A 115,343-nucleotide genomic window follows, 5' to 3' on the forward strand; every position below is an offset into this window, starting at 1 on the left:
TGGAGTTCGCGGTGCCGGCCGGGGTGCAGTACCCGGTGCGGGTACGCCGCTTCTACGTGGCCGAGACGAACGCCGCGGCGCAGTACACCAGCGAGGTGATCATCGACGACCTGGTGGCGAAGGTGCCCCCGACGGTGGACGTGCCGGAGGCGGCCCCGCGTACCGATCGGGTGGTGGTCCGCGACGGCACTGTGGACGGCGCGCCGTGGCGGTTCGCGGTGCTCTCCGACGCCCAGTTCGTCGCCGCCGACCCGGACAGCGACCTGGTCGCCCAGGCCCGGCGGACGTTGCGCGAGGTGCGGGCGGCCCGGCCGGACTTCCTCCTGATCAACGGCGACTTCGTGGACACCGCCTACCCGGCCGACTTCGCGCTGGCCCGGCGGATCCTCGACGAGGAGTTGGGCGACGCGCTGCCCTGGTACTACGTGCCCGGCAACCACGAGATCATGGGCGCTCCGATCAGCAACTTCGCGGCAGTGTTCGGTGCCACCTCCCGGGTGTTCGATTACAACGGCACCCGGTTCGTCACGCTGAACTCGTCCACCGGGACGCTGCGCGGCGGAGGCTTCGACCAGGTACGGATGCTCCGCGAGGCGCTGGACGCGGCGGCCACCGACCGCCGCGTGGGTTCGGTGGTCGTCCTGCACCACCACCCGCCGCGCGACCCCAGCCCGGCGCAGGCCAGCCAGCTCGGCGACCGCAAGGAGGCGGCGCTGCTGGAGCAATGGCTGGCCGACTTCCAGCACCGCACCGGCAAGGGCGCGCTGTTCGTGGGCGGGCACGTCGGCACCTTCCACGCCGACCGGGTGGACGGGGTGCCGTACGTGATCAACGGCAATGCGGGCAAGACGCCGTCCACCCCTGCCGACCAGGGCGGCTTCACCGGTTGGACGGAGTTCGGCGTGGACCCGGTGACCCCGGCCGAGGCCGACCGGGCCCGCCGTGACCCGCTCGCCGAAGGCCCGCGCTGGGTGGACGCGGAGTTCCACGCGCACACCGACCGCCTCACGATGGCCGCCCCGGCCAGCGTCGCGGTCGGCACCCCAGCGGCGGTCACCGCCACGCTGACCCAGCCCGGCGGGCGTACGGTCCCGGTGGCCGCACCGGTCAGCGCCGACTGGTCGGCCTCGCCGGGAGTGCACGTCGGCTCGGCGGCCGGAGTGCGTCCCTGGCACACCGCCCGGTTCGACCCGGCCACCGGCACCCTGACGGCACTTCGGCCCGGCGCGCCGATACGCCTGACTGTCGAGGTCAACGGCGCCCGTGCCGAGGCCACCATCACCGTCACCGGGTGAACTGTCCGGACGGGCCCCCACGCCTGGGGGCCCGTCCGGACACCTCAGAAGTCGCCGTCGGCCACCTGGAAGACGGTGAGACCGAGGGATCGCCACATCTGGACGACCTGGACACGGTCGTCGAAGACGCCGGCCACCCGGTAACGGTCCCGGATCTCCCGGTCGTAGATCTCCCGCTTGACGATCGAGTCCTTCCGCGAGTCGCCGACGGCCCGCAGGTGTAGTCCCAGGTAGGGCACTCGGACGTGCCGGGCCAGCCACGCCTCGGTGGCCGCGCGGGCGGAGGCGTCCCGCCCCGAGCAGAAGACCACCCCGTACCCGGCGGCGTGCATCGCCCGGACTGCCGCGATCACCGCGCTGTTCGGCTGGTCCTGGCCCACCCGGGTCATGTCGTACGGGCTGCGGGAGACGGCCAGTGCGACGGTGCCGTCGATGTCCACCAGGACGATCTCCGGTGGCTCGGCCGACGGCGGGTGCACCACGGCGGGGCGTCCGGTGCGGGCCTGCGGCACCGGCAGCGGCAGCTCCCGCCCCTGGAGGTACCGCTCGTGCAGCCGGCGGATCGCGTCCGCGCCGACCTGGTCGGCGGCCGGACGGGCGGCGTCGCGGCGCAGGCACTCGTCCAGCGGCACGTCGGTGAAGTCGTGCACCTCGAAGTCCGCGCCGTGGCGGGCGGCCAGCTCGGCCCAGCCCCGTAGGGTCCGCGCGCGCAGGTTGGTGTCGTCCACGCAGACGTTCGCTCGTGCCCGCAGCAACGCCTCGACCTGAGCCTGCTGCACTGCTGTCACCTGCGCCTCGGCCCACTGGGTGAACAACCGTTCACCGTGCAGCATCCGGCGCAGATCGTCCCGGTTGACCCGCGACACGGAGGGCTGGAGCGTGCGGGCGAACGTCGTCTTGCCCGAGGCGGGCAGGCCCCGGGTGGCGATCAGGCGGGTCATCGGCGCACCTCCGGCTCGACGGGCGTACCCCGGCCGGGGTACCCGGCGGCGATCCGCCGGGTGCGCGAATGCCCCGCCGGGCGGCGGGAATGCGGACGGGTAGGCACGTGTTGACGATGCCGGACGAGGTGTGCGGCCCGACTACCGGGTCGGCTCAGGCCCATGGCACACTGGTCAATCGGCCACCGGTTCCGGTTCACGCCCGAGCCCGTCGCGTACGGCGCGACGAGCGATGACGGCGACCCGGCGACCACCAACGAGAGGACCGAGGCGATGAAGGCAAACATCCACCCGGAGTACGTGACCACCGAGGTCAGCTGCTCCTGTGGCAACACGTTCACGACCCGCAGCACCGCCAAGGGCGGGGCGATCCACGCCGAGACCTGCAGCGCCTGCCACCCGTTCTACACCGGTAAGCAGCGCGTTCTCGACACCGCCGGCCGGGTCGCGAAGTTCCAGCAGAAGTACGCCAAGGTTCAGGCCAAGAAGGCCAAGTAACTCCTCGTTCGGCGCCCGCGTCCGGTTTCTCACCGGACGCGGGCGCCGTCCGCGTTTTTCTCCATTTCCGCCCGGCCGCTGGCCTCCCGGCCCCGGCCCGGTCGTCGCGCACCGTCGAAGGAGCATCCGCAGCATGAGCAGCGAGCGTCTGGCCGGCCTTCTCGACGAGTACGCGGAACTGGAGAAGCGGTTGGCCGATCCGGCCATCCACGCCGACCAGGCCACCGCGCGCAGGGTCGGCCGCCGGTACGCCGAGCTGGTGCCGCTGCACAAGGCCGCCGACGAGTTGGAGCAGGCCCGCGCCGATCTGGCCGCGGCTCGCGAGTTGGCCGCCGAGGACCCGTCCTTCGCGGCCGAGGCGGACGCCATCGCCGGGTCTCTGCCGGTGCTGGAGGAGCGGCTCGCCGAGCTGCTCATTCCGCGCGACCCGCACGACGCCAAGGACGTGATCGTCGAGATCAAGGCCGGTGAGGGTGGCGAGGAGTCGGCACTGTTCGCCGGTGACCTGCTGCGGATGTACACCCGGTACGCCGAGCGGCACGGCTGGGTCACCGAGGTGATCGACGCACAGGATTCCGACCTCGGCGGGGTCAAGGACGTCTCCCTGGCGATCAAGACCAAGGGTGTGCCGGACGGCGGCAACGGCGTCTGGTCACGGCTCAAGTGGGAGGGCGGCGTGCACCGGGTGCAGCGTGTCCCGGTGACCGAGTCGCAGGGTCGGATCCACACCAGCGCCGCCGGGGTGCTGGTGCTGCCGGAGGCCGAGGACGTCGACGTCACGATCGACCAGAACGAACTACGCATCGACGTGTTCCGCTCGTCCGGCCCGGGTGGCCAGTCGGTGAACACCACCGACTCGGCGGTGCGGATCACCCACCTGCCGACCGGCATCGTCGTCTCCTGCCAGAACGAGAAGTCCCAGTTGCAGAACCGGGAGCAGGCGATGCGGATCCTGCGGGCCCGGCTGCTCGCCGCCGCCCAGGAACAGGCCGACGCCGCCGCCTCGGACGCGCGCAAGGCCCAGGTGCGCACCGTGGACCGCTCGGAGCGGATCCGCACCTACAACTTCCCGCAGAACCGGATCACCGATCACCGGATCGGCTACACCGCGTACAACCTGGATCTGGCCCTCGGCGGCGAGCTGGACGGGGTGCTGGACGCCCTCACCGAGGCCGACCGGGCCGCCCGGCTCGCCGGCGGCACCGAGCTGACCCGCCGCTGACCGCGGCACCGAGCTGACCCGCTCGCGCGGGGGCCGATCAGCTCGCGCGGGGGCGGGTCTTGGCGCGGAGCATCTCGCGGTCGGCCTGCTCGAACGCGACGCTGAGCGCGTCGCGTAACCCGCTGCCACCGGAGACCTCGGCGAAGCCGATGCTGACCCCGACCGGGGTGCCCGGGACCAACGACTCCCAGTCCTCCAGGCGGACCGCCGCCTCGATCCGGCGGGCCACTTCGGCGGCCTCGGTCATGCCGGTGTCCGGCAACACCACCACGAATTCGTCACCGCCGTAGCGGGCCACGAAGTCACCCCGGCGCATCACCCGGTTGATCACGCCGGCGATGCGTTGCAGCACCAGGTCGCCCGAGTGGTGCCCGTGCCGGGTGTTGACCGCCTTGAAACCGTCCAGGTCGCAGACGCCGATCACCACTCGATCGCCGCGGGTGACCACGGCAGTGATGTAGCGCTCCAGCCGGCGGCGGTTCGGCAGCCCGGTGAGCGGGTCGGTCAACGCCTCGCCCTCGAAGCGTGCCGCCTCGCGGCGCATCTCCTCGTGGTCGATGCGGGCGGCGATGCCGTCGATGTAGACGTCACGCAGCCGGTCGTTGCGCTGCGCGGCGAGCCGGAACGCCAGCCGGTCGGCCCGGTGCGCCGCCAGGTGGTCCCCGGCGCGGGTCAACGCGATGCTGCGCAGCCGGGCCGGCTCGGCCGCCCCGAGCGTCTCGTTGGAGACCTGGACGGTGTCCAGTCGCGCGACCGCCTCGATCGGCCGACCGTCGGCGACGGCGAGGCACACCTGCCCGAGCTGACGCAGGTCGCGGGCGCGGGCGCTGTCCCCGCCGTGGGTGATCAACCGGGCCGGCTCGGGGCCTTCGGTCGCCACCTGGTCACCGAGCGCGGCCTGTCGGGCCGCCGCGTAGCCGTACGCGGCGAGGCTGCTCGGGCGTAGCTGGCCGGCCCGCCCGGCGCGGACGAAGCGGGTCAGGTCGGCGGCCACGTCCCGGAGCACCCGCAGACAACCATCGCTGTCGCCGTTGTGGTCCAGGGCCACGGCGTTGCGCAGCCGGATGCCCGGCGCGGCGAACGTCTCCTCCGGGATCCCGGAGGTCAGCCCGAGCTGCCGGGCCCGCTCGATGGCACCCAGGGCGTACCCGTGGAAGCTGAGGTAGCTGTAGGCCATGGCCAGGTCGTGCCAACCCCAGGCGGTGTCCCGGTCCGGGTCGGCGACGGCGCCCAGCGCCCGGGCCGCCCGGACGAGGTGCATGACGCACCGGTCCAGTGCGCCCTGGTGGTGCGCGGCGAGCGCGGCCAGCGCGTTGAGGTGACCGTGCAGATAGGGCTCGGCGAGGTCGCGGACCGCCGCCGACGCCTCTTCGATGGCCCTGGTGAACTCCGCGGTCCGACCGAGATTGATCAGCGCGGAGAGGCGCTGCACCATCGCGTCCGCTCGCGCCGCCGGGTCGTTGGTGGTGCGGATCACACGCTCCAACAGGACGTACGCCTCCGCGGAGCGGCTGGCCTCCTGCAACGCCCGGGCGTGCGTCAGGGCGTCAACCTGGTCATCGACCCGGTCGAGCCAGCCCACCCGCCAACCTCCTGTCGTGCGCGCCTGGGCGCACCTGTTCGTCACGCCGCCCGTGACGCTTCATGATTATGTCGTGAGTACTTTGCCGCAACACCCCCCCGAAGGGACAGGCCCCATCCGGGCGTCCGCCGCGGTGGCCCGAGCGGCTCGCGCGCTCGCCGCCGCCGGGGTCGGCTCGGCCCGGGTGGAGGCCGAGTTGCTGGCGGCGTACGTGCTCGGGGTTCCCCGGGGTCGGTTGGCTCTCGCCGACGACCTGAGCGACGACCAGCTGGTGCGGCTCGACGAGTTGACGCGCCGCCGCGCCGCGCGCGAGCCGTTGCAGCACCTGACCGGTCGGGCCGGGTTCCGGCACCTGGAGCTGTCGGTCGGCCCGGGTGTCTTCGTGCCCCGGCCGGAGACCGAGCTGTTGGCCGGCTGGGGCGTCGAGCAGGCCCAGGGCCGGCCCGATCCGGTGGTGGTGGACCTGTGCAGCGGCTCCGGCGCCATCGCGCTGGCGGTGGCTCAGGAGCTGCCGGGAGCGCGGGTGATCGCTGTGGAGCGGTCCCCGGCGGCGCTGGCCTGGCTGCGGCGCAACGCCGCGGAGCGCGCCGCGGCGGGGGACCGCCCGATCGAGGTGGTCGAGGCCGATGTGACAGCGCCGGACCTGCTGGCCGAGCTGGCGGGCCGGGTGGACGTGCTGCTCTGCAACCCGCCGTACGTCCCGGACGACGTGGTGGTCCCGCCGGAGGTGGCCGGGCACGACCCGGCGGAGGCGGTCTTCGGCGGCGCGGACGGGCTGGTGGTGATCCGGCCGGTCGTCGCCCGGGCGGCGGTGCTGTTGCGCCCGGGGGGCGTGTTCGGCGTCGAGCACGACGACACCCACGGCGCGGCGGTGCCCGAGCTGCTCGCCCGCGACGGCGGCTTCACCGCCGTGACGGAGCATCCGGACCTCACCGGGCGTCCCCGCTACGCGACCGCGTCCCGACGGGCGGACGGCCAGCACGCCCCGATCGGGGCGGCGTGGCAGACTGACTCCTCGTGATGCTCTACGACTGCCGGTCGCCCGCCGATCGGGACCGCGGCATCGCTGCGGCGATCGAGGCGGTCAAGAACGGCGAGCTGGTCGTTCTCCCGACGGACACCGTGTATGGGATCGGCGCGGACGCGTTCACCCCGTACGCGGTGAAGGCGCTGCTCGATGCCAAGGGCCGGGGTCGGCAGATGCCGCCGCCGGTGCTGATCGGCTCGCGGCACACCCTTGACGGGTTGGTCTTCTCGCTGCCCACCGCCGCCCGGGACCTCGTGGAGGCGTTCTGGCCGGGTGCGCTGACGATCGTGGTCGAGCACTCGCCGAGCCTGCAGTGGGACCTCGGCGACAAGACCGGCACTGTGGCGGTGCGGATGCCGCTGCACCCGGTGGCGCTGGAGGTGCTGCGCGAGACCGGCCCGATGGCGGTCTCGTCGGCCAACAAGACCGGCCAGCCGGCCGCGGTCACCGCCGACGAGGCGCGTGACCAGCTCAGCTACTCGGTGCGGGCCTACCTGGAGGCCGGCCCCTGCCCGGATCCGGTGCCCAGCACGATCGTGGATCTGACCGGTGAGGTGCCGCAGCTGCTGCGGGCCGGGGCGATCCCGCTGGAGAAGCTGCGCGACGTGGTTCCGGATCTCGTCGACGGTCGGGCGGTCTGAGTGCCCCCGTTCACTGTTCTGCACGTCTGCATGGGCAACATCTGCCGCTCGCCGATGGCGGAGCGGCTGCTGGCCCTGGCGGTGCGGGAGCGGCTGACCCGGCGTTCGCAGGACCCGGCCCAGGCCGAGGAGCTGGTGCACAGCCACAGCGCCGGCACGGGTGGCTGGCACGCGGGCGAGGAGATGAACCCGCCGGCGGCACGGCAGGTCACCGGCCGTGGTGGGGACGTGGCCGGGTTCGCCGCGCGCAAGCTGCGCTCGGACCACATCGACGCCGCCGACCTGGTCCTGACCGCCACCGCCGACCAGCAGGAGTACGTGGTGGCGCTTCGTCCGGACGCGGCGTCCCGCACGTTCGTGCTGGGCGAGTTCGGCCGGCTGCTGGCCGCTGTGGACGCCGCCGCGCTGCCGCCGGGCGACGCCACCCCGGAGGCCGTGTACGCCCGGGGGATGGCCCTGGTGGCGGCGGCGCACGACGCGCGGCTGGGCGCTTCGGCGCTGGCCACCGATGATCTGGACGACCCATGGGGTCGTGGCGACCAGTGCTTCAGCCGGGTTGCCGACGAGATCGAGGAGACGGTCCACCCGCTGGCCGGCGTGCTACTGCCCTGAGCGTGGTGCGAGTTTCCTCCGGGTTTGGGGAAAACCCAGGGCTAAAGGGGCGTTCCGGGTCATTCTGAACGGGTCCTAGCGTGACCGGCTCCTGCGGGGAGAGCTGATGATCCGGGCCCAACTCGACAAACTGCTGACCGTGGTGATCGCCGGAGTGCTGGCCGGGTTGGTGCTGGCCGCCGCCGCCCTACCCGTGGCCCTGGTCCTCGGGATCGGCTTCAGCGCCCTGTCGACGCCGTACTCGGAGCTGCCGAACACGCTCCGGACGCCGCCCACCGCGCAGCGCTCCAACCTCTACGCCAACGACGGCACCACCCTGATCACCTCCTTCTACCAGGAGGATCGGGTGGACGTGGCGCTGCACGAGGTGGCTCCGGTGATGCGCCGGGCGATAGTGGCCGCCGAGGACGTCCGGTTCTACCAGCACAGCGGGGTCGACCTGCGGGGCGTGGTGCGCGCGTTCACAGTCAACAAGCGCGACGGCCGGACCCGGCAGGGCGCCTCCACGCTGACCATGCAGTACGTCCGCAACGTACTCAGCAACGACCCCCGGCTGACCGAGGCGCAGCGGGACGCCGCCACCGAACTCACCACCGTCCGCAAGCTCCAGGAGATGCGGTACGCGCTCGCGTTGGAGCGGGAACTCGACAAGGACGAGATCCTGACCCGCTACCTCAACATCGCCTACTTCGGTGCCGGGGCGTACGGCATCGCGGCGGCCAGCAAGCGGTACTTCTCCCGCTCCCCGGCCGAGCTGACCCTGGCCCAGGCGGCACTGCTCGCCGGTCTGGTGCGTTCGCCCGACAGCGACGATCCGATCAACGGCGACGCCGACAGCGCGGTGGCCCGGCGGTCGTACGTGTTGGAACGGCTGGTGGAGTCCGGGCAGGTACCGGCGGACGTGGCGGCGGCGGCACGCGCCGAACCGCTGCAACTGCGGCCCAGCGAGACCCCGAACGACTGCACGGGCGTGCCCGACGGGCACAACGACTGGGGCTTCTTCTGCGACTGGTTCACCCGCTGGTGGAGCAGTCAGTCCGCGTTCGGGGCGACCGCCGACGAGCGGCAGCGTGCGCTGCGCCGGGGCGGCTTCTCCATCGTGTCGTCGCTGGACCCGGGCGTGCAGCGGGCCACCACCGAGCAGGTGCTGAAGATCTATCCGACGACCAGGGCCGAGGCGGTGCCCACCGCGGTGGTGCAACCGGGCACCGGGCGGGTGCTGGCGATGTCGGTGAACCGCGCCTACAGCGTGGCGGACAACCCGGTCGGGCAGAAGAACCGCCCGAACACCGTCAACCAGCTGATCGCCGGCGGCGGCGCGATCGAGGGGTACCAGGGCGGCTCGACGTTCAAGCTCTTCACCCTGCTGGCCGCGCTGGAGTCCGGCCTGCCGCTGTCGACCGATTTCGTGGCGCCGACCCAGTTGCTCACCCGCTTCCCGGTGACCGGGGAGGCGAGCTGCGACGGACGGTGGTGCCCGGCGAACGCCAGCCCGTCGTCGATGGACGGCCCCCGCACCATGTGGAGCGCGTTCGGCCGCTCGGTGAACACGTACTTCGCCTGGCTCACCGAGAAGGTCGGCGCCGATCGGGTGGTGGAGATGGCCGAGCGGCTCGGCATCGTGCTGCGGGCCGAGTCCGACGCCAAGCTGGCCCGCTACGGCGCGAAGGACTGGGGTCCGTTCACCCTGGGCGTGGCCGCGACCACCCCGTTGGACCTGGCCAGCGCGTACGCCACGGTGGCGGCCGAGGGGACCTGGTGTGCGCCGCTGCCGGTGGTCTCGATCACCGACTCGGGCGGCCGGCCGGTCGACGCCGCCAAGCCGGACTGCCGACAGGTGCTCGACGCCGACGTGGCGCGGGCGGCCATCGACGCGGCCCGCTGCCCGGTGGGCGACCAGTCGATGTACGGGCGTTGCGACGGCGCCACCGCACCCGGGTTGCGGGCGAAGCTCGGCCGTCCGGTGGCGGGCAAGACCGGCAGTTCGGAGCGGTACGAGACGGAGACGGTGGTGGCGTTCACGCCGCAGCTCGCGGTCGCGTCGATGGCCGCGAACCCGGACGATCCCCGGGACGCGGTCGGTCAGGCGGTGCAGGCCCAGATGGTGAACGCGGTCGGTGAGGTGCTCGCCTTCGCCCTGCGCGACCAACCGGTCCGCGACTTCGTCCCGCCGAGCGAACGAACCGCCTTCCAACCCCAACCCCAAGCCGGCAACTAACCCCCACCCCACCCGCCCCCACGCCCCACCCCGCCGATCTTGCACTTTCTGCCGCGACAAAAGGTGCCAAGGCCCGCAAATCAGCAACACAAAGTGCAAGATCGCGGGGTGCGGGGTGCGGGGTGCGGGGTGCGGGGTGCGGGGTGCGGGGTGCGGGGCGCGGGGCGCGGGGCGCGGGGCGCGGGGCGCGGGGCGCGGGGTGCGGTCAGGGGGTCTGCTCGGCGTTGCGGGCTATGTTGCGGGCCATCCCGCCGAAGACCACCGCGTGGAACGGGGCCACCGACTTCCAGTACGCGTGCCCCGGCAGGCCGCGCGGCAGGAAGACGGCGCGTTGCTGGTAGCGGCTGCGACCGTCGTCGGCCGGCACCACCCGCATCTCCAGCCAGGCCCGGCCGGGCAGCCGCATCTCGGCGCGCAGTCGCAGCAGCTCGCCCGGGACGATCTCCTCGACCCGCCAGAAGTCCAGCGCCTCACCGACCTGGAGGCGGTGCGGGTCGCGTCGACCCCGGCGCAGCCCGACCCCGCCGATCAGCCGGTCCAGCCAGCCCCGGATCGACCAGGCGAGGGGAAACGAGTACCAGCCGTGTTCGCCGCCGACGCCCTCGACGACCCGCCAGAGCGCCGCTGGTGTTGCGTCCACCGCCCGTTCCCGGACGTCGGTGTAGGCGGTGCCACCGGACCACACCGGGTCGGTGGGCAGTGGCTCGGCGGGCGCGTCCGGGCCGCTCGCGGTGGACCAGCGGGTTTCCACCTGGGCGTCGCGCACCTTAACCAGCGCCAGCGCCACCGCGTCGTCGAAGCCGGTCAGCCCGCCGGGCGGGTCCGGGACGTAGCGGGCGATGTCGTGTTCGTCCGCGACCGCCTCCTGGATCAGGCTCTCCACCAGCGGGCGGGCGATCTTGTTCGGCACCGGGGTGATCAGACCGACCCAGTGCGAGGAGAGCGACGGGGTGAGCACCCGGACCGGCACGATGATCCGCCGGCGCAGCCCGGCCACCCGGGCGTAGCGCTGCATCATCTCGCGGAAGGTGAGCACGTCCGGCCCGCCGATGTCGAAGCCCCGGTTGACCTCCTTTGGCAGGGCGGTGCAGCCGACCAGGTACCTCAGCACGTCGCGGACCGCGATCGGTTGGATCCGGTTGCGCACCCAGCGTGGCGTGATCATGGCCGGTAGCCGCTCGGTCAGGTACCGCAGCATCTCGAACGACGCCGAGCCGGACCCGATGATCACCGCGGCGCGCAGCACCGCCGTGGGCACCCCGCTGCCCAGCAGGATCCGGCCCACCTCGGCACGGGACCGCAGGTGCGGCGAGGGGACCGCGTCGGTCGCCGGCAACGGACCGCCCAGGTAGACGATTCGACGTACGCCGGCCGCGCGCGCCGCCGCCGCGAAGTTGGTCGCCGCCGTTCGGTCGACCGCCTCGAAGTCGGACCGGCCCAACGAGTGCACCAGGAAGTAAGCGACGTCCACGTCCGCGAACGCGGCGGCCAGCGTCTCCGGTCGGCTGAGGTCTCCTTCCACGATTTCGGCCGCCGAGGCCCAGGGCACGTCGCGCAGCCGCACCGCCTTGCGGGCGAGGCAGCGCACTGTGTGCCCGTCGGCGAGCAGCAGCGGCGTCAGCCGCCCGCCGATGTAGCCGGTCGCTCCGGTGACGAGGCATCTCACAGGTCCCAGTCTGCGGCCCCCTAGACTCGTTCGCTGTGGAGACCGAGACGAGCACCTTCTGGGGGCCGGATTTCGCGCAGCTCAGGGCCACCGACCCGGAGATCGCCGGGGTGGTCCTCGGCGAGCTGGACCGGTTGCGGGGTGGCCTGCAGCTCATCGCCAGCGAGAACCTGACCTCGCCGGCGGTGCTGGCCGCGCTCGGTTCGACGCTGACCAACAAGTACGCCGAGGGTTACCCGGGTCGGCGCTACTACGGCGGCTGCGCCGAGGTGGACCGGGCCGAGGAGATCGGCATCGCCCGGGCCAAGGAGCTGTTCGGGGCCGAGCACGCCAACCTCCAGCCGCACTCCGGGGCGAGCGCCAACCTGGCCGCGTACGCCGCGTTGGTGCAGCCGGGGGACACGGTGCTGGCGATGGACCTGCCGCACGGCGGGCACCTCACCCACGGCAGTCGGGTGAACTTCTCCGGCAAGTGGTTCCACCCGGTCGGCTACCCGGTCCGGCCGGACACCGAGCAGATCGACTACGACGAGGTACGGGACCTGGCGCGGGCGCACCGACCCAAGCTGATCATCTGTGGGGCCACCGCGTACCCGCGCCTGATCGACTTCGCGCGGTTCCGGGAGATCGCCGACGAGGTCGGCGCGTACCTGATGGTGGACGCGGCGCACTTCATCGGTCTGGTCGCCGGTCGGGCGATCCCGTCTCCGGTGCCGTACGCCGATGTCGTCTGCGCCACCACCCACAAGGTGCTGCGCGGGCCGCGCGGCGGCATGATCCTGTGCCGCGAGTCGCTGGCCCAGCGGATCGACAAGGCGGTCTTCCCGTTCACCCAGGGCGGCCCGCTGATGCACGCGGTCGCGGCCAAGGCGGTCGCGCTGCGCGAGGCCGCCCAGCCGGAGTTCCAGACGTACGCCCGGCAGGTGGTCAGCAACGCCCAGGCGCTCGCCGCCGGGCTGGCCGACGAGGGGATGCGCCCGGTGTCCGGTGGCACCGACACCCACCTCGCCCTGATCGACCTGCGGGAGCTGGGGGTGACCGGCGCCGAGGCCGAGCGCCGCTGCGACGCCGCGTCGATCACCCTGAACAAGAACGCCATCCCGTACGACCCGCAGCCCCCGATGGTGGCCTCCGGTATCCGGGTGGGCACGCCGAGCGTCACCACGCAGGGGATGCGCGAGGGGGAGCTGCGCCAGGTGGCGACGCTGATCGCCCGTGCGGTGCGCACCGATCCCGCTGTTCCGGGCGGGGCCGACGAGTTGACCCGGCTCGGTGCCGAGGTGTCCGAGCTGGTCGCGGCGTTCCCGGCGTACCCCCGTGGCTGAGCCCGGGGTGGTCGGGCCGGACACCGACCGGCGGTGGCGGCTGCGGCACCTGCCGGTGCTGTTGGGCGCGTCGGCGGCGCTCGCGGCGGTCGCCGCCGTGGTGGGGGGGTTGACCGGCGGCGTGACGGCAGCGCTCGGCGCGGCGGCCGGCGTGGGCGTCACGGTGCTCAGCTACACCCTCACCACTGTGGTGCTGGCCCGGGCCGACCAGACCAACCCGCAGTTGCTGCTGCCGCTCGGCCTGGGGCTGTACGTGCTGAAGTTCAGCCTGCTGGGTGTGGTGATGGTGGCGGTGGCGTCGACCGGTTGGCCCGGGTTGATCCCTCTCTGCCTCGGCATCGTCGCCGGGGTGGCAGTGTGGACTGCGGTGCACATCTGGTGGCTGACCACGGTGCACGCTCGTCGGGCGCAGAGTTGACCTGACGGTCGTCCCACCTTTCGGACGCGCGGCAATGTGTCGGCCTCCGGTCATTTTCCGACGGGCGGAAGGGGAGTAGCGTGCCCACAGACGACGGCGCCCACGAGAAGCCCACACAACCACGGTTGTGCGGGGGGTGAGGCACAGCCTCGTCTTCCCGGCTGATATCGTTCGCCCCGTCATGGCTGGTGACCAAACCCCCCGTCCCGCCGGTGAACCGGACGATTATCCGTCCGGTGCCGGTCAGGGTTGGACCGCGCTCAGCTACCTCATCGGAGGCATGCTCGTGTGGGGTTTCATCGGTTGGGTTGTTGACCAGTGGCTCGACACCGGCGGCGTCGCCACCGGGATCGGCGTCGTGCTCGGTATGGCTGGGGGCATCATCCTGGTCATCCGCCGACTCGGCACGCCTACTTAGGAAGGGACGCGGTGTTCGGACAGGCGAACGTTCTGGCAGCGGGCCAGGCGGGATTCCCACCCAGTGTGGACGACTTCTACCTGCCCAGCATCCTGCCCTGGGGTGCGGAGAACTCGTACTGGTTCACCAAGATCACGGCGATGGTCTGGATCGCGGTCGGCGTCCTGATCATCTTCTTCCTGGCGAGCTACCGGAACCCGCAGTTGGTGCCGACCAAGAAGCAGTGGTTCGCCGAGTCGATCTACGGCTTCGTGCGTAACAACATCGCGGTCGACATGATCGGGCACGCGGGTGTGCGGTTCGCTCCCTACTTCACGACGCTGTTCTGCTTCGTGTTGCTGACGAACGCGTTCGCGATCATCCCGCTCTTCCAGATCTCGCCGAACTCGCACATCGCCTTCCCGGCGATTCTCGCGATCATCAGCTACGTGCTGTTCAACTACATCGGCATCAAGAAGCACGGCTTCGTCAAGTACTTCAAGAACTCGCTGATCCCGCCGGCACCCTGGTACATCCTGCCGCTGCTGATCCCGATCGAGCTCTTCTCGACCTTCATCGTCCGGCCGTTCTCGCTCGCGGTGCGTCTCTTCGCGAACATGTTCGCCGGCCACATGCTCCTGCTGGTCTTCACGCTCGGCGGCTTCGCGATGCTGAGCGCCAACGCCTGGCTGGCCCCGGTCTCGGTGCTCTCCTGGGTGATGACCATCGCGCTCACCTTCCTCGAGTTCCTGGTGATCTGCCTGCAGGCATACGTCTTCACCGTCCTCACCGCCAGCTACGTGCAGGGCGCGCTCGCCGAAGAGCACTGATCCACCCGCACCATCCGTTGTCGTCCCGCGTGAGAGTCACGTGTGATAACCAGGAGGAACCACACCAATGGACGCTAGCGTTCTCGCCGAGGTCACCGGTAGCACCGCTGCCATCGGCTACGGTCTCGCCGCCATCGGCCCGGGCATCGGCGTTGGCCTGGTCTTCGCTGCCTACATCCAGTCGACCGCCCGCCAGCCGGAGTCGTCCCGGATGACCCTGCCGTACGTCTGGATCGGCTTCGCCGTCATCGAGGCGCTCGCGCTGCTGGGCATCGCGTTCGGCTTCATCTGGGCCGGCTCCGCCGCCTGATCCAGCCCTTTCGACCGGGAGGTCTTCCATGTACTTCCTCGCCGCCGAGGGTGGTGAGTCCGCCCACAACCCGATCATCCCGCTCTGGCAGGAGATCGTGGTCGGTTCGGTGGCCTTCGCCGTGCTCTGCTTCGTGCTGATGAAGTTCGTCTTCCCGCGCATGGAGCAGACGTTCCAGGCTCGGGTCGACGCGATCGAGGGCGGCATCAAGCGCGCCGAGGCTGCTCAGGCCGAGGCGAACCAGCTGCTCGAGCAGTACCGTGCCCAGCTCGCTGAGGCCCGGACCGACGCCGCCAAGATCCGTGACGACGCGCGGGCCGACGCCGAGGGCATCCGGCAGGACATCCTCGCCAAGGCGCGAGAAGAGTCCGACCGGGTCATCCAGGCGGGCAAGGACGCGCTCGCCGCCGAGCGGGCCACCATCGTGCGCGAGCTGCGCGCGGAGGTCGGCACCATCGCGGTGGACCTGGCCAGCAAGATCGTTGGCGAGTCGCTGGCCGACGAGGCGCGGCGTAAGGGCACCGTCGACCGGTTCCTGAGCGGCCTCGAGAGCACGGGGGCCCGCTGATGCAGGCCGCCAGCCGGGAGTCGTACAAGGTCGCGGCCGAGCGCCTCGACGCGTACGTCCGCGGCGCGGAGCCGTCAGCGGTGGCCTCCACCGCCGACGCCATCCTCTCCGTGGCGACCCTGCTGCGGCGTGAGCCGCGGCTGCGCCGGGCGCTCTCCGAGCCGTCCCGGTCCGGCGAGGATCGCGGCGCTCTGCTCGGCGACATGCTCGGCGGGCGGATCGGCGCGGACGCGCTCGACCTGCTCGTGTCGCTGGTCGCCGGCCGATGGTCGGCACCGTCGGAGCTGCTCGACGGCGCCGAGCGGCTGGGCGTGGAGGCGCTGCTGGCCAGCGCCGACAAGGCCGGCGAGCTGGGCGAGGTCGAGGACGAGCTGTTCCGCTTCGGTCAGGTAGTGGCCGGTCAGTCGGCGCTGAGCAACACGCTCGCCGACCCGGTCGCCCCGGTCGAGCAGCGGGCCACCCTGGCTCGCGAGCTGCTCGCCGACAAGGCCCGTCCGGTCACCGTCCGCCTCGTCGAGGTCGCACTCGGCGGGTACGGCGGGCGCTCCTTCACCGGCGCGCTCACCCGGCTGGTGGAACTCGCCGCCGAGCGACGCGACCGGCAGGTGGCGTACGTGACCGTCGCGGCCCCGTTGAGTGACGAGGACGAGCGCCGGCTGGGTGCGAGCCTCAGCGCGATATACGGTCGAGAGGTCTCCGTCAAGCAGACGGTGGACCCCCACGTCCTGGGTGGCGTGAGCGTGCGGGTCGGCTCCGACCTGTACGACGGCACCATTTTGCGCCGCCTCAACGAGACCCGCAACGCGCTCGCGAAGCGCTGAGCGGCTCCGCCGCCCAGCAATGCGGTGGCTTCGCCGCCCCGGCGCTGAGCGGCTCCGCCGCCCAGCATCGGGGTGACTGGATCGCTCAGTGCCCGGAATGACAGACGCCATTCGGACCGGTCGGTACTAGGTATCCCGGGCCCCTGAATTTTAAGGAAGCAGAGGATGGCCGAGCTGACCATCTCGACGGAGGAGATCCGCGGCGCCCTGGAGCGCTACGTCTCTTCCTACTCGTCCGACGTCTCCCGCGAGGAGGTCGGCACCGTCGCCGACACCGGCGACGGTATCGCCCACGTCGAGGGCCTGCCCTCGACCATGACCAACGAGCTCCTGGAGTTCGAGGACGGCACGCTCGGCGTGGCGTTGAACCTCGACGTCCGGGAGATCGGCGTCGTCGTTCTCGGTGACTCCGCCAAGCTGGAGGAAGGGCAGCGCGTCAAGCGCACCGAGCGGGTTCTCTCCGTTCCGGTCGGCGACGCCTTCCTCGGCCGCGTGGTCAACGCGCTCGGTGAGCCGATCGACGCGCTCGGCGACATCGCCAACGAGGGCTTCCGCGAGCTGGAGCTGCAGGCTCCGAACGTGATGTCCCGGCAGTCCGTCGACGAGCCGCTGCAGACCGGCATCAAGGCCATCGACGCGATGACCCCGATCGGTCGGGGCCAGCGGCAGCTGATCATCGGTGACCGGAAGACCGGTAAGACCACTGTCGCCCTGGACGCCATCCTCAACCAGCGGGACAACTGGCGCACCGGCGACCCGAAGAAGCAGGTTCGCTGCATCTACGTCGCCATCGGCCAGAAGGCCTCCACGATCGCCTCCATCAAGGGGCAGCTCGAGGAGGCGGGCGCGATGGAGTACACCACCATCGTCGCCTCCCCGGCCTCCGACCCGGCCGGCTTCAAGTACCTCGCCCCGTACACCGGCTCGTCCATCGGGCAGCACTGGATGTACGGCGGCAAGCACGTCCTGATCGTCTTCGACGACCTGAGCAAGCAGGCCGAGGCGTACCGCGCCGTGTCGCTGCTGCTGCGTCGCCCGCCGGGCCGTGAGGCGTACCCGGGTGACGTCTTCTACCTGCACTCCCGCCTGCTGGAGCGCTGCGCGAAGCTCTCCGACGAGCTGGGTGGCGGCTCGATGACCGGTCTGCCGATCATCGAGACGAAGGCCAACGACATCTCGGCCTTCATCCCGACCAACGTCATCTCGATCACCGACGGCCAGATCTTCCTGGAGACCGACCTGTTCAACCAGGGCGTTCGTCCGGCGATCAACGTCGGTACCTCGGTCTCCCGAGTCGGTGGCGCCGCGCAGGTGAAGCCGATGAAGAAGGTCGCCGGTTCGCTGCGGCTCAACCTGGCCCAGTACCGCGAGCTGGAGGCGTTCGCCGCCTTCGCCTCCGACCTGGACCGGGCCTCCCGGGCCCAGCTGGACCGCGGTTCGCGCCTGGTCGAGCTGCTCAAGCAGCCGAACTACTCGCCGTTCCCGGTGCAGGAGCAGGTCGTCTCGGTCTGGGCCGGCACCGAGGGCAAGCTGGACGACATCCCGGTGGGCGAGGTTCGGCGCTTCGAGGCCGAGTTCCTCCAGTACCTGCGGCACAAGCACCAGGGTGTGCTGGCCGGCATCGCCGACAACCAGTGGAACGATGACATCATCGGCTCGCTGGACAGCGCGATCGCCGAGTTCAAGCAGGTCTTCCTCGGCAAGGAGGACGAGCGCAAGGTCAACGACGCGCCGGCCGCGCCGCTTGAGGGCGACGAGAACCGCGAGACGGTGACCCGCTTCCGCGACGGCGCGACCGACCGCCCGGCCGAGAGCTGATCCCATGGCGGCCCAGGTACGCGTTCTTCGTCAACGGATCCGCTCGGCGAAGTCGATGAAGAAGATCACCAAGGCGATGGAGCTCGTGGCGACGAGCCGGATCGCCAAGGCTCAGGCCCGGGTGCAGGCGTCCCTGCCGTACGCCCAGGCCATCACCGGTGTGCTCACGGCGCTGGCGTCCAACGCGCGGATCGACCACCCGCTGCTCACCCCGCGTGAGCGGGTGCGGCGGGCCGGCGTCCTGTTGGTCACCAGCGACCGTGGCCTGGCCGGCGGCTACAGCTCCAACGCGATCAGGATGGCGGAGTCGCTGATCGCGCGGCTCAAGGCGGACGGCAAGGAGCCGGTGCTCTACGTCATCGGGCGTAAGGGCGTCGGGTTCTACCGGTTCCGCGAGCGGCCGATCGAGGCGAACTGGACCGGCTTCAGCGAGCAGCCGTCGTTCGAGGACGCCCGTACCGTTGGTGAGACGCTGATCAAGGCGTTCACTGCCGGTGCGGACGACGTCGACGGCGGCGCCGGAGCGGACGGGGTGCTCGGGGTCGACGAGTTGCACATCGTCTACACCGAGTTCCACTCGCTCATGACGCAGAACCCGGTGACCAAGGTCATCGGTCCGATGCAGGTGGAGGACCGGCCGCGCTCCGAGGGGTTGCTGCCGGCGTACGAGTTCGAGCCGGAGGCGGAGGCGCTGCTCGACGCGCTCCTGCCGAGGTACATCAACACGCGGATCTACGCGGCGTTGATCGAGTCGGCGGCGAGTGAGTCGGCGGCACGGCGGCGGGCGATGAAGAGCGCCACCGACAACGCCGAAGAGATGATCGAGAAGTACACGCGCGAGATGAACTCGGCTCGCCAGGCCGGGATCACCCAGGAGATCAGCGAGATCGTCGGCGGCGCCAACGCGCTGGCCGCGTCGGGAAGTGAAGTGTGATGACTGCACCAGTAGAGACCAAGACGGCCACGGGTCGCGTGGTCCGGGTCATCGGCCCGGTCGTCGACGCCGAGTTCCCGCGCGACGCCATGCCGCCCCTGTTCAACGCCTTGAACGTGAAGGTGAACCTGTCCGGCGGTGAGAAGACGCTGACCCTGGAGGTTGCCCAGCACCTGGGTGACAACCTGGTCCGTGCCATCTCGATGCAGCCGACCGACGGCCTGGTCCGTGGCGCCGAGGTGCGCGACCGCGGCGAGCCGATCACGGTGCCGGTGGGCGACGCGGTCAAGGGCAAGGTGTTCAACGCGATCGGCGAGGTGCTCAACCTCAAAGAGGGCGAGACGTTCGAGGCCGACGACCGGTGGGGCATCCACCGCAAGGCCCCGGCCTTCGCGGACCTCGAGCCGAAGACCGAGATGCTGGAGACCGGCATCAAGGTCATCGACCTGCTCGCCCCGTACGTCAAGGGCGGCAAGATCGGCCTGTTCGGCGGCGCGGGCGTGGGCAAGACGGTGCTCATCCAGGAGATGATCACCCGGGTCGCCCGCAACTTCGGTGGCACCTCGGTGTTCGCCGGCGTGGGTGAGCGCACCCGTGAGGGCAACGACCTCATCGCCGAGATGACCGAGTCCGGCGTCATCGACAAGACCGCGCTGGTCTACGGCCAGATGGACGAGCCGCCGGGCACCCGGCTGCGGGTGGCGCTCTCCGCGCTGACCATGGCCGAGTACTTCCGGGACGTGAAGAAGCAGGAGGTGCTGCTCTTCATCGACAACATCTTCCGCTTCACGCAGGCCGGTTCGGAGGTGTCCACCCTGCTCGGCCGTATGCCGAGCGCCGTGGGTTACCAGCCGACCCTGGCCGACGAGATGGGCGAGCTCCAGGAGCGGATCACCTCCGTCCGGGGCCAGGCCATCACCTCCATGCAGGCGATCTACGTGCCGGCGGACGACTACACCGACCCCGCCCCGGCCACCACGTTCGCCCACCTGGACGCGACCACCAACCTGGAGCGGTCGATCTCCGACAAGGGCATCTACCCGGCCGTGGACCCGCTGGCGTCCTCGTCCCGGATCCTCGCCCCGGAGTTCGTCGGCGCCGAGCACTTCCAGGTAGCCACCGAGGTGAAGCGGATCCTGCAGCGCTACCGCGACCTGCAGGACATCATCGCCATCCTCGGTATCGAGGAGCTCTCCGAGGAAGACAAGATCACCGTGGCTCGCGCCCGGCGGATCGAGCGCTTCCTCTCGCAGAACACCTACGCGGCGGAGCAGTTCACCGGCGTGCCGGGCTCGACGGTCCCGATCAAGGAGACCATCGAGGCGTTCCGCAAGATCAGCGAGGGTGAGTACGACCACTTCCCCGAGCAGGCGTTCTTCATGTGCGGCGGTCTCGAGGACCTGGAGCGCAAGGCTGAGGAGCTGATGAAGAGCTGACCCAGCTCTCATCCGATTCGTAGCAAAAAGACTGCCCCGGCAATGCCGGGGCAGTCTTTTGTTCATGTTCGCGTCTTACCATCGTCGCGGTCCGTTACTCGTGGTCGTCACTTCCGCGGCTCCCGAGCTACGGTTCGTTCCGCGCTCACCTGAACGAGCGTTGATCTCTGCAACCTTTCGACGACGTGCGCCCGTCTTCCTCGTCGTGGGCGTAACGAACGGAGCTGCTCGTGGGTAAGGCCGGCAAGAGTGGCCGCAAGCCGTCCATCTGGCGAGGTGTGCCGCGATGGGCCAGGATCTGCACGGTGTTCGGCACCGTGCTGACCGTGCTCAGCGGCGCCGTGCTGGTCGGCACCGAGGTGCTCATGGCCCGCTACGAGGGGTCCGTCGGCAAGGCCGACCTCTTCGGCGACCAGGCGGCGGGCGCCCAGGCGAAGAAGAGCGACATCAAGGGTCCGCTGAACATCCTGCTCGTCGGCATCGACCCGCGTACGCCGACGGCCGCGCCGCTGGCCGACTCGATCATGGTGTTGCACGTGCCGGCCTCGATGGACCGGGCCTACCTGTTCTCGCTGCCTCGTGACCTCTACGTGCGGATCCCGGCGTTCAAGAAGGCCGACTTCCCGGGTGAGACCACGAAGATCAACGCCGCGATGTCCTTCGGCAGCAAGGTGCCGGGGGCCAACCCCGACGCGGCGCGGGGCTTCGAGTTGCTGGCCGCCACAGTGCAGAACGTCACGGGCATCAAGCGCTTCGACGCCGGCGCGATCATCAACTTCACCGGTTTCCAGAAGATCGTCGACGCCATGGGCGGTGTCGACATGTACATCGAGCGCGACGTGAAGTCCGAGCACAAGCAGCCGGACGGAAAGCCGCGGCCGGGCAACACCCGTGGTGAGGGCTACGTCGGCCCGCAGGCGATCTACAAGAAGGGCAACCGGCACCTGAGTGGGTGGCAGGCACTGGACTACGTCCGGCAGCGCTACCCGAAGAACGGCGTTCCGGATTCCGACTACGGTCGGCAGCGCCACCAGCAGCAGTTCGTCAAGGCCATGGTGGGCCAGGCGTTCAGCGCCGACGTGGTGTCCAACCCGATCAAGCTGGACAAGGTGCTCCGCGCCGCCGGCCAGTCGTTGATCTTCAGCGGTCGAGGCAACAGCGTTGTCGACTTCGGGCTAGCCCTGAAGGACATCCGCCCGAACACCATCGAGATGATCAAGCTGCCCGGCGGCGGGGTCTTCGAGGGCAGTAAGTACCTGGGCGAGCAGTTCCAGGAGGGTGTTCCGGACTTCTTCACCGCTCTGCACAACGAGCAACTCGACCCGTTCCTGCTGGAGCACCCAGAATTCGTCAACAAGGCCAAGTAGTCAGGTCGGCGTTGTCCCCACCCGCGTTGGGCGCGCCGCGTCGTCAGGCTAGACTTTCGGCAATCCGTAGCCGCAGCAAGGAGACAGCGTGGCACAGCAGCTTCACGTCGAGCTCGTCGCCGTCGAGGAGAAGGTCTGGTCCGGTGACGCCGAGATGGTCGTCGCCCGGACGACCGAAGGCGAGCTCGGTGTCCTGCCGGGGCACGCGCCGCTGCTCGGCCAACTCGCCGAGCCCGGCCAGGTACGCATCAAGCTCGCCGGCGGCGAGCAGGTCGCCTACGAGGTGGCCGGCGGCTTCCTCTCGGTGAGCGCCGACGGGGTCACCGTGCTGGCCGAGAGCGCAACCCCGGTCTCCGCGCAGAGCCGCTGAGCCACACCGGGGATGGAGATCGTCGAAGGATTCGGAATCGGCGTTGTCGTCATCCTCGGCGCGCTTCTGATCCTCTTCGTCCGGCGAGCTCTGGTCACCCGCAGCGGTGGCATCATCCGGCTCAGCGTCCGGGTCTCCACCATGCTCGACGGCCGCGGCTGGTCGCCCGGCTTCGGCCGGTTCGCGGGTGACGAGCTGCGCTGGTACCGGATGTTCAGCTTCGCGATCCGGCCCAAGCGGGTTCTCTCCCGCAAGGGGCTGGCTGTGGAGCGCCGCCGGTTGCCCGAAGGTCAGGAACGCTTCTCCATGCCGGCCGACTGGGTGATCCTCCGCTGTACCAGTGACCACGCACCGGTGGAGATCGCCATGGCGCGATCGACAGTGACCGGTTTTCTCTCCTGGCTCGAGGCCGCCCCTCCGGGGGCGGTCTCGCCGCGTATGGCCTCCCAGGACTGGCCGGCTGCCTGATCGGCTCTTTCTGTGGTTGCTCTTCTCGGTTTCCGGGGGAGCCCGCCCGGCTCCGGGCGGTCAGGCTTGATCCCTGCGCCGGGCGGGCTCCCCCGGAAACCCTTCGTTGGGCACTGTCCGCCGGCTCGGCGCGGGCTTTGATCACCTGCCGTTACCGATGCGGCTGGGTCCTGCCTCCTCGGTGCGCGTAGCGAGCCGGCCCCGCGCAGCGCGCAGGCCTGGTGATCGACTCGGTTTTCTTGATGTCGGGGTGTTCTGGTGGCTGGGATGGTCCCGCTTGGCTACGCGTGGTGGCGGGCAGAGTGGGAAACCAGACCTCGACGTGGTGCGGAGCCCGACGTTCAGCGCTTGCCGCCCGGCACCCATAGCACGTCTCCTGCCGGATTTGCCGTTCTTGACAGGATAAAGAGCAGATCGGAGAGCCGGTTGAGATACTTTGCCGGGAGCGTGCTGGTTCGTTCCGGATCGTGGCTGACCAGCGCCCACGCTGCCCGTTCGGCACGCCGGGCGACGGTCCGCGCCACGTGCAGCAGCGCCGCACCCGCGGTGCCGCCGGGGAGGATGAAGGAGTCGAGCTTGCTCAGGCGTGCGTTGTACTCGTCGCACCAGCCCTCCAGGCGCTCGACGTACTCCTCGGTGACCCGCAGCGGTGGGTACTTCGGCTCCGGCTCGACCGGGGTGGACAGGTCGGCGCCGACGTCGAACAGGTCGTTCTGCACCGACCCCAGCACGCCGCGAAGCTCCTCGTCGAGGTTTCCCAGCGCGAGCGCGACGCCGATCGCCGCGTTGCACTCGTCGACATCCGCGTACGCGGCGATCCGTGGATCGGTCTTCGGCACCTGCTCGTTGTTGCTCAGCCTGGTCATGCCGGCGTCGCCGGCCTTGGTGTAGATGCGCGTGAGGTGGACGGCCATGACGCACAGCCTACGGATTCCCGACCTGACGATCCCGGCGCGGCCGGACAGCACCGCCGGCTGGCCGGTGGTGGTGGGTCCCGGCGACGCCGGCGATTCGGCGGTCAACGACGTCGACGTCATCCGGGTACGTGGTGACGCCCGACTGTCCGGCACCGTGCACGTGGTCGGTGCCAAGAACTCGGCGTTGAAGCTGATGGCCGCCGCGCTGCTCGCGCCGGGCCGCAGTGTGATCACCAACGTCCCCCGGATCACCGACATCGCGATCATGGGGGAGGTGCTGCGTCGGCTGGGCTGCGACGTCCAGTTCGACGCGGACGACCCGGTCGACCCGATGGTCGCCCGTGGCGGCGTGGCCCGGTCCCGGTCGGTGACGATCGACGTACCCGAGCAGCCGGGCGCGGAGGCCGACTACGACCTGGTCCGCCGGTTGCGTGCGTCGATCTGCGTGCTCGGCCCGTTGCTGGCCCGCCGGGGGTACGTGCGGGTGGCCCATCCCGGCGGCGACGCGATCGGCTCGCGGGGGTTGGACATGCACATCTCCGGGCTGACCCGGATGGGCGCGGAGATCTCCGGTGAGCACGGGTTCGTCATCGCCTCCGCCCCGCACGGGCTGCGCGGCGCGGACATCGTGCTGGATTTCCCCAGCGTCGGCGCGACCGAGAACCTGGTGATGGCGGCGGTGCTGGCCCAGGGCACCACGATGATCGACAACGCCGCCCGGGAGCCGGAGATCGTCGACATCTGCACGATGCTCAACCAGATGGGCGCGCGCATCGTCGGCGCGGGCACGTCGACGTTGCGCATCACCGGTGTGCCCGGTCTGCGTCCGGTGCGCCACGCCACTGTGGGGGACCGGATCGTCGCCGGCACCTGGGCGTTCGGCGCGGCGATGACCCGGGGCGACGTGACGGTGACCGGGCTGGACCCGGCCTTCCTGGAGGTCGCCCTGGACAAGGTGGTGGCCGCCGGCGGGCTGGTGGAGACCCGGGCAGACGGCTTCCGCGTACGGATGGACGAGCGGCCCCGGGCGGTGGACGTGGTGACGCTGCCGTACCCCGGCTTCGCCACCGATCTGCTGCCGATGGCGATCGGGCTGGCGGCCGTCAGTGACGGCGCCTCCCTGATCACCGAGAACATCTTCGACGGCCGGTTCATGTTCGCCAACGAGATGATGCGGCTCGGCGCGGACATCAAGACCGACGGGCACCACGCTGTGGTCCGGGGCCGGGATCGGCTCTCCGGTGCCCCGGTGCGGGCCACCGACATCCGGGCCGGAGCAGGGTTGATCATTGCCGGACTCTGCGCGGAGGGGGTCACCGAGGTCTCCCACGTGCACCACGTCGACCGGGGCTACCCGGACTTCGTCGCCGACCTGCGTGCGCTCGGGGTGGCGGTCGAGCGGGGCACCACGCCGGAGGAGCCGGCACTGGAGATCTGAGGCCCGCACGACCCCGGCCCGACCGCCACTTAGCCATCGTTCAGGCTCGCCGACTAGGGTGCAGGCAGGCACTCAATCGCAGCGAGGGAGAAGCAGATGGCGGGTCGACTCGCGGTCGTCGGGGCCGGGCTGATGGGCTCCGGCATCGCCCAGGTGGCGGCGCAGGCGGGCTGGCAGGTGACGCTGCGCGACCTGGACGACGCGGCCACCACCCGGGGTCTCGGCGGTATTCGGAAGTCACTGGAGAAGTTCGCCGAGAAGGGCAAGATCGAGGCGTCCGAGGTCGAGGCGACGCTGGCTCGGATCACCCCGACCACCGACCTGGAGGCGGCGGCCGACGCGGACATCGTGGTCGAGGCGGTCTTCGAGCGCCTGGAGATCAAGCACGAGGTGTTCCGCGCCCTGGACAAGATCTGCAAGTCGGACGCGGTGCTCGCCACCAACACCTCGGCGATCCCGGTCACCCAGATCGCCGCGGTGACCGAGCGGCCCGAGGCGGTGGTCGGCACCCACTTCTTCTCCCCGGTGCCGATGATGCAGCTCTGCGAGCTGGTGCGCGGTTACAAGACCAGCGACGCCACGCTGGACACCGCGCGGGCCTTCGCCGAGGAGATCGGTAAGACGGTCGTCGTGGTCAACCGGGACATCGCCGGCTTCGTCACCACCCGGCTGATCTCCGCCCTGGTGATGGAGGCGGTCAAGCTGGTCGAGTCCGGGGTGGTGTCCGCGGAGGACCTGGACACCGCCTGCCGGCTGGGCTTCGGGCACGCGATGGGCCCGCTGGCCACCACCGACCTGACCGGCGTGGACGTGCTGCTGCACGCCTCGAAGAACATCTACACCGACACCGCCGACGAGAAGTTCTTCCCGCCGGAGCTGCTCCAGCGGATGGTCACCGCCGGCGACCTGGGCCGCAAGACCGGCAAGGGCTTCTACACGTACTGAGTCGTGGCGACCGGGGCGGGCGTCCGCCCCGGTCGGCCGCTCAGCCGTCGCGCTTGGTGGTCCAGCGGAAGGTGGTCAGGCAGAGCACCACACCGATCACGCACCACAGGGCCAGCACCACCGCCACCCGGCCCAGCTCGAACGAGCCGCCCGGCTCCTGGGCGCCGAAGCTCTCCGGCAGGAACACCGACCGCAGCCCCTGGCACATCCACTTGAGCGGGAACAGCGCCGCCACCTGCTGCATCCAGGTGGGCAGGTCGGTGAAGACGAAGAACACCCCGGAGATGAACTGGAGCACCAGGGCGACGGGGGTGACCACCGCCGAGCCGCTGCGGGCGGTGCGGGCCAGCGACGAGATCGCGATGCCGCACAGGGTGCACGCGGTCACCCCGAGCACAGCTACCCAGCCGAAGGTGAACCACTTCGCGGCGGTGCCCGGCAGGTCGAGGTCGAACAGCGCCACCGCGACGGCCAACAGCAGGACCGTCTCGGCGATGCCGATCGCCACCACCATGATCACTTTGCCGGCGAACCAGACCCACTTCGGCATCGGCGTGCCCCGGTAGCGCTTGAGCACGCCCCGGTCCCGCTCGATCGGGATCCAGATGCCGAGGTTCTGGAAGCTCACAGTCATCAGGCCGGTCGCGATCATGCCGGTGATGAAGTACTGGGTGAACTTGACCCCGCCGCCGATCGTGCCGTCGAAGATCGACGCGAAGATCAGGATCATGATGATGGGGAAGCCCATCGTGAAGACGACCGACTCCCGACTGCGCAGGAACTGGGTGATCTCCAGTCGGCCCTGGCGCAGGGCGAGCGCGCCGGCACCCGGCCGCCGGCCGCGAGTCGCGGTGACCGGCGTCGCCGGCTTCGTCGTGGTCGTCATCGCGCGTGTCCGATCATGGTGAGGTAGACGTCCTCCAGGGTCGGCCGGGTCACCGTGAGCCCGGGGACCTCGCCGCCGTAGCGCGCGGCGAGGTCGGCCACGAAGGCCGTCGGCGTCGCGCTCTGCGCGCTTTCCCGCGTCCCTTCCGGGGTACGCCAGGAGACCGTCGCGAGGGCCTCCTGCCGATTGCCCAGCCGGTTGGGGGCGGCGACCTCGACCAGCCGGCCGCCGGCGATCACGCCGACCCGGTCGGCGAGGGCCTCGGCCTCGTCCAGGTAGTGGGTGGTGAGCACGATTGTGGTGCCGGCCGCGGCGAGATCGCGGATCAGCTCCCAGAACTCGCGGCGGGCCTCCGGGTCGAAACCGGTGGTCGGCTCGTCGAGGAAGAGCAGCTCGGGACGGCCGACGATGCCCAGGGCCACGTCCAGGCGGCGCTTCTGCCCGCCGGAGAGGGTGTGCGTCCGGGCCTTCGCCTTGTCGGCCAGCCCGACCCGCTCGATCACCTTGTCCGGGTCGTCCGCGTCGGGGTAGAAGCCGGAGAAGTGCCGGATCACCTCGGCCACTGTCAGCTCGTCGAACTCGCCGGTGCCCTGGAGCACGATGCCGACCCGGGAGCGCCAGTCGGCATCCGGTCGGGCCGGATCGACGCCGAGGACTGTGACCTCGCCGGCGTCCCGGCGGCGGTAGCCCTCCAGGATCTCCACCGTGGTGGTCTTGCCGGCGCCGTTCGGGCCGAGCAACGCGAACACCTCGCCCCGGTGGACGTCCAGGTCCACGCCCGCCACCGCCACGTTGTCGCCGTACGCCTTGCGCAGCCCTCGGACGGAGATGGCCAGCTCGTCATCCATGCCGTCCAGTGTGCGTCCTGGCCTGGGCCGGGTGGTGCCCGGGGTGTGGCGGTCCACGCCACTGCGGGCGCTTGCCACCCGGTCGTCCCCGACATGGACCTGTGTGGTTTTCCACAGCTCCTTTTACTGAACGGTAACTTAGACTCCGGCCATGGATGAGACGGCATTCCCCGGGCGGCTGCCCGAGCGGGACCGCCCGTGGGTGATGCGCACCTACGCCGGCCACTCGTCGGCCGCGGCGACCAACGCCCTCTTCCGCCGCAACCTGGCGAAGGGGCAGACCGGCCTGTCGGTCGCCTTCGACCTGCCCACCCAGACCGGGTACGACCCGGACCACGAACTCGCCGCCGGCGAGGTCGGGCGGGTCGGCGTGCCGGTGGCCCACCTCGGCGACATGCGGGCGCTTTTCGACGGTCTCCCGCTCGCCGACACGAACACCTCGATGACCATCAACGCCCCGGCGATGTGGCTGCTCGCCCTGTACGGCACCGTCGGGCTGGAGCAGGGCGCCGACCTGGCCCGCTGCGCCGGCACCACCCAGAACGACATCATCAAGGAGTACCTGTCCCGGGGCACCTACATCTTTCCGCCGGCGGCGTCGCTGCGGCTCACCGCCGACGTGGTGGCGTACACGCTGCGCGAGATGCCCCGGTGGAACCCGGTCAACATCTGCTCGTACCACCTCCAGGAGGCCGGCGCCACGCCCGTGCAGGAGGTCGGCTTCGCGCTGGCCACAGCGGTCGCCGTGCTCGACGCGGTCCGGGACTCCGGCCAGGTCCCGGCCGAGCGGATGGGTGACGTGGTCCAGCGGATCTCGTTCTTCGTCAACGCCGGGGTGCGCTTCGTCGAGGAGATCGCCAAGATGCGCGCGTTCGGCGTGCTCTGGGACGAGATCACCCGGAACCGGTACGGGGTCACCGACGCCAGACAACGGCGGTTCCGCTACGGGGTGCAGGTCAACTCGCTCGGCCTCACCGAGGCGCAGCCGGAGAACAACATCCAGCGCATCGTGCTGGAGATGCTCGGCGTGACGATGTCCCGCGACGCCCGGGCCCGCGCGGTCCAGCTGCCCGCCTGGAACGAGGCGCTCGGCCTGCCCCGTCCGTGGGACCAGCAGTGGTCGCTGCGGATGCAGCAGGTCCTGGCGTACGAGTCGGATCTGCTCGAATATCCCGACCTCTTCGCCGGCTCGCACGTGATGACCGCGCTCGTCGACGAGGTCGTCACCGGGGCGCGGGTCGAGCTGGACAAGGTGCTGGAGCTGGGCGGCGTCGTCGCCGCAGTGGAGACCGGCTACCTCAAGAGCGCGCTTGTCGCGTCGCTGGCCGAGCGCCGTCGCCGGATGGAGTCCGGTGCCGACGTGGTGGTCGGGGTCAACCGGTACACCGCCACCGAACCCTCCCCGCTGACCGCCGCAGGCGCGGACGCGGTCGAGCAGGTCGATCCCGCGGTCGAGGCGGCCGCCGTGGACGGCGTACGCCGGTGGCGGGCCGACCGGGACGCGGCCGGCGTCGACGCGGCGCTGGCCCGGCTGCGCGCGGACGCCGCGACCACCACCAATCTGATGCCGGCCACCCTGGAGTGTGTGCGGGCCGGGGTGACCACCGGCGAGTGGGCCGGCGCGCTGCGCCAGGTCTTCGGCGAGTACCGGGCACCGACCGGCCTGGCCGGTGCCACCGGCGGTGGTGGGGAGCCGGGCCTCGTGGCGGTCCGCGAGCGGGTCACCGCCACCGCGCGGGAGCTGGGCAGCGGCCGGCTGCGGCTGCTGGTCGGCAAACCCGGCCTGGACGGGCACTCCAACGGCGCGGAGCAGATCGCGGTACGCGCCCGCGACGCCGGCTTCGAGGTCGTCTACCAGGGCATCCGGTTGACCGCGGGGCAGATTGTCGCCGCCGCCGTCGAGGAGGACGTCGACCTGGTCGGGCTCTCCGTGCTCTCCGGGTCGCACCTGGCCGCGGTGCCCGCGGTGCTCGACGGGCTGCGCGCCGCCGGCCGGGCCGACCTGCCGGTGGTGGTGGGCGGCATCATCCCGGCCAGTGACGCGGACACCCTCCGGGCGGCCGGGGTCGCCCGGGTCTTCACCCCGAAGGACTTCGCCCTCACCGGCATCATCGACGACCTGGTGACGGTCATCCGTCACGCCAACGACCTGCCCTGATCGAGCGCTGTCCCGGCAGGTCGCCGGCCGGCGTGGGTCAGCGGCCAGTGTGGGTCAGCGGCCGGCGTAGGTCATGCAGTCGGCCATGTCGTTGTCCGGGCCGACCCTGATCGACGCCGCGTGGCACTCCAGCTGCTCGTTGTGCCGGCAGTCGGCGCGCTGGCAGGCGCCCACCTGCGCGATCAGGCTCTCCACGCCGCCCCGGACGGGCGACTCGACGAAGGTGTGGCAGTGGGCGTGATCCATGCTGCCGATGGTGATCGCGAAGGCGTGGCAGTCACCTGCCTGGTTGTACGCGCACGCGGCGACCACACATTCCTGGACTCGGGGCATCTCCAACGCTGCGGTCATGCCGACCTCCTCTAGGCTCTTGCCCCGATACTAGGCTTTTGTCGACCCGTGGAGCCCCGGTATCGCGGGCCGCCGATCCGCCGCGTCAGACGCGGAAGCCGGCGGCGCGGGCGGCCTCTCGTTCGCGGCGTCGTTCGGATCGACGACGGAAGAACCAGAAGGTGAAGAACGCCAGGCCGACCAGGACGACGAGCACCAGCACCGGCAGGATGATCGCCACCAGGGAGACCACCACGCTGGTGGCGTCCTCGGCGGTGCTGGCGACCGGGGCGCCGATTCCGGCGGTGGTCGCGTTGATCACCGGGCGGGCCGCGGACTTGAGCAGGTGCACGCCCAACGCCAGCAGTACGCCGGTGACGACCGGCACCCACTGGTGGGACGAGAAGAAGCTCCCTGGGTCGCTGACCGTCACCGTCTCCGACGAGGAGCCGGCGCCGAAGGCCAGGCCACCGGCGGTGGGTCGGACCACTGTCTGCACCACGTCGTTGATGTGGTCGACCACCGGCACCTTGTCCGCCACCATCTCCACGGCGAGCAGCACGGCCATGATGGCGATGACCCAGCCGTTGCCGAGCCAGGTCCAGCCGCTGGGCAGGTCGATCAGGTCGGTGTAACGGCCGAGCAGGCCGAGGATGAGCAGGGGTATGTAGGCGTTCAGCCCCGCCGAGGCGGCGAGACCGGTGCCGGTGAGGACTTCGAACACGGTCTCAGCATCGCACCGACGCGCCAGTGCCGCTCGCTGGCGACCGGTGGGTGCTCGGCTACCCTCGTCGGGTGCGGTTGGTCATTGCGAAGTGCTCGGTGGACTATGTCGGACGGCTCTCGGCTCACCTGCCGCTGGCCACCCGGTTGCTGATGGTGAAGGCGGACGGGTCGGTGTCTATTCACGCCGACGACCGGGCGTACAAGCCGTTGAACTGGATGAGCCCGCCGTGCCGGTTGGAGGAGGCCCCCGGTGTGTGGCGGGTCGTCAACAAGGCTGGCGAGGAGCTGCGGATCACCCTGGAGGAGATCTTCCAGGACACCTCGTACGAGCTGGGTGTGGATCCGGGCCTGCGCAAGGACGGGGTGGAGGCGCACCTCCAGGAGTTGCTGGCCGCCAACCCGGGTGCCCTGGGTGAGGGGTTCACGCTGGTCCGCCGCGAGTACATGACGGCGATCGGCCCGGTCGACCTGCTGTGCCGGGATGCCAACTCGGGCTCGGTCGCCGTCGAGGTCAAGCGACGTGGCGACATCGACGGCGTGGAGCAGTTGACCCGCTATCTCGAGCTGATGAACCGTGACCCGCTGCTCAGCCCCGTCGTCGGGGTCTTCGCCGCCCAGGAGATCAAGCCGCAGGCCCGGGTGCTCGCCACCGACCGGGGCATCCGGTGTGTGGTGGTGGACTACGACAAGCTGCGCGGCATCGTGAAGGACGAGCTGACCCTCTTCTGACCGGCGTCCTACCCGGTGCGCACCGCGATCAGTGACTTCGGCAGACCGAACACCCGCTCCACCAGCATCGTCGAGTCGGGGAAGTAGTGACGCATCTGCGAGCGGTCCAACAGCTCGGTCCAGAGCACCTGGTGGATGGCGGCGTCGTGGCTGCGGGTCGGCTTGTGCCCCAGCGGCCACCGTCGGGCGAACGCGGTGCGCAGTCGTACCGGCAGGAACTGCATGCCGGGCGCGATCCAGTGTGGCTCGATGGGGAAGTAGCGGTAGGGCGTCTGGACCCAGTGCCGGTCGGCCAGTGAGCGGGCGGCGGCGGCGAAGCGGATCCGCCGTTCGTGCCCGCCCACGTGCTCCAGCACCGAGTTCGAGAAGACCAGGTCGAAGCTGCCCTTGGTGAGGTGCGGGGGCAGGTCGCAGGCGTCGGCCTGCTCGACGTGGGCCCAATCCGGGACGACGGCGGGCGGCTGCTCCAGGTTGACGACTGTCACCCGGGCCGGTCGGACGGTGGCGCGGTGCCAGGTGCCGAGCCGACCGCCGAGGTCGACCACGTGCATGTCGCCGATGTCGGGAAAGGTGCGCGCCAGCCAGTCCGAGCGGTGCCGACGCCGTCGGGCGCTCCACGACTGGTCACTGTCGACAAGGCGGTAACGCAATCGATTGGGGCCCATTTAACGCAATGTACCGCCGTGACCACGGTGTATAAACATGTGGATACGCCGATCCTTGTTGATGATCGGTTATCCGACACTTACCTCCCGTACATGACCTTGATGGCCTTGACGAGTCGGGCCACGTCGGCGGGGGTGCGCTCGAAGGTCATCGACGGCAGCAGCGACCGGGCACGACGTCGGGTGATCGCCTTGGACCGACCGAACTCACGCAGGCCGTCCTCCCCGTGGATCCGCCCGAAGCCGGAGTCGCCGACACCGCCGAACGGCAGGGTGGACATGCCGGCGAAGGTCAGCGTGGAGTTGATCGACGCCATCCCGGAGCGCAGTCGCCGGGCGACGGTCACCGCACGCCGGCGGCCGAAGACCGAACCCCCGAGGCCGTACGACAGGGCGTTGGCGCGGGTGACGGCCTCGTCGGCGTCGCGGACCCGGCTGATGGTCAGCGTGGGACCGAAGGTCTCCTCGCGGACGGCGGCCGACTCCTCCGGTACGTCCACCAGCACTGTGGGGTGGACGTACGGCGGTTGCACGGCGCTCGGGCCGCCGAGCACGGCGCGCCCGCCGGACGTGATGGCGGCATCGATGTGTCGGCGGATCACGTCGATCTGCTTGGGCATGGTGATCGGGCCGATGTCGGTGCCCTCCGGCCCGACCGTCAACCGACCGGCGCGGGTCACCACCTTGTCGACGAAGGCGTCGAAGACGGCGTCGACCGCGTACACCCGCTCGATGCCGATGCAGGTCTGGCCGGCGTTGGTCATACCGCCCCAGACACACGCCTCGGCGGCCGCGTCCAGGTCAGCGTCGCTGTCCACGATCATGGCGTCCTTGCCGCCACCCTCGATGAGCACCGGGGTCAGCGTCTCGGCGCAGGCGGCCATCACCTTTCGGGCGGTGGCGGTGGAGCCGGTGAAGGCCAACTTGTTGACGCCGGAGCGGCACAGCGCCGCGCCCACGTCGCCCAGCCCGTGCACGGCGGTGAACACCGGCTGCTCGGGCACCACCTCGGCGAAGCTGTCCACCAGCCACTGGCCGACGGCGGGCGTGTACTCGCTCGGCTTGAGCACCACGGCGTTGCCGGCGGCGAGGGCGTACGCGGCGGAGCCGATCGGCGTGAAGACCGGATAGTTCCACGGCCCGATCACGCCGACCACCCCGTACGGCTGGTATTCGAGGTGCCCGGAGAACTCGGCCAGGATGAGCCGGGACCGCACCCGGCGTGGACCGAGCACGCGGCCGGCGTTGCGGGCGGCCCAGTCGATGTGCTCGATCGCCGTGACGATCTCGACGATGGCGTCGGCGACCGGCTTGCCGCCCTCGACGTGCACCAACTCGGCCAACTGCTCGATGCGCTTGGCGAGCAGCGCACGCCACCGCAGCATCCGCTGGCGGCGGCCGGTGAAGCCGAGGCCCGCCCACCACTCGCCGGCGGCGCGGGCGCTGTCGACGGCCTGCCGCACGTCGGCGTCGGTGGCGACCGGGAGGCGACCGGCCTCGGCGCCGGTCGCCGGGCTGGTGGAAACCAAGTGGCCCGCGTCGATGACCGGAACGCCCGGGATATGCACTGCCGTCATGGCGGAAGTCTAGACCCGAGGATTACTCGCCGGTAGGGTCCCCGATTCGGGGCGGGGGAGCGGCGTCGCACCAACCCGGCCGATCGTTGATCAGTGCAGGTCAGGGCGTTGGTGACGGATGCGGCCCGCCCGAATCGTCGAACGGCAGGTGGCCGGGAGGTGACGAGAGGCTGACCGGCCGGTCGGTATTGACGACTACCGTCTGATGGCAAGCTGACGCGCGGAGTGACGGTGTGGGGTGGAGGGCTGACTGTCCATGGAGGAACTTCCGGAACTGATGCCGCTGTTGACGGTCGCGGGTGGACCGATGCGCGGCGCGAGCTTTCGTATGCGAGCCGAGATACAGGTGATCGGCCGAGCGCCGACCGGTCAGGTGGTCATCAACGACCCGCACCTGAGCCGTCGCCACGCCGAGGTGTGGCTGGCACCGGAGGGCCCGTCCCTGCGGGACCTGGGCTCCACCAACGGCACCTGGCTCAACGACCGGCGGATCACCGAGGTGGAACGACTCTCCGACGGTGACGTGATCCGGCTGGGCCGCACCGAACTGCGCCTGTTCGACCCCGGGGTGGCGCTCACCGACCCGGTGGGGCTCAGCTTCGGCCCGTCCCGGCGCGACGTCCGACCGACGCTGCCGCTGCCGCTGGCCGCGCCACCGGGCTCGCGTCGCTGATCGCCTGGCGGTCCGCCACACCGGGTAGCTCCGTTGGGTGGCGGTCCGACACCTGGACCGGCGGGGACACCCGTGGCACCATGCCGCGGATGGAGACCGAGCAGCGGATCGTGACGGCGAACGGCATCACCCAGGCGGTACGGGTGGCCGGCTCGCCGGACGGCACACCGGTGCTGCTGATCCACGGCAACTGCTCGTCAGCGCTGTTCTGGGAGCCGCTGGTCCGCCGTCTGCCACCGACGCTGCGGGTGGTCGCCCCCGACCTGCGGGGGTACGGCGACTCCGCGACCGCCCCGGTGGACGCCACCCGGGGCCTGCGGGACTTCGCCGACGACGTGGCCGCACTGCTGGACGACCCGACGCTCTTCGACGCCGAGGCGCGCCCGGTGGTGGTCGGGCACTCCCTCGGCGGCGGGGTGGCGATGCGCCTGCTGGTCGACCATCCGCACCGGGTGGGGGCGTTGCTGCTCGCCGCACCGGTCTCCCCGTACGGCTTCGGCGGCACCCGCGACCTGACCGGTACGCCGACCACAGCCGACTTCGCCGGCACCGGCGCCGGCACGGCGAACCCGGACTTCGTGGCCCGCCTCGCGGCCGGCGACCGGAGCACTGACGCGCCGGCCAGCCCGCGCGCCGTGCTGCGAGCCACCTATGTCGCCGATCCCGCCTCGCTGGGCACTGACGAGGAACTGCTGCTGGACACAGTGCTCTCCACCGCCACCGGGGACGACAACTACCCGGGCACGGCGGTGCCGTCGGAGAACTGGCCGGGCACCGCGCCGGGGGAGCGCGGGGTGCTCAACGCGCTCGCGCCGACCTGGTTCCGGCTCGCCGACGAGCTGGTGGCCGTCGCCGAGAAACCGCCGGTCACCTGGGTACGCGGAGACGTCGACGTCATCGTCTCGGACACCTCGCTCTTCGACCTGGCGTACCTGGGTTCGCTGGATCTCGTGCCCGGCTGGCCCGGCGCGGACGCCTGCCCACCGCAGCCGATGGTCGGCCAGACCCGGGCGGTGCTCGACCGGTACGCGGCGGCCGGCGGCGCGTACCACGAGGTGGTGCTGCCCGGTTGCGGGCACAGCCCGCACCTGGAGCGCCCGGCGGAGTTCGTCGCGGAGTTGTTGGCCCTGACCAGCGTGGCGGCCGGGTAGCGGCGCCGCTGGGCCGTGGGTGAAATATGCCACGGCGTCTCGACAACTCACCGTCACGTGGCAGACTCGCGCGCATAACCTTAGCGGCCGTTCAGTGGCCGTGCGGAGTCTCTGGGGAGGCAGGTCGTGGCGCGCGAGTTCAGCACCGTTGGTGTGGTGGGGCTGGGCACCATGGGTGCCGGCATCGTCGAGGTCTTCGCCCGCAACGGCATCGACGTGGTAGCAGTGGAAATCTCCGCGCCGGCGCTGGAGCGCGGCCGGGCCACCCTGAAGGGCTCCACCGACCGGGCGGTCGCCAAGGGCAAGCTCGCCGAGGCGGACCGCGACGCCCTGCACGAGCGGGTGCACTTCGCGGTCGGGCTGGACGCGCTGCACTCCGTCGACCTGGTCATCGAGGCGGTGCCCGAGCACCTGGACCTCAAGCAGCGGATCTTCGCGGAGCTGGACCGGGTCTGCCGACCGGAGACGATCCTCGCCACCAACACCTCGTCGTTGAGCGTCACCGAGATTTCCGTCGCCACCAGCCGCCCCAACCAGGTGATCGGCATCCACTTCTTCAACCCGGCCCCGGTGATGAAGCTGGTCGAGGTGGTCCGCACGGTAGTCACCGCACCCGAGGTGGTCGCCGACGTGGAGGCGCTCTGCGCCCGGCTCGGCAAGGTCGACGTCACCATCAACGACCGGGCCGGCTTCATCGCCAACGCGCTGCTCTTCGGCTACCTCAACCACGCGGTCGCCATGTTCGAGTCGCACTACGCGACCCGGGAGGACATCGACGCCGCCATGAAGCTCGGCTGCGGCCTGCCGATGGGCCCGCTGGCGTTGATGGACCTGATCGGCCTGGACACCGCGTACGAGATCCTGGACACCATGTACCGGCGCGGCGGGCGGGACCGCCGCCACGCCCCGGTGCCGCTGCTCAAGCAGATGGTGACGGCAGGGCTGCTCGGCCGGAAGTCGGGCCGGGGGTTCTACACCTACGAGCGGCCCGGCTCCCCGGTGGTCGTACCGGACGAGGCGACGCCGCTCGCCACGGACGCCGCGCTCGCCGACGGCGCGCGCGCCATCGCGAAGGTCGGCGTGGTCGGCTCCGGAACCATGGCCACCGGGATCATCGAGGTCTTCGCGAAGGCCGGCTACGAGGTCGTCTCGGTGACCTGCGGCATGGAGAAGTCCGCGAAGGTCTGCGAGGCGGTGAAGACCTCGCTGAACAAGGGCGTGGTGCGCGGCAAGCTCGCCGAGGCCGACCGGGACGCCGCCCTGGGCCGGATCAGCTGGTCCGCCACGCTCGACCATCTCGCCGACGTCGACCTGGTGGTCGAGGCGGTCGTCGAGGAGTTGAGCGTCAAGAAGGCCCTCTTCGCCAGCCTCGACGAGATCTGCAAGCCGGGTGTGGTGCTGGCCACCACCACCTCGTCGCTGCCGGTGATCGACGTGGCGATGGCCACCCAGCGGCCGGCCGACGTGGTGGGGCTGCACTTCTTCAACCCGGCCCCGGTGATGCCGCTGGTCGAGGTCGTCCGCACCATCCGCACCTCCCCGGAGGCCACCGCCACCGCCCGCGCCGTCTGCGCCGCGCTCGGCAAGACCGGCGTGGTCTGCGGCGACCGGTCCGGCTTCATCGTCAACGCGCTGCTCTTCCCGTACCTGAACGACGCGGTGAAGATGCTGGAGGCCAGCTACTCGACGGCCGACGACATCGACCACGCCATGAAGTTGGGCTGCGGCTACCCGATGGGCCCGTTCGAGCTGCTCGACGTGGTCGGGTTGGACGTCTCCCTGGCCATCCAGCGCGAGCTGTACCTGGAACTGCGCGAGCCGGGCTTCGCGCCCGCGCCGCTGCTGGAGCACCTGGTCACCGCCGGCTACCTGGGCCGCAAGACCCGCCGCGGCTTCCGCGACCACTCGCACCGCTGACCGGTGTCAAAGTCTGGGAGCGGTCGCCCACGGACGCGGAGGTCAGCACGGTTTTCGGCGGGCTCCGGGTCGCCGACGACCTTGGCGAGCCGGCCAGTTGGAAGTGACCGTAACCTTGGTGACTGTGAGCCCCCGTCGCAACCGCCCTCGCCGGGACGAGAACGCCAACCTGGACGCCGACCGGGTCCGGCAGGGCGTCGCCTCGGTGCAGCAGTGGGCCGACGGCGCCTGGCAGGTACGCGGCATCGGCGCGGGCGCGTCGGTCAAGACGTACCGCTGCCCCGGCTGTAACCAGGAGATCCCACCGGGGGTCGCGCACCTGGTGGCCTGGCCGGCGGACGGCCTGGGTGACCTGACCGACCGACGGCACTGGCACAGCGGCTGCTGGCGGGCCCGGGAACGACGCGGCCCGGCGGTGCAGCGTGGCCGGGGCTCCCCGCGCTACTGAGCGACCTGGGTCACGCTGTTCGTGCCTGGGCGGGCGGCGGCGGCGACTTCGCGACAGACTTGGGCGGTGAGCACAGCGATCCGCGCGTCGTCGATCCTGCCCGGCCGCCGGGAGGACATCGAGCTGCACACCGCCGACGGTCTGCGGCTGGTCGGTGAGCTGGCCCTGCCGGCCGACCGGTCGCCGGTGGCCACCCTGGTCTGCCTGCACCCGCTGCCCACCCACGGCGGAATGATGGACAGCCACGTGTTCCGCAAGGCGGCCTGGCGGCTGCCCGCGCTGGCCGACCTGGCGGTGCTGCGGTTCAACACCCGTGGCACCAGCAGCGTGCGCGGCACCAGCGAAGGGGCCTTCGACGGCGCGGTGGGCGAGCGGTACGACGTGGCCGCCGCCATCGAGTACGCGGAGTTCGCCGAGCTGCCCAACATCTGGCTCGTCGGCTGGTCGTTCGGCACCGACCTGGCGCTGAAGTACGGCTGCGACCCGACGATCGCCGGGGCGATCCTGCTCTCCCCGCCGCTGCGCTTCTCCGCCCCCGAGGACCTGGCCACCTGGGCCGACTCGGGTCGGCCGCTGGTGGCGCTGGTGCCGGAGTTCGACGACTACCTACGCCCCACCGAAGCGCGGGAGCGGTTCGCCGCCGTACCGCAGGCCGAGGTGGTCGGGGTGCCGGGCGCCAAGCACCTGTGGGTGGGCGACGCGGAGACGGTGCTCGACCAGATCGTCCGGCGGGTCAACCCGGCCGTCGAGGTGCCGCTTCCGACGACCTGGGACGGCCCGATGGAGGCCGGCGACGTCAGCGCGTACGCCGACCGCACGGTGGCCGCCTTCGCCGACACCCCCGTTCCCGGCCCAGCCGCCACCAAGGCGGACTGACCCGCCCGTTCCCGGCCCGGCCGCCGCTCAGCGGCGCTCCTGGCGGGGCAGCACCACCTCGCGCAGGATCAGTTGCAGCGCGGCCACAGTGGGGATGGCGATCAGCGCGCCCACCACACCCAGCAGCGCCACCCCGAGCAGCGCGGCCAACAGGGCGGCCACCTCGTTGACCTCCACCGAACGCCGCATCACCTTCGGGTAGATGAGGTAGTTCTCCACCTGCTGGTAGATCAGGAAGAAGACCGCGCAGGCGATGCCGGTCGGCAGGTCGGCGGCGAAGCCGACCAGACTCACGATCACCGCGCCCAGGGTGGCGCCGATCTGCGGGATCAGGTCGGTCACCGCGACCACCACGGCCAGCGCGAACGGGTACGGCAGGTCGACGATCAGGGCGAAGACGAAGGTGGTCGCGCCGGCCAGCACCGCGATGCTCAGCGCGCCGACCATGTAGGAGCCAACCTTGGCCAATATTTCGTCACCGATCAGCTGCACCCGCTGCCGCCGCGACCGGGGCACCAACGAGTAGCCCAGCGAACGCAGCTTGTCGAAGTACGCCAGGAAGTAGATGGTCAGGACCAGCACGGTCAGCGTCCGAAACACCGTGCCGAAGATCAGTTGTGCGCCGCCCAGCACCCCGCCGAGCGCCCGTCCGACCGTCTCCGCGTTGGCCGCGCCCTGCACCCGCTCCACCACGTCGTACCGCTCCACCAGGTCATTGACCGTCGGGTTGCGACGCAACTCGTCGAGCAGGCTCGGGATCTGGTCGATGAACTGCCCCGACTGGGTGACGATCGGCGGAACCAGCGCCACCACACCGCCGCAGAGCAGCAGCACCACGGTCAGGGCGACCCCCGCCACCGCCAGGCCGTGCGGCACACCCCAGCGGCCCAGTCGGACCACCGCCGGGTTGAGGCCGACCGCGAGGAAGAGCGCGATCACCACCAGCACGAGGATGCCGCCGGCATTGCGAATCCCCAGATAGAGGGTGTACGCCAGCAGCACGCCCAGCGCACCGGTGAAGCCGAGCAGGAAACTGCTGCGGCGCAGTGGCCGCCCCGGTGTGCCGAACTTTCCGGACGGGACCGCCGGTGGCTCATCCGGGTCGACCCCGGGGGCGGGGACCGGCACCGGCGGTGGCGTTGCCGCCGACGATGCCGCCTGCGCCTCCGTCGGCTGCGCTTCCGCCGACGGTGGCGTCTCCGCCGGCTGTGGGGTTTCGGCTGGCGGGGGACCGGGGGTCACGTCCGGCTCGTCGCCGGACGGGTCGTGCTGTGGCACCAGGGGCCTCCCGGCTCAGACCGTCGGACGACGGGCGACGGCCACGAACGCCCGCCACGCGGCGGGCGCGAACACCAGCACCGGGCCGGCCGGGTCCTTACTGTCCCGCACCCCCACGACCTCGGGCAGGTTGTCCGCCACCTCGACACACTCTCCGTTGCCGCTACGGCTGGACGTGCGCCAGAGCGCGCCGGTCAGGTCCATGAGGTCACAACTTCCTTCATCAGCTCGATCGACTGGCGGCGAGAAAACGCACCGTTTCTGATCATCTCCCAACGCGCCAGCAGCGTAGCCACCTCATGGTCGCCATCGACCACGAGACCGTCAATCTGATGCTCCATGTGCCCCACCCAACCACCGTCGGCGCCTCGGGCCAGATTGAACGGTCCGGAAAGTCGGCCCCACGGCCCCAGCGGCTCGGGCCGTACCCCCGGTATCCCCGACCCTGCGGCGCGCGGACGCCGCACACTCCGCTGCGACCCATGTGGTGCTACCGGGCCGACGTCCGGCCGTGGCCCCGCAAGAACGCCCGGCTGCTGCAAGCGGAGTTCGACGAGGACCCCACCCACCCCGGACGTCGACCAGGCGCGCCGAATCCGTGCAGATCTCGGACAGTTTCCGTTAGGCCGTGACGGAAACTGTCCAAGATCTGGTGGTGGGGCGCGCTCAAGGGCGAAAGCTGTCCGGATGCTGCCCGCCGATGACGCCGACGCACTCGACTGGCTCGCCTCCGAGCAGGCGGGCGTGCTGACGACCGCGCAGGTCACCGGGCTGCTCAGCGAGGGGCGGGTGCGGGGCCGGATTCGCTCCGGTCGGTGGCGGCCGGTCTGCCGCGGGATCCTGCTGGCCGGCAACGGCCGACTCACCCGCGACCAGCAACTCTGGGTGGCGGTGCTGGCGGCCGGGCCGGGGGCGGTGCTGGCCGGGGTGTCCGCCGCCGCCGAAGCCGGGGTACGGGGACTGCGACGCGAGCCGGTGCACGTGCTGGTGCCGGCAGCCCGCCGTGCCGCGCGGGCCACCCTGCGTCGACTTCCGATCGACATGCCCGCCGTCCTGGTCCACCGCACGAAGGGTCCTCCCCGAGGCCCATGTCCAACGTGCCCGCCGACCGCGTACCACGACGGCGCGGGCCCTGGTGGACGCGGCGGGTTGGGCGGCCGGCGTGTACGAGGCGCAGTCGGTGCTGGCCGCCGGTTGCCAGCAACGCCGGGCGCTGCCCGAGGAGTTGCAGGCGGTGCTCGACGTCCTCCCTCGGGCCCCCCGTCGGCGGCTGATCGGGCAGACCGTCAGCGACATCGCGGGCGGCGCACAGGCGCTCTCGGAGATCGACTTCCTGCGGCTGTGCCGCAGACACCGACTGCCCGCCCCGGACCTGCAGGAACACCGGGTCGACGCGGGCGGCCGGAACCGCTGGCTGGACGCGTACTGGCGGGAGTGGCGGGTGCAGGTGGAGATCGACGGCGCGCACCACATGGACGCCAAGCAGTGGGCGGCCGACATGCGTCGGCAGAACGACGTCTGGACCAGCGGCGACCGGATTCTGCGCTTCCCGGCCTGGCTGGTCCGCGCCCGCCCGGACGAGGTCGCCGACACCGTCCGGCGCGCCCTCATCGCGGCCGGCTGGACCCCCACCACGCCCCTACGCCACCCGACCCAAAAGTGAATCTTGGACACTTTCCGTCAACCGCTGACGGAAAGTGTCCAAGATTTCGAAGCTTCGACGAGGGGGTGCCCGTCACTCCTTCTCGATGGTGACCTTGCTGGGCTTGGCGCTGCGCTCGTCGGTGGTCGGCTTGGTGGGTCGCTTGCCGTTCTCACCGGTGCTAGTGATCTTGGTGGGCTTGGCGCCCCGACCGCCCTCGCCCGGAACGGCGGCCACTGTCGGCTCCCCGTCCACCCCGGCGCTCGCCGTGCCACCGTCCACTGTGGTCACCGGCTCGGCCACCGGCCGCGTCGTGGACTGCCCGGACTCCTCCGCAGCGGCGTTCACCGGCTGCCTGGTGTCGGCGGGCTCCGTCTTCAGCCCGGCGCCCGCACCCGATCCGGAGGTCGCGCCGGCGGCAACGCTCACGCCGTCGTCCCCACCACCGGACACGCCTTCGCTCGCGCCGGCGTCGCCGACCGGCGCGGTCGGGCCGTCGATCGGACCGGCGACACTCTGCAACCGCAGCTCGGACATCTGACGCTGAAGCTCGTCGGACTCCTGCCGGGCCTTCCAGGTCTCCTGCCGAAGATCCGCCAACTGCTGTTGGGCCTGGGCGATCTCCAACATCACCTGGGCCAACTGCTGACGGCCCGCCGCCGACTCCTGCTGGGTCGCCGCCAGGTGCTGCTGGGTGGTGGCCAGGTGCTGCTGCGTGGTGGCCGCGTACTCCTCGAACTGCCGTCGGGACCCCGCGACATGCTCGTCGGCCTTGCGGCGCTTGTCGCTGGCCTCGGCCTCGGCCCGGCTCAGCAGATCGGCGGCCTCCGCCTCGGACCGCTGGCGCAGCGCCGCCGCGTCCTGCTCGGCTGCCTGACGGACGCCGGCCGCGCCCTGCTCGATCTCGTTCTTGCGAGCCGTGTACTCGGTCTCCAGCTCGTTCTTCCGGCTGGAGTATTCGGTTTCCAGCTCGTCCCGACGGGTGGTGAACCCGCTCTCCAGCTCCTGCTGACGGCTGGCGAGCCCGGCCTCCAACTCCTGCTGGCGCGCCGCGTGTTGCTTGTCCAACTCGTCGCGGCGCTTGGCGAACTCCTGCTCGGCCGCGGACCGCCGCTGCGCCAACTCCCGGTCGGCCGCCTCCCGACGGGAGTTGACCTCCTGCTCCACCCCGGCCCGCCACGCGCCCAGCTCCTGCTGGGTCTGCGCCCGGGTGTGCTGCACGTACGCCTCGGTCTCGGTGCGCATGCGCTGCACGTACGCCTCGGTCTCGGCCCGGCTGCGCTTCGCCGACTCGGTTGCCTGCGTCGTCAGCCGCTCGGCCTCCTGCTGCGCCTTGGCGCGGGTGGCCCGCCCGGCCATCGACGCGTCGTCGATGATCTGCTTGGCCTCCTGCTGCGCCTTGGCGTGGGTGGCCCGCCCGGCTTCGGTCGCGGTGTCGGTGAGCCGCTTGGCCTCCTGGAGCGCCTTGGCATGCACCTCCTTGGCGGCATCGCGCAGGTCGCTGGCCTCCTGCCGGGCGTTGGTCAGCGTCTCGCGGGCCGTCTCGCGCAGCTTGGTGGCCTCCTGCTGGGCCCGGGTGTGGATCTCCTTGGCGGAGTCCCGTAGCTGGGTGGCCTCCTGCTGGGCCTTCGCCAGAGCGTCCTGCGCAGCCTTGCGCAACTGCGCCGACTCGTCCTTGGCCGACCGCAGGGCCGCGTCCGCCTCGGCCCGCTGCGCGGCGCTGTGCCGCTCCTCCTCTGCGCGTCGGGCGGCGAGGGCGATCTCGAAGTCCTTCAGCGCCCGCGCGGCCTGCTCGCGGGCCTCCTCGATGATGTGCTCGGCTGCGGCACGACGGGCCTCGATCTCCCCGTTCGCGTCGCCGAGGATCTGCTCCGCCTGCTCCTCGGCGAGAGTGAGGATCGACTCGACCCGCGGGCCGAGGTGCCGGAACGACGCCCGGTCGACGACGTTCATCTGCTTGCGCACCTGGGTCAGGTCGCGCTGGAGAACCTCGACCTGGCCGGCGAGCTTGTGGATCTGTGTATACGCCTGTTCCCGTTCGGAGGCGAGGGTCGCGATCTCGTGCTCAGCACGTGCGACATAACGGTCGACCTGTTTCTTCTCGTACCCCCGCAGAGCGGACTCGAAGCTGGGCTCCGTCGTCACGTCCCCGCCGAGAGCGAACAGTTCCTCGCCGTGCGACATGCCCCCATCCTCACACGCAACGGGCCCTGCTGGGGCGATACGGACGGGCCTTGTGGGAGCTACTTCACTCCGTTGCGGTCAACGGATACCCGGGGTTAGGAAACGCATACGGCGCGAGGTGGCACCGGTTACCCGGTGTCACCTCGCGCCGTCGATGCCCCGACCTGACGCCTCGCGTCAGCCGGCGGTCTCCGCGGGCACCCGCTCCTGACCGCCATCGGTCTTCTTGGCTGCTTCCGGCTTGGCAGCCGGAGCGGCCTGCGCCGGCATTCCCGGAACGATGCCGGCGAGGCCGGAGAGCATCTGACCCAGCTGCGACGTGACAGCGTCCTTCTGCCGGGTGAGGTCCTCGACCTCGCGGCGGGCGGCCTGCGTGGTCAGCTCCGCCTCGGTGCGAGCCTCGGTGAGCAGGCGCTGCGACTCGGCCTTCGCCTCGTTGAGGGTCTTCTCCGAGTGGGCCTTGGCCTTGTCGACCGTCTCGGCGGCGTTGCGCTCCGACTCGACCCGCCGCGCCTCGGCGCGCTGCTCGATCTCCTTGGCCCGCTCCTGCGCGGCCCGGGCACGCTGCTCGGCCTCGCTGACCATCTTCTGGGTCTGCGCGACCTGGGCGGCGTGCCGCTCGGACTCCTCGCGCTCGGCCTTCTCCCGCCGCTCGGCCAGCTGGAGCTCCAGGGCCTGCAGGTCCTTGTCGCGCTTGTCCCGCGCATCGGTGAGCAGCTTGGTCGCCTCGGCGCGCTTCTCCTCAGCCTCGCGGGCGGCCTTCGCCCGCTGCTGGGTGATCTCCCGCTCTGCGGTGGCCCGCAGGGTGGCGACCTCCCGCTCGACTGTCGACTTCAGCTCGGCCACCTCGTGCGCGGTGACCGTACGCAGCTGCTTGGTCTCCCGGTCGGCGTCGGCGCGCAGCGTGTCGGCCTCGCGGCGAGCCTGCACCCGGACCTCGGCGGCCTCGCGCTCGGCGGCCGTGCGCAGGTTGCCCGCCTCGCGCTCGGCGCTCGCCTTCATGGCGGCGGCCTCGGCGCGGGCCTTGTCGGTGATCTCGCGGGCCTCGAGGCGGGCGGCGGAGAGAATGCCCTCCGACTCGCGCTTGGCCTCGTTGCGGTGGTCGTTGGCCTGCTCCTCGGCGAGCCGGAGGATCTGCTCGACGCGCGTGCCGAGCCCGGAGAGGGTGGGTCGGCTGTTCTCTTCGAGCTGCTTGTTCGTGTCGGTGAGCTTCTGCTCCAGCGCACTCATGCGCTGCTCGGCCTGGCGGAGCCGACGCTGGGCGTCGTTCATCCGCTGCTCGGCCTCGGCACGGGCCTGCTCGGACTGGGTCAGCGCGGCGGTCATCCGGCCGAGGAAGTCGTCGACCTGATGGGTGTTGTATCCGCGCAGGCCAACGGTGAAATCTGGCTGCGAGTTCGCGTTATCGAAGAACGCGAGAGGGGAGGACTGCTGCTGGGGCATTGGGACATACTGGCAGACGCCCCAGGGTGCTTCGCAAGAGCGGTGCGAAGCTTTCGTGCCCTCTTTACATGGTCAACTCCCGCGATCGGCGAGGTTGGACCAATCGGCGATCTTGGCAGGTCCCGGCGGGTCGGACGCCACGCAGCGTGACGCGGAAAAGGGCCCCGGGGTTACCCCGAGGCCCTTTGTTCGATCCGGGTGGCTTATCCGCTAATGGGGGCGGAAGAACAATGAGCGATCAGCGCAATGGTCATCCGGCGTTCCGCCGTCCGGCCTGGACCCGCCTCGCGCTCCGGATGCCGGTCGACGCCCCCGAGGCCGGCGGCGCCGGTCAGTGACCCCGGGCCGGCGGCGCCGGTCAGTGACCCCGGAACCGGTTGATTGCGTCCTCGTGCCGGGCCCGCAACTCTCCGTCGCGCACGCCCAGCCCGTCGGTGGGTGCGAGGCAGCGTACGCCGACCTTGCCCTGGTGGGCGTTGCGGTGCACCTCGTACGCGGCCTGGCCGGTCTGCTCCAGCGGGTAGGTGCGGGACACCGTCGGGTGCACCTTGCCGAGCGCCACCAGGCGGTTGGCCTGCCACGCCTCGTGGTAGTTGGCGAAGTGGCTGCCCACGATCCGCTTGAGGTGCATCCACAGGTAGCGGTTGTCGTACTGGTGCAGGAAGCCGCTCGTGGAGGCGCAGGTGACGATGGTCCCGCCGCGCCGGGCCACGTAGACGCTGGCGCCGAACGTCTCCCGGCCCGGGTGCTCGAACACGATGTCCGGGTCCTCGCCGCTGGTCAGCTCGCGAATCCGTTCGCCGAGGCGCCGCCACTCGTCCGGGTCCTGGGTCTCCTCGTCCTTCCAGAAGCGGAAGCCCTCGGCGGCCCGGTCGATGACCAGTTCCGCGCCCATCCGACGGCACAGCTCGGCCTTCTCCGGTGAGGACACCACACAGACCGGAATCGCGCCGCCGTTGAGCGCCATCTGGGTGGCGTACCCACCGAGGCCGCCGGAGGCGCCCCAGATCAGCACGACGTCGCCCTGCTTCATGTTGGCGCCGTGGTGCGAGACGAGCTGCCGGTACGCGGTGGAGTTGACCAGCCCGGGACTGGCCGCCTCCTCCCAGCTCAGGTGCCGCGGCTTGGGCATCAGCTGGTTGGCCTTGACCACCGCCAGCTCGGCCAGCCCGCCGAAGTTGGTCTCGAAGCCCCAGATCCGCTGTTGCGGGTCGAGCATCGTGTCGTCGTGACCGGCCGCGTCCTCCAACTCGACGGAGAGGCAGTGCGCGACCACCTCGTCGCCGGGGGCCCAGCGGGTCACCCCGGGGCCGGTGCGCAGCACCACGCCCGCCGCGTCCGAGCCGACCACGTGGTACGGCAGGTCGTGCCGGCGGGTCAGCTCGGAGACCCGGCCGTAGCGCTCCAGGAACTTGAAGGTGGGCAGCGGCTCGAAGATGCTGGTCCACACCGTGTTGTAGTTGATCGCGCTGGCCATCACCGCGACCAGCGCCTCGCCCGGCGCCAGCTCCGGCGTCGGCACCTCCTGCACGTGCAGGGCCTTGCGCGGGTCCTTGTCCCGGGTGGCCATGCCGTCGAACATCCGGGCTTCCTCGGCGCGGACCACCACGCCCCGGTAGCTCTCCGGTACGGGCAGCCCGGCGAGGCCGGCGAGTTCGCGGTCCGGATCGTTCGATTCCTCCGCCGCCATGATCGCTTCGAGGATGTCCTGCACGGTGACCTCCGGTTCATCCGCACCCGCACGGGCCCGGGTGCTGCCATCGTCGGCGCCGGTGGGCACGACCGCCATGTCGGCATTCGACACATCCGGCACCGGTCGCGCTCCTGTGGGGCCGGACGTTACTGAACGGTAGCTAGGCCGGGAAGTCCTCTGTGAAAAACTGCATCCGCCGATGCGTGAAGGTGTCCGACCACAGCGCCAACCGCGCACTGACGTGCGCGCACCCGGCGTCCGACGGCCGTTACCCCTCGCTGATCAAGAGTTTTCGGTCATCTGCGCGGCGCAGGATGACGCAAACCTCTTGATCAACAGGGGGTGAGGGCGGGGCAGGGGGTGAGGGCGGGGCAGGGGGGTCGGTCAGTGGGGGGTGCGGGCGGGTTGGACCAGTTCGACGAGGACGCCTCCGGCGTCCTTGGGGTGGACGAAGTTGATCCGGCTGTCCGCGGTGCCACGCCTCGGAGCGTCGTAGAGCAGGCGCACGCCACGCTCGCGCAGCGCCGCGCAGGCCGCGTCGATGTCCACCACGGTGTACGCGACCTGCTGCACGCCCGGCCCGTTGCGGTCCAGGAACTTCGCGATCGTCGACTCCGGGGTGAGCGGGGCGAGCAACTGCACGCAGCCGCCCTCGGTGGTCGGCCCGACGGCCAGCATCGCTTCCCGGACGCCCTGCTCGGTGTTGGTCTCCACGTGGACGCAGCGCATCCCGAACGTCCGCTGGTAGAAGTCGATCGCGGCGTCCAGGTCGGCCACGGCGATCCCGACGTGGTCAATCTTGCGAAGCCCGATGTCTGTGACGTAGTCCGCACCGGGCTCGACGGGGGAGTTCTCTGCCATGGCGCTAGTCTGGCCGAACAATCGTTAAGGCGTACAGCTCGGCACCCCCTCGGAGGCAGGCATGGCTTCGGTGATCGTCAGCGGCGCGCGGACCCCGATGGGCCGGCTGCTGGGCAACCTCAAGGACCTCCCGGCCACGAAGCTCGGCGGGATCGCCATCAAGGCGGCGCTGGAACGTGCCGGCGTCAGCCCGGACCAGGTCCAGTACGTGATCATGGGCCAGGTGTTGCAGGCCGGCACCGGTCAGATCCCGGCTCGGCAGGCGGCGGTCGAGGCCGGCGTGCCGATGTCCGTGCCGGCGCTGACCATCAACAAGGTCTGCCTCTCCGGCCTGGACGCGATCGCCCTGGCCGACCAGCTGATCCGCGCCGGCGAGTTCGACATCGTGGTGGCCGGCGGCATGGAGTCGATGACCAACGCCCCGCATCTGCTGATGGGCCAGCGCACCGGCTACAAGTACGGCGACGTGGTGGTCAAGGACCATATGGCGCACGACGGGCTCAGCGACGCCTGGGACTGCTGCTCGATGGGCGAGTCGACCGAGCGACTCGGTGCCAGGCACGGCATCTCCCGGGCGGAGCAGGACGCCTTCGCCGCCGCCAGCCACCAGCGGGCCGCCGCCGCGCAGAAGAACGGCCACTTCGCCGACGAGATCGCTCCGGTGGTCATCCCGCAGCGCAAGGGTGACCCGCTGGTGATCACCGAGGACGAGGGCATCCGCCCGGACACCACTGTCGAGTCGCTGGCCAAGCTGCGTCCCGCCTTCGCCAAGGACGGCACCATCACCGCCGGCAGCTCGTCGCCGATCTCCGACGGCGCCGCCGCGGTGCTCGTGATGAGCAAGGCCAAGGCGAAGGAGCTGGGGCTGACCTGGCTGGCCGAGATCGGTGCGCACGGCAACGTGGCCGGCCCGGACAACTCCCTGCACTCGCAGCCGTCCAACGCCATCAACCACGCCCTGAAGAAGGGTGGCCTGAGCGTGGCGGACCTGGACCTCATCGAGATCAACGAGGCGTTCGCGCAGGTCGGTGTCCAGTCCACCCGGGACCTCGGGATCAGCCCGGACAAGGTCAACGTCAACGGCGGCGCGATCGCGCTGGGGCACCCGATCGGCATGTCCGGCGCGCGTCTCGTACTGACCCTCGCCCTGGAGCTGAAGCGGCGCGGCGGTGGCACCGGCGCGGCCGCGCTGTGTGGCGGCGGTGGCCAGGGCGACGCGCTGATCATCCACGTGCCGGGCAAGGCCGAGACCAGCCAGTGAGCACCAGGAGCGAGCCGGTCCCGCGAGCCCCGCGGTCGCGAACGGGGGTGACGCGGTGAGCGAGGCTGAGCACGTCCCGGCAGCGGGCACCACGTCGGTGCGCCGCAGCCGGGACGTACCGCTGCTGGTCGAGCGGGCCCGCACGGGCGACCCCCGCGCGGTGGCTCGCCTGATCACGTTGGTGGAGAACGGTGACGCGCTGTTGCCGGAGATCGCCGCGGCGCTGGCGCCGTACGCCGGGCAGGCCCAGGTGGTCGGGCTGACCGGTTCGCCCGGGGTGGGCAAGTCGACCACCACGAACGAGCTGGTCCGCGCGCTGCGGGCGCGCGGGCACCGGGTGGGCGTGCTGGCTGTCGACCCGTCCAGCCCGTTCACCGGCGGAGCGATCCTCGGTGACCGGGTGCGGATGCAGGACCACGCCACCGATCCGGGCGTCTACATCCGGTCGATGTCCAGCCGGGGCCACCTCGGCGGGCTGGCCGCGGCCACACCGCAGGCGGTCCGGGTGCTGGAGGGCGCCGGCTGCGACGTGGTGCTGGTGGAGACGGTCGGCGTCGGGCAGGCCGAGGTGGAGGTCGCCTCGCTCGCCGACACGACGCTGGTGCTGCTCGCACCCGGGATGGGCGACGCGATCCAGGCGGTCAAGGCCGGCATCCTGGAGATCGCCGACGTGTTCGTGGTCAACAAGGCGGACCGGGACGGCGTCGACGCCACCGTCCGTGACATCCAGGGCATGATCGCGCTCGGTGAGCGCGGACCGGGGCAGTGGCGGCCCCAGGTGGTCCGGTCGGTCGCCGCGCGCGGCGAGGGCATCGACGACATCGCCGCCGCCATCGACAAGCACCGGGGCTGGCTAATCGAGCACGGCGAGCTGCGCCGCCGCCAGGAGGCGCGGGCCGCCGCCGAGATCGAGGCGATCGCGCTCGGCACCCTCCGCTCCCGGATCGGCTCACTGCGCGACGGTACGGAGTTGGCCACGCTCGCCACCAAGGTTGCCGAGGGCGCTACCGACCCGTACACGGCGGCGGACGAGTTGCTCGCCCAGCTCGCACGCTGACCCGGCGACCTGCCGGCCGGCGCGTCCACCTGGTGGAACCCGATCGGCACCGTCCGGTGCGGACGGACGCCGTCGCCCGTGCGGCCGGTCGGGCGCGCCGCACGCCTGCAAGCGAAGGTCCCTCTGGTTTTAGTAGGCTCGCCGCGCGTGGCCGCAAGCGGGGCTTCCGCGAAGCGGGCTGACGAGCCGGTCGGTCCACAATTCACCGGGACCAGGGGAGATGTGATCATGACGGACGCGGTGGAGAACGCCGGTGCAGCGCAGCCCACGACGGGCGCGGCCCGCGGTGTCACGTCGGTTTCCGACGAGGTCGTGGAGAAGATCGCCGGTACGGCCGCTCGTGCCGTGCCCGGTGTCGCCGATCTCGGCGGCGATGTTTCCCGGTTCTTCAACAGCGTGCTGGACAAGATCGGCCTGGACGAGGTGGGCGACGCTCGGCGGGGCGTGTCGGCCGACGTGAAGGGCAGTTCGGCCGTCATCAACGTGGTCCTGGTGATCGACGCCGGGCACGTCGTGGCCGACGTGACCGAGGCGGTGCGGGCCGCGGTGATCGAAGCGGTGGAGAAGTACGGCCTGACTGTCACCCAGGTCAACGTCACTGTGGACGACATCGAGCTGAACCAGCCGGGGGCGGCAGCCGGAGCCTGACGCGTGGCTGCCCGACAATCTGACGGCTGACTCGGTGGTGTGAGGAGCAGGGAGCGACTGTGGACCTGGAAGCAACGCGGGAGCTGACCAGGGCGTCGGTGCCGGCCGGCGGGACGACGCAGGTCGCCGACGAGGTGATCGAGAAGATCGCCGTCGCGGCGGCCCGCGCGGTGCCCGGCGTGGCCGACCTGGGCGGGGACGTCGCCCGGTTCTTCAACGCGGTTCTCGACCGGGTCGGGCTGGACCAGGTGGGTGACGCCCGGCGGGGTTGCTCGGCCCACGTGACCGGGGACGCCGCAGTGGTCAACCTGGTGTTGGTGATCCAGGCCGGTCGACAGGTGGCAGAGGTCAGCGGTCAGGTGCGCGCGCGAGTGACCGAGGCGGTCGAGACCTTCGGGCTGCGGGTCGACGAGGTCAACATCCGGGTCGACGACCTGGCGATCGGCGAAACCCCCACCACACCCCCAGCCTGAGCGGTCCTGGTCCCTCCCGCCCGCCCTCCCGCCCTCGTCGATCATGCAGTCGTGGTGGCCATTTTGGCCCCGGCTGCGGGATTTGTGCACCACCACAACTCCATGATCGACGGGTGCGCTCGCCGTTACTCGTCGGTACGGCCTGACTTAGCGATCGTTCAGGTAGGGGCCTTACACTCGACAGGCAGTCGAGGACCCGAGGAGGAGCCCTGCTCATGGACGCCGACGAGATCGACGCCGGACGGGCGCGCTGGCAGGCCCGGTACGACGCCGCGCGCAAGCGGGACGCGGACTTCACCACGCTCTCCGGGATGCCGGTCGAGCCGGTGTACGGGCCGCCGGAGGGCGCCACCTATCCGGGCTTCGAACGGATCGGATGGCCGGGCGAGTATCCGTACACCAGGGGTTTGTATCCGACCGGTTACCGCGGTCGGACCTGGACGATCCGGCAGTTCGCCGGCTTCGGCAACGCCCAGCAGACCAACGAGCGCTACAAGATGATCCTCGGCGCCGGCGGCGGCGGGCTCTCTGTGGCGTTCGACATGCCGACGCTGATGGGCCGCGACTCGGACGACCCGCAGGCGCTCGGCGAGGTCGGCCACTGCGGCGTGGCCATCGACACCGCCACCGACATGCAGGCGCTCTTCGACGGCATCGACCTGGCCGGCGTGACCACCTCGATGACCATCTCCGGTCCGGCCGTGCCGGTGTTCTGCATGTACCTGGTCGCCGCCGAGCGGCAGGGCGCCGACCTGTCCAAGCTGGACGGCACCCTGCAGACCGACATCTTCAAGGAGTACATCGCGCAGAAGGAGTGGCTCTTCGACCCGGAGCCGCACCTGCGCCTGATCGGCGACCTGATGGAGTACTGCGCCCGGGAGATCCCGCGCTACAAGCCGCTGTCGGTCTCCGGCTACCACATCCGTGAGGCCGGCTCGACCGCGGCGCAGGAACTGGCGTACACCCTGGCGGACGGCTTCGGCTACGTCGAGCTGGGTCTCTCCCGTGGGCTGGACGTGAACGTCTTCGCGCCGGGGCTGAGCTTCTTCTTCGACTCGCACCTCGACTTCTTCGAGGAGATCGCCAAGTTCCGCGCCGCCCGCCGGATCTGGGCCCGCTGGCTGCGCGACGTCTATGGCGCGACCAGCGAGAAGGCCCTGTGGCTGCGGTTCCACACGCAGACCGCAGGGGTGTCGCTGACCGCGCAGCAGCCGGTCAACAACGTCGTACGCACCGCCGTCGAGGCTCTCGCGGCGGTGCTCGGCGGCACCAACTCGCTGCACACCAACGCGCTGGACGAGACCCTGGCGCTGCCCACCGACGAGTCGGCCGAGATCGCCCTGCGTACCCAGCAGGTGTTGATGGAGGAGACCGGTGTGGTCAACGTGGCCGACCCGCTCGGCGGCTCCTGGTACGTGGAGGCGCTGACTGACAAGATCGAGGCCGAGGCGGAGGAGATCTTCGCCCGGATCCGGCAGCTCGGTGGGGACGGGCCACACCAGATCGGCCCGATGACCTCGGGCATCCTGCGCGGCATCGAGGACGGCTGGTTCACCGGGCACATCGCCGAGTCGGCCTTCGTCTACCAGCAGGCCCTCGAGAAGGGCGACAAGAAGATCGTCGGGGTCAACTGCCACACCGGCACGGTCGCCAAGGAGCTGGAGATCCTGCGCATCTCGCACGAGGTGGAGCTGGAGCAGCGCCGGGTGCTCGCCGAGCGCAAGGGTGCGCGTGACGAGTCGGCGGTCCGCGCGGCGGTGACGCGGATGATCGAGGCGAGCCGTACCGACGAGAACATGATCCCCGCCATGCTCGACGCGGTCCGCGCCGAGGCGACCCTGGGCGAGATCTGCGACGCCCTGCGCGCCGAGTGGGGCACCTACCGAGAGCCAGCCCGCTTCTAACCCCTACCCGCCAACCCCCACCCCGTCGATCTTGCGGTTTCTGTGCCGACATAAGGCATGAATGCGGCGTACCGGCGACAGAATATGCAAGATCGCGGGGGGTGGGGGCGGGGCGTGAGAGTTGCAACGTCGGGGTTGCGGGTGAGCTGAGATCGGGGGCTCACGTGCGAGACTAGGTAACCATGAGCGACCCACGGATCACCTCGTCGATCTTCACCCGCGGCGCGGTCGACCTCAGCACGCTGCGTGGCCCCGCACCAGCAAGTACCCGCCCCGGCACGCCCCCGCAGGGCGGCCCGACCAACGGCGCCCCCGGCGCGCCCACCGCCGGCGGTGACACCGCCACCGTGGACGTCACCGAGGCGACCATCCAGTCCGACGTGCTCGAACGCTCGATGGCCACGCCCGTCGTCGTGTTCTTCGGTGCGGCCGGCTTCCCGGAGAGCGACGAGTTCGCCCCGGTCCTGGAGCGGCTGAACGCCGAGGGCGGCGGCACCTGGGTGCTGGCCCGGGTCGACGTGCAGGAAAATCCCCGAATCGCCCAGATGTTCCGGGTGCAGGGCATCCCCATGGTCTACGCGGTCGTCGGCGGCCAGCCGGTCGACGCCTTCTCCGGAGTGGTTCCCGAGGCGCAGCTGCGGCAGTGGATCCAGGCCGTGCTCAAGGCCGGTGGCGTGACCGTCGCCGAGCCCGAGGACCCCCGCCTCGACGAGGCGGACGACGCGCTGATGAGCGGCGATCTGGACGCCGCCGAGCAGGCGTACCGGAAGATCCTCGCCGACGCCCCGGCGGACGCCGCGGCCACGGCGGGGCTGGCCCAGGTCGGGGTGGCCCGCCGGGTGGCCGGTGCCGACCCGTCCGTCGCGCTGGCCGCCGCGGAGAGCGCCCCCGACGACGTCGCAGCCCAGCTGCTGGCCGCCGACATCGAGGTGCTCAGCGGCCTGGCCGAGCAGGCGTACGCCCGGCTCGTCGGTCTGGTTCGGCGCACCGCCGGTGAGGACCGTGAGGCGGTTCGCCAGCACCTGGTCTCGCTCTTCTCCATCGCCGGCCCTGACGATCCGGCGGTCGCCTCGGCGCGTCGGGCCCTGGCCAGCGCCCTGTTCTGAGTTCGTAGCACGCCAGCGCGGGCCGGCGTTCCGGCCGGCCCGCCCGACCATCGAGGACGGGAGCTCACGATGCGCCGGATCGCCGTCCTCGACGCGCCGACAAATCTCGGTCTACGGCCGCCGACGCCCACGTCGGTCCCGGGTTGCGCCAAGGCGCCGGGGGCGCTGCGCGACCACGACCTGCTGGCCCGGCTCCGTGCCCGCGACGCCGGCTGTGTCACCCCCGCCCGGTACGACCCGGGCGACTGGCGGCCCGGCGACGGGGTGTGCCACGCCCGGGAGATCGCCGACTACTCGTTGGCCCTCGCCGAACGCATCGGCTCGATCATCGACCGGGGTGAGTTCCCGGTGGTGCTCGGCGGCGACTGCTCTGTGCTCCTCGGCTCGGCCCTGGCCATGCACCGCCTCGGCGAGGCCGTCGGCGGGCGGATCGGGCTGGTCTTCGTCGACGGGCACTCCGACTTCCGGCACCCCGGCAACGCCTCCTACGTCGGCGCCGCCGCCGGTGAGGACCTGGCCCTGGTCACCGGGCGAGGGCAGGCCGACCTGGCCGCGCTGGAGGGCCGCCGGCCCTACTTCCGCGACATCGACGTGGTGGTGCTCGGCATCCGCGCCCAGGACGAATACCGGCTCGACCTCCAGGCCGCCGGGATCACCACCCGACCGGTGCCGGCGCTGCGCGCCGAAGGTGCCGCCCGGACGGCCCAGTGGGCGCACGAGCAACTCGCCGACTGCGCGGGCTACTGGGTGCACATCGACGTGGACGTGCTCGACCCGGCGGTGATGCCCGCCGTGGACGCCCCCGACCCGGGTGGAATCGCCTTCGCCGAGCTGGAGATCCTGCTCGCCGGCCTGGTCGACACCCCGCACTGCCTCGGCGTGGAGGTGACCGTCTTCGACCCCGACTACGACCCGGACGGCTCGTACGCGGCCGAGATCGTCAACACAGTGGTCGCCGGTCTGGCACCGGTGACCGCCCCGGAAGCCGTGCCGCCCCGACTGCTGTCGGCCCGGCCCACGCCCTCCCCGCGGCGCGGCAACGGCCGGGCCGCGACCGCCACCGAGCGGCTCGACCGGGCCGAGCGTCCCGACCGTGCCGAGCGGCCCGACGCGCTGGCTGGGCTTGACGGGCTTGACGGGCTCGACCGCGCTGAGCGGGTTGCGCGGCTTGAATTCCCCGCTGGCATCGACCCCGCTGACAGCGACGCCGCCGATGGCGGGCCTGCCGGCGTCGGTGTCCCCGGCGTCGGTTCGTCGGTGAGCGCTCTGCCGTACGACGTCCCGGCCGATGGGGAGTCACCCGGCACTGGCGGACGGGCCCACTCCGAGCCTTCGGGCGTCGCGGCCAGCGTCGCGCCCCTGGTCGAGCGTGAACCGGTCGGCCCACCGGCGTCGGCCGGCCCAGGTCTCCTCCGACGCACCTCCCCGTCGCCCCAGAACCCGCCGGCGAGGCGCGAAGCCGACACCGCCTGACCTGGCCCTCGACCCGGGCACCGGGCGTTGGCCCCGGGGCAATGGCCGGACGCCCGGCGGGGGCCCCGGACGGTGGCCGGACGCCCGGTGGGCCCTTCGGGTGGTGGCCGGACGCCCGGCGGGCCCTTCGGGTGGTGAGGTCAGGGGGTTGGGAGGGCGCGGAGGAAGCGCTCGGCCATCGGGACGGCCGAGGCGGTGCTGGCCCCGCCCTTCTCCACGAAGACGGCGAACGCCACGTCGCCCCGCCAGCCGACGAACCAGGCGTGGGTGTGCGCCGGGTTGTCGTCGTACTCGGCGGTGCCGGTCTTGCCGTACACCTCGCCCGGCACATCCTTGAGTGCGCTGCCGGTGCCGGCGGTGACCACCTCGCGCATCATGGTGCGCAGCGCCGCGACGGACTCCGGCTTGAGCTGCTCACCTGCCGGGGCCGGCTTGGCCGGCGCCGGGTCGAGCAGCAGCTTCGGCTGCTCGAAGCGGCCGCGGGCGACGGCGGCGGTGGCGCCGGCCATGGCGAGCGGGCTGACCAGCGTGGTGCCCTGCCCGAACGACGCGGCGGCCTGCTCGGCCAGGCTGCCGCCCGTCGAGACCTTGCCGGTGAAGGCGTCCGTGCCGAGGTCCCACTGACCCTCCAGGCCCAGCGAGCGACCGGCGGCGGCCAGCCCGTCGCCGCCGAGCTTCGGGGCCAGTGCGGCGAACGCCGTGTTGCAGGACTTGGCGAAGTCGGTGCGGAACGGCACCGAGCCGAGCTCGAAGTTGTCCGAGTTCTTGAAGGACCGGCCGTCCACGATGAAGGTCTTCTTGCAGTCCACCGGCCCGTCCAGCGTGACCGCGCCCCGGTCCAGCAGGCCCAGCGTGCTGACCATCTTGAAGGTCGAGCCCGGAGGCACCTGGGCGTCGAAGGCCAGGTTTTCCCCGGCCGGGCCGGGGCCGTTCGCGGCGGCGAGCACGGCGCCGTCACTGATCCGGAGCGCCACCAGGGCGGACCGGCGCGACTCGGCGCGCAGTGCCCCGTCGGCCGCGTTCTGGACGGCGACGTCCAGCGTGGTCTTCAGCGCCTGCCCCGGCTGCGGCTCCCGACGGAACAGCTCGGCGCCGGTGGGTTCGAGTTTGCCGCCCTCGGCCGGACGTTCGACCACAACGGTCAGCCCGGGGCCGCCGCGCAGTCGTTCGTCGTAGCGGCCCTGTAGGCCGCCGTGCCCGACCAGATCGCCGACGACGTACCGGTCGGGGTGTGCGGCGATGTCGTCGGCCTGCGCCGGGTCGACAGTGCCGAGCACCGCACGGGCGAACTCACGGGTGGGCGCCAGGTCGATCTTGTCGGAGACGAACTTGGTGCCGGGCAGGTCGTAGATGCGGGGCTTGATCTGCCGGTACGCCTCCTCGCGGAGCGACACCACCTCGACGAATGCGCCCGGCTCGGCCTTGGCCACCCGGTCGGGCAGGTCGGCCAGGTCGACGCCGGGGACCAGCGCCGGGCGGATGGCCTTGAACGCCGCGTCGAGGTCCTTGACGAGCTTCTTGAGGTCGGTGACCCCGTTGGGCTGCACACCCACCCGGACCACCGGGCGCGGGGTCACCAGCGGCTTCCCGGCGTTGTCCAGCACCGCGGCGCGGGCACCGGGGTCGCGACGCAGCGCCAACCGGTCGCCCTTGGTGAGCTGCTCGTGCACCACCTTCGGCTCCCAGATCACCTGCCACTGGTCGTCGTCGCCGTGGGCGAGCCGCACCTCCCGGTCGTACGCCCAGCGGGTCTGACCGGGCAGGGCCCACTCCACCTGGACGGTCGTGGTGGCGATGTCCTTCGTGATCTTCGGCTCGCCGCGACGCGTCAGGGTGGGCGGGGTCGCCGCCAGCTCACCGGAGAGGTCCTTGATCTCGCGCGCCACGTCGGCCGACGGCAGTTTCGAGCCGAGCGGGTCGATCAGACCGACCGCCTGGAGGTCGCCGCTGCGCCATCCCGCGAGGAAGGCGTCGACGGTGCGCTGCGGCCCGTCGTCACCGGAACAACCGACCAGGACACCCGCCGCGAGCAGCGCCGTGGTGACGGCGGCGGCGAGCCGGCGGCCGGGGTTCGGCCGGTGGGGCCGGGGGTACGACAAGGGCATGAAGCTGGTCCTTCCGATCTCGGACTGCCCTCGCACGGTAGTACGGGAACGCCGTCCCCAACGTCCCCCAGGTGCTCGGCCGCGCTCAAAGACGGGCCGCACCCGTGTGATGAACATCGCGTGGCGGGGTATCCCGCAGCCGGCCAACCTCGGACCCGCAACGGGTGAAAGGACAAAGTCCCGATCCGGACGTCTGGCCAGTGGTCCGCCGACGAAGGCGCAGAACGGCAGGGCCTAGGCTGGGCGGCAGAGTGACCCACAACGCGGTGGGTCGAGGGGAGTGGCACCGATGGACCGGCGTCCGGCGATCAAACCGGAACCCGACCTCCGGCAGGATGACTCCGGCCGGGACGATGACAGCTTCGATTCGGCGACCGACGGGGACGGCTACGGCCGACTCGACACGGGAGTCACCGGGCTGACCGGGTCGAGCATCGACACCATCTACGATCTGGGTCTGCCAGCCGAGGCGCTGGCCGACGACGTGGAGGACGCCGAGCTCGACGAACCCGTTCCCAACGCGGAGCGCCTGGTGGCCCAGGCCGTCGCGCTCGCCGGGGACGACCACGACGCGGCGACGCTTGTCGGCCGTTTCTGGCGGTTCGCCCCGGACGAGGAGCTGGTCGGCTTCACGGCGGAAGAGATGCTCGACGCGGCCCGGGCACACCGGGATCTCGCCCAGCAGCGGGTGCCGGGCGAGTTGAAGCTGCGGATCCACGAACCGCACGCCGACCAGCACCACACGGTCGTCGAGATCGTCACCGACGACATGCCGTTCCTGGTCGACTCGGTGACGGCGCTGCTCAACTCGTACCACCTCGACGTGCACCTGCTGGTGCACCCGCTGGTGGTGGTGCGGCGGGAGCCGCTGGGCCGGCTCACCGAGGTCTCCGCGGATGTGGAACCGGACGACGCGATCGCCGGCGACATCATCGAGAGCTGGATGCGGATCGAGATCGACCCGGTGCGGGACGCTGCCGAACGGGACCGGTTGCGCCGCGAGTTGCAGCGGGTGCTCACCGACGTGCGGGAGGCGGTGGAGGACTGGCCGAAGATGCGTCAGCGTGCCCTCGCGCTCGCCGACGAGCTGGCGTCCGCCCGTACCTCCGACAACCGCCCACCGGTGCCGGAAAAGGACATCACCGACTCGGTGGAGCTGCTGCGGTGGCTCGCCCAGGACCACTTCACCTTCCTCGGTTACCGCGAGTACCGGTTGGTGGACGCCGACGGCGGCGACGCCGCCGACCCGGTCGACGGCAAGGCGTTGGAGGCGGTGCTCGGCACCGGTCTGGGCATTCTGCGCTCCGATTCGCCGGATGCGCGGTCGCTGTCCTCGATGACGCCCGAGGCGCACGAGAAGGTGCTGGAGAAGCGCCTGTTGATCATTACCAAGGCCAACTCCCGGGCCACGGTGCACCGCTCGGCGTACCTGGACTACATCGGCTTCAAGATCTTCAACACCGCCGGTGACGTGATCGGTGAGCGGCGCTTCCTGGGCCTGTTCTCGACGGCCGCCTACCGGACCAGCGTCCGCGAGTTGCCGGTGGTACGCCGCAAGGTGGCCGAGGTGCTGGACCGCTCCGGCCTGAGCCAGCGCAGCCACTCGGGCAAGGATCTGATCCAGATCCTGGAGACCTACCCGCGCGACGAGCTGTTCCAGATCAAGACCGACGACCTGTACCACGCGGTGGTCGGCGTGCTGCGGATGGCCGGCCGCCGGCAGCTGCGGGTGTTCCTGCGTCGGGACGCGTACGGGCGGTTCATCTCCTGCCTGATCTACCTGCCCCGGGACCGGTTCACCACCCAGAACCGGCTGCGCATGCAGGACATCCTGCTGCGCGAGCTGAACGGTGTCGGGGTGGACTACACCACCCGGGTCACCGAGTCGATGCTGGCTCGGGTGCACTTCATCGTCCGTACCGACCCGACGCGGCCACCCGGCGACATCGACGCCGACCTGCTCGCCGAGGAGTTGGCCGACGCCACCCGGCTCTGGGACGACGACTACCGGTTGGTGCTGGAGCGCAAGCTCGGCGACGAGCAGGCCAAGCACCTGTTCACCCGGTACGCCGACGCGTTCCCGGAGGGCTACAAGGACGGGCACACGCCGTACGAGGCGATGAAGGACCTGGCGAAGCTGGAGCTGCTGGAGGAGCCCGGCCAGCTGGAGATGCACCTGTTCCGCAAGCAGTTGGCGCCCCGGCCGGGCACCCGGGTGCCGGGAGCCGACCTGGCCGAGGCGATGGACGTCCGGTTCAAGGTCTACCGGTACGGCGAGCCGATGATGCTCTCCGCAGTGCTGCCGGTGCTGCACTCGCTCGGCGTACGGGTGGTCGACGAGCACCCGTACGAGGTCGACCGGATCGACGGTCGGGTCTACCTGTACGACTTCGGCCTCATGCTGCCCGAGGGGCATCACGAGCTGGCCGAGGTGCGCCCGCACGTGGAGAACGCCTTCGCGGCTGCCTGGCGCGGCGAGGCCGAGGTGGACCGGTTCAACGAGCTGGTGCTGCGCGGCGGGTTGACCTGGCGGCAGGTGGTGGTGCTGCGGGCGTACGCGAAGTACCTGCGGCAGGCCGGCACTGTCTTCTCGCAGGACTACATGGAGCAGACCTTCATCGCGTACCCGAAGCTCGCCGCGTTGCTGGTGGAGCTCTTCGAGACCCGGTTCGCGCCGGGCGAGTCGAGCACCGAGGAGCGGCAGCAGCGCAGCGGTGAGCTGGTCGAGACGATCCGGGGCGCGTTGGACGACGTGGCGAGCCTGGACCAGGACCGGATCCTGCGCTCGTACCTGACGCTGATCGAGGCGACCCTGCGGACCAGCTTCTACCAGAAGCGCGCCGACGGGCGGCCCAAGGCGTACGTGGCGTTCAAGCTCGACCCGCAGGCCATTCCGGACCTGCCCGCGCCGCGACCGAAGTTCGAGATCTTCGTCTACTCGCCGCGCTTCGAGGGTGTGCACCTGCGGTTCGGGCCGGTGGCCCGGGGCGGGTTGCGGTGGTCCGACCGTCGGGAGGACTTCCGTACCGAGGTGCTGGGCCTGGTCAAGGCGCAGATGGTGAAGAACACAGTGATCGTGCCGGTCGGCGCCAAGGGCGGCTTCGTGTTGAAGCAGAAGCCGGGTGACCGGGACGAGGCGGTCGCCTGCTACCAGGAGTTCGTCGGCGCGATGCTGGACGTCACCGACAACATCGTCAGCGGGCAGATCGTGCCGCCGGAGGACGTCGTCCGGCACGACGGCGACGATCCGTACCTGGTGGTGGCGGCCGACAAGGGCACCGCGACGTTCTCCGACATCGCCAACGAGATCTCCAAGGCCCACAACTTCTGGATGGGCGATGCGTTCGCGTCCGGCGGATCCGCCGGCTACGACCACAAGAAGATGGGCATCACCGCCCGGGGTGCCTGGGAGTCGGTCAAGCGGCACTTCCGTGAGTTGGGCCTGGACACCCAGACCCAGGACTTCACTGTGGTCGGCGTCGGCGACATGTCCGGCGACGTGTTCGGCAACGGAATGCTGCTCTCCGAGCACATCCGGCTGGTGGCCGCCTTCGACCACCGGCACATCTTCCTCGATCCGGAGCCGGACGCCGCCACCTCGTACACGGAGCGTCGACGGCTGTTCGACCTGCCCCGTTCCTCCTGGGAGGACTACAACCCGGAGCTGATCTCGGCAGGTGGCGGCATCTTCCCGCGTACCGCGAAGTCCATCCCGATCACGCCGCAGGTCCGGGCGGCGATCGGCCTGGACGACGACGTCACACAGTTGTCGCCGCAGGACCTGATGAAGGCGATCGTCACCGCCCCGGTGGACCTGTTCTGGAACGGCGGCATCGGCACCTACGTCAAGGCCTCCACCCAGACCAACGCCGAGGTGGGCGACAAGTCCAACGACGCGATCCGGGTGGACGGGCGTAACCTGCGCTGCCGGGTGGCGGGCGAGGGCGGCAACCTGGGCTGGACCCAGCTCGGCCGGATCGAGTACGCGTTGACCGGTGGCCGGATCTACACGGACTTCATCGACAACGCGGCCGGTGTGGACACCTCCGACCACGAGGTGAACATCAAGATCCTACTCAACACGGCGGTGGCCGACGGTGAGCTGACCATGGCCGACCGGGACGAGCTGCTGGCCGGGATGACCGACGAGGTCGCGGAGCTGGTCCTGCGGGACAACTACGACCAGGCCCGGGCGATCAACAACGCCCAGGCCCAGGCCGCCTCGCTGCTCCCGGTGCACCGTCGGATGATCAACGAGCTGGAGCGTTCGGGCGGGTTGGACCGCGCGTTGGAGGCGCTGCCGCCGGACGAGGAACTGGCGGTCCGCAGCGAGTCCGGGCTGACCGCGCCGGAGTTCGCCGTGCTGCTCGCGTACGTGAAGATCGTCCTGGAGCGGGAGATCCTCACCGAGGGGTTGGCCGACGAGGAGTGGACGACCGAGGTTCTGGTCAACTACTTCCCGACGCCGATGCGCGAGCGGTTCGCCGACCGGATGGGCCGGCACCGGCTGCGCCGGGACATCGTCACCACGGTGCTGGTCAACGAGGCGATCAACCGGGGTGGCATCTCGTTCATCTTCCGGGTGGTCGAGGAGACGGCGGCCAGCGCGGCCGACGTGATCCGGGCGTACGTCGTGGTCAGCGAGGTGTTCGGCCTGCGCGATCTGTGGGACGCGGTCGAGGCGCTGGACAACAAGGTGGCGCCGGAGCTGCAGACCAGCGTCTACCTGGACACCCGCCGGCTGCTCGACCGGGCCGTGCGGTGGCTGGTCTCCAACCGGCGCTCGCCGATCGACGTGCCGGCCGAGATCGCCCGGCTGCGTGACGGGGTCACCCGGCTGCTGCCGGGGCTGGAGGAGCTGTTCTACGGCAACGAGCGCCAGGGCCTCGCCGCGCACATGGACTCGATGACCGAGCGTGGGCTGCCCCGAGAGCTGGCGGAGCGGGCCACCCGGCTGATGTACAGCTTCGGTCTGATGGACGTGGTGGAGACCGCGAACGCCAGTGGGCGGGACGTCAGCGAGGTGGCCTCGGTCTACTTCGTGCTGTCGGACCTGTTCCGGGTGGACTCGCTGCTGTCGAAGATCTCCCTGCTGCCTCGGGAGGACCGCTGGCAGACGCTGGCCCGGATGGCGCTGCGGTACGACCTGTACGCCGCGCTGGCCGCGCTCACCGCGGAGGTGCTCGACTCCACCCCGGGCGACCTGCCGCCGCACGAGCGGGTACAGCAGTGGGAGCAGTCGAACGCCACCTCCATCCACCGGGCCCGACGGGCGATGGGTGAGTTCGACGAGTCGCGGGCGGATCTCGCCGCCCTGTCGGTGCTGTTGCGTCAGATCCGCACCCTGGTGCGGACCTCCGCGGCCGCCTGAGTCAGGTACGCCGGACGCGGTCCGGCCGGTCGGGTCACCCCGACCGGCCGGACCGCGTTTCGTTTCGCCGCCGGTCAGGCCGCCATGGTGGCGAAGACGACGATGTTGTCCGGGTAGCTCTTCGCGGCCTGGTCGAACTGACCACCGCAGGTGACCACCCGCAGGCTGGGTCGGTCACTCGGTCCGTACACCAACTCGGTGGGGAAGGCAGTCTTCGGGTACGACTTCACCGAGTCGACAGTGAAGGTGGCCGGCACTCCGTCGGCGCGGCGCACGGTGACGGTGTCGCCGGGGGTGAGAGCGCCGAGGTCGAAGAAGACGGCCGGGCCGAGCACCGCCGAGTCCACGTGCCCGACGATGACCGCGTTACCCGTCTCGCCCGGGCTCGCACCGGGCTCGTACCACCCGGCCTGGTCGGCCTTGTCCAGCGGAGGGACCTGGACGGTGCCGTCCGCGTTGGTGCCCAACGACATGATCGTCGCGTCGACGCCGATCCGGGGGATCTCGATGCTGGTGGGTGCCGAACGGGCCAACCCGGCCGCCGCCTGACCGACCGGCTGCCCGTCGACCGGCGGAGCATCGTCGGCGGTGCTCGCCGGCCCGGTCGCCTCGGGTCCGGCCTGGGCCAGCGGCTGCGGCGGTCGGGGACTGGGCGTGGTCTTCAGGGAGGCGCCGATCATGCCGGCGCCGATCATGGCCATGGTGACGACGACGGCCGTGCCGGCGGCACGCCACGGTTTCCCGCGACGGCCGCCGGCCGGTGTCGTCGTCACGTCAGACGAGCGAACCATCGGTCCGCCGACGACGCATCAGCACGATCCCGCCCAGCGCGGCAGCGCCGAGCAGGCCCGCTCCGCCGGTGGCCAGACCCCGGTCGGTACCGGTGCTGACGCCACCGTCACCACCGTCGACACCGCCGTGCGGCAGCACGACGAGCTCGCCCTCGCCGCAGGAGCCCTTGAGCTCGTAGCGACCCGGCTTGGCGTCCTTGTCGACCTTGGCTTCGCCGTAGTAGACGAACTCGCGCTCGTCGTCCCAGTCACGCTCGTCCGAGCCGCGCTCGTCCTTGCCGTAACCGCCGCGCTCGTCCGAGCCGTACTCGGAGCCGTGCTCGTCCTTGGACTCCCAGCCGTTGTCCGAGCCGTATTCCGAGCCGTGCTCGTCCTTGCCGTAACCGCCGCGCTCGTCCGAGCCGTATTCCGAGCCGTGCTCGTCCTTGGACTCCCAGCCGTTGTCGGAGCCGTACTCGGAGCCGTGCTCGTCCTTGGACTCCCAGTCCTTCTTGTCTTCGTCCTTGGAATCCCAGTCCTTCTTGTCACGGCCCTCTTCGGCGTCCTGGCCGTGCTCCTCGCCCTTCCAGTCCTTGCTGCCCTCGTCGCCGTAGGCGTCGGCGGCAGCGCCGCCACCCTGGCCACCCTTGCCGTTCTCGTCCTTGTGCTCGTCCTTGCCCTTGTCGTCCTTGCCGTTCTCGTCCTTGCCCTCGTGGTCCTTGCTCTTGTCGTCCTTACCGTGCTCGTCCTTGCCGTTCTCGTCCTTGCCCTCGTGGTCCTTGCCGTTCTCGTCCTTGCCGTGCTCGTCCTTGCCCTTGTCGTGGTCGGAGGAGTTCTCCTCCTCGCGCCACTCGCGGTCCTCGCCCCGGTCTTCATGCGCCGGCTTGAGCTTGACCTTGCCGGTGACCTTGGACCACACGTACGCGTGCTCCTGCCGATCCGGGCAGATCTCGAGGAGCTTGACCTCGTCGCCAGCCTTGACGACATGCGGCTTGGCGTAGACCTTGCCATCGTCGTGGCCGTCGGCGAACGCGATCCCCGGTGCGAACACCAGGAGCGACGCGCCGCCGAGCGCGGCGCCCGCAACGACCTTCCCGAGCATCTTCTTAGCCATGACCTGCGTCACTCCATCCCTGTTGTCCTGAGCTCGGCGACAACCGAGCTAAGACCGACGTTAGACCGTTTCATGACTTATGAAGTGAAAGATTCGCGTTTTACCTTTGATCCAAGTAAGAGGTGAAGGGGTGGTACGCGGCTTTCGCCGCGCTGCGCGTCGTGTCAGGCTTCGCGCAACCCTGTGAGCGCGGCACGGTGTTCCGCGCTCCCCGTGTCCGGCCTGCCCCGGTCATCCGGTAGCGGCGGATCCGAGCGGCGCGTGCCGGTCGGGCGCACTCGGAGGTATCGTCCGAAACGACTCCGGCAACGCATCGAGCCATTGCCATGGAAGCGCTCCCATGCAAGAATCGGCGAACGCGGTTCAGAGAGCCACACCGTGCAGGCAGGGGAGTCGAGGGCACCCGGTTCACCGGGCGACGCACCCGCCGCCGATCGACCGGCCGACGCATGGCCGGGCACCACCACCACCATCGCCCGTCCGGGTCGGGCGCCCCCCAAAGAATCCCGTGGCGCCGACGGCCGTCCGTGCAGGACGCCCATCGGGCCGTCCCGCCGGGCCGTACGTGGGCCCGGTCTCGCCCAAGGAGATCAGTGGCATGAATGTGTGGAGAAGGCTAACCGGCCCACGCCGGGCCCTCGCGCTCGCTGGCGCGGGTGCCCTGGTCGCCGGTGGGCTCGTAACGATTCCGGGTACCGCGGCGCAGGCCGCGACGCAGTGCGACATCGCGTACACGAGCAACGACTGGCCCGGCGGTTTCACCGCGAGCGTCACCATCAAGAACGTCGGCGACCCGCTGAACGGCTGGACCTTGGGTTGGACCTTCCCCAACTCCGGCCAGCGGGTGCAGCAGGGCTGGTCGGCCACGTTCACCCAGTCCGGCAGCCAGGTCACCGCCCGGAGCCTGTCCTACAACGGCACCCTGGCCACCGGCGCGTCGACGAGCATCGGCTTCAACGGCGCGTGGAGCGGCAGCAACCCGAAGCCGACCTCGTTCACCCTGAACGGCGTGGTCTGCAACGGTGGCACCACCCCGCCGACCACGCCCCCGCCGACCGATCCGCCGCCCACCACACCTCCGCCCACCGACCCGCCGCCCACCACGCCGCCGCCCGGCACCAAGGTGGACAACCCGTACGTCGGGGCGCGCGGCTACGTGAACCCGGAGTGGAAGGCCAAGGCGGACGCCGAGACCGGCGGAAGCCGGATCTCCAACAACCCCACCGCCGTCTGGCTGGACCGGATCGCCGCGATCAACGGCACGCCGGACAGCAGCTCCAACGGCGCCTTCGGGGTTCGTCAGCACCTGGACGAGGCGCTGCGCCAAGGCGCCGGCTACATCCAGTTCGTGATCTACAACCTGCCCGGCCGGGACTGCTCCGCGCTCGCCTCCAACGGTGAGCTGGGCCCGGACGAGCTGCCGAAGTACAAGGCCCAGTACATCGACCCGATCGCCGCGATCCAGGGTGAGTCGAAGTACAGCAGCCTGCGGATCATCAACATCATCGAGATCGACTCCCTGCCCAACCTGGTCACCAACACGTCCGATCAGGCCGGCGGCACGGTCATGTGCGACACGGTCAAGGCCAACGGCGCCTACGTCAACGGTGTCGGCTACGCCCTCGCCAAGCTGGGCGCGATCGGCAACGTCTACAACTACATCGACGCCGGCCACCACGGCTGGCTCGGCTGGGACTCCAACTTCGTCCCGACCTCCAACATCCTGAAGACCGCCGCGGTCGCCTCCGGCAGCACTGTCAACAACGTGCACGGCTTCATCACCAACACCGCGAACTACTCGGCGCTGCAGGAGCCGTACTTCAAGGTCACCGACAACGTGAACGGCACGTCGGTGCGGCAGTCCAAGTGGGTCGACTGGAACTTCTACGTCGACGAGCTGTCGTTCGCCCAGGCGTTCCGCAACCAGCTGGTCTCGGTCGGCTTCAACTCCAACATCGGCATGCTGATCGACACCTCCCGTAACGGCTGGGGCGGCTCCGCCCGGCCCACCGGTCCGGGCGCGACGACGAGCGTCGACACGTACGTCAACGGCGGCCGCATCGACCGTCGGGCCCACCTCGGCAACTGGTGCAACCAGGCTGGTGCCGGTCTCGGTGAGCGGCCCCGGGCCACCCCGGCGACGGGCATCGACGCCTACGTCTGGGTGAAGCCGCCGGGTGAGTCGGACGGTTCCAGCAAGGAGATCCCGAACAACGAGGGCAAGGGCTTCGACCGGATGTGCGACCCGACGTACGGCGGTAACGCCCGCAACGGCAACAACCCGTCCGGGGCGCTCGGCGACGCGCCGATCTCCGGTGCGTGGTTCTCCGCCCAGTTCCAGGAGCTCATGCGCAACGCCTACCCGGCGCTCTGATCGGGTAGCTCACGCACCAACCCGCTGCCAGTGGTTGGTGAGGCACTGTTGGCAGCAGGTTCCCCCCGGGTCCCCGGCTCGACCGTCACAGGTCGGGCCGGGGACCCCCCCTTGGCCGCGATCAGGGCACTGTGCGTTCGATCGCCGCCCGGCCCTGCTCGGCCAGGTCACGGCGGGCCTTCTCCAGGTTCTCCGGTGTCAGATCCTGCCCTCGGGCCATCACCAGGTCCTCCGGCTCCCAGGGCTGCTCACCCCCGGTGCGGATGTTGTCCCCGCCAGCGCCGGTACCCGTCCCGGTCGCCCCGGTGCCGGCGGCGTACGGGTCGCCGATCAGCTCGTCGGTGTCCGGTGCGAGGTCGGCCGGTCGGCTGCGGGGCTCGGCGAAGCCCGGTGTGTCCCGATCCGGGCCACCTCCGGTCCGCAGTTGCGGCACGGTGGCGTCATCGTCCACCGCCGAGGCCACCTCGGGGCTGTCCTCCAGCGGCGGTTGGCGATCGCGATCGGTCATGGTGCTGCCTCCTGTGTCCGACACGGTGCCTGATTTCCCTCACGTACCCCTTCGTGCCGCGCTCATGCCGCACGGCCCGGCGGTCGGGCCGGGCCGGGCCGTGCTCAGGCAGTGCGGTCAGGCGGTCAGGCGTCGGGCTGCTGCTCGTTCGGGGCCGGCGCTTCCGCCGGGCGCCACCACTGCCAGAGCAGCATGAGCAGACCGAACACGAGCATCGCCAGCCCGGCCCACAGGTTGATCCGTACGCCTTCGGCCTTGTCGATCTCGGCCCGGCTGTCGAAGATGCCGATCAGCGTCACGATGACCCCGTACGCGACGAAGAGGCCACCGATCACCCGGCGGATGTCGAACAGCCGGGCTGCGGCGGAACGCCGCTGCTCCGCCTGCGTCTCGTCGATCAGCGGATCCTGTGCCGGCTGGCCTTCGTTGCTCATCTGCCGACCCCTTTCCTTAGAAGACCGGGATGTAGAAGACGGCGGCCAGCGCGACCGCGATCAGACCGAGCAGCACCGGGGAGCGGTACCAGGCGGCGTCCCCGGCGAGCACGTCCCCCTTCAGGTCGACGCCGCCCATGCCGTACACCAACCCGCGCAGCTCCTCGTCCCGCTTGGGTGCGGTGAGCGGGGTGACGATCGCGGCGACCACCACCGCCGTGACGAACGCCAGACCGGCACCCCAGAAGCTCTCCTCCAGGTCGGAGTTGAAATGGACCACACCGCCCTTGTAGAGCAGGTAGAGGCTCAGCGACACCAGGGTGCCCAGCAGCAGCGACCAGAAGCCTGCCAGCGCGCTCATCCGCTTCCAGAACATGCCGATGATGAAGGTGGCGAACAGCGGCGCGTTGAAGACGGAGAAGAGCGCCTGGATGTAGTTCATGATGTTGCTGAACCCGGCCGCGATGAACGCGGTGCCGATCCCGATCACCACGGCGGCGACCGTCGCCCAGCGGCCGACCCGCAGGTAGTACTCGTCCGACCGGTCACGGCGGATGTACGCCTGCCAGATGTCGTAGGTGAAGACGGTGTTGAAGCCGCTGACGTTGGCCGCCATGCCGGCCATGAACGAGGCGAGCAGGCCGGTGACCGCCACCCCGAGCACGCCGTTGGGGAGCAGGTCGCGCATCAGCAGCGGGATGGCGTTGTTGTACTGCAGGTCGCCGCTCTCCGCGCCGAGGCCCTTCACCGTGACCAGGGCCACCAGACCGGGGATGACAGTGACCAGGGGGATGAGCAGCTTCGGGTACGCGGCGATGATCGGCGTACGCCGGGCGGCGCTCATGTTCTTCGCCGAGAGGGCCCGCTGCACCTCGGCGAAGTTCGTCGTCCAGTAGCCGAACGACAGCACGAAGCCGAGGCCGAAGACGATGCCGATCCAGTGCGCGCCCAGCGGGTTGGCAGTGCTGCCGGTGTCCTGCCACGCGTGCAGGCCGGCCTCGCCGAGTTTGGTGTCGCCGACCGCGTCCATCAGGCCGTTCCACCCGCCGACCTTGACCAGGCCGATCACGGTGACCGGGATCAGGCCGGCCAGGATGACGAAGAACTGGAGCACCTCGTTGTAGATCGCCCCGGACAGGCCGCCGATGGTGATGTACGCCAGCACGATCGCCGCGCCGACCACGATCGCCGTCCAGAGCGGCCAGCCGAGCAGCGCCTGCATGACGAGGGCCAGCGCGTACAGGTTCACGCCGGCGATCAGCACCTGGGCGACGGCGAAGCTGATCGCGTTGAGCAGGTGGGTGGGGCGGTTGAACCGCAGCCGCAGGTACTCCGGCACGCTGCGGACCTTGGAGCCGTAGTAGAAGGGCATCATCACGATGCCCAGGAAGACCATCGCCGGGACCGCGCCGATCCAGTAGTAGTGGACCGTCATCACGCCGTACTGGGCCCCGTTGGCGGCCATCCCGATGATCTCCAACGCGCCCAGGTTCGCCGAGACGAAGGCGAGACCGGTCACCCAGGCCGGCAGGGAGCGGCCGGAGAGGAAGAAGTCGACGCTGGTCCGGATGGCCCGGCGCGCGGCGAAGCCGACCCCGAGGACGGTGACGAAGTACAGCGCCAGGATCAGGTAGTCCAGGCCGTTCATGTTGAGCCGAAGACCGTCGCCGTCCATCCCGTCACCCCTCGTCCCGACGTCCGCGCTGATTGGTGCGCGCGCGCCCTATTACCCCGTCCGCGCGGTTTCACTCCCGGAGGTCGAGACCGCCGTGTTCGGGCTCTTCGCACGGTCTGGCGGGCTCCGCGACGATCGGCACACAACAGGGCGCCCCGGCCGTTTCGGCCGGGGCGCCAGTGTTGGTCGGGTGACTCAGCGACCGAGTACGCGGTCCAGGAAGTCCCTGTAGTTGCGGACCGCCATCCGCAGTTGCTCGGTGTCGGCCGAGCCGGCGTCCTGCCAACCGCCCAGCGTGTTCTTCTGGGCGGCCAGCGCCGAGGAGAGTGCCTGGATGGCCTCCTCGACCAGGGACTGCGCCTCGCCGGCAGCTCCCTGCGGGTCGTCGACGAAACGCAGCTGCACGTCCCGCCAGCGGTCCCGGAAGCCCTGCGCGGTGTCCCTGTCGAGGAGCGTGGCCGGCTCGGCCGCCACCGTCGACCCGGTGGGTCGGGATGTTCCGGCGGACTCCAGCGTGGGGCTGGTGTCGTCGCCGGGGACCGGTTCGCCGTCCGCGTCCGGGTCGACCATCTCCGGTGTCGCGCTGCCGTAGCCGGCCGCGCCCGCCGTGGTGGCGTCCCGGTCGCCGGTCAGATCGCCGCGTCGCTCGGGGTCGCCGTCCGTGCTCCCCGGCGGTACGACGGTCCGCGCGGACGTGTCCGCGTCGGTGCGGTCGTCGAGATCGGTGCGGTCGTCGACGTCCGCGCCGCCGTCGACGTACGCGTCGCGGCGGTGCAGCTCCGCGGTGGGGTCGGCGCGCAGACCCTCCCGCTCACCGTCCTCGGCGCCGTCGCCCGGCTGGGCGGTCCGCTCGGCCCTCGGGTCCGGCTGATCCTGCGGGTGCGGGCTGGCCAGCGCGGAGGCGGCCACCGCGTCGGCCACGGTGGTGGCGCCGAACGTGGTCGGCAGCGGCCCAGGCTCGTGGAAACCACCCTCGTCGTCGGCCCGCTCGTGGGTGGCGGTCTGGTCGTCGAAGGTGCCCCGGTCGTCGAGGGCGTCCTCCGGGACGTCGGAGTGGCCGGCCCGGTCGCCGGCCGGGGGTACCGGCACGGGCGCGGACCGGACGGCCTCCGGGTGGTCGTTGCTCACCTGCTGCTCTTCCTGGCGCATCGGTGGCCTCCTCAGCGGCTCGTGGCGTCGTGGTCCGGGTGGTGGCGCTGTTCGGGCGTGCGGTGGCCGACCGGCTCCTCGCCCAGCAGTTCGGCGAAGAGCGCGCGGTAGTGCACGACCGCCTGCCGCAGCTCCTCGGTGTTGGCCTCGCCCCGGGAGTTGCGCAGGTGGATCTCGTGCGCGTCCCGGTAGTTGGTCAGCGTGCGGGCGTGCTCGACGGAGAGGTGGGCGATCTGGTCGGAGAAGTCACCGGTCGGGTAGCCCTGCTCCTCGATGAGCCGGGTGACCAGTTCGTCTGCGTCACCCACGGTCTCGCCGGGGGAGTCGATGAAGCGGACCTGGAGCTCCTCCCAGGCGGCGGCGTACCGGGCCCGGGACTCCGGGGCGAGTGGGGTGAGCGTGAGCTCGGCATGCCGGCGTTCCCGGTCGCGCAGTTCGCGCTCCGCGGCGGACCGGCTGTCCTGTTCCGCCACCACCCGGTCGTACTCCGGTCCGAACCGGTTGCGCAGGGCCCGGCGGTTGTTGAGCGAGCGGGCGGCCACGGCCAGCACCGCGACGATCACCAGCACGACGAGCACGATGACGACTATCTGCGTGGGCGACATGGGCTCCTCCTTCGTCATCTGCTATTCCCTCCGCGCAGTGATCGCCAATCCCGATCCGAGACACTTTCCTGACGAGGGGCGCAACTACTCACCGGCCAAAACCTGATTCATCCCGGAAGAGGCGCTTGGGTGGGTAGAGATACGGGCGGTAGTGAAACAGCCTCCGATTACGTATCCTGCCCAAGGCGCCCGCGCCGGTGCCCGGCGACGCGGCCGGGCGCGCAGCCGGCAGGCGCGGTGCCCGGCGGTGCCGGCACCCCTCCTGCCACCCTGTACGGGCGAGGTCTGATGAAAACCCGCGACTGGCCGATCCGCTCGAAGCTGACCGCGTTGGTCGTCGCGCCGGTGACCGCGCTCCTGGCGCTGTGGATCTTCGCGACCACGCTGACGTTCGGTCCCGCCCTGAACCTGCTCTCCGCCCGCACCCTGCTGTACGACCTGGGTCGCCCCGGCGAGACAGTGGTCACCGAGCTGCAACGGGAACGCCGACTCTCGGTGGTGCAGCTCGCCGGCAAGACCGAGCTGCCCGCACTCGCCGAGCAGCGCGGGCGCACCGATCGGGCGGTCGCCGAGCTGCGCCGCCGGGTGGACGGGGAACCGCTGCGCGACGCCGCTGACGACCTGCTGGAAAGCCGGGTCGACCAGCTGGTCAACGCCCTGGCCGCGCTACCCGACGGGCGGAGGTTCATCGACGAGCGCAAGGTGGACCGGGCCGGCGCGATCGGCCTGTACAGCGGCATGGTCTCCGCGGCCTTCCAGGCGTTCGCCGGCATGGCGACCCTGACCGACCCGGACATCAACCGGCAGGCCCTGGCGCTCACCGCGCTGGGTCGCTCCCGGGAACTGCTCGGCCAGAGCGACGCGCTGCTGGCCGGCGCGCTGACCGCCGGACGGTTCGCCGAGGGGGAGCACACCCAGCTCGTGCAGGCCATCGGCAACCAACGGTGGCTCACCGAGAGCGCCGTGGCCGACCTGCCCGAGAGCAGCCGGGTCGCGTACCAACGGTTGACCGAGAGCGAGGCGTTCACCCGGCTGCGCAGCATGCAGGACGCGCTGGTCGTGCCCAACCGGTCCGGCCGGCCGAGTGTCGACGCGGCGTCCTGGCAGGCCAGCCAGGACGCGGTGCAGCAGCAGTTGCGGGACTTCGAACTGTCCGAGGCCGACGCTCTCACCGACCGTTCGGTGCCGATGGCAGTGCGCATCCTGGTGCGGCTGGCCGCCGCCGGCGTACTCGGGCTCGTCGCAGTGGTCGTCTCGGTGCTGGTGGCGCTGCGGGTCGGCCGCACCCTGGTCCGCCGGCTCAGCGGCGTCCGCACCGCCGCGCTGGAGCTGGCCGAGCACCGGCTGCCCGACGTGGTGGCCCGGCTGCGTCGTGGCGAGCAGGTCGACGTTGCCCGGGAGGCGCCGCCGCTGGAGTACGGCCACGACGAGATCGGCGAGGTCGGGCGGGCCTTCACCGAGGTGCAGCGCACCGCCGTCCAGGCCGCGGTGGACGAGGTCACCCTGCGTCGTGGGCTCAACGAGGTCTTCCTCAACATCGCCCGACGGAGCCAGAGCCTGGTGCACCGTCAGCTGCACCTGCTGGACCGGATGGAGCGGCGTAGCGAGGACCCGGACGAGCTGGCCGAACTGTTCCAGGTCGACCACCTGGCCACCCGGCTGCGCCGGCACGCCGAGGATCTGGTCATCCTCGCCGGCTCCGCGCCCGGCCGGGGTTGGCGGAACCCGGTCGCGATGGTCGACCTGATCCGCGGCGCGATCTCCGAGGTCGAGGCGTACGAACGGGTGGACGTCAAGGCCGTGCAGCCGGCCGGCGTGCTGGGGCGGTCGGTCGGCGACATCATCCACCTGCTCGCCGAGCTGGTCGAGAACGCCACCGCCTTCTCCCCGCCGGACACCCGGGTCACCGTCACCGGGGCGCAGGTGGCCAACGGGTACGCCCTGGAGATCACCGATCAGGGGCTGGGCATGTCCGACGCGGCACTGGAGACCGCCAACACCCGACTGGCCAGCTCGCCCGAGTTCGACCCGGCGCAGAGCGCCCGACTCGGCCTGTTCGTGGTGGCCCGGCTGGCGGCCCGGCACGGCGTACGGGTGCGGTTGCGCTCATCCGGGGAGGGTGGCGTGACCGCCGTGGTGCTGGTCCCCGGTGACCTGGTCACCACCGAGCCACCGGCCGGCCCCGACCCCGCCACGCTCGGTACCGCGTCGGCCGACCCGAGCCGGCGGCTGGCTCGGACGGCGCGCCGGGGCGCCGTGACCCGCCCCCGTACCCGCCCGCCGACGGCCCCGTCCGCCAGCACGGCCCCACCCGCCCCACCCACCGGAGCGCCGACCTCGGCCATCGCGCCGGCCAATGGGCGCGAAGAGGGGTCGGCGACCCCCGACGAGCCGGACGACGAGCTGGATGGCCTGCCCCGCCGGGTGCGACGTCGTACCCCCGCAGCCCAGCCCCGGTCCACCGTCACCGACACGCCGTCGCCCCGCTCGCCGGAGGAGGTCCGCCAGGTGATGGCGGCGCTCCAGGCCGGCACGGCGCGCGGACGCGCCACCGCCATCACCCCGACGGCGCCAACCGGACCGACGGTCCCGGCGCCCACCGACCCGCCGACGACCCCCGAACCCCCGACCGTGACTGAGAGGGACGCCTAGTGCGGCATTCGACGAAGCAGAGCGCCGGCCTGGACTGGTTGCTCGACGAACTGGTGCAACGGGTACCGGCCGCCCGCGAGGCGGTGGTGCTCTCCGCCGACGGCCTGCTGCTCGGCTGCTCGGCCGAGCTGGAGCGCTCCGACGCCGAGCACCTGTGTGCGCTCGCCGCCGGCTTCTCCAGCCTCGCCCGAGGCGCCAGCCGGCACGTGGACGGCGGCCCGGTCCGGCAGACGGTGGTGGAGATGGAGGCGGCGTACCTCTTCGTCACCGCCGCCGGGCAGGGTGCCTGCCTGGCCGTGGTGAGCGACGCCGACGCGGACATCGGGCTGGTCGCGTACGAGATGGCGATGCTGGTGATCCGGGTGGGGGAGAGCCTCGCCGCGCCGGCCCGATCGGCAGCGGGTGCCGGAGATGCGGACTGAGCCGCCCGGGCCGCAGCACGAGTGGCTGGACGGTGAAGCCGGCCCGGTGATGCGCCCGTACACGCTCACCGGAGGCCGGGTACGCTCCGCCGTCGACGATTTCAACCTGGTCGCGTTCGTGTTGGCCGGTTCGGACGTCGACGCGACAAGCCATTCGCATCTGCTGCCGGAGCACCGACGGCTGGTCACGTTGGCCCACCGGCCGGTGTCGGTGGCCGAACTGGCAGCCGAGCTGGACCTCGCGGTCGGCGTGGTCCGGGTACTGCTCGGTGATCTCCTCGCCGAGGGCCTGGTCGCGGTGCACGAGCCGCCGGCCGCCGGCATCCTTCCCGACGACGACATCCTCAAGGCGGTGGTCAGTGGACTCCGTGCGCTATGACCAGGTGGGCACCAGCACCACCATTCCGCTGGCACTGAAGATCCTCATCGCGGGAGGCTTCGGGGCCGGCAAGACGACCTTGGTGAGCGCCCTGAGCGAGGTCCGTCCGTTGCAGACCGAGGAGGTGCTCACCGGTGCCGGGATCGGCACCGACGACATCTCCGGCGTGGAGGGCAAGTCCACCACCACCGTGGCGATGGACTTCGGCCGGATCACCATCAACGACGACCTTCAGGTCTACCTGTTCGGCACGCCGGGCCAGGACCGGTTCTGGTTCCTCTGGGACGAGCTGGCCTTCGGCGCGCTCGGCGCCGTGGTGCTCGCCGACACCCGGCGGTTGGCCGACTGCTTCCCCTCCATCGACTACTTCGAGCAGCGGGGAATCCCGTTCGTGGTGGGCGTGAACTGTTTCGACGACTCCCGCCGGTTCAACCTGGAGACCGTACGCCGGGCGCTCGACCTGGACCCGGACGTGCCGATGGTGCTCTGCGACGCCCGGGACCGGCAGTCCGGAAAAATGGTGTTGATCTCTCTGGTGGAGCACGTCGCGCGACAGCGCGGCGAGCCGGTGCCGGCGGCCTGAGATCGGGGGCCGGAAAGCCGGTTAACGGGCGGGCAACGCGGGCAGCCTCTGGTTGGATCAACGAAGGATGCCGGCGGAGGAGTTGGGCGTGAGCGGTCAGGGTGAGGTCGTCCACATCGGGGGTTACACAGCGCAGAGCGGCGGGCGGGGCAGCGGCATCGTCGCCGCTCGTCGCGACCCGAGGACGGGGGCGCTGACCCCGCTCGGCACTGTGGCAGTCACCCCGTCCCCCTCCTTCCTGGTGCGGCACCCCAGCCAGCCGGTGCTCTACGCGGTCAACGAGCTGACGGACGGCGAGATCAGCGCGTGGCAGGTCGGGGCGGACGGCGCGCTGGACCCGCTCGGCAGTCGGTCGACCGGCGGCGCGGAGCCGTGCCACCTGGCGGTGCTGCCCGGCGGGGGTCACCTGCTGGCGGCCAACTACGGCAGCGGCAGCATCGCGGTCTTCCCGCTCGACCCGCGGGGCCTGCCCGGCGAGCGCACCGACCTGGTGGTGCACGAGGGGCACGGCCCGGACCCGGAGCGCCAGGACCACGCCCACGCCCACATGGTCTCGCCCGGGGCGGGCCAGGGGCCGATCTTCGGCGTGGATCTCGGCACCGACTCGGTCTACCGGTACGACCTGGACGAGGCGACCGGACGACTGGTGCCGCATGCGCCGCGGATGCGTACGAAGCCCGGCACCGGCCCTCGGCACCTGGCCCGGCACCCCGACGGACGGCGCTGCTACCTCGTAGGTGAGCTGGACGCCTCGGTGATCGCCTACGAGCTGACCGACGACGGCGCGTTGCACCAGCGCGGGCGGGTCGAGGCGAGCGAGCGGGCCGGTCACGTCCAGCCGTCGGAGGTCGCCATCGCCCCGGACGGCCGGTTCCTCTACGTCGCCAACCGTGGGGTGGGGACCGTGGCGGTCTTCACAGTGGCCGGGGAACTGCCCGAGCTGGTGGCCGAAGTGGACACCGGCGGGGAGTGGCCTCGGCACTTCGCCCTCATCGGGGAGCACCTCTACGTCGCCGACGAGCGGGCGGACATGGTGCGGGTGTTCCGGCGCGACGCCGACACCGGCGTCCCGGAGGCGGTCGGCGAGCCGGTGCCGGTGCCGAGCCCGACGTGCGTATTGCCCTGAACGATGGTTTAGAGACGTGAGGGCGACGCTGATTTGGCAACGCCGCGAGGCTGCCCCATCACTCTGTGTTGCAAAAAGGTGGTCAACTGTTTCTCCTCCGTAACTTTAGTCCGAACGGATGTGGCAGAGACGGCACCTAGTACGCAAGATGGTCACCGTGTCAGCAGGCCGTCATCGCATGCGTTCGAAACTCCACCTAGCCGCCGCCGCCGCAACGGCGGGGGTGCTCGTCGTGACGACGGGCGCGTGGTTCGGCTACCAGGAGTTGATCCAGCCCAGCTGCTCGGGAGAGATCCGACTCGCCGTGGCGGTCGCGTCCGAACTTGCGCCAGCGGTGGACGCCGCCGCGTCCCAGTGGGTCAAGGATGGCGCTGCGGTAGGCCCGACCTGCATCCGCGTCGACGTGTCCGCGTCCGACCCGGTCGACGTGGCGGCCGTGGTGGCGGCCAAGCACGGCGCTGTACTGGCCGGCGTGGGGCAGGCCAGTGGCACCGCCGTCAGCCCGGACGTCTGGGTGCCCGACTCCTCGACCTGGCTGCTGCGGTTGAAGAAGGACGCGACAGCGTTCGCTCCGACCAACGGCCAGTCCATCGCGCGCAGCCCGATCGTCGTCGCGATGCCCGAGCCGATCGCCACCCGACTGGGCTGGCCGGACAAGAAGTTCAACTGGACCGACCTGCTCAAGCAGGTCAACAACACCAGCGCGCCGCTGCGCACCGGGATCGTCGAGCCGACCCGCGACGCGGCGGGCCTGTCCGGTCTGCTCTCGCTGACCGCCGCCGCGAACAGCGCCGGCGGCGACGCCCAGCGCAACACCGTCGGCGCGCTCCGCGCACTGGCCACCGGGCGGTCCTCGCTCCGCAACGACCTGCTGGCCCGCTTCCCCACGGCCAACGACTCGACGTCCATCGCCAGCGGTCTCGGTGCGGCGGCCCTGTCCGAAGAAGACGTGATCGCGTACAACAGCAAGAAGCCGCCGGTGCCGCTCGCCGCGCTCTACATGGAGCCGGCGCCGATGCCGCTGGACTACCCGTACGCGGTGCTGCCCGGCATCGAGCCGAGCAAGGCGTCGGCGGCCAAGGTGCTGTTCGAGCTGCTCACCAGCCCGACCTTCCGTAACCGGCTCGCCGCGCAGTCGCTGCGCGCGCCGGACGGCAACTGGGGCGAGGGTTTCAAGGCGCCGCAGGGTGCTCCGAGCCCGTCCGGCGGCGCGCCGACCGCACCGGCGAACGGCGGCACCGCGGCGGGTGGCCTCGACCCGGCTGCCATCCAGCGGGTCGTCTCCAGCTGGTCGATCGCCACCCAGTCCGGTCGGATGCTCGCCGTCATCGACGTCTCCGGCTCGATGAAGGACCCGGTGCCCAGCGCCAACAACCGCAGCCGGGAGGAGGTCACCGTGGACGCGGCCCGTCGCGGCCTCGGCCTCTTCGACGACTCCTGGTCGATCGGCCTGTGGACCTTCTCCACCCAGCTGGTCGGCAACCGGGACTACCGGGAGCTGGTCCCCATCGGGCCGCTCTCCGGCCAGCGGGCCCAGTTGGAGGGCGCGCTCGCGACCGTCAAGCCCTCCAGCGGCGACACCGGCCTCTACGACACCATGCTGGCCGCGTACCAGGCGGTGCAGGAGAACTGGCAACCCGGCCGGGTCAACTCGATCGTGCTGTTCACCGACGGCAAGAACGAGGACGACAACGGCCTCAACCAGCAGCAGTTGCTCGCCAAGCTCAAGCAGATCGCCGATCCGGAGCGGCCGGTCCAGGTCATCATGATCGGTATCGGCGAGGGCGTCAGCAAGGCAGAGCTGGAGTCGATCACCAAGGTGACCGGTGGCGACGTCTTCGTCACCAAGGACCCGAGCGAGATCGGCAGCATCTTCCTCAGCGCCATCGCACGGCGTCCGCCAGCGCCGCGCTGATCCGACGCTCAGACGTCCAGGGGCCTGCCGTACCGTCGATTCGGTGTGGCAGGCCCCTTTTCGGCCACCAGGTTGTTGAAGAAAAGTGACGGCAATACGTCGGAAGCAATCGGCAGTCATAGTTGTCAAGGCAGGATGTCGACTGTTCCGGCATAGTCGGTCCGCCTCCGGTCCGACCCGTCGGCCGGGGCCATCCTGTACAGAGTGGGAGGGCCGGTGAGCGTGGCGACACTGTTGACCCCCGCCACGTCGGCGGAGCCGGACGGTCGACGCGCCGGGTTGGTGGGGCGCGCCGACGAACGGTCCTACGTCCGGGTCCTGGTGGTGCTGGACACCACAGTTCTCATCATCGCGCTGCTGATCGGGTACGTCGCCCGTTTCGGTGACGACGAACCGACCGGCTCGGAGATCCCGTACGTGCTGGTCGCCCCCGGGCTGGTGTTGGCCTGGTTGATCTCGCTCAAGGCGCTCGGCTGCTACGACGACCGGGTGATCGGCTACGGGGCGGACGAGTACCGGCGGGTCAGCTCCGCCAGCCTGCGCCTGGCCGGGGCGATCGCCATCATCGGCTACATCGCCGACGTCGGCGTCTCCCGGGGCTTCCTGGGCATCTCCTTCGCGGTGGGCACCGTCGGGCTGGAGGTGGCGCGGTTCGCCGCCCGCAAGCGACTGCACCGGGCCCGCTCGGTGGGCGCCGGCTGGTCCCGCAAGGTGCTGGTGGTCGGCGACACCGCCCACGTGTTGGAGTTGGTCCACACGCTGCGCCGTGAGCCGTACGCCGGCTACCAGGTGGTGGGCGCCTGCATCCCCGACGCGCTGCTCGCACCGGTGGCGCAGCGGCTGGGTGACGTGCCGGTGGTGGGGTCGTTCCGGGGTATCCCGGAGGCCGCCACCGCGATCGGCGCGGACACTGTCGCGGTGACCGCCTCCGGTGAGCTGACCGCGACCCGGCTGCGCCGCCTCGGCTGGCAGTTGGAGGGGACCGGCATCGACCTGGTCGTGGCACCCGCGCTGACCGACGTCGCCGGCCCGCGCATCCACACCCGCCCGGTCGCCGGCCTGCCGCTGATCCACGTCGAGGCGCCCGAGTTCCGCGGCGTCCGCAAGCTGGTGAAGGGTTTCGTCGACCGGTCCGTCTCGTCGCTGGCGCTGGCGGTGCTGCTGCCGCTGATCGCGTTCATCGCGCTGGCCATCAAACTGGACAGCCGGGGCCCGGTGCTGTTCCGACAGGTCCGGGTCGGCCGGGGCGGGCAGGAGTTCGGCGTGTTCAAGTTCCGCACCATGGTGGTGAACGCGGACGCGCTGCTCGCCGAGTTGACCGCGCGCAACGAGACCGACGGCCTGATGTTCAAGATGCGCCACGACCCCCGGGTGACCCGCGTCGGCCGGCTGCTGCGCAAGTGGTCACTGGACGAGTTGCCGCAGCTGGTCAACGTGCTGCTGGGGCAGATGAGCCTCGTCGGGCCCCGCCCGCCGCTGCCCTCGGAGGTGGCCCGCTACGACGGTGACGTGGCCCGGCGGCTGCTGGTCAAGCCCGGCATGACCGGCCTGTGGCAGGTCAGTGGCCGCTCCGACCTGAGCTGGGAGGACGGCATCCGGCTCGACCTCTACTACGTGGAGAACTGGTCCCTCGCCGCCGACCTCACCATCCTCTGGAAGACCTTCGGCGCGGTGCTGAACGGCCGCGGCGCGTACTGACCACCGGTCACGGTTGCGGGCCGGTCCAGTCCAGGCAGACGACCACCGCGTCGTCGACCAGGTCACCGGCCACGAACGCGCGCAGATCACCGATCAGCGACCGGACGGCGTCCAGGGGTGCCATCGGCCCGGTCCGCCGCAGGAACCGGTCCAGTGCCGTCTCGCCGTAGCGCATGTGCTGACCGGTGGCCTCCACCACCCCGTCGCTGACCACGAAGACCCGGTCGCCGCGCTGCAGCGGGAACGTCTGCTCGTGGTAGTCGGTCGCCTCGAACATGCCCAGCGGGAACTGCGCCTCCAGGGGCTGCTCGGTGACGTCCCCGTCGCGGAGCAGGACCAGTCGGGGCGACCCGGCGTCCACCACTGTCATCACCCCGGAGCGCAGGTCCAACTCCATCAGCAACGCGGAAAGGTGCTGTTCGCCCCGGTACAGGTCGTAGATGGCCTGATCGGCGAGGGCGGCCTGGTCGGCCAGGCTCAGCCCGGCTCGACGCGCGTTGCGCAGCGCGTGGGTGGCCAGCGAGGTGAGCAGGGAGGCCGCCACCCCCTCACCGGTGCCGTTGATGGTGGACAACCAGACCCGTTCCCCGTCGTCGGACCAGTCGAAGCTGTCGCCGCGCACCGTGTACGCCGGCTCCAACTGCCCGGCCAGACTGAACGAGGGACGGATCCGGCTGCGGCCGGGGAGCAGGTCCCACTGCATCTCAGCGGCCAGGGTGAGGCGTTGGGTGCGCCGGGCCGCCAGATAGACGTCGGTGCCGGCGGAGACCGCCGCCACCTCGTGGGCGAGCGCGGTGGCGATCTCGGCCAGCGCGGCGACGACGTCCCGGTCGTCCGCGACGGGTGACAGGCGCAGCACCCCTCGACGCTCGCCACGCATGGTGACCGGGAACCAGGCGGTGCCGTCGACCAGTATCGGCGACTGGTGGTCGAAGGCGCGCCAGGCCGGGTGCCCGGGGCTCGTGATCGAGTCGTCGTCGCCGAGTGGCAACAGCTCCGCGAGCCGGTAGTCGACCTGGAAGAGCTCGACGTCGGTGATCCCGTACGACTGGGCGAGTACGTCCCCGATCCCACCGACGAGCCGGTCAGCTGGTGTCTCGTTCAGGGCACGTCGTGCCCGATTGACCGGTTCGCTCATCGTCAGTCCTTACTGAAAGCTCGACCACCAGGAGGTTCGGAGTACTCTCGGGCCACCATGGCCGAACTGAACCGTCCGACGGACCCTGAGACGAGTATGGCTGCCGCGCTGGATGTGGCGGCCGCTGCCCTGCTGGGCATCTGGGAGTCTGCCCGGGAGGGGACCGCGAACCGCGTGTCCGGTGCCCAGTTGCGGGCGGTGATGGTGGTGGAGCAGTACGACGGGATCAACCTGCGTCGGCTCGCCACCCGACTCGACATGTTGCTCAGCTCCGCCAGCCGCCTCTGCGACCGGCTGGTCGCCGCCGGCATGCTGGAACGCGAGCCTGGCCGCTTCGACCGGCGGGAGATCTCGCTGCACCTCACCCCGGAGGCCCGCCGGCTCGTCGCCGAGCTGCGGGCCGACCGCCAGGGCCAACTCGCCGCCGTGCTGGCCGGGATGAGCCAGGAGGGCCGCGACGCGCTGCTGCGCGGGATGCGGGAGTTCGACGAGACCGCCCGCCGCCAGCAGGCGCAGCACGCGCCGGCGTCGGATGAGTCGACGGGCCAGGGGGACTGGCCGGACGACCCGGACCGGCCCGGTGGGCGGCCGGAGGACTGGTCGGGCGATTCGGGTCCGCAGACCCGAACGGGGTGGACGGGTTCGTCGGGCGGTCTGGAACGATCGGTCGGCACCACCAGGGAATGGCCGGCCGGCGGCCCGCCGGTGGCGCGTACCGCCTGATCAAGCCGGCCGGGCGGTCGCCCGTCGGTCATGCCGAGGCGCCCACGGCCAGCATCGCGATGTCGTCGTGGGCCTGCCCGCCCAGCCAGTCGTCGACCGCGCGGAGCACCTGGTCGATCAGCGCCGCCGGCGGTTGCCCGGCCGCCGCCACGAGCGCGGCCCGCAGCCGGGCCTCGCCGAACATCGCCGTGTCGCGCGGTCCGCGCGCCTCGGTCACCCCATCGGTGTACGCGAGCAGCAGATTGCCCGGATCGAGGTGCACCCGGGTCTCGGCGAACCGTGCGGCCGTCAGCGCCCCCACCGGCATGCCACCGACCCGGACCGGGGTGACAGTGCCGTCCGCGGTGACCAGCAGTGGCGCCGGGTGACCCCCGCCGGCAATGCGGAGGTCCAGCCCGGCCGGCCCCCGGTCCAGGGAACCGAGCAACAGGGTGGTGAACTGGTTGCGCCGTGCCGCGTCCGGCGCGTCGAACAGTGCCTGGTTGAGCAGGTGGATCAGCTCCAGCGGGCGTTGCTCGACGAGCCGCAGCGTCTGCAACGACTGGCGGACCCGGCCGGTCAGCACCGCCGCGCCCACGCCCTTGCCGCACACGTCGCCGAGCGCGAACAGGGCGCCGCGCGGGTGCGGAAACACCTCGTAGAAGTCGCCGCCGATGCGCAGGGTGTCGCCCGCTGCCCGGTAGCCGCCGGCCAGGCTCACGCCGGGCACGACGGGCAGCTCGGGCGGGAGCAGACTGGTTTGCAGCACCCGGGCCAGGTGGGCCTGCTCGCCGTGCAGGTCGGCGGTGGCCAGCGCGGCACCCGCGCGGGCGGCGAACTCCCGGGCCAGCTCCACGTCGCGTCTGTCGAAGCCGGCCCGCCCGGACCGACGGATGAGCAGCAGCGCGCCGGCCGACCCGCTGGCGCTGAGCAGCGGGCTGACCAGCGCCATGCCCGGTGGGCCGAACTCGGGCGGCAGCAGGTCGGCCAGGTCGGCGAGCGGGGCGTCCGGCCAGGGGCCCGGCTCGGCCCGGTCGCCGGCCAGCGCTTCGGCCAGCCCGGGCACGGAGCTGGTCAGCGCGGGGCCGGCCAGCCCGGTGATCGGGGCGGGTTCGCCGTCGGCGTACCGGATCCATCGGGGGTGCGGCTCGGCCGGCGCGGTCGGTCGGGGCAGTGCCACGGCGACGTCGGCCAGGTAGGGAACGGCGAGCGTGGTGGTGGCCAGGAGGACCTGGTCCCGGTGCAGGGCCAGCGCCAGCCGACTGCCGGCCTGGGCGAGGAAAGCGGTGCGGGAGCGTTCGGCGAGCAGGGCGTCGGCGCGGGCGTGCTCCTCGGTGACGTCGCGGACGTACCACGCCCACCGGGAGCCGGCGAGTTGCCGTCGGACGCCGCGCAGTCGCCGGCCGTGGTGGTCGGCGTCGAAGCGGTCAGCGCCGGTGGCGACCGCGCGGGCCAGGGCTGCCACCGAGCAACCGGCCAGCTCGGTGCCGGCGTCGATCTCCGGGATCAGCTCGGCCGCCATGGCGTTGACCAGGGTGACCCGACCGGCCCCGTCCGTTGTCAGCACGGCCTCGGCGAGACCGTCGAGCAGCTCCCGGGCCAACCGTTCGTCGGCTGGCAACGGGGTGCCGCCGGGTTGTTGGGTCGTGGTCACCGCCGGACGCCGGCTCGCGTCTGACGACGTGTGCGCATGCTGCTTCTCGACTCCTCACCCGGGATCGTTGCCTGAGAGCAAGGGTACCGATTCTCTCCGACAGCGGCGCACGGCGTGGGGTGGCGATCAGCCGGCGCGGGCCAGCCAGCCGGCGGGCTGGGCGACGATCCGGCGGGCCACCGAGCCGGCGGCGCCTACCGCGGCGGCCTCCGCGCCGAGCGTCGACGGGCGGACCGTGACCGGCGACCAGGCCGCGGTGAGCACCCGGGCACCGATCTCGGCGAGGACCGGGGGGCACAGCCAGGGTGCGAGCGCCGCGTAACCGCCACCGAGCACCACGGTGTCCAGGTCGAGCAGATTGACGACGCCGGCCACCGCGACGCCGAGCGCCGTTCCGGCGTCGTGCAGCGCCCGCAGCGCGTCGGCGTCGCCGGCCTCGGCCAACTCGGCCAGCCGGGCCGTCGCGGTGTCCGCCGGAAGCTCCGCCCGAGCCAGCCCGGCGGCGGCCACGATCGCCTCCTGGCCGGCGTACTGCTCCAGGCAGCCCTGCCCGCCGCAGCGGCACGGACGGCCCTCGGGGTGCACCGGAAGGTGCCCGATCTCGCCGCTCCACCCGCGTACGCCGCGAAACAGCGCGCCGTCCAGCACGATGCCCGCGCCGATGCCCACCTCGCCGGAGATGTGCAGGAAGCTGGACGTGCCGGTTGGCTGCGAGTGCAGCTCGCCGAGCGCCGCGAGGTTGGCCTCGTTGTCGACCACCAGTGCGGGGATGCCGGGCACCTGCTCGATCAGCGGGGGGTGCTCGGCGAGCAGCGCGGGCACCGGCACGTCACGCCAGCCGAGGTTCGGCGCGAGCCGGACCAGCCCGGCGTCGTCCACCAGGCCGGGCACCGCGAGCGCGGCCCCGACCAGGGTGAGGCCGCGCCGGGCGGCGTCCTCGCGGGCTGCCCCGGCCATCTCGACCAGGCGGGCCAGCGCGTCGGCGGGGGCGACCGGGCGCAGGTCGGCACGGTGGACGGTGCGGTGCCGGACCTGGCCGGCGAGGTCCACCACGCAGACCGCCAGGTAGTCCACGTTGACCTCCAGGCCGAGCCCGGCCGGCCCCTGATCGGCCAGGACCAGCCCGCGCGCCGGGCGGCCGGCGCCCGAGCGGGGCGCGGGATCGGACTCACTGACCAGCCGGCCGGCGAGCAGGTCCTCGACCACCGCGGACACGGTGGCTCTGGTCAGGCCGGTCGCGGTCGCCAGGTCGGCCCGGGAGGGAGGTCGGTCGGCCGTGGCGATCCGGCCGAGGACCAGGGCGAGGTTGAGCTCGCGCAGGCTGCCCTGACGGACTGCGCCGGCCGGGGCGTGGGTGAGGCTCACCCCTTGACAGTGCCATAGGGTGGGCAAATAATTCAATCGCTGAACAAATAGCGGACAACACCACCCCGGAGGTCGCTCATGGCACCCCGTCCCACCCCCGCCGACAAGTTCTCCTTCGGGCTCTGGACCGTGGGCTGGCAGGCCCGCGACCCGTTCGGTGACGCCACCCGTCCGGAGCTCGACGCGGTCGAGGCAGTGCACCGGCTCGCCGAGCTGGGCGCGTACGGCATCACCTTCCACGACGACGACCTGATCCCGTTCGGCGTCGACGCGGCCACCCGGGACCAACACATCGCCCGGTTCCGCAAGGCCCTCGACGAGACCGGCCTGGTGGTGCCGATGGTCACCACCAACCTCTTCACCCACCCGATCTTCAAGGACGGCGGCTTCACCAGCAACGACCGCGACGTCCGCCGGTACGCGCTGCGCAAGGTGCTGCGTCAGGTCGACCTGGCCGCCGAGTTGGGTGCCAGCACCTTCGTCATGTGGGGTGGCCGCGAGGGCTCCGAGTACGACCTCGCCAAGGACGTCCGCGCCGCCCTGGACCGCTACCGCGAGGCCGTGGACCTGCTCACCCAGTACTCCATCGACAAGGGCTACAACCTGCGGTTCGCCCTGGAGCCCAAGCCCAACGAGCCGCGCGGCGACATCCTGCTGCCGACCATCGGGCACGCGCTCGGCTTCATCTCCCAGCTGGCCCACCCGGAGCTGGTCGGCCTCAACCCGGAGGTCGGCCACGAGCAGATGGCCGGGCTCAACTACGCCCACGGCATCGCCCAGGCGCTCTGGCAGGGCAAGCTGTTCCACCTGGACCTCAACGGCCAGCGCGGCATCAAGTACGACCAGGACCTGGTCTTCGGCCACGGTGACCTGATGAACGCGTTCGCCCTGGTGGACCTCCTGGAGAACGGCGGCCCCAACGGCGGGCCGGCCTACGACGGCCCCCGGCACTTCGACTACAAGCCGTCCCGCACCGAGGACATGGACGGTGTCTGGGCCTCCGCGGCGGCCAACATGAGCACCTACCTGCTGCTCAAGGAGCGGGCAGCGGCGTTCCGCGCCGACCCCGAGGTGGTCGAGGCGCTCGCCGCCAGCAAGGTCGGCGAGCTGAGCACGCCGACGCTCGGCGACGGCGAGGGCTACGAGGAGCTCCTGGCCGACCGGTCCGCGTTCGAGGACGTCGACGTCGACGCCGTGGCCGCCCGGGGCTTCGCCTTCGTCCGGCTCAACCAGCTCGCCGTCGAGCACCTGCTCGGCGCCCGCTGAGGCCCCGCCATGCCGTTGGTCGCAGGCGTTGACTCGTCCACCCAGTCCTGCAAGGTGGTGATCCGGGACGCGGAGACAGGCGCCCTGCTCCGGCAGGGCCGGGCACCGCACCCGGACGGCACTGAGGTCGACCCGGAAGCCTGGTGGCAGGCGCTACGTAGCGCCGCCGACCAGGCCGGCGGGTTGGCCGACGTGGCGGCGATCTCCGTCGCCGGCCAGCAGCACGGCATGGTGTGTCTCGACGAGGACGGCCGGGTGGTCCGCCCGGCGCTGCTGTGGAACGACACCCGATCCGCCGACGCCGCCGCCGACCTCATCGAGGAGGCCGGCGGCGGCTCGGCCGGGAGTCGGTTCTGGGCCGAGGCCACCGGCAGCGTTCCGGTGGCCAGCTTCACCCTCACCAAGCTGCGCTGGCTGGCCACGCACGAGCCGGAGCGGGCAGCCCAGGTGGCGGCCGTCTGCCTGCCGCACGACTGGCTGACCTGGCGGCTGGCCGGCGCACCGGGGCTTGACGCGCTGCGTACCGACCGGGGTGATGCCAGCGGTACCAGCTACTGGTCGCCGGCCACCGGGCAATACCGACTGGACCTGCTGGAGCGCGGCTTCGGCCGGCGGTTGGTGCTGCCCGAGGTGCTCGGTCCGGCCGATTCGGCGGGAAAGCTGTCCGACGTACTGGGTGGGCCGGGCGGCGCGCTGCTCGGCGCGGGCACCGGGGACAACGCGGCCGCCGCGCTGGGCGTCGGCGCCGGCCCGGGTGACGTGATCGTCTCGATCGGCACCTCCGGCACCGTGTTCAGCGTCGCCGACGTGCCCGCCGCTGACGAGAGCGGCACCGTCGCGGGCTTCGCCGACGCGTCCGGCCGTTTCCTGCCCCTGGTCGCCACGCTCAACGCGGCCCGGGTGCTGGACGCCGCCGCCGCGATGCTCGGCGTCAACCTGGACGAGCTGGCCGAGCTGGCGCTCTCCGCGCCGGCCGGGGCGGACGGACTGGTCATGGTGCCCTACCTGGAGGGTGAGCGGACGCCGAACCGACCGCTCGCCACCGGTGCGGTGCACGGCCTGACCCTGCGCACGTCGACCCCCGCGCACCTGGCGCGGGCCGCCGTGGAGGGCATGCTCTGCGCGCTCGCCGACGGGCTGGACGCGTTGACCGCACAGGGTGCCACCGCCCGCCGGGTCATCCTGGTCGGCGGCGGGGCCCGGTCGGCCGCGGTGCGTCAGATCGCCCCGCAGGTCTTCGGCTGCCCGGTCGTCGTCCCGCCAGCCGGGGAGTACGTCGCCGACGGCGCCGCCCGCCAGGCCGCCTGGGTCGCCCTGGGCGGCGCCGCGCCGCCCGTCTGGGCGGTCGAGGGCACCGAGGAGTACGCGGCGGCGGCCGTCCCCGCCGTGCGGGACCAGTACGCCGCGGCGCGCGGATTGGTGCTCGACCGGCGCTGACAGTCGGGATCGACGCGGATGGGTGCCGGTCGACGGTGACCGGCACCCACCCGCGTGACGACCTCCTTCACGCGGTCTGGTTGGCTGCCGGTCATGACGGTGACCAGTGGCGGGCCCGGCCTGCGCCCGCACGGTCGGGGCGGTGGGCCGGCGCACCGGTTGTACAGCGTCGTGGTGTTCGTGCTGCTCGCCTCGCTGGACAACGTGGCGATCGGGCTGGTCCCCCCGCTGTACGGCCCGATCTCGGACGCGTTCGACGTGTCCGGGCGGCTGCTCGGCGTGGTCACCGCGGTCAGCTTCCTGGTCAGCGCGGTCGCGGCGGTCGGCTGGGCGTACGTCGGGGACCACACCAACCGCAAACCGCTGCTCATGGTGGGCACGCTGCTCTGGGCAGCCGGCACCGGCGGTAGCGCGCTCGCCGGCGGCTACCTGACGTTCCTGGCCGCGCAACTGGTCGCGGCGGTCGGCCTCGGCGCGGTCGGCTCGGTGGGCTTCTCCGTGGTCACCGACCTGATCTCGCCGACTCGGCGCGGGCTGGTGATGAGCTTCTGGGGGCTCTCCCAGGGGGTCGGCACCCTCGCGGGCACCCTCGTCGGCGGGCTGCTCGGGGCTGCCGACTGGCGGCGGCCGTTCCTGCTGTTGACCGGCGTCGGCCTGGTCGCCACGCTGGCCTACCTGTTCACGTACGACGTCCGGCGTGGCCAGAGCGAGCCGGAACTGGCCGGCAGGTTGGACGCCGGCGCCGAGTACGACTACCGGATCAGTCGCGCCGACCTGCCGCGCATCCTGGCCCGGCGGACCAACCGGTGGCTGATCCTGCAGGGTCTGACCGCGCAGGCCGCGTTCGGCTCGCTGGTCTGGCTGCCGGTGCTCTTCGCCGAACGGGCCGAGGCCCAGGGCTACTCCACGTCGACAGCGGTGGTGGTGGGCAGCGTCTTCGCCACCCTGTTCCAGCTCGGTGGGGTGCTTTCCATAGTGGGCGGGTTGATCGGTGACGCCGTGCAACGTCGTACCCCGCGAGGGCGGGCACTCGTCGCCTCGATCGGCATCCTCGCCGCGCTGCCGTTCTACCTGGTGTTGTTCTTCGTACCGGTGACCATCGACGTGCCGGACGGCGCGAGCGGCGGCGCGGTGGTGGGTGCGGTACTGGCCAGTGTGTTCACCGAGCCGTCGGTCGGGCTGAGCCTGCTCACCGCCATCGTGGCGCTCGCGTTGACGTCGGCCAACTCGCCGAACTGGTTCGCGTTGATCGCCGACGTCAACCCGCCGGAGCACCGGGGCACTGTCTACAGCCTGGGCAACCTGGTCAACGGGGTCGGTCGCGCCGCCGGCAACGGGCTGGTCGGGGTGGCCTTCCAGGCACTGCGAGCGGCATTCCCGCCACCGCTGAACTTCGCCGTCGGGCTGGCCGCTTTCCAGCTCTTCTTCATCCCGACCGGCGTCATGTACTGGCTGGCCTCGCGAACCTCACCAGCGGACATCGACAACGTGCACGACCTGCTACACACCCGAGCCAACCGCCTCTAACCCCACCCCGCGCGCCCCGCGATCTTGCGCTTACTGTCCCGACAGAAGCGACATCGGACCCATACCGACAACCGAAACTGCAAGATCGGCGCGGCGGGTGCGGGGCGGTCCACGCCGACCGGCCCGCCCGCGAGTACCGCGGGACGGGCCGGTGAGCGTTCGGTCAGCCGCGCAGCCAGACGGTGACGTCGGCCGGGACCGCGCCGTTGTCGTCCAGGGGCGCGCTGGCGGCGAGCACCTCGGCGCCGGCCGGCATCGGCACCGGGACGGCACCGAAGTTGGTCAGCACGGTCAGCTCACCGTTGCGGAAGCTCAGCACCTCGTCGCCGGAGGACAACCACTCCAGGGTGCCGCGACCCAGCCCGTGGGCACGGCGCAACCGAAGCGCCGTGCGGTACAGCTCGTAGGTCGAGCCGGGCACGTCGCGTTGGCGGTCCAGCGCGTACTCCGCCCAGAGCGCGGGCTGCGGCAACCAGCTCGCGTCGGTCGGCCCGAAGCCGTACGACGGGGCGTCGGCCTCCCACGGGATTGGCACCCGGCAGCCGTCCCGGCCGCGTTGGGTGTGCCCGCTGCGCGCCCAGGTCGGGTCCTGCCGGGCCTCGTCGGGCAGGGTGGTGTGCTCGGGCAGCCCCAGCTCCTCACCCTGATAGAGGTACGCCGAGCCGGGCAGCGCCAGCATCAGCAGGGTGGCCGCCCGGGCCCGGCGCAGACCGAGTGCGGCGTCCGGCTGCGGGTCGCCGATGCCGATGCCGTTGGGGCGTACGGTGCCGACGGGCAGGCCGAGCCGGGAGGCGTGCCGCACCACGTCGTGGTTGGACAGCACCCAGGTGGTCGGCGCGCCGACCGAATCGGTCGCCTCCAACGAACGGGTGATCACCGCGTACTGGGCCGGTGCGCTCCACGCGGCGAGCAGGTACTCGAAGTTGAACGCCTGGTGCATCTCGTCCGGGCGGACGTAGCGGGCCAGCCGCTCGGCCGGTTCCACCCAGGCCTCGGCGACCAGCACCCGCTCGCCGGGGTAGCTGTCCAGCACCTGCCGCCACTGCCGGTAGATCTCGTGCACGCCGTCCTGGTCCCACATCGGCGGGCGGGGCTTGTCGATCTCGTTGCCGGAGAGGATCTCCTGCGGCTCCTGCCAGTCGGCCAGGTCGGCCTGCTTGATGAGGCCGTGTGCCACGTCGACCCGGAAGCCGTCCACGCCGCGGTCCAACCAGAAGCGCAGCACGTCCAGGAACTCCGCGTGCACCTCCGGGTTGTCCCAGTTGAGGTCCGGCTGCCCGGTGTCGAACAGGTGCAGGTACCACTGGCCGGGCTGTCCGTCGGCGTCGACCGTCCGGGTCCAGGCCGGACCACCGAAGACGCTCTGCCAGTCGTTCGGCGGCTGGTCGCCGGCCGGACCGCTGCCGTCCCGGAAGATGTAGCGCGACCGTTCCGGGCTGCCGGGCGCGGCCGGCAGCGCGGCCTGGAACCAGCGGTGCGCCGAGGAGGTGTGGTTCGGGACCAGGTCGACGATCACCCGCAGGTTGCGGGACCGGGCCTCGGCGATCAGCTTGTCCGCGTCGGCGAGGGTGCCGAACAGCGGGTCGATGTCGCGGTAGTCGGCCACGTCGTAGCCGGCGTCGGCCTGCGGCGAGGGGTAGAAGGGGGAGAGCCACACCGCGTCCACGCCCAGCTCGACCAGGTGGTCGAGGCGGGCGGTGATGCCGGGCAGGTCACCGATTCCGTCCCCGTCCGAGTCGGCGAACGAGCGGGGGTAGATCTGGTAGATGGAGGCCTCGGTCCACCAGCCGGTGGTCTGGTGAACGGAGGGGGTCTGCTGCGTCGGGTCGGTGTTCAGGGTCGTCTCCCGTGTTGCGGTGTTTGGGTTTCAGTGTGCCCGGGGCGGTGCTGTCGAGTCCCGGACCACCAACCGAGTGGGCAGGACCATCGGAGTGTCGCAACCGGCGTCCCGCTGACTGACGATGGGGCCCGGCGGCCGGGCCCCGAGCGGGTCGAGCAGCATCTGGGCGGCCAGCCGGCCCTGCTCGGCGGCGGGCTGGGCGACGGTGCTGAGCCCGAGCACACCGGCCAGGTCGTGGTCGTCGATGCCGACCACGCTGACGTCCTGCGGCACCCGCAGTCCGACGTCGCGCAGGGCGGTCAACGCGCCCATCGCCATCTCGTCGCAGGCGGCGACGATCGCTGTCGGTGGCTCGCCGCGGGCCAGCAGCTCGGCGGTGGCCCGGTTGCCGCCGTCGATGGTGAAGGTGGACTCGATGTCCAGGGTCGGGTCGGGTCGCAGCCCGGCGGAGCGCAGTGCCGCCTGGTAACCCCGGCGTCGGTCGAGGTGGGTGGTGAAGGCCAACTCGTCGTCCGGGTCGCCGGAGATGTGGGCGATCCGGTGATGGCCGAGGTCGATCAGATGCTTGGTCGCGGCCCGCGCGGCCGCCACGTCGTCGATCCGTACGCACGGCCAGTTGGGCACCCTGCTGCCCGAGCTGATGGTGACGCCGGGCAGTTCCAGCGTGGCCAGCGCGGTCAGGTCGGCCGGGCGCAGCGGCGTGGCGACCAGCATCATGGCGTCCACCCGCTTGTGCAGGTTGGCCGTCCGCAGGACCCGCTGGCGGACCTGCTCCCGGCCGCCCAGGTTGTAGAGCAGCAGGTCGTAGCCGGACTGGTGGAGGTACTCCTCGACCGCCTCGACGACGGTGCTGAAGAACCAGCGGGTGATCCGGGGGACCACCACCGCGACCGTGCCGGTCCGGCCGCCGGCGAGCCGGGACGCGCTCGGCGAGACCTCGTAGTCGAGTTGCTCGGCGGCGGCGAGTACCCGGCGTCGGGTGGCGGCCGAGACCGTCGGTAGTCCGCGCAGCGCCCGCGAGACGGTGGCCGTGGACACTCCGGCCAGCCGGGCCACATCATCGATCCTCGTCACGGTTTCCCCCGCTCGGTGCCCGGCGCGTCCGCCGCCGCCCGAGGGGCCGGGCGGCGGCGGACGCGCGGGTCAGCCCTTGACGCTGCCGGCGAGCAGACCTCGCACGAAGAAGCGCTGCAGGGACAGGAACACGATGAGCGGTACGACGATGCTGACGAACGCGCCGGCGGTCAGGCGCTGCCACTCGTTGCCGCGGGTGCCGGCCATCTCGGCGAGTTGGACGGTGAGCGGGGCGGTCTCATCGCCGCCACCGGCGAAGATCAATGCGACCAGCAGGTCGTTCCAGACCCAGAGGAACTGGAAGATGCCGAACGCCGCCAGCGCCGGGGTGATCAGCGGCAGCACGATGGTGCGGAAGATCTTCGGGTGGGTGGCCCCGTCGACCCGGGCCGCCTCCATCAGGTCCCCCGGCAGTTGCGAGATGAAGTTGTGCAGCAGGAAGACGGCGAACGGAAGCGCGAAGCAGGTGTGCGCGAACCACACCTGGGCGAACTTCTGCTCGTCGACCAGGTCCCAGGCCGGCATCAGTGTGACGCCGCCGAGGGTGACACCGGTGGAGAAGAACTTGAGCAGCGGCACCAGGGCCATCTGCAACGGCACGATCTGCAACGCGAAGATCGCGATGTAGACCCAGTCCCGGCCGCGGAAGTTGATCCACGCGAGCGCGTACGCGGCGAGGCACGCGAAGGCGAGCGGGAAGAGCACCGACGGGATGGTGATCGCCAGCGAGTTGATGAAGGAACCGGCGAGCTGCCCGGAGGACGACGACCGCCCGAACAGGACCTGCTGGTAGTTCTCCAACGTGAACTGGGGGTTGGTGAAGGCCGTCCACCAGCCGGTGGTCTTGATCTCGTCCTCCGGGCGGAGGGAGGAGACGAGCAGGCCGAAGGTCGGGATGGTCCAGACCACCGCGATGACGATCGAGACGAGCGTCGCGGTTCGGCTGTTCAACCGCTTGCGGACCCGGCCGGCAGTGGTGGTCGGGGTGCCGTCGGTCTTCTGGGTGCCGGCGGCGACGGTGGGCGTTGCGGTGGTCATCTCAGCCCTCCCGCTGCTGACGGAGGTTGCGGATCTGGTAGATCACGACCGGGATGACCAGGATGAAGAGGAAGACCGCGAGCGCGGAACCCTGCCCGTTCTGGCCGTACCGGAACGCCTGGTTGTACATCTCGCTGGCGATCACGCTGGTGTCGTAGTTGCCGTTCGTCGAGGTCCGGACGATGTCGAAGACCTTGAGCGTGGCGATGGTGAGGGTCACCACCACGACGATCAGCGCGGGCCGGATGCTCGGCATGGTGATCTGCCAGAACATCTGCCACGGGCTGACGCCGTCGAGCCGGGCGGCTTCGACGATGTCGCCGGGGATCGCCTTGATCGCTGCGGAGAGCACCACCATGGCGAAACCGGCCTGGATCCAGACCATGATGACGATCAGCAGCAGCGTGTTCAGTGGCGATTCGAGCAGCCACTGCTTGGGCTCACCGCCGAGGCTGACCACGATCTGGTTGAGCAGACCGATCTGATCGCCGTCGCCCCGGTAGGCGTAGACGAACTTCCAGATGATGCTGGCGCCGACGAAGGAGATGGCCATCGGCAGGAAGATCAGTGACTTGGCCACCGCCTCGAACCGGGCCTTGTCCACCAGTACGGCGTAGATCAGGCCGAACCCGGTCGCCACCAGCGGGACCAGGAGCACCCAGACCAGGGTGTTGATCAGGACCCGGAAGATCGAGTCGTCGGAGAACATCCAGCCGTAGTTGCGCAACCCCACCCAGTTGGTGCTGGTCCCATCCATCAGGGAGAGCAGCGTGGTGCGGATGGCCGGTACGACCAGGCCGATGACGAGCAGCAGCAGCGTCGGCAGCAGGAAGAAGAACGCGAAGAGCCCTTCCCTCTGCTTGCGTCGGCGGGGCAGCGGGCCCCCGCCTACGGAGGCAGCGATGAGCTGCGCCTCCCGCCGGCGGGCGAACCAGGCCGGCACCACGTCGAGCAGCAGTAGGAGACCACCCACCACCAGCACGAAGGCGACCAGCCCGTACATCAGCATGAGGAGCTTCGGCTGCTGATCGGCGAAGTCGAACTCCATCAACCCTCCCTTCCGGGTCCACCTCGGCCGGTGGCCCGGTCCGCGAACGCGGACCGGGCCACCGGCCGGGATCACTTAGGCCAGCTGCTCTCGATGCCCTGGAGCACCGGGGCGGTCGCCTTGCCGTTCAGCCACTCGACCATGCCCTTCCAGAACGTCCCCGCGCCGACGGCGGCCGGCATCAGGTCGGATCCGTCGAAGCGGAACGTGCCCGTCTTGTCCTGGAGGATCTGGACGGAGAGCTTGTCGATCGGGCTGGCGACGTTGGCGATGTCCAGCTTGTTGTTCGCCGTGACCCAGTTGCCGAGCTTCGCGCGGCTGTTCACGTACTCGGCGGAGACCAGGTAGGTCTGCACCGCCTGGACCTCGGGACGGTCGGCGTAGCCGACGACGAACTCGCCAGCGCCCAGCACCGGCTTGCCCTTGGCCGGGTCGATGGCCGGGAGGTAGAAGGCGAACGCGTCGCCGTCCTCGGCCACCTTGGTGCCCTCGGGGAACTGGTTGGCGTAGAACGACGCCTGTCGGTGCATCGCGCACTTGCCGGTGGTCACCGGCAGGCCCGCCTCCTGGAAGGCGGTGGTGGTGATGCTCTTGACGCCGCCGAAGCCGCCGTTCATGTACTTGTCGTTCTTGAGGATGCTGCCGGCGCGGTCAACCGCGTCGACGACCTTCGGGTCGTTGAACGGGATGGCGTGGGTGGTCCACTGGTCGTAGACCTCGGGGCCGCCCGTCCGCAGCAGCACGTCCTCGATCCAGTCGGTGGCCGGCCAGCCGGTGGCGTCACCGGACTCGACGCCCGCGCACCACGGCTTCGTGCCGCTGGCGGCGATCTTGTCGCTCAGGGCGATGAGCTGGTCCCAGGTGGTCGGGACCTCCCAGCCCTTCTCCTTGAACGTCCTCGGCGAGTACCAGACGAAGGACTTCACGTTGGCGCCGAGCGGCACGCCGTAGAGCGTCCCGTTGACGGTGCCGTACTTCAGCCAGTCGGCCGGCATGTTCTGCTCGGCGAGGGCCTTGGTGTCGGCGCTCAGGTTCTTCAGCTTGCCGGCGTCCGCGAAGCGCTTCACCAGGCCCGGCTGCGGCACGAAGGCGATGTCGGGCGCGTTGCCACCGTCGACCCGGACGGGGAGCTGCGCCTCGAACTCGCCGCTGCCCTCGTAGTCGATCTCGATGCCGGTGCAGTCGGTGAACTGCGACCACGACCGCTCCAGCAGGTCGGCCTCGGCGTCACGGATGGACGCGTAGATGGAGACCTTCTTGCCGTCGTGGCCCTCGTACTTGTCGTATGCGGCGCACTCCGCGGAGCCCGCGTTGTTGCTCTTCTTGTCGTCGCCGGTACCGCAGGCGGTGGCGCTGAGCGCCAGCCCGAGTACACCGGCGATCACGAAGGCCTGGCGTGGTCTGGTAAAGACCGCCATGCCGTCCTCCTTCCTAGCCGGCGCGGTCGTGCTGGTGACCCGTCGCCGGTCCGATTGGGCGTGCACACATGTAAGCGCTTGCATCCGGCCCGGGTCCACCCCCTGTCAGACACGAGCGAGTAACAATCCGGAAACCTGCGGGCTGCCCTGGTGGGCGCGCTCCCCCGGGACAAGCTGGGGACTCTTTCGAAGAGTGACGATATCTGTCAGGCTGAGGGCACCGGATCGAAGGTTTTCGACATAGGAGGAGCTGTATGCGAAAGCGGTGGATCAGCCTGCTGGTGACGGGTCTCTTCGTCGGGGGAGCGCTGGTGCCGGCGACCCCGGCGATGGCCGCGCCGACCTTCAAGGTGCCGTTCCCGTGCGGCCAGTCCTGGTCCGGGCAGACCCGGTCGGACCACAGCCCGGCGTACGCCGTCGACTTCAACCGCACCAACGATCAGGGCGACCCGGTGGTGGCGAGCGCCCCCGGCACCGTCGACCGGGTGACCGACCTCGGCGGCACCAGCTACGGCAAATACGTCAGAATCAACCACGGGGGCGGTTACAGCACCTACTACGCGCACCTCAACGGCTTCAACGTCTCGGTCGGGCAGACGGTCGGGTACGGCAAGGTGCTCGGCTGGGTCGGCACCACCGGCGGATCGACCGGCCCCCACCTGCACTACGAGCAGCGCCTCAACGGCGCCGACATCCAGGTCCGCTTCAACGGCACCCTCGCGCTCTACTGGGGCAGCAAGAGCTACACCAGTAACAACGGGTGCTCCTCGGGCAGCGGCAACGGCACCGTCGACACCAGCGGCACGCCACTGACTGTCCGCTCCGGCCCCGGCACCGGGTACGCCTCGGTGGGCACCGTCGCCGACGGCACCCGGGTGACCATCGCCTGCCAGACCAGTGGCACCACTGTCACCGGCACGTACGGCACCAGCTCGATCTGGGACCGGATCGGCTCCGGCCGCTACATCGCCGACGCGTACGTGTACACCGGCTCCGACGGCTACATCCCTGGCGTGCCCCGCTGCTGACCCGGTGACGGCCACGGTCCCCGGCGGGCACCCCCGCCGGGGACCGTGCGGTCAGTTGTTCAGCTGCCAGATCGACAGGTTCAACGCGGCGGCGAAGGTGACCCAGGCCCAGTACGGCAGCAGCAGCGCCGTCGCCACCCGGGACACCCGGGCGAACAGCACCACGGTCAGGCCGATCGCCAGCCACATCAGCACGATCTCGGCGAACGCCAGACCGTACTGCCCGGCGCCGAAGAACAGCGGGGTCCAGATCGCGTTGAGCACGAGTTGGGCCGTCCAGGCCCAGAGGGCGGGGGAGAAGCCGACCCGGCGCCAGACCAGCCAGCCGGCCACCGCGATCAGCGCGTAGAGCAGTGACCAGACCGGGCCGAACAGCCACGACGGCGGTGCCCAGCCGGGCTGCCGCAGGTTCGCGTACTCCTCGGTGGTGCCCTGCACGCCCAGCCCGCCGATCGCGGCCGCCACGAAGACCGCCGCCGCGAAACCGGCGAGGGCCCACCACGCTCGCCGCCCGGAGGTCGCCGGCGCGTCCTGAGATATCTCCATGGTCGAGATATTTCCTCTCGGGGTCGGCTCAAACCGCCGAGCGGGAGGGCGGTTCACCGGGCCGGCCACCCACGAAAAAGCGCCGGGATCGCCACGGCCGGTGCTTCTGTCGGGAGGACGAAGCTCCGGTCGCGGCGACCCCGGCGGGTCCCGTTGTCAAGGCGTATGAGCGCTAATTGAAGATGCTGACACCACCCGGGCCGACCAACAGCCCGACGACGATGAGGACGATGCCCCACAGGATCTGCCGGCGGAACAGCGCGAGGATGCCGGCGACCACGAGTACGACTGCGAGAATCCAGAGAATCAGCTCCATGACCTCTGACTACCCGACTGGCCGATCGGGGAAACCTGGTCGGTGTCGAGTTGATCGCCAACGTGAAAGACGCTGTACGCCTGCTTGATCACCGGGTGCGCGACGTTGCGGACGCGTACCCCGCCGGGGGTCGTGCCGCGCTCGGTGCCGGCGTGCGCGTGCCCGTGCACGGCCAGCGCCGTGGGCGCCGAGTCGATCGCCTGCCCCAACTGGTACGACCCCAGGAACGGGTAGATCTCCAACGGCTCGCCGGCCAGCGTGTCCGGCACCGGCGAGTAGTGGGTGAGCGCGACCAGCATGTCGCAGTCCAGTGAGCGCAGCGCCGCACCGAGACGGTCCGCGCTGTCGGTGGTGGTCCGCACGAAGGCCTTCATCTCCGGCTCGCCGAAGTCACTGGCACACCGCCCGGCGAACCCGCCGCCGAAGCCCTTGACGCCGGCGATGCCGAGCCGGCCACCGGCGCAGTCCAGCACGACGCCGTTGCCCTCGAGCACTGTGATGCCCGCGTCCTCCAGCACCTTGACCACCTGTGGCACCTGGTCGCACTGGTGGTCGTGGTTGCCCAGCACTGTCACCACCGGTACGGCCAACCCACCGAACTCCTCTGCCACGCAGCGCGCCTCGGCCTCGGTGCCGTGCCGGGTCAGGTCCCCGGCCAGCAGCAGCACATCGGCGCACTCCGGCAGCTCCTCCAACGCCGGTCGGAACCGGCCGACCACGTCCTCGTCCAGATGCACGTCGCCCACAGCGGCAATCCGGATCACCATGGAACCTCCCTCAGGGCAGTTGCTCGATCTCCGTGGGCGCTTGGGCGCGGATCACCCCGATGTCGCTGGTGACCGGCACGTCCGGGAAGCGCTCGGACACCCGACGCAGGATCTCCTCCCGCCGGTGCGGACTCTCCACCTCGCCGTAGAGCACGAGGGCGCGTTCCCGTCGAACCACTGTGATCCCCTGTTCGGCGACGGCGGGGTCCTCGACGAGCAACCGTTGGATCTCCGCCTCGACGTACTCGTCAGGTGGCCCGGCGTCGATGTCGCGATGGTGGGTCACGATGTCCCCTCTCCTGGCTGGGTGCCGGCGGCCGGCACCACCTCCAGCCGGTCCAGCAGCACCAGGAACGCCTCGGCGTACGGCGAGTGCTGCGTCTCCTTGCGTACCCGTTCCCAGTCGATCTGCTCCCGCAGCGAGCGGGCCAGCGGGAGCCCGCGGGCGAAGTCGCAGTAGTGCTGGGAGAAGCTGAGCAGTTTGTGCACCATCAGCTGGGTCGCGGACAGCACCGGCATGCGAATCGCGTCCACCGGTCGGATGACCGTGTCGGTGAACGTCTCCTCGGTGACCGGTGTCTCGATCGGCCGGTGGATCAGGTCCACCATCCGGTCGTCGTCGAACACCTTCACCAGCCAGTCCTCCGGTGGACGCTCGGCGACGAAGCCGGCGGCCACCAGGGCTTCCAGTGCCTCTTCCACGTCGGCCTCCCGAATCAGGAAGTCGACGTCGTGATCGCTGGAGTGGCCTCCGTGGGCGTAGACCGCGAAGCTGCCGCCCAGGGCGAACGGAATTTCGGACTGCTTGAGCACGGCGGCGACCTTCTTGAGGGTGTGCACAAGACTCTCGTCTCCGCGCTCAGCCATCTGGTTCCTCCGTCGTCGTGTTGGTGGACCGGCGGTTGGATTTCAAACTCCGGTACCCGGCATTCCGGTCGTCCACACCTGCTGGTGTCTCGGTCGGGCGTCAACAGGGATGAAGCACCACAAACCTCGCGGACCAGGTGCGTGGGTCGGATAACCTGTGGAGAGTGGCCAGATCATCGGGGATGCGACGACGCAAGGCCCGATTGCGCACCGTCGCCCTGATCGGGATCGACGGTTCGGGCAAGACCACTCAGGCACACCGGCTGGCCGACGCGCTGAACGCCGCCGGACGCCCCGCCACCTACCGCCGCAACGCCAGTGGCCGCCGCTGGCTCGGCCGGCTCGCCCAACGCCTCGGCCGGCCGGACGCGCAACGGCTCGTCGGTCGTGACGGCGTGCTGGCCGTGGAGTCGGTGCTGCGCTGGCTGGCCATCGCCATCGCCCTGATCAGCTGTCTGCTCACCGGCCGGACGGCGGTGATGGACCGCTACTCGGCCTGCCAGTACGCGAGCATCCGGGCGCACGGCGGGCAGCGCTGGGAGCGGCTCGCCCGGGCCGGCTACCGGCTGTTCCCGACGCCGCAGGTGACCTTCCTGCTCGCCGTCGACCCGGCGGAGGCGTACCGGCGCATCGAGGAACGCGGCACCGACCACGAGACGATGGGGTGGCTGACCGCCGCCGACACCGCCTACCGGGCACTGCCCGAGTACCCCAGCTTCGTGCTGGTGGACGCGGGCCGCCCGGCCGAGGAGGTGACCGAGCAGATCCAGGCGCACCTGGAGACGTGGCTACCGTCGTCCGCCTCGGGTGGAGAGGACGTCGGCCCGGTGGTGGCTCAGGCCCGCCCGTAGACCGGCACTGTGGCACCACTGGTCGGGGCGGAATCCGCCGACGCGAGGAACCGGATCACCGGCGCGATCTCGGCCGGGGTGACCCAGCGGGAATGGTCGGCGTCGGGCTGGGCCGCCCGGTTCGCCGGAGTGTCGATGACGCTGGGCAGCACTGTGTTGCAGCGCACGTTCTGCGACCGGTACTCGACAGCTACCGCGTTGGCGAAGGCCAGCACCGCCGCCTTGGCCGTCGAGTAGCCGGCCGCGCCGCGGAACGGGGTGACCGCCGCGCGGGCCGAGACGCAGACCACCGCGCCGCCGCCGGACGCCACCAGGTGCGGGAGCGCGGCCTGGGTGACCAGGTAGGTCGGCCGCAGGTTGACGGCGAGCATCCGCTCGAACTCCTCGACCGGGGTCTCGTGCACCAACCCGCCGCTGGCGTACCCCCCGACGAGGTTGACCACCGCGCGCAGCGGCGCCGCCGGTTCGCCGGCCGCGGCCTCGACCGCCTGCGCCGCGCCCGCCGGCTCGCCCAGGTCCGCGACCACGCGGACCAGTCCGGCCGCCGCCGGCTCCGACCCGGGCCGGGTTTTCCGCTCCGGTACGACCACCCGCCAGCCCGCCTCGGCGAACGCGGTCACGACCGCCCCGCCAAGGCCCCCGAACCCCCCGGTAACCAACACGCTGCCCAGTCCCATACGCCCCACGCTAGTGCCCCCCACGCCCCTGCGCGCCCCTCCGCCCGCCTCCGTCGATCATGAAGTTGTTGCCGTGACACGCCGATCCGAGTGGCAACAACTTCATGATCACGGTCTGCCGTCGGCAGAGCGGCTGGGTTGTTCGGAGCTGGGGGGAGCAGGATCGGCGGATGCGGATCCTCATTCTCGGTGGCACCCAGTTCCTCGGCCGGGCGACGGCACGGCTCGCCGTCGAACAGGGTCACGAGGTCACCTGCGCGGCCCGGGGCGTGTCCGGCACGGTGCCGGCCGGGGCGCGGTTCGTCGCGGCCGACCGCGATGATCCCGAGTCGCTCGTCCCGCTCGCCGCCGAGGGCTTCGACGCAGTGGTCGACGTGACCCGCCAGATCAGCCACGCCCGGCACGCGCTCGCCGCGCTCGCCGACCACGTCGGCCACTGGTCGTTCGTGTCGACGATCTCGGTGTACGCGGACCACACCACCCCGGGCCAGACCGCTGCGGACGCGGCGATCCTGGCGCCGGCCCCGCCGGACGTGGACGGTCCGGTCGGCCCGGACCACCGCTGGTACGGCGAGTGCAAGGTGAGCATCGAGGAACTGGTCCGGGAGCGGGTCGGCGTGAACCGTTCGTTCATCTGCCGGGCGGGGCTGATCGTCGGCGCGGAGGATCCGAGCGATCGTTTCCCGTACTGGGTGCGGCGGCTGTCGGCCGGCGGCGAGGTGCTGGCCCCCGGGCGTCCGACCGATCGGGTGCAGTTCGTGGACGTCGCCGATCTGGCGCGTTGGCTGTTGCACGCCGCCGGCACCCGACTCAGCGGCACGTACGACGGCACCGGTCCGGCGATGTCCCGGGCCGACCTGCTGGCCGGTGTGGCCGCCGGGCTGGGCGTCGCCGATCCGGCTCTCACCTGGGTCGACCAGGAGTTCCTGGTGTCCCACGACGTACGCGAGTGGTCGGGGGAGCGGGCGTTGCCGCTCTGGGTGCGACTGCCGGAGACCGCCGGCCTGATGGACCGGGACGTCCGACCGGCCCTGGACGCCGGTCTGACGGTCCGTCCGCTGGCCGATACCGTTCGGGCGACCGCGTGCTGGATGGCCGCACAGCCGGCGGCCGTCCGGCAGGGTGGACTCGGCCCGGCGGATGAGGCGGCGATCCTGGGGAAGTGGCAGGCTGTGCGGGACCGGTGATCCCGGCGATCGAAGTTTCCCCCACCTCGGACAGTCATAGTTGACGCTCACGCCTGCTGAAAGTAAGTTTCATCCGTGGCGAAGAGTCCGAAGATTTCTGCGAGTCACGAGCCCGGTGGGCTGATCGTCCACATCAGCGGGCTGTTGCCATCGCTGTCGCCCGCCGAGCAGCGGGTCGCCCGGCTGGTCGTGTCCGACCCGGCGGCCGCCGCCCGGCGGACAATCACCGACCTCGCCACCGCAGCCGAGACATCCGAGGCGACAGTCATCCGGTTCTGCCGTTCGGTGGGCATGGACGGCTACCCCCAACTGCGCATCCGCCTCGCCGCCGAGGCCGCGCGCCGGATCGAGCCACCGGACGCCCGAGTGGTCGGCGGTGACATCCCGCCCGGTGCCGACCTCGCCCAGATCATCGCCACCATCGCGTTCAACGACGCCCGCGCCGTCGAGGAGACCGCCGAGCAACTCGACCCGGCCGTCTGCGAGCAGGTGGTCGAGGCGATCAGCGGTGCCGGTCGGATCGACATCTACGGCGCCGGCGCCAGCGGGTTCGTCGCCTCGGACTTCCAGCAGAAGCTGCACCGCATCGGCCGGATCGCCTTCTACTTCCCGGACGTGCACACCGCGCTGACCTCGGCCGCCCTCCTGGGCCGGGGAGACGTGGCGATCGGCATCTCGCACACCGGCACCACCTCCGACGTGATCGAGGTGCTGGAGCAGGCCCGTACCCGCGGTGCGGCGACAGTGGCGCTGACCAACTTCCCGCGCTCGCCGATCACCGACGTGGCGGACTTCGTGTTGACCACGGCGGCCCGGGAGACCACCTACCGCTCCGGCGCGACGGCCAGCCGGCTGGCCCAGCTCACCGTGGTCGACTGCCTCTTCGTCGGGGTTGCCGCCCGCAACAGGGCCCGGGCCCGCAAGGCCCTGGAGGCGACCGCCGAGGCGGTCCAGTCGCACCGGGTGGGTGCCAACCGGAGGCGGGCATGACGGCCGGTGCGGAGATGCCCGCACGGCCCGCTCGCCCCACGGTCCGGGTGGGTGCCCCCACCGAACGGCGTAACCCGCTCAGCGTCGACCTCGACCTGATGTCGACCCGGGACGTGCTCACCGTGATCAACGAGGCGGACCGGCGAGTGCCCGCGGCGGTCGCCGCGGTGCTCGACGAGATCGCCACCACCGTCGACCTGGCGGTCGCGGCGCTTCGCGGCGGCCACCGGGTGCACTACTTCGGGGCCGGCACCTCCGGCCGACTGGGCGTGCTCGACGCCGCCGAACTGGCCCCCACCTTCAACTCGCCCCGACACTGGTTCTGCGCGCACCTCGCGGGAGGCCCGGACGCCATGTGGCGGGCCGTCGAGGACGCCGAGGACGACGACCGGGGCGGCGCGGTCGAAGCGGCCAGTTGTGTACGGGCCGGGGACCTGGTAGTTGGTCTGGCGGCCAGCGGACGCACCCCGTACGTCCTCGGGGCGCTTGCCGCGGCCCGCGCCAAGGGCGCCTCGACGGTGCTGCTCTGCGCCAATCCGGAGGCGGAGGCCGCCCGGTCGGTCGACGTGTTCATCGGGGTGGACACCGGACCCGAGGTGGTCACCGGGTCGACCCGGATGAAGGCGGGCACAGCGCAGAAATTGGTCCTCAACACGTTCTCGACCGCCGTCATGGTGCGCCTGGGGCGGGTCTACTCGAACCTCATGATCGATATGGTGGCCACCAACGCGAAACTCCGCGGACGAATGATCTCGATTCTGGTCGAGGCCACCGGTTGCTCGGAGGAACTCTCCCGGCAGGCCCTCACCGAGGCCGACGGGGACCTGAAGACGGCGCTGGTCGCCCTGGTCTCGGGCGCCGAGATCGACGCCGCCCGGGCCGCGCTGGCCCGCTCGGCCGACCAGGTGCGCGGCGCCCTCGCCCTGCTCGCCTCCTAGCGCCACCCGTACCGGGAAGCGAACGAGCCCTCGGATTGTTCATCTGGCCGAGGGGTAATAACACCCTCGTGAATGAACCGACCGGTGCACCGGTGCGTATCTGGCAGTGACCAGGATCGCATCGCGGTGGTGACCCGGGTCGCTGTGCCCCCACGGCGGGCGGTGTTGCCATGGTGCGGTAACCCGTACGTGGTGCCCAGTGGCGAGCCACCCGATGGGGTGCTGACAGCAAACATGGACCGTGCTTTCAGCTACTACTCAGGCATTCGTGACACTTTCGACTCACGACGAGGAATCCCCGACACGTCTCATCTGTTGTGTAGGTGTCAGCACCGATGGGCACAGCAGAAGTTACCAGGGGCTGACAGGTGTGGGGAATGGCAAGGAACCGGGCAACCGGCGCGAGCGAGGGGACCGTGGGCAACGTGGACAAGAACATCGGCATGCGAACCGACGAGGTTGCCGAGGAGCGCGACCTGGTCGGCGTCTACCTGCACGAGATCTCCCGGACGCCACTGCTGGACGCCGCCAAGGAGGTCGATCTCTCCAAGGCGATCGAGGCCGGCCTCTACGCCGAGCACCTGCTCGGTGAGGAAGCCGTTCCCGCCGGTGTCGACCGGGCCGACCTGGAGTGGCTGGTCGTCGAGGGCGAGCGGGCGAAGGACCTCTTCATCCGCGCCAACCTCCGACTGGTCGTGTCGATCGCCCGGCGCTACGTGCGCTCGGGGATGCCCATGCTGGACCTGATCCAGGAGGGCAACACCGGCCTCGTCCGGGCGGTCGAGAAGTTCGACTACGAGCGCGGCTACAAGTTCTCCACCTACGCCACCTGGTGGATCCGGCAGGCGATCAGCCGGGCCATCGCCCAGCAGGAGCGCACCGTCCGTCTACCGGTGCACCTGGTGGAGGACGTCAACCGGATGCGCAACGTGGCCCGGCAGTTGACCCGTGAGTTGGGCAGCGACCCGGAGCCGGAGCAGATCGCCAACGCCCTCGGCGTCACCGTCGAGCGGGTGAACGAGCTGCGTCGCTGGTCGCAGGACACCGTTTCGCTGGACACCCCGGTGGGCGACGACGGCGACACGAACCTCGGTGACCTGGTCGCCGACAGTGACGCGCCGTCGCCGGAGGACATCGTCCTCAGCGGCCTGGAGCGGCAGCGCATCGAAGGGCTGCTCAACCACCTCGACGACCGGTCCGCCGGCATCATGCGGGCCCGCTACGGGCTGGAGGACGGCCGGGAGCACTCGCTCACCGAGGTCGCGTCCCGCTTCTCGCTGTCCCGCGAGCGGATCCGGCAGCTGGAGATCCAGGCCCTCGGCCGGCTCCGCGAGCTGGCTCGGGCGGAAGGGCTGCAAGCAGCCTGACCTGGAAGTAATGACTAATGACGGCGAACGGCCGGCGTCCGATAGGGGGACGCCGGCCGTTCGCCGTTTCCGATGGTGGTCAGCGCACCCGGCCGTAACCCTGGATGGACATCATGTTCATGCCACGCTTGAGCACGTTGCGACCGGCGCTGGGCGCGTCGATCACCTGACCGTCGCCCACGTAGAGGGCGACGTGCCCGAGCCCGCTGTAGAAGACCAGGTCGCCGGGGCGTAGCTCGCCCCGCCCGATGTGGGCGACAGCGCTCCACTGCATCCTGGTGTTGTGCGGCAGGGACTTCCCGGCAGCCCGCCAGGCAGCCGAGGTCAGGCCGGAGCAGTCGTAGCCGTTCGGCCCGTCGGCCGCCCAGACGTAGGGCTTGCCGATCGCGCCGAACGCGTAACGCACCGCCGTGCCGGCAGCACCGGACACGGCGGGCACGTTCTTGGCCTCGCTCGTCGCCGCCCTGGGCTCGGGTCGCTCGGTGGCGGCCCCGTACGCCTGCCGGCGCAGCTCGTACAGCTTGGCCAGGTCCTGCTCGATCTGCTTCTTACCCGCGGCGAGCTGGCGAGCCTGTGCTGCCTGTCGGGTCAAGGTCGCGCCCAGGTGGGCCTTCTCGTCGAGCAGTCGCTGCTGGTCGGTCGTGAAGCCGGAGATGCGCTCCTGCCGTTGGCGGGTCAACTGCTCGATCGTGCCGAGCCGGTCCAGCAGCGCGGCCGAGCCGCCGGGACGCAGCAGGGCGTCCGCGGTGCGCAGACCGCCACTCTTGTACGCGGTGGAGGCGAGCTCCGCCACGTCGGCCCGGCTCTGCTCGACCTGCTGTTCGAGCGGGCCGATGCGGGTCTGTAATCGGGCCACGGCGGCCTCGTTTGTCTTGATCTCCTCACGCAACTTGTTGTACGACTCGACGACCCGCTCCAACTCGGCCGAGGACGTCTCGATCCGGCGGGTCAGGTCGGCGGGGGACGGCTCGGCCTGGGCCACCGCCGTCGGGGCGATCAGCGCGGCCGACATGCCGACCAGCGCCACGGTGCGCAGCAGATTTCTCAGGGATGACAAGAGCGGAAGGCCCCTCTCCCACGGACGCCGGGGCTGCTGACGCCCTCGACGACACCGGCCGGGGCCATCCGGGCGGACGGCACTGGGCCGGACCGGCTCGCCCAACCTAACCCGGGACGGATGTCGCTCGCAGTTGAAGCAGGGGCGAAAGTTGGGAGAGTTGCGGGTCGGGCCCATGGGCTGGGTGGCGCCATCGTGGCTGATGACGCCTGGGGACGGGGGAACATCGCCCTTTTCGCGGCCCACTGACGGATATGCGACTTTCGTCGTTCCGGGCGTATGCCGCCGGATTCCTAGCCGCCATAACCGATAAAAGCTGAAATGGATGCTGTTTCTCGGCGATGTCACCCGGTCGTGGCGAGCTGTCGGGACCCGGTAAATGCCCAGGTCGACTGGCGATGCCGCAACACAATGAAGTCGGGAGCCGGGAATCCCGTCGACAGGCAGCGATGACTGTCGCCAGCGGGTCCACTCGGCCAACCGTCCCCTTCGGGAGGAACCGTGAATCGTGAAGGCGCAAAGACGCGACCGCCGCGAACGGTGCCGGGCGCTCGGTCGACCCTGCTGTACGCGCGGCCCGGCATCATCGTGACCGTCGACCGGTTCACCGTCGGTCGGAACAGTTACCGGGTCGCCGACCTGACCCATCTGCGTACCACCCGGGGTCCGCACGACCGGATCGCCGTCCGGGCCGTGGTCATCACCGCCAGCATGCTCGGCGGTGTGGGGGTGCTCCTCGGCTTCACCGGCGGTCTGCACCGCCTCACCGCCGGGGCATACCTGATCCTCGGCGCGGTGTTCCTGCTCCCGGCCGCACTCGCCCTGGTCGGCGACCGCTGGCGCCCACCGCCGCACGAACTGTGGGGGTGGTACCAAGGCTCGGAGGTGCTGCTGTTCAGCGCCGACGACGAACGGCAGTTCGGCCAGGTCACCCGGTCGCTGCTGCGGGCCCGGGAGGTCAACCGCTACGGCAGTTGGGTCGACCCGCTCGCCGAAGCGGACCCGTGGCGGCCCAACCGCTGATCGGGCGCGACCAGCTCAGGCGGCGGCCCCCTGGCGGGCTGACCAGTCTGGGCAGTGCGGACCCTTACGCCCCAGCCGGCCGTAATTCGGCCGTTGACGCACCAGGCGTGAACTCACTGATCTTGAATATTGATAACTGAAGATCGGCTCAGTATGTTGAGCGCGCCGCGGAGGCGGATCGATCAACACGGGGGCTGTTCATGGTCGTTAATGGTGGGCGTCGCACGCCCTTTTTGGGCATTCGTCATCGCAGTTCGGCCCTATTGGTCATGGCATTCCTGCCAGCCTCGGTGCTCGTCCCACCTGCCGCTCCGGCCCAATCGGCCGCGCCCACGCCCGCCGCTGCCTGCGTCGACGTCCAACCGAACGCCAAGAGCGCCCGCGCGATGCTCGCCACCTGTGGCCGGCAGGTGGAGATTCTGTCTGAGCGCACCGAGTACGCCCAGACGTTCCTCAACCCCGACGGATCGCTCACCCTGGAGCAGAGCATCGAGCCGGTGCGGGTACGCAAGGGTGACTCCTGGGTGCCGGTGGACACTGTCCTCAAGGCGACCTCGGAAGGACTTGCCCCCAGGGCGTCGGTGCTCCCGATGGTCTTCTCCCCAGGGGGCGAGAGCGCGCCGCTGGCTCGGCTCCGCGACGGTGCCCGCGAGCTGACGATGTCCTGGCCCGGGCGGTTGCCCGCGCCGGTGCTTGACGGATCCACTGCCATCTACCGGAACGTGCTGCCCGAGGTCGACCTGCGGGTGACGGCCGGCGCCCTCGGCTTCTCCGAGGTGTTGGTGGTGCACACCCGGAAGGCAGCGGCCAACCCGAAGCTCAGATCCCTGCGCTTCGGTCTGGAGAGCAAAGGGGTGACGGTCAGTCCGGCGCCCGGCGGTGGTCTGGCGGCCCGCGACGCCAACGGCCAGAACGTCTTCAGTGCGCCAGCCCCGCTGATGTGGGACGCCACGGTCGCCGGCGCGGAGCCGGACCTCGCTGGCCAGGGCGCCCGATCGACCGACGCACCCGCCGGCACCGCCGGGGTGGCCCGGCGCGCGGTGATGCCGGTGACGGTCAGCCGCGACTCCCTGACCATCGTGCCGGACCGGGCGATGCTGGACGACCCACGGACCAAGCTGCCCATCTACATCGACCCGTCGTGGACCGGGGGGATAGCCAGCAACGCCTGGACATCGGTGTGGAGCAAGCACAAGTCCAGCTCGTTCTGGCAGAACTCCACCGCCCTCCAGCGGGCGTCCACCTACGGCGCTGCCGGGGCAGGTCGTACCGAGGACTGTGACGGCTGCGCGGACCACATCATCCGATCCCTGTTTCGGATGAACACCAGCGCGGTCAGGGGCAAGATCATCAGCAGGGCCGAATTCCGGATCGAGCAACTCCACTCCTGGACCTGCAACCCGAAGTCCAACGCGAAGCTCTGGCTCACCGGGAAGATCTCATCCTCCACGACCTGGAACAACCAGCCGAGTTGGGACAGTAGCTACACCGCTCAGACGTCGGCGAACCGTAAGATCGGTGGGGCGCACGGCTGCCTGGGGACCGGAACGATCGAGTTCGACGTCACCCGAATGGTCGACCGGGCGGCAAAGAGCGGCTGGGCCGACCTGACGGTGGGGCTCCGGGCGATCGACGAGGGCACAAAGAACCAGTGGAAGCGGTTCAAGCACTCGACGCCGAAGCTGTCGATCACCTACAACACCAAACCCAACCCACCGTCGGGACACCAGTCCGACGGTAAGCCCTGCGCCGTCGGCAACTCCCGACCGTACGTGTTGAACACCACCCCGTACCTGTCGGTGAGGCAGTCCGACCCGGACAGCTCGCAGCAGTCCCTGACCACGTGGTTCTACTGGTGGCCGCTCGGCGGCTCGCGCAACGAAACCAACAAGGTCTCCCAGGCGTCGGGCAACCCGTCAGCGGTGTCGAAGCAGATTCCGTCCGGCAGGTTGGTGGACGGCACCACCTACGTGTGGCAGGCGCGTACGTGGGACGGATCGGTCTACGGCGACTGGTCCGGCACTTGCGAGTTCACAGTGGATGCCACACCTCCGAAGGAACCCGGGGGCCTCAGCTCCACCACCTACAGCAACGACGGCACGCCGCGCGGTGGGGTCGGCGTAGCGGGTGTGTTCGCCGTGGCGCCGCCGACGCAGCGTCCGTACGAGGTGAGGGAATACGCCTGGACCCTTGACTCGGGCATGCTCACCGAGGCGCAGAACGTGCCGGCCCGGTCGGACTTCAGTGCCTCGATCAGCGTCATGCCGTTGCACGACGGGGTGAACACCCTGCGCGTCTGGTCCCGGGACCACTCCGGTCGGTACTCGCTCGTACCGGCGACCTACACGTTCTCCGTACGGGCAGGATCCGGTCCGGCGGCCCGCTGGACCTTCGACGAGACCGGGAACACCGCTGCCGACGTCACCGGTCACGGCAACACGCTCACCCTGGCCCCATCGGGAACCCGGACGCCGGGTCGGGCCGGTGTCGGCACCGCGCTCAGTCTCAACAGCAGCACAACGGGCTCACTGACAGGTTCGGTGCTGACCCCGAATCCGGACACGGGCGCGGCCACCCCGGTGCGTACCGACGGAAGTTTCACCGTGGCAGCCTGGGTTCGGCTGCCGACCGTGCCGACCACCGGCTACCAGGCCGTGCTCAGTGCCAACGGCACCCAGTCGCACGCCTACAGTCTGGGCTACTCCGGCGCGAGCCAGCGGTGGCGATTCACCATGTCGACCGCGGACACCGCCAACACCGCGCTGCATCATGTCCTGTCCAACTCGGCGGCCACCGCCGGAAAGTGGACTCACATCGCGGCGACCTACGACGGCGCCACGAAGAAGATGACCCTCTATGTCAACGGGGTGGCTCAGACCGCGACGACGACGCTGGTCGGCGGCTTCAACGCCACCGGCTCGATAACCGTCGGCAAGCGCAGGTGGAGCGGCGCCGACGACGGCCTCTTCACCGGCGCCGTCGATGACATCCGGGTCTACAACCTCGTCGAAACCCCGACCAAGCTTGCCGAGCTGGCAGTGCCCTTGCAGCCGGTGGTGTCATTCCCCAACGGCACCGAGGTGACCGCCGGAGGGCAGCTCCAGGTCACGTTCAACGCTGGTGGCGACACCAACATCACGAAGTTCCGGTACAGCGTGGGCGACACCACGCTGGGCAGCACGGTGAATGCGACAGTCGCCGGCGGGACCGCCACGGTCACCATCAGTGCCGGCGCCACCACCGGTATGCGCCTGATCTACGTGGCAGCCCTGGACGACGGCGGTCGACTCGGCGGAATGTCCCAGGCATCCTTCACGATCAAGGTGACGGCGTTCGTCTACGGCACCGTCTACGACGAAAACTGGATGCCGCTGGACGGTGCCACGGTGCGGCTGGAACCGGGCGGGCTGCAGACGACCAGCGGCCCCGAAGGTGGGTTCAGCCTCGCCGGCTTCGCGCCCGGGGTCTACACCCTCGTCGGCTCCTTCGGCGGCCGGTGTGGGCTCTCCGGCACCAGCGGTCCGTGGGAGATCGACGGCCAGGGGCTCGGTGTCAATCTCCCGCTGCAGGCGTATCGGGACGACGAGGGGCACACCTGCGCCACGTCGGCGAAACCGTTCATCGCCGCCGACACCATGCTCGCGTTGACGGGCGACGACGCGGTCGGCGAGGTGGCACTGCCCTTCGTGTTCCCGTTCTACGGCCACGCGTACCGCAGCGCCTGGGTGGACACCAACGGTCTCGTCTCCTTCACCGACCCGGGTGGATCCCACCCGTACACCGGGGGCGCACTGCCCGCTCCGGCAGACCCGAACGGCCTGCTCGCTCCGTTCTGGGACGACCTCGTCGTGGATTCCTCGGCGAGTGTGCGCACGGGGACGGTGGGAACCGGTGCGAGCGAACAGTTCGTCATCGAATGGCGAAACGTGCACCGGAAGTCGTCGACCGCGCAGCGGCTCTCCTTCCAGGTCCTGCTGGCCGCCGACGGCACCGTCACCACCAACTACGACCAGCTCGACAACGACGCTGAACGTGGGGCCAACGCGGTGGTGGGGATGGAAGCACCTGGTGGCGACGACGGCCTGGTGTATTCAGCTGCGACTCCGGCACTGGCCACCGGTCAGGCGATCACCTTCGCCATCCCCCCGACGACTGGGCCGTTGGCCAAGCACGATCTGTCCGGCACCCTTGTCGACCCGTCGGGCAACCCGGTGGTCGGCGCGACCGTCACCCTTGACCCGACCGGGCTGACCACCACCACCGGTGCGGGCGGGGCATGGCAGTTCACCAACGTGGTGGCCGACAGCTACACCATCTCGTCCACCCAGAACTACAGGTGCGGCCCGTCGGTGGAGAGCCAGGTCGACCTGACCGAGGACACGGTACGGGCGCTGCAACTCACCGTCGACTACGGCAGTCTCGGCTACGCCTGCGCCGTCGGTGCGTCCGGCTATGTCACCGCCGACACGCCGCTGGCTCCGACCAACGGCACATCGCAGGTGACCCTGCCGTTCCCGTTCACTCTGCATGGAAAGACCTACACCACGGGCTGGGTGGACCAGAACGGGCTGATCAGTTTCGATGCAGCTCCGATCACGATCATCAATCCCACCATGCCGAGGGTCGACGCGCCGAACGCGATAATCGCCCCGTTCTGGGACGACCAGCTCGCTATCGGATCCAGCAGCGTGATGCGCACCAAGACCATCGGCACCGCGCCGAACCGGACCTATGTCGTCGAGTGGTCAAGCATGGTGCTGCAGACGTTCACCGCGACCTACAGCATCAGCTTCGAGGCGATGCTGCACGAAGACGGTCGGATCTCCTTCCACTACGGCACTCTCACCAACCTCGTTCAGAAGGGCTCCAGCGCGACCATCGGCATCGAGAGTGCCTCCGGCGCCGTCGCGAAGCTCTACTCCTTCATGGAGCCGGCGGCCGTCAGCAACGGCTCCATCACCTTCACTCCGGCGCCGCCGGGCTCGATCAGCGGCACCCTGACGACCGCCGGAACGGGTGAGCCGATCGCCGGCGCCACCGTCACCCTCGACCCGGGAGGACGCACGACGGTCACCGCGGCGGATGGTGGCTACCAGTTCGCCAACGTGCCCATCGGAGAGCAGGTGGTGGGCGCGGTCGGCGCCGACAACCGGTGCGTCGGGCAGTACGCCCGCCAGTTCGTCAACCATCCCGGCGGTGGCGCCCAGGACCTCGACCTTTCAGTGATGTCCAACGGCGACGAGTTCGGCTACTCCTGTGAAGCCGGACCGGTCACCTTCATCCCCGGTGACGTGGTGGAGACGTGGCGCGGCGACGACAAGGTCTGGCAGAAGACCGCGCCATTCCCGATCAAGCTCTATGGGGAGACCCACACCTCCGCCTGGATCAGCTCCAACGGCTTGATCAGCTTCAGCAGCCTCGACGGCATCGACACCGACACGCCAACGCCAACCCCCCTGCCGTACGACGAGCTGGGCGGGACGATCGACAACGCCGTGTACGCGTTCTTCGACGACTGGGGGGTCGACGCCTCAAGCGCGATCGCCACGAAGCTCAGCGGCGCGGCGCCGAACCGGCAGTGGGTGGTCGAATGGCGGAACGTGTACCGCTCGGGCAACAAGGCGTATCGCGCGTCGTTCGAGGTCATCTTCAACGAGAACGGCGACATTTCGCTGGCCTACGCGGACATCGACCCCGCTGACGCCAGGGAGCGCGGCGGTCAGGCGACCATCGGCATCGAGAACGCCGCCGGCGACGTGGCCTTCCAGTACCTGCACCGGGAGGCGCTGCTGACCAGCGGCCAGGGCGTCACCTTCCGGCCCAGCCCACCAGGACTGGGTACGGTGACCGGCACGGTCAGCTGCCAGGGAACGCCAGTGGCCGACGTGACCGTGGCGGTCGGCGGGAAGACCGCCGTCACCTCAGCCACGGGCAGTTACCAGGTCACGAGCGTTCCCAGCGGCTCGTATGCGGTGATCGCCACCAGCCCCACCGGCACCTGCCGCGGCTCCTCGGTGCAGCACACCACCGTCGGTGCTGGTACCAGTCGGGTCGTCAACTTCGCCGTGGGGGCAACTCCGGCCGGTGCCGGCTACACCATCGCCGAACAACCGATCACGTACACCCCCGCCGACGGTGCGGTCCTGTCCCTCACCGGCGACGATCGGGACACACGAGTCGACCTGCCGTTCCCCGTCACGCTGTACGGGCAGTCGGTCAGCTCGGCCTGGGTGGACACCAACGGGCTGGTCAGCTTCGCCAACCCGGAGGCGCCGTCTCCGTTTCCCTATCCGATCCCGTCGGCGGGCAGCCCGGCCAACGGCATCTACCCGTTCTGGCATGACTGGGTGGTCGACTCCCCGGCCAGCGTGCGGACCGCGCTCCGAGGTACGGCACCGAGCCGGCAGTTCGTCATCGAGTGGCGCAACGTGTCCTCCTACGAGGACCCCAACATTCGGGTCACCTTCCAGCTGATCTTCGACGAGGCGGGCGGATACAGCTTCGTCTACGCCGATCTCGACGGGACGTTCGTGGAGCGCGGTGGTGCGGCGACCATCGGCCTCGAAGGTGCCGACGGCACAGCAGCTCTTCAGTACACACACCGGCAACCGGTACTCCGTGCCGACCTCGGCCTACGGATCAACCCACCAACTTCCTGACCACAGCCGGTTCTCCCCACAGCCGTCGCTCCTCGGACCCCTCTCGGAGGTAACCCGGTGCAGTCGAGCCTGTCCACTTACATGTTCGTGCCGTCGTCCAAACCCAGCCGAACCAGGACATTCGTCGTGATGCTTCTGGTGGTGACGCTAACTGCCACGACGTTGTTCGTACCGCCAGCTCGAGCATCGACACCGGAACCCTTCACGGCACCGAAGGCTGCGAAGGTCAAACCGGTACCTGTGCGTACCGTGCCCGCCGGCGAGGTGGCGGCCAAGGCCGCCGTACCGGAGGCCTCCGCGCAGCCGGCCCCCCAATGGCCGTCGGCGGGCACCGCCGAGGTCGACCTGCCCGGGCCGACGACGCAGGGCAGAGTGGCTTCGCCCGCCCGAGCCGGGGCGCTGCCGGTGCGGGTGAACCGTCCCGAGGCCTCCGCGCGCGGTGCCAGCTCGATTCCGAGCCGGGTCCGGGTCAGCGTGCTCGACCAGCGGGCCGCCGAGCAGGCGCGGATCCGTGGGGTGCTGCTCCGGGTCGCCCGGGTCGACGGTGCCGCCCAACGCGGCACCGTCGAACTCGGCGTCGACTACCGGGCATTCGCCACTGCCTACGGTGCC

At 70.8% G+C, this 115,343-nt stretch carries 99 protein-coding genes and 1 pseudogene (2 of these 100 cut by a window edge); 59 read left to right on the top strand and 41 right to left on the bottom strand.

Annotation, left to right across the window (positions count from 1 at the left end; genetic code table 11):
- Positions 1–1,295, top strand: partial view of a phosphodiester glycosidase family protein gene (locus tag PSH03_RS06235; RefSeq protein ID WP_238688521.1) — the final stretch only. The gene continues 2,200 nt to the left of window position 1, outside the view; 1,295 of the gene's 3,495 nt are visible here — the last part of the coding sequence; its start codon lies beyond the left edge, outside the window; it ends in the stop codon at positions 1,293–1,295.
- 44 nt (positions 1,296–1,339) lie between these two features.
- On the opposite strand, the gene PSH03_RS06240 is transcribed toward PSH03_RS06235, so the two are convergent.
- A complete protein-coding gene (locus tag PSH03_RS06240) occupies positions 1,340–2,236 on the bottom strand; it encodes a phosphatase domain-containing protein (protein ID WP_238688522.1) in 897 nt (298 codons plus the stop codon).
- 273 nt (positions 2,237–2,509) lie between these two features.
- On the opposite strand from PSH03_RS06240, the gene rpmE reads away from it, so the two are divergent.
- The gene (gene rpmE, locus PSH03_RS06245) at positions 2,510–2,734 is read left to right on the top strand and encodes a 50S ribosomal protein L31 (RefSeq protein ID WP_030333150.1); all 225 of its coding nucleotides are present in this window, start codon (positions 2,510–2,512) and stop codon (positions 2,732–2,734) included.
- A 133-nt stretch (positions 2,735–2,867) separates the two neighbouring features.
- Positions 2,868–3,956, top strand: coding sequence for a peptide chain release factor 1 (prfA, locus tag PSH03_RS06250; RefSeq protein WP_210785736.1), 1,089 nt, complete (start codon positions 2,868–2,870; stop codon positions 3,954–3,956).
- Positions 3,957–3,993: 37 nt separating this feature from the next.
- Here the strand turns inward: prfA and PSH03_RS06255 are convergent, their stop codons facing one another.
- Positions 3,994–5,538 (bottom strand): GGDEF domain-containing protein, encoded by a 1,545-nt coding sequence (locus PSH03_RS06255; protein ID WP_238688523.1) that lies wholly within the window; start codon positions 5,536–5,538, stop codon positions 3,994–3,996.
- Between the two features lie 73 nt (positions 5,539–5,611).
- Here PSH03_RS06255 and prmC point away from each other — a divergent pair, with 73 nt between their 5' ends.
- The 4 genes from prmC (at position 5,612) to PSH03_RS06275 (ending at position 10,036) form a co-directional block, all read left to right on the top strand.
- Positions 5,612–6,559, top strand: a complete 948-nt coding sequence (gene prmC, locus PSH03_RS06260) for a peptide chain release factor N(5)-glutamine methyltransferase (protein ID WP_238688524.1) — start codon at positions 5,612–5,614, stop codon at positions 6,557–6,559.
- Positions 6,559–7,206 (top strand): L-threonylcarbamoyladenylate synthase, encoded by a 648-nt coding sequence (locus tag PSH03_RS06265; RefSeq protein ID WP_091406475.1) that lies wholly within the window; start codon positions 6,559–6,561, stop codon positions 7,204–7,206. Before prmC ends, PSH03_RS06265 begins: the two co-directional genes overlap by 1 nt.
- Complete coding sequence (locus tag PSH03_RS06270; protein ID WP_238688525.1) at positions 7,207–7,818, top strand: arsenate reductase/protein-tyrosine-phosphatase family protein; 612 nt, start codon at positions 7,207–7,209, stop codon at positions 7,816–7,818.
- A 106-nt stretch (positions 7,819–7,924) separates the two neighbouring features.
- Positions 7,925–10,036 (top strand): transglycosylase domain-containing protein, encoded by a 2,112-nt coding sequence (locus tag PSH03_RS06275; protein ID WP_238688526.1) that lies wholly within the window; start codon positions 7,925–7,927, stop codon positions 10,034–10,036.
- A 205-nt stretch (positions 10,037–10,241) separates the two neighbouring features.
- Here the strand turns inward: PSH03_RS06275 and PSH03_RS06280 are convergent, their stop codons facing one another.
- The gene (locus PSH03_RS06280) at positions 10,242–11,702 is read right to left on the bottom strand and encodes an SDR family oxidoreductase (protein WP_210785823.1); all 1,461 of its coding nucleotides are present in this window, start codon (positions 11,700–11,702) and stop codon (positions 10,242–10,244) included.
- 35 nt (positions 11,703–11,737) lie between these two features.
- Here PSH03_RS06280 and glyA point away from each other — a divergent pair, with 35 nt between their 5' ends.
- The 13 genes from glyA to PSH03_RS06345 all read left to right on the top strand — a co-directional run bounded on the left by glyA (position 11,738) and on the right by PSH03_RS06345 (position 22,764).
- Positions 11,738–13,027: a serine hydroxymethyltransferase gene (gene glyA, locus PSH03_RS06285; RefSeq protein WP_210785822.1), complete on the top strand. Its 1,290-nt coding sequence runs from the start codon at positions 11,738–11,740 to the stop codon at positions 13,025–13,027.
- A complete protein-coding gene (locus PSH03_RS06290; RefSeq protein ID WP_238688527.1) occupies positions 13,020–13,445 on the top strand; it encodes an ATP synthase subunit I in 426 nt (141 codons plus the stop codon). The genes glyA and PSH03_RS06290 overlap by 8 nt, the downstream gene beginning before the upstream one ends.
- A 181-nt stretch (positions 13,446–13,626) precedes the next feature.
- A complete protein-coding gene (locus tag PSH03_RS06295) occupies positions 13,627–13,863 on the top strand; it encodes an AtpZ/AtpI family protein (RefSeq protein ID WP_210785820.1) in 237 nt (78 codons plus the stop codon).
- 11 nt (positions 13,864–13,874) lie between these two features.
- Positions 13,875–14,672, top strand: coding sequence for a F0F1 ATP synthase subunit A (gene atpB, locus PSH03_RS06300; RefSeq protein ID WP_210785819.1), 798 nt, complete (start codon positions 13,875–13,877; stop codon positions 14,670–14,672).
- A gap of 67 nt (positions 14,673–14,739) precedes the next feature.
- Positions 14,740–14,982 carry an ATP synthase subunit C-like protein gene (locus tag PSH03_RS06305; RefSeq protein ID WP_130404096.1) on the top strand — a complete coding sequence of 81 codons (243 nt, stop codon included), beginning with the start codon at positions 14,740–14,742 and terminating at the stop codon, positions 14,980–14,982.
- A gap of 28 nt (positions 14,983–15,010) precedes the next feature.
- Positions 15,011–15,550 (top strand): F0F1 ATP synthase subunit B, encoded by a 540-nt coding sequence (locus PSH03_RS06310; protein WP_130404094.1) that lies wholly within the window; start codon positions 15,011–15,013, stop codon positions 15,548–15,550.
- Positions 15,550–16,371 carry a F0F1 ATP synthase subunit delta gene (locus tag PSH03_RS06315; protein WP_210785818.1) on the top strand — a complete coding sequence of 274 codons (822 nt, stop codon included), beginning with the start codon at positions 15,550–15,552 and terminating at the stop codon, positions 16,369–16,371. The genes PSH03_RS06310 and PSH03_RS06315 overlap by 1 nt, the downstream gene beginning before the upstream one ends.
- A 165-nt stretch (positions 16,372–16,536) precedes the next feature.
- Positions 16,537–18,189, top strand: a complete 1,653-nt coding sequence (atpA, locus tag PSH03_RS06320) for a F0F1 ATP synthase subunit alpha (RefSeq protein WP_210785816.1) — start codon at positions 16,537–16,539, stop codon at positions 18,187–18,189.
- A 4-nt stretch (positions 18,190–18,193) separates the two neighbouring features.
- Complete coding sequence (locus PSH03_RS06325; RefSeq protein ID WP_210785814.1) at positions 18,194–19,123, top strand: F0F1 ATP synthase subunit gamma; 930 nt, start codon at positions 18,194–18,196, stop codon at positions 19,121–19,123.
- On the top strand, positions 19,123–20,559 hold the full coding sequence (atpD, locus tag PSH03_RS06330) for a F0F1 ATP synthase subunit beta (RefSeq protein WP_210785813.1): 1,437 nt from the start codon (positions 19,123–19,125) through the stop codon (positions 20,557–20,559). Before PSH03_RS06325 ends, atpD begins: the two co-directional genes overlap by 1 nt.
- Positions 20,560–20,783: 224 nt before the next feature.
- Positions 20,784–21,926 carry an LCP family protein gene (locus tag PSH03_RS06335; protein ID WP_210785826.1) on the top strand — a complete coding sequence of 381 codons (1,143 nt, stop codon included), beginning with the start codon at positions 20,784–20,786 and terminating at the stop codon, positions 21,924–21,926.
- An 88-nt stretch (positions 21,927–22,014) separates the two neighbouring features.
- Complete coding sequence (locus PSH03_RS06340) at positions 22,015–22,296, top strand: F0F1 ATP synthase subunit epsilon (protein ID WP_030333186.1); 282 nt, start codon at positions 22,015–22,017, stop codon at positions 22,294–22,296.
- Between the two features lie 12 nt (positions 22,297–22,308).
- Entirely contained in the window at positions 22,309–22,764 is a 456-nt protein-coding gene (locus PSH03_RS06345) for a DUF2550 domain-containing protein (protein WP_210785812.1), read from the top strand.
- Positions 22,765–23,105: 341 nt separating this feature from the next.
- On the opposite strand, the gene PSH03_RS06350 is transcribed toward PSH03_RS06345, so the two are convergent.
- Complete coding sequence (locus PSH03_RS06350) at positions 23,106–23,678, bottom strand: cob(I)yrinic acid a,c-diamide adenosyltransferase (protein WP_091405871.1); 573 nt, start codon at positions 23,676–23,678, stop codon at positions 23,106–23,108.
- On the opposite strand from PSH03_RS06350, the gene murA reads away from it, so the two are divergent.
- Together murA and PSH03_RS06360 are read left to right on the top strand one after the other, a co-directional pair.
- Positions 23,677–25,119: a UDP-N-acetylglucosamine 1-carboxyvinyltransferase gene (gene murA, locus PSH03_RS06355; RefSeq protein ID WP_210785811.1), complete on the top strand. Its 1,443-nt coding sequence runs from the start codon at positions 23,677–23,679 to the stop codon at positions 25,117–25,119. The genes PSH03_RS06350 and murA overlap by 2 nt on opposite strands.
- 96 nt (positions 25,120–25,215) lie before the next feature.
- A complete protein-coding gene (locus PSH03_RS06360; protein ID WP_110561611.1) occupies positions 25,216–26,064 on the top strand; it encodes a 3-hydroxyacyl-CoA dehydrogenase family protein in 849 nt (282 codons plus the stop codon).
- A gap of 40 nt (positions 26,065–26,104) precedes the next feature.
- On the opposite strand, the gene PSH03_RS06365 is transcribed toward PSH03_RS06360, so the two are convergent.
- Together PSH03_RS06365 and PSH03_RS06370 are read right to left on the bottom strand one after the other, a co-directional pair.
- Positions 26,105–26,950 (bottom strand): ABC transporter permease, encoded by an 846-nt coding sequence (locus PSH03_RS06365; RefSeq protein ID WP_112584029.1) that lies wholly within the window; start codon positions 26,948–26,950, stop codon positions 26,105–26,107.
- A complete protein-coding gene (locus PSH03_RS06370; RefSeq protein WP_238688528.1) occupies positions 26,947–27,798 on the bottom strand; it encodes an ABC transporter ATP-binding protein in 852 nt (283 codons plus the stop codon). The genes PSH03_RS06365 and PSH03_RS06370 overlap by 4 nt, the downstream gene beginning before the upstream one ends.
- 151 nt (positions 27,799–27,949) lie before the next feature.
- Here PSH03_RS06370 and PSH03_RS06375 point away from each other — a divergent pair, with 151 nt between their 5' ends.
- Positions 27,950–29,956 carry an ethylmalonyl-CoA mutase gene (locus tag PSH03_RS06375; RefSeq protein ID WP_238688529.1) on the top strand — a complete coding sequence of 669 codons (2,007 nt, stop codon included), beginning with the start codon at positions 27,950–27,952 and terminating at the stop codon, positions 29,954–29,956.
- 54 nt (positions 29,957–30,010) lie between these two features.
- Here the strand turns inward: PSH03_RS06375 and PSH03_RS06380 are convergent, their stop codons facing one another.
- Together PSH03_RS06380 and PSH03_RS06385 are read right to left on the bottom strand one after the other, a co-directional pair.
- Positions 30,011–30,307 (bottom strand): DUF1540 domain-containing protein, encoded by a 297-nt coding sequence (locus tag PSH03_RS06380; RefSeq protein WP_210785808.1) that lies wholly within the window; start codon positions 30,305–30,307, stop codon positions 30,011–30,013.
- An 85-nt stretch (positions 30,308–30,392) separates the two neighbouring features.
- Positions 30,393–31,010, bottom strand: coding sequence for a DUF4126 domain-containing protein (locus tag PSH03_RS06385; protein ID WP_091405855.1), 618 nt, complete (start codon positions 31,008–31,010; stop codon positions 30,393–30,395).
- A gap of 71 nt (positions 31,011–31,081) precedes the next feature.
- On the opposite strand from PSH03_RS06385, the gene nucS reads away from it, so the two are divergent.
- Positions 31,082–31,741: an endonuclease NucS gene (gene nucS, locus PSH03_RS06390; protein ID WP_112584054.1), complete on the top strand. Its 660-nt coding sequence runs from the start codon at positions 31,082–31,084 to the stop codon at positions 31,739–31,741.
- Between the two features lie 8 nt (positions 31,742–31,749).
- Here nucS and PSH03_RS06395 read toward each other — a convergent pair whose 3' ends face one another.
- A complete protein-coding gene (locus PSH03_RS06395) occupies positions 31,750–32,406 on the bottom strand; it encodes a methyltransferase domain-containing protein (RefSeq protein ID WP_210785806.1) in 657 nt (218 codons plus the stop codon).
- An 80-nt stretch (positions 32,407–32,486) separates the two neighbouring features.
- The gene (locus tag PSH03_RS06400; RefSeq protein WP_238688530.1) at positions 32,487–33,983 is read right to left on the bottom strand and encodes an aldehyde dehydrogenase family protein; all 1,497 of its coding nucleotides are present in this window, start codon (positions 33,981–33,983) and stop codon (positions 32,487–32,489) included.
- Positions 33,984–34,290: 307 nt separating this feature from the next.
- Here PSH03_RS06400 and PSH03_RS06405 point away from each other — a divergent pair, with 307 nt between their 5' ends.
- From PSH03_RS06405 to PSH03_RS06425, 5 genes are all read left to right on the top strand, one after another.
- Entirely contained in the window at positions 34,291–34,656 is a 366-nt protein-coding gene (locus PSH03_RS06405) for an FHA domain-containing protein (RefSeq protein WP_255750185.1), read from the top strand.
- Positions 34,657–34,736: 80 nt separating this feature from the next.
- Positions 34,737–35,807, top strand: a complete 1,071-nt coding sequence (locus PSH03_RS06410; protein WP_238688531.1) for an alpha/beta hydrolase — start codon at positions 34,737–34,739, stop codon at positions 35,805–35,807.
- Positions 35,808–35,933: 126 nt separating this feature from the next.
- Complete coding sequence (locus tag PSH03_RS06415; RefSeq protein ID WP_238688532.1) at positions 35,934–37,724, top strand: 3-hydroxyacyl-CoA dehydrogenase family protein; 1,791 nt, start codon at positions 35,934–35,936, stop codon at positions 37,722–37,724.
- Between the two features lie 124 nt (positions 37,725–37,848).
- A complete protein-coding gene (locus tag PSH03_RS06420; protein WP_502361688.1) occupies positions 37,849–38,172 on the top strand; it encodes an Rv1322 family protein in 324 nt (107 codons plus the stop codon).
- Between the two features lie 66 nt (positions 38,173–38,238).
- Positions 38,239–39,048, top strand: coding sequence for an alpha/beta hydrolase (locus PSH03_RS06425; RefSeq protein WP_238688534.1), 810 nt, complete (start codon positions 38,239–38,241; stop codon positions 39,046–39,048).
- 27 nt (positions 39,049–39,075) lie between these two features.
- Here PSH03_RS06425 and PSH03_RS06430 read toward each other — a convergent pair whose 3' ends face one another.
- The 4 genes from PSH03_RS06430 to PSH03_RS06445 form a co-directional block, all read right to left on the bottom strand.
- A complete protein-coding gene (locus PSH03_RS06430; protein WP_238688614.1) occupies positions 39,076–40,176 on the bottom strand; it encodes an AI-2E family transporter in 1,101 nt (366 codons plus the stop codon).
- A gap of 165 nt (positions 40,177–40,341) precedes the next feature.
- A complete protein-coding gene (locus tag PSH03_RS06435) occupies positions 40,342–40,530 on the bottom strand; it encodes a DUF397 domain-containing protein (protein WP_238688535.1) in 189 nt (62 codons plus the stop codon).
- Positions 40,521–40,667 carry a hypothetical protein gene (locus PSH03_RS06440; protein WP_210785797.1) on the bottom strand — a complete coding sequence of 49 codons (147 nt, stop codon included), beginning with the start codon at positions 40,665–40,667 and terminating at the stop codon, positions 40,521–40,523. Before PSH03_RS06440 ends, PSH03_RS06435 begins: the two co-directional genes overlap by 10 nt.
- 325 nt (positions 40,668–40,992) lie before the next feature.
- Entirely contained in the window at positions 40,993–41,388 is a 396-nt protein-coding gene (locus PSH03_RS06445) for a hypothetical protein (RefSeq protein ID WP_238688536.1), read from the bottom strand.
- Between the two features lie 73 nt (positions 41,389–41,461).
- Between PSH03_RS06445 and PSH03_RS06450 the strand changes: the two genes are divergently transcribed.
- Positions 41,462–41,989 (top strand): endonuclease domain-containing protein, encoded by a 528-nt coding sequence (locus PSH03_RS06450; protein ID WP_238688537.1) that lies wholly within the window; start codon positions 41,462–41,464, stop codon positions 41,987–41,989.
- A gap of 72 nt (positions 41,990–42,061) precedes the next feature.
- Here the strand turns inward: PSH03_RS06450 and PSH03_RS06455 are convergent, their stop codons facing one another.
- From PSH03_RS06455 to mce, 4 genes are all read right to left on the bottom strand, one after another.
- Complete coding sequence (locus PSH03_RS06455; protein ID WP_238688538.1) at positions 42,062–44,152, bottom strand: coiled-coil domain-containing protein; 2,091 nt, start codon at positions 44,150–44,152, stop codon at positions 42,062–42,064.
- 177 nt (positions 44,153–44,329) lie between these two features.
- On the bottom strand, positions 44,330–45,595 hold the full coding sequence (locus PSH03_RS06460) for a DivIVA domain-containing protein (protein ID WP_091405818.1): 1,266 nt from the start codon (positions 45,593–45,595) through the stop codon (positions 44,330–44,332).
- Positions 45,596–45,953: 358 nt separating this feature from the next.
- Complete coding sequence (gene ccrA / locus PSH03_RS06465; RefSeq protein ID WP_238688615.1) at positions 45,954–47,309, bottom strand: crotonyl-CoA carboxylase/reductase; 1,356 nt, start codon at positions 47,307–47,309, stop codon at positions 45,954–45,956.
- A gap of 363 nt (positions 47,310–47,672) precedes the next feature.
- Entirely contained in the window at positions 47,673–48,149 is a 477-nt protein-coding gene (gene mce / locus PSH03_RS06470; RefSeq protein ID WP_238688539.1) for a methylmalonyl-CoA epimerase, read from the bottom strand.
- A 61-nt stretch (positions 48,150–48,210) separates the two neighbouring features.
- On the opposite strand from mce, the gene PSH03_RS06475 reads away from it, so the two are divergent.
- From PSH03_RS06475 to PSH03_RS06505, 7 genes are all read left to right on the top strand, one after another.
- A complete protein-coding gene (locus PSH03_RS06475) occupies positions 48,211–49,410 on the top strand; it encodes an acetyl-CoA C-acetyltransferase (RefSeq protein WP_091405811.1) in 1,200 nt (399 codons plus the stop codon).
- A 55-nt stretch (positions 49,411–49,465) separates the two neighbouring features.
- Positions 49,466–50,467, top strand: a complete 1,002-nt coding sequence (gene meaB, locus PSH03_RS06480; RefSeq protein ID WP_210785793.1) for a methylmalonyl Co-A mutase-associated GTPase MeaB — start codon at positions 49,466–49,468, stop codon at positions 50,465–50,467.
- 228 nt (positions 50,468–50,695) lie between these two features.
- Entirely contained in the window at positions 50,696–51,115 is a 420-nt protein-coding gene (locus PSH03_RS06485; RefSeq protein ID WP_238688540.1) for an Asp23/Gls24 family envelope stress response protein, read from the top strand.
- Positions 51,116–51,174: 59 nt separating this feature from the next.
- Complete coding sequence (locus PSH03_RS06490) at positions 51,175–51,588, top strand: Asp23/Gls24 family envelope stress response protein (RefSeq protein WP_238688541.1); 414 nt, start codon at positions 51,175–51,177, stop codon at positions 51,586–51,588.
- Between the two features lie 215 nt (positions 51,589–51,803).
- On the top strand, positions 51,804–53,492 hold the full coding sequence (gene icmA / locus PSH03_RS06495; RefSeq protein ID WP_210786094.1) for a coenzyme B12-dependent isobutyryl-CoA mutase large subunit: 1,689 nt from the start codon (positions 51,804–51,806) through the stop codon (positions 53,490–53,492).
- Positions 53,493–53,674: 182 nt separating this feature from the next.
- Positions 53,675–54,598: a tetratricopeptide repeat protein gene (locus tag PSH03_RS06500; protein ID WP_238688542.1), complete on the top strand. Its 924-nt coding sequence runs from the start codon at positions 53,675–53,677 to the stop codon at positions 54,596–54,598.
- A 69-nt stretch (positions 54,599–54,667) separates the two neighbouring features.
- Complete coding sequence (locus PSH03_RS06505) at positions 54,668–56,071, top strand: arginase family protein (protein ID WP_308194356.1); 1,404 nt, start codon at positions 54,668–54,670, stop codon at positions 56,069–56,071.
- 140 nt (positions 56,072–56,211) lie between these two features.
- Here PSH03_RS06505 and PSH03_RS06510 read toward each other — a convergent pair whose 3' ends face one another.
- Complete coding sequence (locus PSH03_RS06510; RefSeq protein ID WP_238688543.1) at positions 56,212–58,176, bottom strand: penicillin-binding transpeptidase domain-containing protein; 1,965 nt, start codon at positions 58,174–58,176, stop codon at positions 56,212–56,214.
- A gap of 289 nt (positions 58,177–58,465) precedes the next feature.
- On the opposite strand from PSH03_RS06510, the gene PSH03_RS06515 reads away from it, so the two are divergent.
- Positions 58,466–63,547, top strand: coding sequence for an NAD-glutamate dehydrogenase (locus PSH03_RS06515; RefSeq protein WP_238688544.1), 5,082 nt, complete (start codon positions 58,466–58,468; stop codon positions 63,545–63,547).
- A 74-nt stretch (positions 63,548–63,621) separates the two neighbouring features.
- On the opposite strand, the gene PSH03_RS06520 is transcribed toward PSH03_RS06515, so the two are convergent.
- Positions 63,622–64,320: a class F sortase gene (locus PSH03_RS06520; protein WP_238688545.1), complete on the bottom strand. Its 699-nt coding sequence runs from the start codon at positions 64,318–64,320 to the stop codon at positions 63,622–63,624.
- Between the two features lies 1 nt (position 64,321).
- A complete protein-coding gene (locus tag PSH03_RS06525) occupies positions 64,322–65,431 on the bottom strand; it encodes a hypothetical protein (RefSeq protein ID WP_238688546.1) in 1,110 nt (369 codons plus the stop codon).
- Between the two features lie 598 nt (positions 65,432–66,029).
- Between PSH03_RS06525 and PSH03_RS06530 the strand changes: the two genes are divergently transcribed.
- The gene (locus PSH03_RS06530; RefSeq protein WP_238688547.1) at positions 66,030–67,805 is read left to right on the top strand and encodes a glycoside hydrolase family 6 protein; all 1,776 of its coding nucleotides are present in this window, start codon (positions 66,030–66,032) and stop codon (positions 67,803–67,805) included.
- Between the two features lie 121 nt (positions 67,806–67,926).
- Here PSH03_RS06530 and PSH03_RS06535 read toward each other — a convergent pair whose 3' ends face one another.
- From PSH03_RS06535 to PSH03_RS06555, 5 genes are all read right to left on the bottom strand, one after another.
- Positions 67,927–68,313 carry a hypothetical protein gene (locus PSH03_RS06535; protein WP_210786102.1) on the bottom strand — a complete coding sequence of 129 codons (387 nt, stop codon included), beginning with the start codon at positions 68,311–68,313 and terminating at the stop codon, positions 67,927–67,929.
- Positions 68,314–68,438: 125 nt separating this feature from the next.
- Positions 68,439–68,747: a hypothetical protein gene (locus PSH03_RS06540; RefSeq protein WP_210786103.1), complete on the bottom strand. Its 309-nt coding sequence runs from the start codon at positions 68,745–68,747 to the stop codon at positions 68,439–68,441.
- 16 nt (positions 68,748–68,763) lie between these two features.
- The gene (locus PSH03_RS06545; protein WP_210786104.1) at positions 68,764–70,422 is read right to left on the bottom strand and encodes a sodium:solute symporter family protein; all 1,659 of its coding nucleotides are present in this window, start codon (positions 70,420–70,422) and stop codon (positions 68,764–68,766) included.
- A gap of 195 nt (positions 70,423–70,617) precedes the next feature.
- The gene (locus PSH03_RS06550; protein ID WP_210786105.1) at positions 70,618–71,571 is read right to left on the bottom strand and encodes a hypothetical protein; all 954 of its coding nucleotides are present in this window, start codon (positions 71,569–71,571) and stop codon (positions 70,618–70,620) included.
- A gap of 11 nt (positions 71,572–71,582) precedes the next feature.
- Complete coding sequence (locus tag PSH03_RS06555) at positions 71,583–72,176, bottom strand: hypothetical protein (RefSeq protein WP_210786106.1); 594 nt, start codon at positions 72,174–72,176, stop codon at positions 71,583–71,585.
- Positions 72,177–72,464: 288 nt separating this feature from the next.
- On the opposite strand from PSH03_RS06555, the gene PSH03_RS06560 reads away from it, so the two are divergent.
- The 7 genes from PSH03_RS06560 to PSH03_RS06590 all read left to right on the top strand — a co-directional run bounded on the left by PSH03_RS06560 (position 72,465) and on the right by PSH03_RS06590 (position 80,951).
- The gene (locus PSH03_RS06560; protein ID WP_210786107.1) at positions 72,465–74,828 is read left to right on the top strand and encodes a sensor histidine kinase; all 2,364 of its coding nucleotides are present in this window, start codon (positions 72,465–72,467) and stop codon (positions 74,826–74,828) included.
- Positions 74,828–75,250: a roadblock/LC7 domain-containing protein gene (locus tag PSH03_RS06565; protein WP_112584065.1), complete on the top strand. Its 423-nt coding sequence runs from the start codon at positions 74,828–74,830 to the stop codon at positions 75,248–75,250. Before PSH03_RS06560 ends, PSH03_RS06565 begins: the two co-directional genes overlap by 1 nt.
- Positions 75,240–75,629: a DUF742 domain-containing protein gene (locus PSH03_RS06570; protein ID WP_112584165.1), complete on the top strand. Its 390-nt coding sequence runs from the start codon at positions 75,240–75,242 to the stop codon at positions 75,627–75,629. Before PSH03_RS06565 ends, PSH03_RS06570 begins: the two co-directional genes overlap by 11 nt.
- A complete protein-coding gene (locus PSH03_RS06575; protein ID WP_091405745.1) occupies positions 75,610–76,212 on the top strand; it encodes a GTP-binding protein in 603 nt (200 codons plus the stop codon). Before PSH03_RS06570 ends, PSH03_RS06575 begins: the two co-directional genes overlap by 20 nt.
- A gap of 88 nt (positions 76,213–76,300) precedes the next feature.
- Positions 76,301–77,338 (top strand): lactonase family protein, encoded by a 1,038-nt coding sequence (locus PSH03_RS06580; protein ID WP_238688548.1) that lies wholly within the window; start codon positions 76,301–76,303, stop codon positions 77,336–77,338.
- Positions 77,339–77,495: 157 nt separating this feature from the next.
- On the top strand, positions 77,496–79,253 hold the full coding sequence (locus tag PSH03_RS06585) for a substrate-binding domain-containing protein (protein ID WP_210786109.1): 1,758 nt from the start codon (positions 77,496–77,498) through the stop codon (positions 79,251–79,253).
- A 216-nt stretch (positions 79,254–79,469) separates the two neighbouring features.
- Entirely contained in the window at positions 79,470–80,951 is a 1,482-nt protein-coding gene (locus tag PSH03_RS06590; RefSeq protein ID WP_210786110.1) for a sugar transferase, read from the top strand.
- Positions 80,952–80,958: 7 nt separating this feature from the next.
- Here the strand turns inward: PSH03_RS06590 and PSH03_RS06595 are convergent, their stop codons facing one another.
- Entirely contained in the window at positions 80,959–82,089 is a 1,131-nt protein-coding gene (locus PSH03_RS06595) for a PP2C family protein-serine/threonine phosphatase (RefSeq protein ID WP_210786111.1), read from the bottom strand.
- Between the two features lie 96 nt (positions 82,090–82,185).
- Here PSH03_RS06595 and PSH03_RS06600 point away from each other — a divergent pair, with 96 nt between their 5' ends.
- Positions 82,186–82,812 carry a MarR family winged helix-turn-helix transcriptional regulator gene (locus PSH03_RS06600; RefSeq protein WP_210786113.1) on the top strand — a complete coding sequence of 209 codons (627 nt, stop codon included), beginning with the start codon at positions 82,186–82,188 and terminating at the stop codon, positions 82,810–82,812.
- 28 nt (positions 82,813–82,840) lie between these two features.
- Here the strand turns inward: PSH03_RS06600 and PSH03_RS06605 are convergent, their stop codons facing one another.
- Positions 82,841–84,445: a PP2C family protein-serine/threonine phosphatase gene (locus PSH03_RS06605; protein WP_238688549.1), complete on the bottom strand. Its 1,605-nt coding sequence runs from the start codon at positions 84,443–84,445 to the stop codon at positions 82,841–82,843.
- Between the two features lie 126 nt (positions 84,446–84,571).
- Positions 84,572–85,810: an ROK family transcriptional regulator gene (locus PSH03_RS06610; RefSeq protein WP_238688550.1), complete on the bottom strand. Its 1,239-nt coding sequence runs from the start codon at positions 85,808–85,810 to the stop codon at positions 84,572–84,574.
- Positions 85,811–85,888: 78 nt separating this feature from the next.
- Between PSH03_RS06610 and xylA the strand changes: the two genes are divergently transcribed.
- The 3 genes from xylA to PSH03_RS06625 all read left to right on the top strand — a co-directional run bounded on the left by xylA (position 85,889) and on the right by PSH03_RS06625 (position 90,040).
- Positions 85,889–87,076 carry a xylose isomerase gene (gene xylA, locus PSH03_RS06615; protein WP_210784534.1) on the top strand — a complete coding sequence of 396 codons (1,188 nt, stop codon included), beginning with the start codon at positions 85,889–85,891 and terminating at the stop codon, positions 87,074–87,076.
- 9 nt (positions 87,077–87,085) lie between these two features.
- Positions 87,086–88,513 (top strand): xylulokinase, encoded by a 1,428-nt coding sequence (gene xylB / locus PSH03_RS06620; protein WP_238688551.1) that lies wholly within the window; start codon positions 87,086–87,088, stop codon positions 88,511–88,513.
- Positions 88,514–88,606: 93 nt separating this feature from the next.
- Positions 88,607–90,040, top strand: a complete 1,434-nt coding sequence (locus PSH03_RS06625; protein ID WP_238688552.1) for an MFS transporter — start codon at positions 88,607–88,609, stop codon at positions 90,038–90,040.
- 163 nt (positions 90,041–90,203) lie between these two features.
- Here PSH03_RS06625 and PSH03_RS06630 read toward each other — a convergent pair whose 3' ends face one another.
- From PSH03_RS06630 to PSH03_RS06650, 5 genes are all read right to left on the bottom strand, one after another.
- Entirely contained in the window at positions 90,204–91,877 is a 1,674-nt protein-coding gene (locus PSH03_RS06630) for a glycoside hydrolase family 13 protein (RefSeq protein ID WP_238688617.1), read from the bottom strand.
- A 30-nt stretch (positions 91,878–91,907) separates the two neighbouring features.
- On the bottom strand, positions 91,908–92,954 hold the full coding sequence (locus tag PSH03_RS06635) for a LacI family DNA-binding transcriptional regulator (RefSeq protein WP_210784537.1): 1,047 nt from the start codon (positions 92,952–92,954) through the stop codon (positions 91,908–91,910).
- Between the two features lie 69 nt (positions 92,955–93,023).
- Positions 93,024–93,992: a carbohydrate ABC transporter permease gene (locus PSH03_RS06640; protein WP_210784538.1), complete on the bottom strand. Its 969-nt coding sequence runs from the start codon at positions 93,990–93,992 to the stop codon at positions 93,024–93,026.
- A 1-nt stretch (position 93,993) separates the two neighbouring features.
- Positions 93,994–95,040, bottom strand: coding sequence for a carbohydrate ABC transporter permease (locus PSH03_RS06645; RefSeq protein ID WP_210784539.1), 1,047 nt, complete (start codon positions 95,038–95,040; stop codon positions 93,994–93,996).
- 71 nt (positions 95,041–95,111) lie between these two features.
- Positions 95,112–96,458 carry an ABC transporter substrate-binding protein gene (locus PSH03_RS06650; RefSeq protein ID WP_238688553.1) on the bottom strand — a complete coding sequence of 449 codons (1,347 nt, stop codon included), beginning with the start codon at positions 96,456–96,458 and terminating at the stop codon, positions 95,112–95,114.
- 254 nt (positions 96,459–96,712) lie between these two features.
- On the opposite strand from PSH03_RS06650, the gene PSH03_RS06655 reads away from it, so the two are divergent.
- On the top strand, positions 96,713–97,486 hold the full coding sequence (locus PSH03_RS06655) for a M23 family metallopeptidase (RefSeq protein WP_238688554.1): 774 nt from the start codon (positions 96,713–96,715) through the stop codon (positions 97,484–97,486).
- A 51-nt stretch (positions 97,487–97,537) separates the two neighbouring features.
- Here PSH03_RS06655 and PSH03_RS06660 read toward each other — a convergent pair whose 3' ends face one another.
- The 5 genes and pseudogenes from PSH03_RS06660 to PSH03_RS06680 form a co-directional block, all read right to left on the bottom strand.
- The gene (locus PSH03_RS06660; protein WP_238688555.1) at positions 97,538–98,032 is read right to left on the bottom strand and encodes a TspO/MBR family protein; all 495 of its coding nucleotides are present in this window, start codon (positions 98,030–98,032) and stop codon (positions 97,538–97,540) included.
- Positions 98,033–98,204: 172 nt separating this feature from the next.
- Positions 98,205–98,348: a GPGG-motif small membrane protein gene (locus PSH03_RS06665; protein WP_007464364.1), complete on the bottom strand. Its 144-nt coding sequence runs from the start codon at positions 98,346–98,348 to the stop codon at positions 98,205–98,207.
- Complete coding sequence (locus PSH03_RS06670; RefSeq protein ID WP_091405690.1) at positions 98,339–99,115, bottom strand: metallophosphoesterase family protein; 777 nt, start codon at positions 99,113–99,115, stop codon at positions 98,339–98,341. The genes PSH03_RS06665 and PSH03_RS06670 overlap by 10 nt, the downstream gene beginning before the upstream one ends.
- Positions 99,116–99,125: 10 nt before the next feature.
- A complete protein-coding gene (locus tag PSH03_RS06675; RefSeq protein WP_112676011.1) occupies positions 99,126–99,401 on the bottom strand; it encodes a hypothetical protein in 276 nt (91 codons plus the stop codon).
- Positions 99,398–99,985 (bottom strand): annotated as a pseudogene (locus tag PSH03_RS06680) (nucleotidyltransferase family protein); the annotation flags it as partial. The gene PSH03_RS06675 and the pseudogene PSH03_RS06680, both read right to left, overlap by 4 nt.
- Positions 99,986–100,164: 179 nt before the next feature.
- Here PSH03_RS06680 and PSH03_RS06685 point away from each other — a divergent pair.
- Positions 100,165–100,833, top strand: coding sequence for a dTMP kinase (locus PSH03_RS06685; protein ID WP_210784589.1), 669 nt, complete (start codon positions 100,165–100,167; stop codon positions 100,831–100,833).
- Here PSH03_RS06685 and PSH03_RS06690 read toward each other — a convergent pair.
- Positions 100,818–101,510 (bottom strand): SDR family NAD(P)-dependent oxidoreductase, encoded by a 693-nt coding sequence (locus tag PSH03_RS06690; protein ID WP_238688557.1) that lies wholly within the window; start codon positions 101,508–101,510, stop codon positions 100,818–100,820. The genes PSH03_RS06685 and PSH03_RS06690 overlap by 16 nt on opposite strands.
- Before the next feature lie 170 nt (positions 101,511–101,680).
- Between PSH03_RS06690 and PSH03_RS06695 the strand changes: the two genes are divergently transcribed.
- The 4 genes from PSH03_RS06695 (at position 101,681) to PSH03_RS06710 (ending at position 105,992) form a co-directional block, all read left to right on the top strand.
- Complete coding sequence (locus tag PSH03_RS06695) at positions 101,681–102,697, top strand: NAD-dependent epimerase/dehydratase family protein (protein ID WP_238688558.1); 1,017 nt, start codon at positions 101,681–101,683, stop codon at positions 102,695–102,697.
- 75 nt (positions 102,698–102,772) lie between these two features.
- Positions 102,773–103,687: a MurR/RpiR family transcriptional regulator gene (locus PSH03_RS06700; RefSeq protein WP_030488123.1), complete on the top strand. Its 915-nt coding sequence runs from the start codon at positions 102,773–102,775 to the stop codon at positions 103,685–103,687.
- A complete protein-coding gene (murQ, locus tag PSH03_RS06705; RefSeq protein WP_210784546.1) occupies positions 103,684–104,625 on the top strand; it encodes an N-acetylmuramic acid 6-phosphate etherase in 942 nt (313 codons plus the stop codon). Before PSH03_RS06700 ends, murQ begins: the two co-directional genes overlap by 4 nt.
- A 377-nt stretch (positions 104,626–105,002) precedes the next feature.
- Positions 105,003–105,992 carry a sigma-70 family RNA polymerase sigma factor gene (locus tag PSH03_RS06710; RefSeq protein WP_091405669.1) on the top strand — a complete coding sequence of 330 codons (990 nt, stop codon included), beginning with the start codon at positions 105,003–105,005 and terminating at the stop codon, positions 105,990–105,992.
- A 79-nt stretch (positions 105,993–106,071) separates the two neighbouring features.
- On the opposite strand, the gene PSH03_RS06715 is transcribed toward PSH03_RS06710, so the two are convergent.
- Positions 106,072–107,049, bottom strand: a complete 978-nt coding sequence (locus tag PSH03_RS06715) for a C40 family peptidase (RefSeq protein ID WP_210784547.1) — start codon at positions 107,047–107,049, stop codon at positions 106,072–106,074.
- A gap of 501 nt (positions 107,050–107,550) precedes the next feature.
- Between PSH03_RS06715 and PSH03_RS06720 the strand changes: the two genes are divergently transcribed.
- From PSH03_RS06720 to PSH03_RS06730, 3 genes are all read left to right on the top strand, one after another.
- Positions 107,551–108,072 (top strand): DUF6232 family protein, encoded by a 522-nt coding sequence (locus PSH03_RS06720; protein ID WP_210784548.1) that lies wholly within the window; start codon positions 107,551–107,553, stop codon positions 108,070–108,072.
- Positions 108,073–108,341: 269 nt separating this feature from the next.
- The gene (locus tag PSH03_RS06725; RefSeq protein WP_238688559.1) at positions 108,342–114,731 is read left to right on the top strand and encodes an NIDO-like domain-containing protein; all 6,390 of its coding nucleotides are present in this window, start codon (positions 108,342–108,344) and stop codon (positions 114,729–114,731) included.
- A gap of 240 nt (positions 114,732–114,971) precedes the next feature.
- Positions 114,972–115,343, top strand: partial view of an RHS repeat-associated core domain-containing protein gene (locus tag PSH03_RS06730; RefSeq protein WP_238688560.1) — the 5' portion only. It continues 5,937 nt past the right edge of the window; the window shows 372 of its 6,309 coding nt (coding positions 1–372); it begins with the start codon at positions 114,972–114,974; its stop codon lies beyond the right edge, outside the window.

It is taken from the genome of Micromonospora salmantinae, from assembly GCF_022230905.1.
Lineage (GTDB): Bacteria > Actinomycetota > Actinomycetes > Mycobacteriales > Micromonosporaceae > Micromonospora > Micromonospora salmantinae.

What these genes read in the sequence shown, in the direction of transcription:
- PSH03_RS06655 (WP_238688554.1), top strand. Translation starts at nt 96,713, where the DNA reads ATGCGAAAGCGGTGGATCAGCCTGCTGGTGACGGGTCTCTTCGTCGGG.
- PSH03_RS06315 (WP_210785818.1), top strand. Translation starts at nt 15,550, where the DNA reads ATGCAGGCCGCCAGCCGGGAGTCGTACAAGGTCGCGGCCGAGCGCCTC.
- mce (WP_238688539.1), bottom strand. Translation starts at nt 48,149, where the DNA reads ATGGCAGAGAACTCCCCCGTCGAGCCCGGTGCGGACTACGTCACAGAC.
- PSH03_RS06570 (WP_112584165.1), top strand. Translation starts at nt 75,240, where the DNA reads ATGCGGACTGAGCCGCCCGGGCCGCAGCACGAGTGGCTGGACGGTGAA.
- PSH03_RS06660 (WP_238688555.1), bottom strand. Translation starts at nt 98,032, where the DNA reads ATGGAGATATCTCAGGACGCGCCGGCGACCTCCGGGCGGCGAGCGTGG.
- PSH03_RS06505 (WP_308194356.1), top strand. Translation starts at nt 54,668, where the DNA reads ATGCGCCGGATCGCCGTCCTCGACGCGCCGACAAATCTCGGTCTACGG.
- PSH03_RS06545 (WP_210786104.1), bottom strand. Translation starts at nt 70,422, where the DNA reads ATGGACGGCGACGGTCTTCGGCTCAACATGAACGGCCTGGACTACCTG.
- PSH03_RS06515 (WP_238688544.1), top strand. Translation starts at nt 58,466, where the DNA reads ATGGACCGGCGTCCGGCGATCAAACCGGAACCCGACCTCCGGCAGGAT.
- PSH03_RS06530 (WP_238688547.1), top strand. Translation starts at nt 66,030, where the DNA reads ATGAATGTGTGGAGAAGGCTAACCGGCCCACGCCGGGCCCTCGCGCTC.
- PSH03_RS06240 (WP_238688522.1), bottom strand. Translation starts at nt 2,236, where the DNA reads ATGACCCGCCTGATCGCCACCCGGGGCCTGCCCGCCTCGGGCAAGACG.
- PSH03_RS06365 (WP_112584029.1), bottom strand. Translation starts at nt 26,950, where the DNA reads ATGACGACCACGACGAAGCCGGCGACGCCGGTCACCGCGACTCGCGGC.
- PSH03_RS06710 (WP_091405669.1), top strand. Translation starts at nt 105,003, where the DNA reads ATGGCAAGGAACCGGGCAACCGGCGCGAGCGAGGGGACCGTGGGCAAC.
- PSH03_RS06500 (WP_238688542.1), top strand. Translation starts at nt 53,675, where the DNA reads ATGAGCGACCCACGGATCACCTCGTCGATCTTCACCCGCGGCGCGGTC.
- murQ (WP_210784546.1), top strand. Translation starts at nt 103,684, where the DNA reads ATGACGGCCGGTGCGGAGATGCCCGCACGGCCCGCTCGCCCCACGGTC.
- PSH03_RS06690 (WP_238688557.1), bottom strand. Translation starts at nt 101,510, where the DNA reads ATGGGACTGGGCAGCGTGTTGGTTACCGGGGGGTTCGGGGGCCTTGGC.
- PSH03_RS06670 (WP_091405690.1), bottom strand. Translation starts at nt 99,115, where the DNA reads ATGGTGATCCGGATTGCCGCTGTGGGCGACGTGCATCTGGACGAGGAC.
- atpD (WP_210785813.1), top strand. Translation starts at nt 19,123, where the DNA reads ATGACTGCACCAGTAGAGACCAAGACGGCCACGGGTCGCGTGGTCCGG.
- PSH03_RS06560 (WP_210786107.1), top strand. Translation starts at nt 72,465, where the DNA reads ATGAAAACCCGCGACTGGCCGATCCGCTCGAAGCTGACCGCGTTGGTC.
- PSH03_RS06395 (WP_210785806.1), bottom strand. Translation starts at nt 32,406, where the DNA reads ATGGGCCCCAATCGATTGCGTTACCGCCTTGTCGACAGTGACCAGTCG.
- atpA (WP_210785816.1), top strand. Translation starts at nt 16,537, where the DNA reads ATGGCCGAGCTGACCATCTCGACGGAGGAGATCCGCGGCGCCCTGGAG.
- PSH03_RS06440 (WP_210785797.1), bottom strand. Translation starts at nt 40,667, where the DNA reads ATGGAGCATCAGATTGACGGTCTCGTGGTCGATGGCGACCATGAGGTG.
- PSH03_RS06535 (WP_210786102.1), bottom strand. Translation starts at nt 68,313, where the DNA reads ATGACCGATCGCGATCGCCAACCGCCGCTGGAGGACAGCCCCGAGGTG.
- xylA (WP_210784534.1), top strand. Translation starts at nt 85,889, where the DNA reads ATGGCACCCCGTCCCACCCCCGCCGACAAGTTCTCCTTCGGGCTCTGG.
- murA (WP_210785811.1), top strand. Translation starts at nt 23,677, where the DNA reads ATGACGCACAGCCTACGGATTCCCGACCTGACGATCCCGGCGCGGCCG.
- PSH03_RS06650 (WP_238688553.1), bottom strand. Translation starts at nt 96,458, where the DNA reads ATGGCGGTCTTTACCAGACCACGCCAGGCCTTCGTGATCGCCGGTGTA.
- PSH03_RS06275 (WP_238688526.1), top strand. Translation starts at nt 7,925, where the DNA reads ATGATCCGGGCCCAACTCGACAAACTGCTGACCGTGGTGATCGCCGGA.
- PSH03_RS06485 (WP_238688540.1), top strand. Translation starts at nt 50,696, where the DNA reads ATGACGGACGCGGTGGAGAACGCCGGTGCAGCGCAGCCCACGACGGGC.
- PSH03_RS06405 (WP_255750185.1), top strand. Translation starts at nt 34,291, where the DNA reads ATGCGCGGCGCGAGCTTTCGTATGCGAGCCGAGATACAGGTGATCGGC.
- PSH03_RS06360 (WP_110561611.1), top strand. Translation starts at nt 25,216, where the DNA reads ATGGCGGGTCGACTCGCGGTCGTCGGGGCCGGGCTGATGGGCTCCGGC.
- PSH03_RS06265 (WP_091406475.1), top strand. Translation starts at nt 6,559, where the DNA reads ATGCTCTACGACTGCCGGTCGCCCGCCGATCGGGACCGCGGCATCGCT.
- PSH03_RS06685 (WP_210784589.1), top strand. Translation starts at nt 100,165, where the DNA reads ATGCGACGACGCAAGGCCCGATTGCGCACCGTCGCCCTGATCGGGATC.
- PSH03_RS06475 (WP_091405811.1), top strand. Translation starts at nt 48,211, where the DNA reads ATGGCTTCGGTGATCGTCAGCGGCGCGCGGACCCCGATGGGCCGGCTG.
- PSH03_RS06310 (WP_130404094.1), top strand. Translation starts at nt 15,011, where the DNA reads ATGTACTTCCTCGCCGCCGAGGGTGGTGAGTCCGCCCACAACCCGATC.
- PSH03_RS06370 (WP_238688528.1), bottom strand. Translation starts at nt 27,798, where the DNA reads ATGGATGACGAGCTGGCCATCTCCGTCCGAGGGCTGCGCAAGGCGTAC.
- xylB (WP_238688551.1), top strand. Translation starts at nt 87,086, where the DNA reads ATGCCGTTGGTCGCAGGCGTTGACTCGTCCACCCAGTCCTGCAAGGTG.
- PSH03_RS06435 (WP_238688535.1), bottom strand. Translation starts at nt 40,530, where the DNA reads ATGGACCTGACCGGCGCGCTCTGGCGCACGTCCAGCCGTAGCGGCAAC.
- PSH03_RS06375 (WP_238688529.1), top strand. Translation starts at nt 27,950, where the DNA reads ATGGATGAGACGGCATTCCCCGGGCGGCTGCCCGAGCGGGACCGCCCG.
- PSH03_RS06295 (WP_210785820.1), top strand. Translation starts at nt 13,627, where the DNA reads ATGGCTGGTGACCAAACCCCCCGTCCCGCCGGTGAACCGGACGATTAT.
- PSH03_RS06400 (WP_238688530.1), bottom strand. Translation starts at nt 33,983, where the DNA reads ATGACGGCAGTGCATATCCCGGGCGTTCCGGTCATCGACGCGGGCCAC.
- PSH03_RS06510 (WP_238688543.1), bottom strand. Translation starts at nt 58,176, where the DNA reads ATGCCCTTGTCGTACCCCCGGCCCCACCGGCCGAACCCCGGCCGCCGG.
- PSH03_RS06350 (WP_091405871.1), bottom strand. Translation starts at nt 23,678, where the DNA reads ATGGCCGTCCACCTCACGCGCATCTACACCAAGGCCGGCGACGCCGGC.
- PSH03_RS06410 (WP_238688531.1), top strand. Translation starts at nt 34,737, where the DNA reads ATGCCGCGGATGGAGACCGAGCAGCGGATCGTGACGGCGAACGGCATC.
- PSH03_RS06645 (WP_210784539.1), bottom strand. Translation starts at nt 95,040, where the DNA reads ATGGAGTTCGACTTCGCCGATCAGCAGCCGAAGCTCCTCATGCTGATG.
- PSH03_RS06595 (WP_210786111.1), bottom strand. Translation starts at nt 82,089, where the DNA reads ATGAGCGAACCGGTCAATCGGGCACGACGTGCCCTGAACGAGACACCA.
- PSH03_RS06455 (WP_238688538.1), bottom strand. Translation starts at nt 44,152, where the DNA reads ATGTCGCACGGCGAGGAACTGTTCGCTCTCGGCGGGGACGTGACGACG.
- PSH03_RS06555 (WP_210786106.1), bottom strand. Translation starts at nt 72,176, where the DNA reads ATGTCGCCCACGCAGATAGTCGTCATCGTGCTCGTCGTGCTGGTGATC.
- prfA (WP_210785736.1), top strand. Translation starts at nt 2,868, where the DNA reads ATGAGCAGCGAGCGTCTGGCCGGCCTTCTCGACGAGTACGCGGAACTG.
- rpmE (WP_030333150.1), top strand. Translation starts at nt 2,510, where the DNA reads ATGAAGGCAAACATCCACCCGGAGTACGTGACCACCGAGGTCAGCTGC.
- PSH03_RS06325 (WP_210785814.1), top strand. Translation starts at nt 18,194, where the DNA reads ATGGCGGCCCAGGTACGCGTTCTTCGTCAACGGATCCGCTCGGCGAAG.
- PSH03_RS06640 (WP_210784538.1), bottom strand. Translation starts at nt 93,992, where the DNA reads ATGACCACCGCAACGCCCACCGTCGCCGCCGGCACCCAGAAGACCGAC.
- PSH03_RS06625 (WP_238688552.1), top strand. Translation starts at nt 88,607, where the DNA reads ATGACGGTGACCAGTGGCGGGCCCGGCCTGCGCCCGCACGGTCGGGGC.
- PSH03_RS06540 (WP_210786103.1), bottom strand. Translation starts at nt 68,747, where the DNA reads ATGAGCAACGAAGGCCAGCCGGCACAGGATCCGCTGATCGACGAGACG.
- PSH03_RS06725 (WP_238688559.1), top strand. Translation starts at nt 108,342, where the DNA reads ATGGCATTCCTGCCAGCCTCGGTGCTCGTCCCACCTGCCGCTCCGGCC.
- icmA (WP_210786094.1), top strand. Translation starts at nt 51,804, where the DNA reads ATGGACGCCGACGAGATCGACGCCGGACGGGCGCGCTGGCAGGCCCGG.
- PSH03_RS06550 (WP_210786105.1), bottom strand. Translation starts at nt 71,571, where the DNA reads ATGCGCCAGGAAGAGCAGCAGGTGAGCAACGACCACCCGGAGGCCGTC.
- PSH03_RS06525 (WP_238688546.1), bottom strand. Translation starts at nt 65,431, where the DNA reads ATGGCTAAGAAGATGCTCGGGAAGGTCGTTGCGGGCGCCGCGCTCGGC.
- PSH03_RS06460 (WP_091405818.1), bottom strand. Translation starts at nt 45,595, where the DNA reads ATGCCCCAGCAGCAGTCCTCCCCTCTCGCGTTCTTCGATAACGCGAAC.
- PSH03_RS06695 (WP_238688558.1), top strand. Translation starts at nt 101,681, where the DNA reads ATGCGGATCCTCATTCTCGGTGGCACCCAGTTCCTCGGCCGGGCGACG.
- PSH03_RS06665 (WP_007464364.1), bottom strand. Translation starts at nt 98,348, where the DNA reads ATGGAGCTGATTCTCTGGATTCTCGCAGTCGTACTCGTGGTCGCCGGC.
- PSH03_RS06380 (WP_210785808.1), bottom strand. Translation starts at nt 30,307, where the DNA reads ATGACCGCAGCGTTGGAGATGCCCCGAGTCCAGGAATGTGTGGTCGCC.
- PSH03_RS06600 (WP_210786113.1), top strand. Translation starts at nt 82,186, where the DNA reads ATGGCTGCCGCGCTGGATGTGGCGGCCGCTGCCCTGCTGGGCATCTGG.
- PSH03_RS06305 (WP_130404096.1), top strand. Translation starts at nt 14,740, where the DNA reads ATGGACGCTAGCGTTCTCGCCGAGGTCACCGGTAGCACCGCTGCCATC.
- PSH03_RS06345 (WP_210785812.1), top strand. Translation starts at nt 22,309, where the DNA reads ATGGAGATCGTCGAAGGATTCGGAATCGGCGTTGTCGTCATCCTCGGC.